This window comes from Raoultibacter phocaeensis (genome assembly GCF_901411515.1).
Taxonomy (GTDB): domain Bacteria; phylum Actinomycetota; class Coriobacteriia; order Coriobacteriales; family Eggerthellaceae; genus Raoultibacter; species Raoultibacter phocaeensis.
Window position 1 is genome coordinate 922471 of the sequence record NZ_CABDUX010000002.1, and the last position, 115343, is coordinate 1037813.

107 protein-coding genes (2 of these 107 only partly in view) are annotated in these 115343 nt (G+C 59.5%); 70 read left to right on the forward strand and 37 right to left on the reverse strand.

What is annotated here, in order from left to right:
- The 3 genes from FJE54_RS11715 to FJE54_RS11725 all read left to right on the forward strand — a co-directional run.
- Positions 1 to 322, forward strand: the 3' portion of a protein-coding gene (locus FJE54_RS11715; RefSeq protein WP_139652946.1) for an aspartate carbamoyltransferase catalytic subunit. It extends 623 nt beyond the left edge of the window; only the last 322 of its 945 coding nucleotides appear in the window; the start codon falls outside the window, past its left edge; it ends in the stop codon at positions 320 to 322.
- Complete coding sequence (locus tag FJE54_RS11720) at positions 306 to 1598, forward strand: dihydroorotase (RefSeq protein WP_139652947.1); 1293 nt, start codon at positions 306 to 308, stop codon at positions 1596 to 1598. The genes FJE54_RS11715 and FJE54_RS11720 overlap by 17 nt, the downstream gene beginning before the upstream one ends.
- An 848-nt stretch (positions 1599 to 2446) precedes the next feature.
- A complete protein-coding gene (locus FJE54_RS11725) occupies positions 2447 to 3187 on the forward strand; it encodes a putative endonuclease domain-containing protein (RefSeq protein WP_255467413.1) in 741 nt (246 codons plus the stop codon).
- Between the two features lie 148 nt (positions 3188 to 3335).
- Here the strand turns inward: FJE54_RS11725 and FJE54_RS11730 are convergent, their stop codons facing one another.
- A complete protein-coding gene (locus FJE54_RS11730) occupies positions 3336 to 4223 on the reverse strand; it encodes a proline iminopeptidase-family hydrolase (RefSeq protein ID WP_139652949.1) in 888 nt (295 codons plus the stop codon).
- Positions 4224 to 4507: 284 nt separating this feature from the next.
- On the opposite strand from FJE54_RS11730, the gene FJE54_RS11735 reads away from it, so the two are divergent.
- Together FJE54_RS11735 and FJE54_RS11740 are read left to right on the forward strand one after the other, a co-directional pair.
- Positions 4508 to 5620, forward strand: a complete 1113-nt coding sequence (locus tag FJE54_RS11735; RefSeq protein WP_218971929.1) for a hypothetical protein — start codon at positions 4508 to 4510, stop codon at positions 5618 to 5620.
- 2 nt (positions 5621 to 5622) lie between these two features.
- Positions 5623 to 6303, forward strand: a complete 681-nt coding sequence (locus FJE54_RS11740; RefSeq protein WP_139652950.1) for a PspA/IM30 family protein — start codon at positions 5623 to 5625, stop codon at positions 6301 to 6303.
- 463 nt (positions 6304 to 6766) lie between these two features.
- On the opposite strand, the gene FJE54_RS11745 is transcribed toward FJE54_RS11740, so the two are convergent.
- Positions 6767 to 8212 (reverse strand): IS3 family transposase, encoded by a 1446-nt coding sequence (locus tag FJE54_RS11745; RefSeq protein ID WP_139652951.1) that lies wholly within the window; start codon positions 8210 to 8212, stop codon positions 6767 to 6769.
- 263 nt (positions 8213 to 8475) lie between these two features.
- On the opposite strand from FJE54_RS11745, the gene carA reads away from it, so the two are divergent.
- From carA to holA, 12 genes are all read left to right on the forward strand, one after another.
- Positions 8476 to 9876 carry a glutamine-hydrolyzing carbamoyl-phosphate synthase small subunit gene (gene carA / locus FJE54_RS11750; protein ID WP_139652952.1) on the forward strand — a complete coding sequence of 467 codons (1401 nt, stop codon included), beginning with the start codon at positions 8476 to 8478 and terminating at the stop codon, positions 9874 to 9876.
- The gene (gene carB, locus FJE54_RS11755) at positions 9869 to 13093 is read left to right on the forward strand and encodes a carbamoyl-phosphate synthase large subunit (RefSeq protein WP_139652953.1); all 3225 of its coding nucleotides are present in this window, start codon (positions 9869 to 9871) and stop codon (positions 13091 to 13093) included. Before carA ends, carB begins: the two co-directional genes overlap by 8 nt.
- Before the next feature lie 81 nt (positions 13094 to 13174).
- Complete coding sequence (locus FJE54_RS11760; RefSeq protein ID WP_139652954.1) at positions 13175 to 13972, forward strand: dihydroorotate dehydrogenase electron transfer subunit; 798 nt, start codon at positions 13175 to 13177, stop codon at positions 13970 to 13972.
- Positions 13969 to 14880, forward strand: coding sequence for a dihydroorotate dehydrogenase (locus FJE54_RS11765; protein ID WP_139652955.1), 912 nt, complete (start codon positions 13969 to 13971; stop codon positions 14878 to 14880). The genes FJE54_RS11760 and FJE54_RS11765 overlap by 4 nt, the downstream gene beginning before the upstream one ends.
- Entirely contained in the window at positions 14874 to 15599 is a 726-nt protein-coding gene (pyrF, locus tag FJE54_RS11770; RefSeq protein ID WP_139652956.1) for an orotidine-5'-phosphate decarboxylase, read from the forward strand. The genes FJE54_RS11765 and pyrF overlap by 7 nt, the downstream gene beginning before the upstream one ends.
- Positions 15600 to 16108: 509 nt before the next feature.
- Entirely contained in the window at positions 16109 to 16417 is a 309-nt protein-coding gene (gene mihF, locus FJE54_RS11775) for an integration host factor, actinobacterial type (protein WP_139652957.1), read from the forward strand.
- A 5-nt stretch (positions 16418 to 16422) separates the two neighbouring features.
- The gene (gene gmk, locus FJE54_RS11780; protein WP_139652958.1) at positions 16423 to 16989 is read left to right on the forward strand and encodes a guanylate kinase; all 567 of its coding nucleotides are present in this window, start codon (positions 16423 to 16425) and stop codon (positions 16987 to 16989) included.
- 15 nt (positions 16990 to 17004) lie between these two features.
- Positions 17005 to 17265 (forward strand): DNA-directed RNA polymerase subunit omega, encoded by a 261-nt coding sequence (locus FJE54_RS11785; protein ID WP_139652959.1) that lies wholly within the window; start codon positions 17005 to 17007, stop codon positions 17263 to 17265.
- Positions 17266 to 17370: 105 nt separating this feature from the next.
- Entirely contained in the window at positions 17371 to 18606 is a 1236-nt protein-coding gene (gene thiI, locus FJE54_RS11790) for a tRNA uracil 4-sulfurtransferase ThiI (RefSeq protein ID WP_139652960.1), read from the forward strand.
- 181 nt (positions 18607 to 18787) lie between these two features.
- On the forward strand, positions 18788 to 19492 hold the full coding sequence (locus tag FJE54_RS11795; protein WP_139652961.1) for a ComEA family DNA-binding protein: 705 nt from the start codon (positions 18788 to 18790) through the stop codon (positions 19490 to 19492).
- 4 nt (positions 19493 to 19496) lie between these two features.
- Positions 19497 to 21869, forward strand: a complete 2373-nt coding sequence (locus FJE54_RS11800) for a ComEC/Rec2 family competence protein (RefSeq protein WP_139652962.1) — start codon at positions 19497 to 19499, stop codon at positions 21867 to 21869.
- A 5-nt stretch (positions 21870 to 21874) separates the two neighbouring features.
- Entirely contained in the window at positions 21875 to 22846 is a 972-nt protein-coding gene (gene holA / locus FJE54_RS11805; protein ID WP_139652963.1) for a DNA polymerase III subunit delta, read from the forward strand.
- Positions 22847 to 23074: 228 nt separating this feature from the next.
- On the opposite strand, the gene rpsT is transcribed toward holA, so the two are convergent.
- On the reverse strand, positions 23075 to 23575 hold the full coding sequence (rpsT, locus tag FJE54_RS11810; protein WP_139652964.1) for a 30S ribosomal protein S20: 501 nt from the start codon (positions 23573 to 23575) through the stop codon (positions 23075 to 23077).
- Between the two features lie 635 nt (positions 23576 to 24210).
- Between rpsT and lepA the strand changes: the two genes are divergently transcribed.
- The 16 genes from lepA (at position 24211) to recO (ending at position 40460) form a co-directional block, all read left to right on the forward strand.
- Positions 24211 to 26016 carry a translation elongation factor 4 gene (gene lepA / locus FJE54_RS11815; RefSeq protein WP_139652965.1) on the forward strand — a complete coding sequence of 602 codons (1806 nt, stop codon included), beginning with the start codon at positions 24211 to 24213 and terminating at the stop codon, positions 26014 to 26016.
- Between the two features lie 71 nt (positions 26017 to 26087).
- Positions 26088 to 26279: a hypothetical protein gene (locus tag FJE54_RS11820; RefSeq protein WP_139652966.1), complete on the forward strand. Its 192-nt coding sequence runs from the start codon at positions 26088 to 26090 to the stop codon at positions 26277 to 26279.
- 41 nt (positions 26280 to 26320) lie between these two features.
- Complete coding sequence (locus FJE54_RS11825; protein WP_139652967.1) at positions 26321 to 26857, forward strand: nitroreductase family protein; 537 nt, start codon at positions 26321 to 26323, stop codon at positions 26855 to 26857.
- Between the two features lie 18 nt (positions 26858 to 26875).
- Positions 26876 to 27877, forward strand: a complete 1002-nt coding sequence (gene dusB / locus FJE54_RS11830; protein WP_139652968.1) for a tRNA dihydrouridine synthase DusB — start codon at positions 26876 to 26878, stop codon at positions 27875 to 27877.
- On the forward strand, positions 27861 to 28970 hold the full coding sequence (hemW, locus tag FJE54_RS11835) for a radical SAM family heme chaperone HemW (protein ID WP_139652969.1): 1110 nt from the start codon (positions 27861 to 27863) through the stop codon (positions 28968 to 28970). The genes dusB and hemW overlap by 17 nt, the downstream gene beginning before the upstream one ends.
- Before the next feature lie 225 nt (positions 28971 to 29195).
- The gene (hrcA, locus tag FJE54_RS11840) at positions 29196 to 30209 is read left to right on the forward strand and encodes a heat-inducible transcriptional repressor HrcA (protein WP_139652970.1); all 1014 of its coding nucleotides are present in this window, start codon (positions 29196 to 29198) and stop codon (positions 30207 to 30209) included.
- 21 nt (positions 30210 to 30230) lie between these two features.
- Positions 30231 to 31361 carry a molecular chaperone DnaJ gene (gene dnaJ / locus FJE54_RS11845; protein ID WP_139652971.1) on the forward strand — a complete coding sequence of 377 codons (1131 nt, stop codon included), beginning with the start codon at positions 30231 to 30233 and terminating at the stop codon, positions 31359 to 31361.
- A 12-nt stretch (positions 31362 to 31373) separates the two neighbouring features.
- A complete protein-coding gene (locus FJE54_RS11850; protein WP_139652972.1) occupies positions 31374 to 32156 on the forward strand; it encodes an RsmE family RNA methyltransferase in 783 nt (260 codons plus the stop codon).
- Between the two features lie 49 nt (positions 32157 to 32205).
- The gene (mtaB, locus tag FJE54_RS11855; RefSeq protein ID WP_439653135.1) at positions 32206 to 33561 is read left to right on the forward strand and encodes a tRNA (N(6)-L-threonylcarbamoyladenosine(37)-C(2))-methylthiotransferase MtaB; all 1356 of its coding nucleotides are present in this window, start codon (positions 32206 to 32208) and stop codon (positions 33559 to 33561) included.
- Between the two features lie 430 nt (positions 33562 to 33991).
- Positions 33992 to 34948: a PhoH family protein gene (locus FJE54_RS11860; protein WP_139652973.1), complete on the forward strand. Its 957-nt coding sequence runs from the start codon at positions 33992 to 33994 to the stop codon at positions 34946 to 34948.
- Between the two features lie 3 nt (positions 34949 to 34951).
- Positions 34952 to 35461, forward strand: coding sequence for an rRNA maturation RNase YbeY (gene ybeY / locus FJE54_RS11865; RefSeq protein WP_139652974.1), 510 nt, complete (start codon positions 34952 to 34954; stop codon positions 35459 to 35461).
- A 27-nt stretch (positions 35462 to 35488) separates the two neighbouring features.
- A complete protein-coding gene (locus FJE54_RS11870) occupies positions 35489 to 35908 on the forward strand; it encodes a diacylglycerol kinase family protein (RefSeq protein ID WP_139652975.1) in 420 nt (139 codons plus the stop codon).
- 10 nt (positions 35909 to 35918) lie between these two features.
- Entirely contained in the window at positions 35919 to 36845 is a 927-nt protein-coding gene (gene era / locus FJE54_RS11875; protein ID WP_139652976.1) for a GTPase Era, read from the forward strand.
- A 7-nt stretch (positions 36846 to 36852) separates the two neighbouring features.
- Positions 36853 to 38043 (forward strand): C39 family peptidase, encoded by a 1191-nt coding sequence (locus FJE54_RS11880; protein ID WP_139652977.1) that lies wholly within the window; start codon positions 36853 to 36855, stop codon positions 38041 to 38043.
- Between the two features lie 206 nt (positions 38044 to 38249).
- Positions 38250 to 39680, forward strand: coding sequence for a PASTA domain-containing protein (locus FJE54_RS11885; protein ID WP_139652978.1), 1431 nt, complete (start codon positions 38250 to 38252; stop codon positions 39678 to 39680).
- A 6-nt stretch (positions 39681 to 39686) separates the two neighbouring features.
- Positions 39687 to 40460, forward strand: a complete 774-nt coding sequence (recO, locus tag FJE54_RS11890) for a DNA repair protein RecO (RefSeq protein WP_139652979.1) — start codon at positions 39687 to 39689, stop codon at positions 40458 to 40460.
- Positions 40461 to 40505: 45 nt separating this feature from the next.
- Here recO and FJE54_RS11895 read toward each other — a convergent pair whose 3' ends face one another.
- Positions 40506 to 40751 carry a TIGR03905 family TSCPD domain-containing protein gene (locus FJE54_RS11895; RefSeq protein ID WP_139652980.1) on the reverse strand — a complete coding sequence of 82 codons (246 nt, stop codon included), beginning with the start codon at positions 40749 to 40751 and terminating at the stop codon, positions 40506 to 40508.
- Positions 40752 to 40790: 39 nt separating this feature from the next.
- Positions 40791 to 41678, reverse strand: coding sequence for a C39 family peptidase (locus FJE54_RS16340; protein WP_255467414.1), 888 nt, complete (start codon positions 41676 to 41678; stop codon positions 40791 to 40793).
- A gap of 192 nt (positions 41679 to 41870) precedes the next feature.
- Here FJE54_RS16340 and FJE54_RS11905 point away from each other — a divergent pair, with 192 nt between their 5' ends.
- The 24 genes from FJE54_RS11905 to hflX all read left to right on the forward strand — a co-directional run bounded on the left by FJE54_RS11905 (position 41871) and on the right by hflX (position 75255).
- Positions 41871 to 42566 (forward strand): response regulator transcription factor, encoded by a 696-nt coding sequence (locus FJE54_RS11905; protein WP_139652981.1) that lies wholly within the window; start codon positions 41871 to 41873, stop codon positions 42564 to 42566.
- A gap of 14 nt (positions 42567 to 42580) precedes the next feature.
- The gene (locus tag FJE54_RS11910; protein ID WP_139652982.1) at positions 42581 to 43708 is read left to right on the forward strand and encodes a sensor histidine kinase; all 1128 of its coding nucleotides are present in this window, start codon (positions 42581 to 42583) and stop codon (positions 43706 to 43708) included.
- A gap of 101 nt (positions 43709 to 43809) precedes the next feature.
- A complete protein-coding gene (locus FJE54_RS11915; RefSeq protein ID WP_180326720.1) occupies positions 43810 to 46002 on the forward strand; it encodes a GGDEF domain-containing protein in 2193 nt (730 codons plus the stop codon).
- 227 nt (positions 46003 to 46229) lie between these two features.
- The gene (gene rpsO, locus FJE54_RS11920; RefSeq protein ID WP_139652984.1) at positions 46230 to 46517 is read left to right on the forward strand and encodes a 30S ribosomal protein S15; all 288 of its coding nucleotides are present in this window, start codon (positions 46230 to 46232) and stop codon (positions 46515 to 46517) included.
- 180 nt (positions 46518 to 46697) lie between these two features.
- The gene (locus FJE54_RS11925) at positions 46698 to 48926 is read left to right on the forward strand and encodes a polyribonucleotide nucleotidyltransferase (protein WP_139652985.1); all 2229 of its coding nucleotides are present in this window, start codon (positions 46698 to 46700) and stop codon (positions 48924 to 48926) included.
- Positions 48927 to 49178: 252 nt separating this feature from the next.
- On the forward strand, positions 49179 to 49943 hold the full coding sequence (dapB, locus tag FJE54_RS11930) for a 4-hydroxy-tetrahydrodipicolinate reductase (RefSeq protein ID WP_139652986.1): 765 nt from the start codon (positions 49179 to 49181) through the stop codon (positions 49941 to 49943).
- A gap of 73 nt (positions 49944 to 50016) precedes the next feature.
- Positions 50017 to 50916, forward strand: coding sequence for a 4-hydroxy-tetrahydrodipicolinate synthase (gene dapA, locus FJE54_RS11935; RefSeq protein ID WP_139652987.1), 900 nt, complete (start codon positions 50017 to 50019; stop codon positions 50914 to 50916).
- A gap of 22 nt (positions 50917 to 50938) precedes the next feature.
- A complete protein-coding gene (locus FJE54_RS11940) occupies positions 50939 to 52822 on the forward strand; it encodes a ribonuclease J (RefSeq protein ID WP_139652988.1) in 1884 nt (627 codons plus the stop codon).
- A 141-nt stretch (positions 52823 to 52963) separates the two neighbouring features.
- Positions 52964 to 55426, forward strand: coding sequence for an FtsK/SpoIIIE family DNA translocase (locus FJE54_RS11945; RefSeq protein ID WP_139652989.1), 2463 nt, complete (start codon positions 52964 to 52966; stop codon positions 55424 to 55426).
- 3 nt (positions 55427 to 55429) lie between these two features.
- On the forward strand, positions 55430 to 56551 hold the full coding sequence (locus FJE54_RS11950) for a helix-turn-helix domain-containing protein (protein WP_139652990.1): 1122 nt from the start codon (positions 55430 to 55432) through the stop codon (positions 56549 to 56551).
- Between the two features lie 205 nt (positions 56552 to 56756).
- A complete protein-coding gene (locus FJE54_RS11960) occupies positions 56757 to 57254 on the forward strand; it encodes a YajQ family cyclic di-GMP-binding protein (RefSeq protein WP_139652992.1) in 498 nt (165 codons plus the stop codon).
- A gap of 13 nt (positions 57255 to 57267) precedes the next feature.
- Positions 57268 to 58581 carry a 30S ribosomal protein S12 methylthiotransferase RimO gene (gene rimO / locus FJE54_RS11965; RefSeq protein ID WP_139652993.1) on the forward strand — a complete coding sequence of 438 codons (1314 nt, stop codon included), beginning with the start codon at positions 57268 to 57270 and terminating at the stop codon, positions 58579 to 58581.
- Between the two features lie 3 nt (positions 58582 to 58584).
- Positions 58585 to 59826 carry a CDP-diacylglycerol--glycerol-3-phosphate 3-phosphatidyltransferase gene (gene pgsA / locus FJE54_RS11970; RefSeq protein WP_139652994.1) on the forward strand — a complete coding sequence of 414 codons (1242 nt, stop codon included), beginning with the start codon at positions 58585 to 58587 and terminating at the stop codon, positions 59824 to 59826.
- Between the two features lie 226 nt (positions 59827 to 60052).
- A complete protein-coding gene (gene recA / locus FJE54_RS11975; RefSeq protein WP_139652995.1) occupies positions 60053 to 61105 on the forward strand; it encodes a recombinase RecA in 1053 nt (350 codons plus the stop codon).
- A 44-nt stretch (positions 61106 to 61149) separates the two neighbouring features.
- Positions 61150 to 61704 carry a regulatory protein RecX gene (locus FJE54_RS11980; RefSeq protein ID WP_139652996.1) on the forward strand — a complete coding sequence of 185 codons (555 nt, stop codon included), beginning with the start codon at positions 61150 to 61152 and terminating at the stop codon, positions 61702 to 61704.
- A gap of 216 nt (positions 61705 to 61920) precedes the next feature.
- Positions 61921 to 63453: a ribonuclease Y gene (gene rny / locus FJE54_RS11985; protein ID WP_139652997.1), complete on the forward strand. Its 1533-nt coding sequence runs from the start codon at positions 61921 to 61923 to the stop codon at positions 63451 to 63453.
- A complete protein-coding gene (locus FJE54_RS11990; protein WP_139652998.1) occupies positions 63454 to 64533 on the forward strand; it encodes an ATP-binding protein in 1080 nt (359 codons plus the stop codon).
- Between the two features lie 127 nt (positions 64534 to 64660).
- Positions 64661 to 65008, forward strand: a complete 348-nt coding sequence (locus tag FJE54_RS11995; protein WP_439653136.1) for a stage V sporulation protein S — start codon at positions 64661 to 64663, stop codon at positions 65006 to 65008.
- A gap of 27 nt (positions 65009 to 65035) precedes the next feature.
- A complete protein-coding gene (gene miaB, locus FJE54_RS12000) occupies positions 65036 to 66430 on the forward strand; it encodes a tRNA (N6-isopentenyl adenosine(37)-C2)-methylthiotransferase MiaB (RefSeq protein WP_139653000.1) in 1395 nt (464 codons plus the stop codon).
- The gene (gene miaA / locus FJE54_RS12005; RefSeq protein WP_139653001.1) at positions 66420 to 67442 is read left to right on the forward strand and encodes a tRNA (adenosine(37)-N6)-dimethylallyltransferase MiaA; all 1023 of its coding nucleotides are present in this window, start codon (positions 66420 to 66422) and stop codon (positions 67440 to 67442) included. Before miaB ends, miaA begins: the two co-directional genes overlap by 11 nt.
- Positions 67443 to 67458: 16 nt before the next feature.
- Complete coding sequence (dapF, locus tag FJE54_RS12010; RefSeq protein ID WP_139653002.1) at positions 67459 to 68388, forward strand: diaminopimelate epimerase; 930 nt, start codon at positions 67459 to 67461, stop codon at positions 68386 to 68388.
- Positions 68389 to 68436: 48 nt separating this feature from the next.
- Complete coding sequence (locus FJE54_RS12015; RefSeq protein ID WP_139653003.1) at positions 68437 to 69594, forward strand: LL-diaminopimelate aminotransferase; 1158 nt, start codon at positions 68437 to 68439, stop codon at positions 69592 to 69594.
- A gap of 317 nt (positions 69595 to 69911) precedes the next feature.
- Positions 69912 to 73766, forward strand: coding sequence for an InlB B-repeat-containing protein (locus FJE54_RS12020; RefSeq protein WP_139653004.1), 3855 nt, complete (start codon positions 69912 to 69914; stop codon positions 73764 to 73766).
- 196 nt (positions 73767 to 73962) lie between these two features.
- Positions 73963 to 75255, forward strand: coding sequence for a GTPase HflX (gene hflX / locus FJE54_RS12025; protein WP_139653005.1), 1293 nt, complete (start codon positions 73963 to 73965; stop codon positions 75253 to 75255).
- Positions 75256 to 75377: 122 nt separating this feature from the next.
- On the opposite strand, the gene lexA is transcribed toward hflX, so the two are convergent.
- Positions 75378 to 76022, reverse strand: coding sequence for a transcriptional repressor LexA (gene lexA, locus FJE54_RS12030; RefSeq protein ID WP_139653006.1), 645 nt, complete (start codon positions 76020 to 76022; stop codon positions 75378 to 75380).
- Between the two features lie 115 nt (positions 76023 to 76137).
- Between lexA and FJE54_RS12035 the strand changes: the two genes are divergently transcribed.
- The 6 genes from FJE54_RS12035 (at position 76138) to FJE54_RS12060 (ending at position 80619) form a co-directional block, all read left to right on the forward strand.
- The gene (locus FJE54_RS12035; RefSeq protein ID WP_139653007.1) at positions 76138 to 76440 is read left to right on the forward strand and encodes a hypothetical protein; all 303 of its coding nucleotides are present in this window, start codon (positions 76138 to 76140) and stop codon (positions 76438 to 76440) included.
- A gap of 312 nt (positions 76441 to 76752) precedes the next feature.
- Complete coding sequence (locus FJE54_RS12040; RefSeq protein WP_139653008.1) at positions 76753 to 78264, forward strand: ATP-binding cassette domain-containing protein; 1512 nt, start codon at positions 76753 to 76755, stop codon at positions 78262 to 78264.
- 82 nt (positions 78265 to 78346) lie between these two features.
- Positions 78347 to 78793, forward strand: a complete 447-nt coding sequence (gene nrdR / locus FJE54_RS12045; protein ID WP_139653009.1) for a transcriptional regulator NrdR — start codon at positions 78347 to 78349, stop codon at positions 78791 to 78793.
- 2 nt (positions 78794 to 78795) lie between these two features.
- Complete coding sequence (dut, locus tag FJE54_RS12050; protein ID WP_180326721.1) at positions 78796 to 79239, forward strand: dUTP diphosphatase; 444 nt, start codon at positions 78796 to 78798, stop codon at positions 79237 to 79239.
- Between the two features lie 381 nt (positions 79240 to 79620).
- Entirely contained in the window at positions 79621 to 80049 is a 429-nt protein-coding gene (locus FJE54_RS12055) for a MerR family transcriptional regulator (RefSeq protein WP_139653011.1), read from the forward strand.
- A 126-nt stretch (positions 80050 to 80175) separates the two neighbouring features.
- On the forward strand, positions 80176 to 80619 hold the full coding sequence (locus FJE54_RS12060) for a hypothetical protein (protein ID WP_139653012.1): 444 nt from the start codon (positions 80176 to 80178) through the stop codon (positions 80617 to 80619).
- Positions 80620 to 80815: 196 nt separating this feature from the next.
- Here the strand turns inward: FJE54_RS12060 and FJE54_RS12065 are convergent, their stop codons facing one another.
- From FJE54_RS12065 to FJE54_RS12105, 11 genes are all read right to left on the reverse strand, one after another.
- The gene (locus tag FJE54_RS12065) at positions 80816 to 81631 is read right to left on the reverse strand and encodes a rolling circle replication-associated protein (protein ID WP_139653013.1); all 816 of its coding nucleotides are present in this window, start codon (positions 81629 to 81631) and stop codon (positions 80816 to 80818) included.
- A gap of 228 nt (positions 81632 to 81859) precedes the next feature.
- Entirely contained in the window at positions 81860 to 82489 is a 630-nt protein-coding gene (locus FJE54_RS12070) for a zonular occludens toxin domain-containing protein (protein ID WP_139653014.1), read from the reverse strand.
- Between the two features lie 8 nt (positions 82490 to 82497).
- Positions 82498 to 82770: a hypothetical protein gene (locus FJE54_RS12075; RefSeq protein WP_139653015.1), complete on the reverse strand. Its 273-nt coding sequence runs from the start codon at positions 82768 to 82770 to the stop codon at positions 82498 to 82500.
- Complete coding sequence (locus FJE54_RS12080; protein ID WP_139653016.1) at positions 82767 to 84239, reverse strand: hypothetical protein; 1473 nt, start codon at positions 84237 to 84239, stop codon at positions 82767 to 82769. Before FJE54_RS12080 ends, FJE54_RS12075 begins: the two co-directional genes overlap by 4 nt.
- Positions 84240 to 84586: 347 nt before the next feature.
- Positions 84587 to 84745: a hypothetical protein gene (locus FJE54_RS16075; RefSeq protein WP_180326722.1), complete on the reverse strand. Its 159-nt coding sequence runs from the start codon at positions 84743 to 84745 to the stop codon at positions 84587 to 84589.
- A gap of 50 nt (positions 84746 to 84795) precedes the next feature.
- Positions 84796 to 84951 carry a hypothetical protein gene (locus FJE54_RS16080; RefSeq protein ID WP_180326723.1) on the reverse strand — a complete coding sequence of 52 codons (156 nt, stop codon included), beginning with the start codon at positions 84949 to 84951 and terminating at the stop codon, positions 84796 to 84798.
- The gene (locus FJE54_RS12085; protein ID WP_139653017.1) at positions 84952 to 85185 is read right to left on the reverse strand and encodes a hypothetical protein; all 234 of its coding nucleotides are present in this window, start codon (positions 85183 to 85185) and stop codon (positions 84952 to 84954) included.
- Between the two features lie 198 nt (positions 85186 to 85383).
- Positions 85384 to 85755, reverse strand: coding sequence for a hypothetical protein (locus tag FJE54_RS12090; protein WP_139653018.1), 372 nt, complete (start codon positions 85753 to 85755; stop codon positions 85384 to 85386).
- Positions 85752 to 86105 (reverse strand): hypothetical protein, encoded by a 354-nt coding sequence (locus FJE54_RS12095; protein WP_139653019.1) that lies wholly within the window; start codon positions 86103 to 86105, stop codon positions 85752 to 85754. The genes FJE54_RS12090 and FJE54_RS12095 overlap by 4 nt, the downstream gene beginning before the upstream one ends.
- A 10-nt stretch (positions 86106 to 86115) precedes the next feature.
- The gene (locus tag FJE54_RS12100; protein WP_139653020.1) at positions 86116 to 86367 is read right to left on the reverse strand and encodes a hypothetical protein; all 252 of its coding nucleotides are present in this window, start codon (positions 86365 to 86367) and stop codon (positions 86116 to 86118) included.
- Between the two features lie 260 nt (positions 86368 to 86627).
- Positions 86628 to 87833, reverse strand: coding sequence for an ATP-binding protein (locus tag FJE54_RS12105; protein WP_139653021.1), 1206 nt, complete (start codon positions 87831 to 87833; stop codon positions 86628 to 86630).
- Positions 87834 to 88074: 241 nt separating this feature from the next.
- On the opposite strand from FJE54_RS12105, the gene FJE54_RS12110 reads away from it, so the two are divergent.
- Positions 88075 to 90333, forward strand: a complete 2259-nt coding sequence (locus FJE54_RS12110; RefSeq protein ID WP_180326724.1) for a molybdopterin-containing oxidoreductase family protein — start codon at positions 88075 to 88077, stop codon at positions 90331 to 90333.
- A 4-nt stretch (positions 90334 to 90337) separates the two neighbouring features.
- Positions 90338 to 90661, forward strand: a complete 324-nt coding sequence (locus FJE54_RS12115) for a 4Fe-4S binding protein (RefSeq protein WP_139653023.1) — start codon at positions 90338 to 90340, stop codon at positions 90659 to 90661.
- A 126-nt stretch (positions 90662 to 90787) separates the two neighbouring features.
- Here the strand turns inward: FJE54_RS12115 and FJE54_RS12120 are convergent, their stop codons facing one another.
- The 7 genes from FJE54_RS12120 to FJE54_RS12150 form a co-directional block, all read right to left on the reverse strand.
- On the reverse strand, positions 90788 to 91132 hold the full coding sequence (locus FJE54_RS12120) for a DUF1048 domain-containing protein (RefSeq protein WP_139653024.1): 345 nt from the start codon (positions 91130 to 91132) through the stop codon (positions 90788 to 90790).
- A gap of 2 nt (positions 91133 to 91134) precedes the next feature.
- Entirely contained in the window at positions 91135 to 91455 is a 321-nt protein-coding gene (locus FJE54_RS12125) for a PadR family transcriptional regulator (protein ID WP_139653025.1), read from the reverse strand.
- 100 nt (positions 91456 to 91555) lie between these two features.
- The gene (locus FJE54_RS12130) at positions 91556 to 92428 is read right to left on the reverse strand and encodes an ABC transporter ATP-binding protein (protein WP_139653026.1); all 873 of its coding nucleotides are present in this window, start codon (positions 92426 to 92428) and stop codon (positions 91556 to 91558) included.
- Positions 92429 to 92453: 25 nt separating this feature from the next.
- Positions 92454 to 93227 carry a hypothetical protein gene (locus tag FJE54_RS12135; protein WP_139653027.1) on the reverse strand — a complete coding sequence of 258 codons (774 nt, stop codon included), beginning with the start codon at positions 93225 to 93227 and terminating at the stop codon, positions 92454 to 92456.
- Complete coding sequence (locus tag FJE54_RS12140) at positions 93224 to 93895, reverse strand: hypothetical protein (protein ID WP_139653028.1); 672 nt, start codon at positions 93893 to 93895, stop codon at positions 93224 to 93226. The genes FJE54_RS12135 and FJE54_RS12140 overlap by 4 nt, the downstream gene beginning before the upstream one ends.
- Positions 93896 to 93980: 85 nt before the next feature.
- The gene (locus FJE54_RS12145; RefSeq protein WP_139653029.1) at positions 93981 to 94847 is read right to left on the reverse strand and encodes a hypothetical protein; all 867 of its coding nucleotides are present in this window, start codon (positions 94845 to 94847) and stop codon (positions 93981 to 93983) included.
- Positions 94844 to 95404 (reverse strand): RNA polymerase sigma factor, encoded by a 561-nt coding sequence (locus FJE54_RS12150; protein ID WP_139653030.1) that lies wholly within the window; start codon positions 95402 to 95404, stop codon positions 94844 to 94846. The genes FJE54_RS12145 and FJE54_RS12150 overlap by 4 nt, the downstream gene beginning before the upstream one ends.
- 183 nt (positions 95405 to 95587) lie before the next feature.
- Here FJE54_RS12150 and FJE54_RS12155 point away from each other — a divergent pair, with 183 nt between their 5' ends.
- The 3 genes from FJE54_RS12155 to FJE54_RS12165 all read left to right on the forward strand — a co-directional run bounded on the left by FJE54_RS12155 (position 95588) and on the right by FJE54_RS12165 (position 98888).
- Positions 95588 to 97801, forward strand: coding sequence for a HelD family protein (locus FJE54_RS12155; RefSeq protein ID WP_255467415.1), 2214 nt, complete (start codon positions 95588 to 95590; stop codon positions 97799 to 97801).
- 112 nt (positions 97802 to 97913) lie between these two features.
- Positions 97914 to 98102: a DUF6019 family protein gene (locus FJE54_RS12160; RefSeq protein WP_139653031.1), complete on the forward strand. Its 189-nt coding sequence runs from the start codon at positions 97914 to 97916 to the stop codon at positions 98100 to 98102.
- Between the two features lie 153 nt (positions 98103 to 98255).
- Complete coding sequence (locus FJE54_RS12165) at positions 98256 to 98888, forward strand: transglutaminase-like domain-containing protein (RefSeq protein ID WP_139653032.1); 633 nt, start codon at positions 98256 to 98258, stop codon at positions 98886 to 98888.
- A 62-nt stretch (positions 98889 to 98950) separates the two neighbouring features.
- On the opposite strand, the gene FJE54_RS12170 is transcribed toward FJE54_RS12165, so the two are convergent.
- The 4 genes from FJE54_RS12170 to FJE54_RS12185 all read right to left on the reverse strand — a co-directional run bounded on the left by FJE54_RS12170 (position 98951) and on the right by FJE54_RS12185 (position 104508).
- On the reverse strand, positions 98951 to 100354 hold the full coding sequence (locus FJE54_RS12170; RefSeq protein WP_180326725.1) for a GGDEF domain-containing protein: 1404 nt from the start codon (positions 100352 to 100354) through the stop codon (positions 98951 to 98953).
- A 236-nt stretch (positions 100355 to 100590) separates the two neighbouring features.
- Positions 100591 to 101592, reverse strand: a complete 1002-nt coding sequence (speB, locus tag FJE54_RS12175; RefSeq protein ID WP_218971930.1) for an agmatinase — start codon at positions 101590 to 101592, stop codon at positions 100591 to 100593.
- A gap of 96 nt (positions 101593 to 101688) precedes the next feature.
- Positions 101689 to 103776, reverse strand: a complete 2088-nt coding sequence (locus tag FJE54_RS12180; RefSeq protein ID WP_139653034.1) for a HelD family protein — start codon at positions 103774 to 103776, stop codon at positions 101689 to 101691.
- A gap of 279 nt (positions 103777 to 104055) precedes the next feature.
- On the reverse strand, positions 104056 to 104508 hold the full coding sequence (locus tag FJE54_RS12185) for an acyl-CoA thioesterase (protein WP_139653035.1): 453 nt from the start codon (positions 104506 to 104508) through the stop codon (positions 104056 to 104058).
- Between the two features lie 31 nt (positions 104509 to 104539).
- Between FJE54_RS12185 and FJE54_RS12190 the strand changes: the two genes are divergently transcribed.
- Both FJE54_RS12190 and FJE54_RS12195 read left to right on the forward strand, forming a co-directional pair.
- Positions 104540 to 105709 (forward strand): Mbeg1-like protein, encoded by a 1170-nt coding sequence (locus FJE54_RS12190; protein ID WP_139653036.1) that lies wholly within the window; start codon positions 104540 to 104542, stop codon positions 105707 to 105709.
- A gap of 88 nt (positions 105710 to 105797) precedes the next feature.
- The gene (locus FJE54_RS12195) at positions 105798 to 106694 is read left to right on the forward strand and encodes a prenyltransferase (protein WP_139653806.1); all 897 of its coding nucleotides are present in this window, start codon (positions 105798 to 105800) and stop codon (positions 106692 to 106694) included.
- Positions 106695 to 106972: 278 nt separating this feature from the next.
- Here the strand turns inward: FJE54_RS12195 and gluQRS are convergent, their stop codons facing one another.
- The 9 genes from gluQRS to FJE54_RS12240 form a co-directional block, all read right to left on the reverse strand.
- Positions 106973 to 107899 (reverse strand): tRNA glutamyl-Q(34) synthetase GluQRS, encoded by a 927-nt coding sequence (gluQRS, locus tag FJE54_RS12200; protein ID WP_255467416.1) that lies wholly within the window; start codon positions 107897 to 107899, stop codon positions 106973 to 106975.
- A 5-nt stretch (positions 107900 to 107904) separates the two neighbouring features.
- On the reverse strand, positions 107905 to 109233 hold the full coding sequence (locus tag FJE54_RS12205) for a phenylacetate--CoA ligase family protein (RefSeq protein ID WP_139653037.1): 1329 nt from the start codon (positions 109231 to 109233) through the stop codon (positions 107905 to 107907).
- Positions 109230 to 109661, reverse strand: a complete 432-nt coding sequence (locus FJE54_RS12210) for an ACT domain-containing protein (protein ID WP_139653039.1) — start codon at positions 109659 to 109661, stop codon at positions 109230 to 109232. Before FJE54_RS12210 ends, FJE54_RS12205 begins: the two co-directional genes overlap by 4 nt.
- Positions 109658 to 110254, reverse strand: a complete 597-nt coding sequence (locus tag FJE54_RS12215) for an indolepyruvate oxidoreductase subunit beta (RefSeq protein ID WP_180326726.1) — start codon at positions 110252 to 110254, stop codon at positions 109658 to 109660. Before FJE54_RS12215 ends, FJE54_RS12210 begins: the two co-directional genes overlap by 4 nt.
- The gene (locus FJE54_RS12220) at positions 110244 to 112007 is read right to left on the reverse strand and encodes a thiamine pyrophosphate-dependent enzyme (protein ID WP_139653042.1); all 1764 of its coding nucleotides are present in this window, start codon (positions 112005 to 112007) and stop codon (positions 110244 to 110246) included. The genes FJE54_RS12215 and FJE54_RS12220 overlap by 11 nt, the downstream gene beginning before the upstream one ends.
- Before the next feature lie 90 nt (positions 112008 to 112097).
- The gene (locus FJE54_RS12225) at positions 112098 to 112550 is read right to left on the reverse strand and encodes an FHA domain-containing protein (protein WP_139653043.1); all 453 of its coding nucleotides are present in this window, start codon (positions 112548 to 112550) and stop codon (positions 112098 to 112100) included.
- Positions 112551 to 112586: 36 nt separating this feature from the next.
- Entirely contained in the window at positions 112587 to 114002 is a 1416-nt protein-coding gene (locus FJE54_RS12230) for a D-alanyl-D-alanine carboxypeptidase family protein (protein WP_139653045.1), read from the reverse strand.
- Positions 113995 to 114420: an ACT domain-containing protein gene (locus tag FJE54_RS12235; RefSeq protein WP_139653046.1), complete on the reverse strand. Its 426-nt coding sequence runs from the start codon at positions 114418 to 114420 to the stop codon at positions 113995 to 113997. The genes FJE54_RS12230 and FJE54_RS12235 overlap by 8 nt, the downstream gene beginning before the upstream one ends.
- On the reverse strand, positions 114417 to 115343 hold the 3' portion of the coding sequence (locus FJE54_RS12240; protein ID WP_139653048.1) for a phenylacetate--CoA ligase family protein. Its footprint extends 384 nt past the window's final position; 927 of the gene's 1311 nt are visible here — the last part of the coding sequence; its start codon lies off the right edge, out of view; the stop codon is at positions 114417 to 114419. Before FJE54_RS12240 ends, FJE54_RS12235 begins: the two co-directional genes overlap by 4 nt.

Below are 115343 nucleotides of genomic sequence, written 5' to 3' on the forward strand. Positions count from 1 at the left end.
GAACCTCGATGAGGCGTTGCCCGAACTCGATGTGGTCTACATGCTGCGCATTCAGCGCGAGCGCCTCGAGGGAGCGCCGTACCCCTCCTTGCGCGAATACAACCGACTCTTCGGCCTCACCAAGGAGCGCGAGCCGCTCATGAAGCCCGATGCGATCATCTGTCATCCCGGTCCCATCAACCGCGGCGTCGAACTCGACAGCTACATGGCTGACTATCCGAACCGGTCGGTCATTCTCGATCAGGTCTATGCGGGCATTCTCACTCGCATGGCCGCATTATACCTACTACTCGGGGGGAGCGAAGATGGCCTTACTGCTTAAGAACGCGCGTTTGATCGATCCGCAGATCGGACTCGATGAAGTTGCCGACATGATCGTCCGCGACGGTGCGATCGTGGAAATCGGACAGAACCTTTCCATCGAGAAGGGCATCGAGAAGGACCTCTCGGGCAAGATCGTCGTGCCCGGACTCGTGGATATGCACGTGCACCTGCGCGAACCCGGCCAGGAACAGAAGGAAGACATTGCGAGCGGAACGAGGGCTGCGGCCCACGGAGGCTTCACGGCGGTGTGCTGCATGCCCAACACTAAGCCGGTGACCGACAACGCGACCGCCGTTGAGTTCATCCAGGCGCGTGCGAACGCGGTCGGAAAATGCCGCGTGCATGTTGCCGGAGCCTGCAGCCAGGGGCTCAAGGGCGAGACGCTCTCCGAGATGGGCGACATGGTCGCCCACGGCGCGGTGGCGTTCACCGACGACGGACGCGGCGTGCAGGATGCGGGCATGATGCGCCGCGTCATGGATTACGCGAGCATGTTCGACCGACCCATCATGAGCCACTGCCAGGACGAGGCGCTCGTGGGCGAGGGCCAGGTGAACGAGGGCGTAGTTTCGACTCGCCTCGGCATGCTCGGATGGCCCGCCGAGGGCGAGGAAATCCAGATCGCCCGCGATATCGCACTCTGCCGCCTGACGGGCTGCCCGTTGCACATCCAGCACCTTACGACGACGCAAGGCCTCGATCTTGTGCGCGCTGCAAAGGAAGAGGGGCTGCCGGTAACCTGCGAGGTGACGCCGCACCATCTGTTCTTGAACGAGTGGGCCATCGGCGACGACTACAACACCTTCCTCAAAGTGAACCCGCCCTTGCGTACGCCCGAGGATTGCAACGCGCTCATCGACGGCGTCATCGACGGCACCATCGACGCCATCGTGACCGATCACGCGCCGCACACCGCATGGGAGAAGAACTGCGAGTTCGAGATCGCCCCGTTCGGCATGATCGGCCTCGAAACCTCGCTTGCGCTCATCCTTACGAACCTCGTGGACCCCGGGCATCTTTCTTGGGGGCGTGCCATCGAGCTCATGAGCGTGAACCCGCGCGCGATTCTGCGCGTCGATCGCGTAGCGCTTGAGGCCGGATGCACGGCCGACCTCACGGTCATCGATCCTGAAGCCGAGTGGACGGTCGATGCTGCGGATTTCCTCTCGAAGGCCACGAACTCCGGCTTCATCGGCGAAGAGCTCAAGGGCCGCGCCACCGACGTGTTCGTCGGCGGCTACGCGACCTTGGAGGATGGCGCTATCGTCGAGTAGTCTCGAGCCGCAAAACCAGAGGAAGCTCACTCGCTTACTCTGTGGTTATCGGGGCCGGGCAAGTGTCCGGCCCCTTGCGTGCCGCCTGTGAAGGAGCCACTGCGCTGCCCGCAAGCCCCGTCCCCGCAGCACCGCTGCCCGCGAGTCCCCGCTTCCCGATCCCTAGCGCGTATCCTACAGGACCTTTTGCTTCACGATAGGGCTTACCTGTGTTCTGGAGGCTCTCAAAGCCCAATAATTGCCGCTGTGAAGGGTTTCATAATGCATTACCAATACAAGCAAATTACTTGCTTCTAATAACCCCAGTTCATTGGCTTGCTGACTTCTCAGCGCAAACGAAAGCCTTTCGCTTGCGCATCTTGCTGATGCATTAAAACCAAAAAACGCTTCACGGCGGCAATTTTTGGGCTACGAAGCCGCTTCGCGTGCCATTTTAGAACTTACGAAGCCGCTTCGGGTGCTATATTGATTTTCTTATTAAGTTGATGCAGGCGCTCTTCGCGATCGCGAAGCAGCCCGAACAGAAACCGAGCCCTCGTTTCCCGTCTACGCTTGCAATTTCCTCCCGTACGAGGGCTTGTGAGGGGTGTGCGCCTATGGACAGAGCAAGGGTTTATTTCGCATATGGAACTGCGTTGCAGATTCTGAGAACGACGTCTCCAGAGCAACGGGTCGCGGTGCTTGGCGACAAACGCAGTCTTCCCGATTGCGCGCCGAACGAACAAGAGTATGCTGACATCATCGATCGTCTTCGATCGGCGCACCCGCGAGTGCACATTGATCAGCCGATTCATGTTTTGGTCGGTGACGACGGTCATCGACGTCTTTCGCATAGCTTCAAGGAACATGTGCTGTCAACGCCGCTTTCGGGTGCATCGTTCTATCGGCTTGCGAAGGGCGTATACACGGCAGCTCCCGCTTTGTCTCTTGTCCATATGGCTTCCCATGAGAAGCATGCAGTTGGTATACAGGAGTTGGCGTACGAATTATGCGGAACGTACCAAACACGTCGGACGGGAGTCGAATCCGCTTACAATGTGGCACCCCTTGCCTCCGTGCGGGGACTGCGCGATTTCGTTTCACGAAACGCCTCGCTGGGCGGAGCGCAAAAGGCCATGCGGAGCTTGCGCTACGTTGCCGACGGCTCAGCCTCGGCTCGCGAAACGAAGCAGGCGCTCGTGCTCGGACTGCCTCATATGCATGGCGGGTATGGCCTCGGTGTACCGCGCATGAATTACGAGGTACAGGCGAGTTCGGCTGCCCGGGCGATCACGGGAAAGCAAAGCTTTCGCTGCGATTTGTGTTGGCCGGATGCGAAACTCGATGTGGAATACCAAAGCAGGGAGTCGCATTCGGGCGAAGAGAGCCGTATCGGCGATTCTCGCAGAACGAATGCGCTCGTGTCCATGGGGTGGACGGTTATCGAAATCACCAACGATGAGCTCGATAGTCTTGTCGCGACCGATACGATAGCCGATGCGATTCGTCGGCATTTGGGAAAGCGAGGGCGCGTGCGCGTGCCCGATTACCATGCCCGTAAGCTAAAGCTCAGAAGACAGCTGGGTCTTGCCGTGGGGTACGAGTGTTGACGATTGCCGCGGGGTACGAGTGAGGGCGCTGGCGAAGGATGGGGTTTCACGATCGCCCGCGTTCCACGGCGCTTCGTCTTGCTTGCGAAAGAAAGGGGCGCCTCCGAAATGAAGCGCCCCGCTGGACTGTCGTTATGCAGTCGCTGCCCTACTCGTGGCGGCTGAGGAAATCCTCCACGACCTCAAGGCATTCGTCGGGATGTGTGACGTTGGCGATGTGGGGTGCTCCTTGGATGAGCGCCCATTCGCATCCAGGGATAAGGTCGACGCCCTCTTTGACGACGAGCGGCGTTCCCTCATCGTCGGTGCCCGAAAGTGCCATGCACGGCACCTTGATGTCCTTCACGCCTTCGCGGACATCCCAGTCTTTCATCTTGCCCGTGACTACGAATTCGCTTGCGCCCTGCATGATCTCGTAGCATTCGCCGACGCCGGCGAACGATTCGCTGATGAAATCAGGATAGTCCTTTTCGTACAGGCCCACCACATGGCGCATGTAATACTCGTCGTAGGCGGCCTTCGCTTCGGGGGTCTCGTAGTCGCCGGTGCGCTCGGCTTCTGCGATGGCTTTCTGCATGTCTTCGGGCATGTACTTGATGAGGCGATTCGCCTCGGAAAGCCACGTGGCGATGCGCGCGGGCGAGGAATTGATCACAAACGAGTTCACGCCGGAATCATCCTTCATCATGCACAGCATACCGAGCATGCCGCCCCAGGAATTGCCGAACAGGTGGATGTCGTCGAGGCCGAGCGCTTTGCGTACGGTATAGAACTCGTCGACCCATAAATCGTAGGTGTAGAAATCGTCGTCCTGGTGGGGGATCATTGATTTTCCGCAGCCGATCTGGTCGTAGAACACCACTTGGCGGCCGTACCGATCGGCCAGCTCTGCGTAGGTGAGCAGGTAGTTGTGGCAATCGCCCGGACCGCCGTGCAATACGAGCAGTGTCTTTTTCCCCGGTTGGTTTTCCCCTACGATCTTGCAATAGGTTTTGAAGCCGTTGTAGTCTACGTATTCCTCGCGGATCTTGGCCATGAAAGCTCCTTTCGGTGTAAACGGCTGCGTGCGGGATGCGCGTCTGCGAGCGCCGAGGCGCAGGGTCGCGCAGGCGAACTTCCCTCGTTTCGAAGTATGGCTGTTCGAATTGGTTTTTGCAATGAGTCCGAGTTGAGCAGCGGGAAAAGCGCAGCGTATCAGCAGGGGAGACGCACCCGATCTGCAAAGCAACAGTTTGGTGCGGGCTTTGGATTTCGGGCGACATGCGGATGTGCGCTGCTCGGCTCATGGTAGAATGGCGAAATTCGACGGGAAGGAGAGCGATGGGCAGGTCTGGCGGAGGAAGAAGCGGGGGAGGCGGATTCTCCGGCGGCGGCCGGTCGTTCGGCGGCTTTTCCGGGGGAGGCCGATCTTCGGGCGGTTTTTCCGGCGGCAGATCCTCTGGCGGCGGGCGCAGCGGCTCTCCTTTCGGCGGCGGCTTTTCCAGTGGAGGACGCAGCGGCGGCTCTCCTTTCGGCGGCGGTGGCGGACATTTCCCCGTGTTCATCCCCATGCCCCGCTTCTCGGGCGGCGGTTCGGGCGGAGGCCCGACAGGCGGCATGCCTCCGAGCGGGGGCGGACCTGCGCCTGGCAGCTCGGGCTCGAGTTCCGGCTGCGGATGCCGCACCATCGCTATAATCTTCGCCGTACTCCTTGTCATCGGCATGGTCGGTGCGCTGTTCACCCAATGCAGCGGCTCGGGTGCGGCGGGCGCGCCCGCTTCCACGGTCGAACGCGAGGCGCTGCCTTCGTCTGCTGTTGACGAGACCGGCTACTATACCGACAACGACGGTGACTGGATCCGCAACGCTTCTGTGCTCGAGAAAGGTATGAAGGCGTTTTTCAAGGAAACCGGCGTGCAGCCGTACCTGTACATAGAGAAGAACGGCTCGGTCACCTCCGTACAAAAGCTCACCGAACAGGCCGAAGCGCTCTACGACGAGCTCTTTACCGACGAAGCGCATTTTCTGCTCGTGTTCTGCGATGACGGCAACGGCGGCTTCAATGCCGGGTACGCGGTCGGCTCGCAAGCGAAGACGATCATGGATGATGAGGCCGTCGGTATTCTGGCCGACTACCTTGATCGATATTACAACGATTATTCGCTCAGCGAGGAGGAGATATTCTCCAAAGCTTTCGAGGACACGGGCAAGCGCATCATGACGGTAACGAAATCGCCCCTTGTGCCCATCGCCGTGTGCCTTGCCGTTATCATCGTGGCAGGCATCGTGTTCGCCATCGTGAAAAACCGCAGCAAGCAAAAAGAGCTCGAGCGCCAGCACACCGAGCAGATACTCACTACGCCGCTTGAGAAATTCGGCGATCAGGAAGTAGAGAACCTCGCGAAGAAATACGAGGAACAGAAACCGGCCGAAGGCCAGACAGGAGAGAAATGACCATGGGCATGCTAGACCGTTTTACCGACATTATCAAAGCCAACATAAACGATCTGCTCGACAAGGCGGAAGATCCCTCGAAGATGATCGACCAGTACATGCGCGATCTGACTGAAAGCTTGGCTGAGGTCAAGCAGGAAACCGCCGGGGTCATGGCCGAAGAAACGCGCACGAAGCGCCTTGTCGACGAGAACACAGCCGAAGTCGCCCGCTACTACGGCCTTGCCCGCAAAGCGCTCGAGGCGGGAAGCGAAGAGGATGCGCGCGTGTTTCTCGCGAAGAAGCAGGAGTTCGAAGCCAAGGGAGAAAATCTCAAGCAGGCATACGATGCGGCGCACGAGAACGCGAAGAAAATGCGCGAGATGCACGACAAGCTCGTGAGTGACATCGAAACGCTCAACGGTCGCCGCGAGGCCATCAAGGCCAAGGTGTCGGTTGCCAAGACCCAAGAGAAGATGAACGAGTTCGCTTCGTCTGCCGAGAAGACCGCTGGCACCATGAGCGCCTTCGACCGTATGGAGGCCAAGGCCGATGCGATGCTCGATAAGGCGAACGCGATGGACGAGCTCGACCAGGCACCAGCTGACGAAGCTGCGGCGCTCGAGGAGAAGTATGCAAGCGCAGGCAACGATGCCGCGGTCGACGACGAGCTTGCGAAGCTGAAGGGCGAAATGGGCTTGTAGGCCGCTTCGCTCACATCCTGCTTAGCCGGATGCCCCGCTGCGAATCGCAGCGGGGCGTTTCACGTGTGTGGGCGGTTGCCTTTTTGGGTGAGCGCCGTTCGATGATGTCCTGTTCGGCGGCAGCATCGCGCCGTAACGATGCTCATCTGGGTTTCGATCGGATTTCGATGCTATAGCTGGCGTAAACCCTGCTTGTGAGTACATATCGTGAAACGGCTTTGGGCGGGCGAGACTGCGCCGTTGTTTCGATTCAACCGTCAGAGGTACGAACTGACTGCCTTCGGGCAGGCGAGACCGCTCCGTTATTTTGATACTGCATTGTTTTGCGAAAACGGCCTTCCGATGGTGTCGAATCGCCGCTTTGCGATGCGCGGATGCCGACACCTGCGCATATCCCGATTCCTTTTCTGCATAAAATTGCACAAAACCCTTTTACGGGGGTGCGGCAGGATTCTTGGACTGCTCAGGCCGCCAGCCCGAGCCTCCTGCGGCGGCCCTCGATGGTCTCGCAGGTGGCCTTCTTCCCGTTCTCCCTGAACGTCTTGAGGCGGCCGTCATTGTACCACGTGATGTAGCGCGCGACGGCCTCGAATATCTCGGCGACGGGCGCCCCCGCGCGCACGAGCGAATGGAACGCCTCGACCTTCGCCCGGCCGAAGAAGCCCTCGCACGCCGCGTTGTCGGGGCTGTGCCCCTTGCGCGACATCGAGCGCACGAGGCCGGCCCCCTCGCACAGCGCGATCCACCCCTTCCAGCGGTAGTGCCCGCCGCGGTCGGAGTGGATGACGGGACGCTGGCCCTCCCGAAGCGTCGCTATCGCGTCGGCGAGCGTGGAGTTCGCGAGCTCGGCGTTGGGGCTCTCCGAGGCGCGCCAGGCGACGACCTTGCCGTCGAAGCAGTCGACGACGGCGGACAGGTAGCACTTGCCGTCGCGCCCCCGCATCTCGGTGATGTCGGTGAGCCACAGCTCGTTGGGCGCGTCCGCCGAGAAGTCGTGCCTCCCGTGCTCGCCGAGCAGCAGGTTCCCGGGCGCGTCCGACCCCTCGCCCGCGTACGAGCTCCATCTCTTCTCCGACCTGGAGCACCGGGCGACGAGCCCCTGGCGCGCCATCGACTCGCGCACCCTGCGCTCGGGCGCGCGGACGCCGCCGGCCTCCAGCGCCGCCTTGAGGCGGCGGTAGCCGTAGATCCCGCCGTTCTCCGCGAAGGCCGCGGCCACGGCCCCGTCGAAGCCCCCGTCCGTCATGCCGGACGGGCTATCGAGCCTCGCCCGGTGGTAGAGGTAGGTGCTCTTCGAGATTCCCAAGAACGTCGAGATCCGGGCCAGGGAGCACCCGCAGTCCCGCCTCAGCCTCTCGCCTAACCCGACGAGCCGCCTCTTCGACAGGCTCGCCGGGCTTGCGGCTTTTGGGTCGCGCATCAGCTCCTTGTAGACGCTCACCTCGAAGAGCGCCTCCTCGAGCTCGGCCCGGAGGGCCTCGATCCGCCTGTCGTCCGATCCCGCCGCCTGCCCCATGCCCGGCTTCGCCCCCTCGTCCTCGCGCGGCGCGCCCTCCGCGCCGGTCTCGGACATGATAGCGCTTTTGCGGGCCTTCCTGCTCCAGACCGATATTATGCTCGCTTCGGCGATGCCGAGGCGGCGGGCGATGTGCGCGGGCTTCTCCCCGAGGCCGTAGAGGCGGACGGCCTCCGCCTTGGTGGCCTCGGGGTAGCGGGAGTGGGGCGCGTGCTCGGCGCGCCCCTTCACCCTGGGCATCTCCGCCGGCAGGGAGCCCTCCTCGGCCTGCTCCAGCCACCGCCTCAGCGACTCCCTGGACGGGGTCCCCCATTTCCGCTCGGCGGCGCGGGGCGTGAGCCCCTCGGCCCACATCGTCTCGACGTAGCGGACCTTCTCCCTTTCCGTGTACATGCGGCTCCCTCCTCGCGGCCCCCGCGGGGGCCGCTCGATCGGTCGTGGACCGCCTGCCGGCGGTCCAACTTCCTGCCGCACCTCCTTACTTCTGCATTTCTCCTATCGTATACGCGGAATAGGGGTATACTAACGGGCGACCTTTAAAGGCGGTCCGGGAGGCCGACAAGGTGCGCAACATAGTCTTCAAGCATTCGTGCGCCTGCGTCTTTGGATGGGCGCATTTTTTTGTAGGCTGTTGCCTGATGCGGAAGGAAAGGGTTTTGAGCGAACTAATCAAGCAGTTGTTAGAGGGCACATCGAAGGCGCGGGGGGGAGCAGCTGCCCTCGCATTGGAGGACGGCACGGTGCTGTACGGCACGGCGTGTGCGGCCGAGGGCGAGGTCTACGGCGAGATCTGCTTCAACACCTCGCTCGAGGGATACCTCGAAGTGATCACCGATCCCTCGTATGCGGGCCAGATCATCACCATGACGTATCCCCAGATCGGAAATTACGGCGTCAACACCGAGGACACGCAGGCAACCGAGCCTGTGCTCAGGGGCCTTGTGGTGCGCGATATGTGCACGACGCCGTCGAACTGGCGAAGCGAGCTTTCGCTCCCCGACTATCTGAAGCAGCATAACGTCGTTGCCGTCGAAGGCGTCGATACGCGGGCGTTGGTGCGTCACGTGCGCGACCGTGGTGCGCAGCGCGCGGTCCTCTCGACGATCGACACCGACGAGGCGAGTTTGCTTGCGAAGGTCAGGGCGAGCGAATCGATCGTTGGAGCGAACCTTGCGAAAACCGTTTCGTGCACCGAGACCTATACGTTCAGCGGCCTGCCGGAAAGCCAAGCGTTCGCAGTAGCCCCCGCCGCCCCTGCGCGCTACAAAGTGGTGGCCTACGACTGCGGAGCGAAGCGCTCCATCCTCGAAAACCTCGTGCGGGCGGGGTGCGAGGTTGTGGCGGTTCCTTGGGATACTCCCGCCGAAGACGTGCTCGCTCTGAATCCCGACGGCGTGTTCCTCTCGAACGGACCGGGCGACCCCGATGCGGTTTCAGGCACGTATACCCAGGTTGAAAAGCTGCTCGGAAAGGTGCCGGTGTTCGGCATCTGTCTCGGGCATCAGATGATCTGCAAAGCCGCCGGTGCCGATATCGAGAAGCTCAAGTTCGGGCACCGCGGCGGCAACCATCCGGTCATGAACCTGCTCACGGGACGCGTGGAGATAACCGCGCAAAACCACGGTTTCGGGCTTTTGTTCCCGAGCTTGGGTAAACTCGTGCCGGAGCTTTCGGGCGGGTTCAAGGGTCACGAAGACGATCTCGGGTTCTGGGCGAATGCGCACATCGCGCCCGTCGTTCAAAACGAGCGGTTCGGCCGCATACGGCTTACCCATGTGAACCTCAACGACGGCACAGCCGAGGGGGTTGCGTTTCTCGACATTCCGGCGTTTTCGGTGCAGTACCACCCCGAAGCGTCGCCTGGCCCCACTGATTCCCATTATCTGTTCACCGCGTTCACGCGCCTCATGGACGAGCGCGACGATTACCTCGATATCGATATCGCGGCCGATCGATTGGCCGGATGGACGTTCGGCACGCAGGCGAAACCCGTTGCGGGCGCAGCCGATACGGTGCGTTCGAGTGCATCGCCGGAAGAGGGAGGCGCCCATGCCTAAGCGCGAAGACATCCGCACCATCCTCGTCATCGGGTCGGGACCCATCGTCATCGGACAGGCGTGCGAGTTCGATTACTCGGGCGCGCAAGCGTGCAAGGTGCTCAAATCCGACGGGTACCGCGTGGTGCTCGTGAACTCGAACCCGGCAACGATCATGACCGATCCGGGGCTTGCCGACCGCACCTACGTCGAACCCATCACGCCGGAGTTCGTCGAGAAGGTCATCGCGAAAGAGCGTCCCGAGGCTCTTCTGCCCACACTCGGCGGCCAGACTGGGCTCAACACCGCCGTCGAGCTTGCGCGCTCGGGCGTGCTCGAGCGCTACGGCGTCGAGATGATCGGCTGCGACCTCGCGGCCATCGAGCGCGGCGAGGACCGCAAGCTCTTCAACGACTGCATGGCCGAGCTCGGCATCGAAACAGCCCGTTCGGGCTACGCGTATTCGGTTGCAGACGCCGAGGCCATCGTCGAAGAACTCGGGTATCCTGTGGTGCTGCGCCCGTCGTTCACGCTCGGCGGTGCAGGCGGCGGCATCGCGCACGACCATGACGAGCTCGTGGAGATCGTAAGCCAGGGGCTCGAACTTTCGCCCGCTGAAGAGGTGCTCGTCGAAGAAAGCATCGAGGGATGGAAGGAATTCGAGATGGAGGTCATGCGCGATCATGCGGGCAACGGCATCATCGTGTGCTCCATCGAGAACTTCGACGCCATGGGCGTGCATACGGGCGACTCGATCACGGTCGCACCCGCCCAGACGCTTTCCGATGTGGAATACCAGCGCATGAGGGCGGCCTCGCTTGCCATCCTCGAGAAGATCGGCGTGGAGACGGGCGGCTCGAACGTGCAGTTCGCGGTCAACCCCGAAAACGGCCGCATGATCGTCATCGAAATGAATCCGCGCGTATCGCGCTCGTCGGCCCTCGCCTCGAAGGCGACGGGTTTCCCCATTGCGAAGGCGGCAGCCAAACTCGCGGTCGGCTATACGCTCGACGAGATCGTGAACGACATCACGAAGGCCACCCCCGCGTGCTTCGAGCCGTCGATCGACTACTGCGTTGTGAAGGTCCCGCGCTTCGCATTCGAGAAGTTCCAAGGTGCCGACGATACGCTTTCCACACGCATGAAGGCGGTCGGCGAGATCATGGCCATCGGCCGCACGTTCGAAGAGGCGCTCGGCAAGGCCATGCGCTCGCTCGAAAACGGACGCGGCGGCCTGAACGCCGACGGCAAGTGCATCGAGATACCCGACGAAGAGGATTTCGATGAGCTCGTAGGAAGGCCCACGCAGGATCGCATCTTCTACATGGCCGAAGCGCTTCGACGCGGCTGGACGGTTGAGAAGGTGCATGAGGCCACGGGAATTGATCCGTGGTTCGTTGCGCGCATGGCCGATATCGTAGCGGTGGAGGAGAACCTGCGCGGCATCCACCTCGATGAACTCGACGCCGACGCCTTCCGTTTGCTCAAGCGTTTCGGGCTCTCGGACGTGCAGATAGCACATCTCACGGGTTCGGACGAGACGACGGTGCGCACCTGCCGCAAGATGCTCCACGTGTTGCCCGCGTTCAAGACGGTCGACACGTGCGCGGCTGAGTTCCCAAGTACGACTGCGTACCACTACAAGACCTACGATGCAGATGAGACCGAGGTGGCGCCCAAAACGAAGAAGCGCGCCATGATCCTCGGGGCCGGTCCCAACCGCATCGGGCAGGGCATCGAGTTCGATTACTGCTGCGTGCATGCGAGCTATGCGCTTTCCGAGGCGGGATACGAGACCATCATGGTCAACTGCAACCCCGAAACCGTCTCGACCGACTACGACACCTCCGACAAGCTCTACTTCGAGCCGCTGACCTTCGAAGACGTCATGGACATCGTCGATGTGGAGCAGCCCGACGGCGTGGTCGTCACGCTCGGCGGCCAGACGCCTTTGAAGTTGGCGAACGCGCTCGCCGATGCGGGCGTGCCCATCATGGGCACGAGTCCCGAGGCCATCGACCTCGCCGAAGACCGCGACCGGTTCGCCGCGATTCTCGACGAGCTTTCGATCACGTACCCGGCAGCCGGCATGGCCTCGACGTTTGAAGAGGCATGCGCGGTCGCCGACCAGATCGGTTTTCCGTTGCTTGTGCGTCCGAGCTACGTGCTCGGTGGACGCGGCATGGCTATCGTCTACGATGGCGCGCAGCTTGAGAAGTACATGGCCGAGGCGGCCAAGATATCGCCCGACCACCCGGTATACCTCGACCGTTTCCTCGAAGGCGCGGTTGAAGTCGACCTCGACGCGCTCTGCGATGGCGAAGAGGTGTACGTGGGGGGCGTGCTCGAGCATATCGAGATGGCGGGTATCCATTCGGGCGATTCGGCCTGCTGCACGCCTCCGTTCGCCCTGTCCGAAGCCGTGCAGGCGCAGCTGCGCACGATTGCGCGCAGGTTGGCGTTGCGCCTCGGCGTCGTCGGCCTCATCAACATCCAGTTCGCCATCAAAGATCAGGTGATCTACGTGATCGAGGCGAACCCGCGTGCAAGCAGGACCGTGCCGTTCACCTCGAAGGCCACGGGCGTTCCGCTTGCGAAGGTGGCCGCCCGCATCATGGGGGGCGAAAAGCTTGCCGATTTGCATCTGCCGCCCGACGATCGCCGCCTCGAACAGTTCAGCGTGAAAGAGGCCGTCATGCCGTTCGGCCGCTTCCCGGGCGCCGATACGGTGCTCGGTCCCGAGATGAAGTCGACGGGCGAAGTCATGGGCATCGCGCGCAATTTCCCGGCGGCGTTCGCGAAAACGCAGCTCGCTATCAGCTACGCGCTGCCCGAGGGAGGCACGGTGTTCGTGAGCGTGTGTGATCGCGATAAGCGCGCCATCGTATCGATCGCCCGCGACGTCGTGCGCCTGGGCTTCAAGGTGGTCGCCACGGCCGGAACCGCACGAGCTCTGCGGGCGGCGGGTGTGGAATGCGAAGAGGTGAAGAAGATCCACGAGGGAGAGCCTAACGTGAGCGACCTTATCGCCAACGGCGATATCTCGCTCATGATCAACACACCGTTCGGACACGCCACGCGCGCCGACGGCTACGAGCTGCGTCTTGAGGCTGTGAAGCACGGCATCACGCAGGTGACGAACCTCGCGGGTGCGCAGGCCATGGTGACCGGCATGGAGGTATCGCGCGAGGGGGGCCTCGATATCGTAGCGCTGCAGGATCTGCCTCAGTGGGAGTAGTTCTGCACGCGCTGCGGTGCTACAATCGTCGAAACGTTTGCTGCGGGCCGCGTAGGCGGCCCGGAAGACGAAAGGAAGTACGTGGCTCCTCTCAACGAACCCTCGCGCGTTCTCATGAACGAATGCGTCGGCCCGAACCTGTACGTGATGGCGCTCGAAGCGCCCGAAATCGCCCGCGCGATAGAGCCGGGGCAGTTCGTCCACATGAAGATTCCCGGCATGGACGACCATATCCTACGCAGGCCGTTCTCGGTCTACGCGCGCGATGGGCACGCGGGCGTGCTCGAGATCCTCTACCAGGTTGTGGGCTACGGCACAGATTGCATGACGGTGCTTGCCGAAGGGGATGAGGGCGTCGAGCTCATCGGGCCCGTGGGACGCACCTGGCAGCCCGGCGAGGCGAAACGCGCTTTGCTCGTAGGCGGCGGCGTGGGGGCAGCGCCCTTGTTCATGCTTGCCGAAGCGCTTGTCGCAAGCGGAGTGCGAACCGATGTGGTCTTAGGCGCGCAGTCCGAGGGGTCCTTGGCGTGCCGCGAGCGCTACGAGGCGCTTTTGGCAGAGCCGCCGCGCTGTGCGACCGACGACGGAAGCTTCGGGCGCGAGGGCTTCTGCACCTCGCTTGTGCAAGAAGCGCTTGACGAGGCGGCGGCCGACGGGGAGCCGTACGGCTACGTTGCCGTATGCGGTCCCGAGCCGCTCATGCGCATCGTCGCAGGCATGGCTGAGGCGGCAGGTGTACCCTGCGAGGTATCGATGGAGCGCCGCATGGCGTGCGGCATCGGGGCCTGCTTGTCGTGCGTCGTCGATACGGTCGGCGGCAAGAAGCGCGCGTGCGTCGACGGTCCGGTGTTCGATGCGGGAACGGTGGTGTGGGCATGAGCGTGCAGATGAGCGTCAACCTCGGCGGCCTCGCCATGAAAAACCCTGTAACCGTCGCGTCGGGTACCTTCGCCGCAGGGCGCGAGTACGGGGACTTCGTCGACGTGGCAGCGCTCGGTGCGGTCACGACCAAGGGCGTGTCGCTCGACGGCTGGGAGGGCAACGCTTCGCCCCGTATCGCCGAGACGCCTTCGGGCATGCTCAATTCGATCGGGTTGCAGAACCCGGGTGTCGCCCATCTCATCGAAGAGGACCTTCCCTGGCTCGCCGCGCGGTCGGCAACCGTGATCGTGAACGTGTCGGGTCACAGCTTTGACGAGTACGTGCAGGTCATCGAAGCACTTGAGGAAGCGCCTGTCGATGCTTACGAGGTAAATATCTCGTGTCCGAACGTCGATGCGGGCGGTATGACCATCGGCTGCTCCGCCAAGAGCGTCGAAACCGTGGTCAAACGGTGCCGGGCTGCCACGAAGCGTCCGCTCATCGTGAAGCTCACCCCCAACGTGACCGATATCACCGAGATCGCGCGCGCCGCCGAAGCGGCGGGTGCCGATGCGCTCTCGCTCATCAACACGGTGCTCGGCATGGCCGTGAACGCGCGTACGCGCAAGCCCGAGCTCGCCCGCATCGTCGGGGGGCTTTCGGGCCCCGCCGTCAAGCCGATCGCGCTTCGGATGGTGCATGAGACGTACAAAGCGGTGCAGGTGCCCCTGCTCGGAATGGGCGGCATATCCTCGGGTACCGACGCGATCGAATTCATGCTTGCGGGCGCTACGGCGGTTGCGGTGGGCACGGCGAATTTCTCGAACCCAACGGCGACTCTCGATGTTCTTGCCGGGATGGAGTATTATTGCGAAGAGCAAGGTGTGGGCGATATCGCCGAACTGATAGGAGCGTTGCAGTGGTAAGTTCATTCGAAAGCATTCCGGCTCGCGAGCGCATCATCGTTGCGCTTGACTGCGGCATCGACGAGGCGTTCGACCTTGCTGATCAGCTTCAGGGCAAGGCTACCTGGCTCAAGGTGGGCATGACGCTGTTCTACGCGAACGGACCCGCCATCGTCTATGCGCTCAAAGAACGCGGTTTCAAGGTGTTCCTCGACCTCAAGTTCCACGATATCCCGCATCAGGTGGAAGGCGCTTCGGCATCGGCTACCGGCAACGGCGCCGATATGCTCACCATGCATGCGGTCGGCGGTGTCGACATGATGCGGGCGGCGCAGAAGGGGGCTGTGCGTGCAGCGGCCGAATACGGCTTCGACGTGCCTGCGACGCTCGCCATTACGGTGCTTACGAGCATGGACGAAGAAAACCTCGAGGAGATCGGCGTGAACCGCACCGTGGCCGACCAGGTGGCCGTGCTGGCGGAACTCACGAAAGAAGCCGGCATCTCGGGCGTGGTCGCTTCGCCGAAGGAGGCCGCCGAGCTGCGCGAAATCCTCGGGCCCGAAGCGTACATCGTCACGCCGGGCGTTCGGCCCGCAGGGGCGGAAAGAGGAGATCAGAGCCGCGTAGCCACACCCGCCGAAGCGTTTGCTGCTGGCGCCTCGCACATCGTCATCGGCCGTCCGATCACCCAAGCAGACGATCCCGCCGCCGCATTCGAACGCATCGCGGCAGAATTGTAACTTTTATCATAGCAATTAACGGGCACGCCGGCGCGCCGATGCGCGTGATGTCGCGTGCGATTCGGCATACGCTTTGCCGCGTTTCCGATACGATGCGGACACGATCGTCCGTCCGCCTACGAGCTTTGCGGTCAGGCTTTGCGCGTATTCGATAGTCGTCTCATTCAGTCAAAATACGAACAGATGTTTCACATGAAACATCTGTTCTGTTTAAAAGAGACGAAAGCACTCATATCATTACCGCTGAGCTTCGTGCAAACAACGGTTGAAGCAAGGTCGCATTCTGGTGTCATTTTGATGTCAAATATGAAGTTAACAAGTTAGTTTTACCTGATGTACTGGGGTTAATGTAACGATTGAGCGACGAAAGCGACCCTTTTGCCACCTTATTCCTAAAATACTGTGCTGTAGCGCTGAATTTTTCGGAAAATCAGGCGTTTTGCTGTGTATAATTCCTGATTGCGTGCTACTATCTCGAAATTGCTTTTGGAGAAGAAGGAGAGAACATTATGGCTATCCCTCAGCTTACCCCCGAAGAGCGTCAAGCTGCTTTGGAGAAGGCAAAGGCTGCTCGCATCAAGCGCGCTCAGGTTCGTGACGATTTGAAATCCGGAAAGCTCACGCTCGAGAAGGTTCTCGAGATGAAGGACGATCCGGTAGTCGGCCGCATGAAGGTCTCCACGCTCATCGAAACCATGCCGGGCTACGGCAAGGCAAAGGCTGAAAAGATCATGAAAGAGCTTCAGATCGCCGAGAGCCGCCGTCTGCGCGGTTTGGGCGAGCGTCAGCAGTCCGCCCTTCTGGAGCGTCTCGGCTAACACGCATGCGTCACGGCAATCTTTTTGTGATATCAGGGCCATCAGGTGCCGGCAAGGGCACGCTGGTGGCCCGTCTTTTGCGCGAGATGGACGATGCTTGGGTTTCGGTCTCGGTTACCACCCGCTCTCCCCGAAAAGGCGAAGTCGAAGGGGTGCATTACTTCTTCGTCGACGACGCCGAGTTCGATCGCCTGATCTCGGTTGACGGGTTGCTCGAATGGGCGAACGTCCACGGCTGCCGCTACGGCACGCCGCGAGCCACTGTTGAAGAGCATATGGCACGGGGCGAGCAGGTCGTTTTGGAGATCGACGTGCAAGGCGGGTTTCAGGTACGAGCGTCCATGCCCGAGGCGCGCCTGATCTTCATCGAGCCGCCGACGCTCGAAGTGCTCGAAGCGCGCTTGCGCGGCAGGGGTACGGAAACCGAAGATGTGATCGAAAAGAGAATGGAAACCGCTCTTCTGGAGCTTTCCCGCAAAATGGAGTATGATATACGGCTGGTAAACGACGATCTCGATGAAGCGACAGCCGAGCTGGTCGCCTACATCGACGAACAAGCCGAATCGAACTAAAGGATTACAGCCACTATGAGCATCATTGAACCGAAGATCGACCAGCTTCTCGACAGAACGGACAACGACCGCTTCCTTCTGTGCTCGCTCGCATCCAAGCGCGCGCACGATATCAACGACATGATGCGCGGTCAGCGCGATCGCGCCATCCAGCTGCAGACGGCGGTCGAGATCGCCCGTGCGGCCGACAAGAAGCCGCTCAGCTTGGCGTTCAACGAGATCGCACGGGGAGAAGTATCCTTCGATCCCGAGTCGATCGATATCAAGAACCACTAACTAACCGATAGATCGAAACAGTGCGAGAATCCCCTGGGCCGCAGAGCTTCTCAGGGGATTTCGGTATGTTCGGGGCCCGATTCGCGCGAAGCCCTGCATACGCGAATGCGAAAGGGTACATCCGTGTTCCAAAGAATCTGCCTTGTCCACTACCATGAGATCGGCCTCAAAGGCCACAACCGCTCCTCATTCGAAATGCGGCTGCTCAAAAACGTGGAGGCCATGCTCGACGCCTATTCGATTGTAACCGTCCGCCGCATCTCGGGCCGCATCTGCGTGTTCATCAAAGAAGGCACCGGCTACGAAACGGCGTGTGAAATCGCAGACAAGCTCGCACGCATTCCGGGTACGGCACGCGTCTCGTGCGGGTATAAGACCGAGCGCGACATCGACGAGATGGGCCGCGCGGCTGCCTGCGCCATGCGCGAGGCGGGCGAGTTTGCGAGTTTCAAAGTGGCCGCACGGCGCAACCATACCGATTTCGCTATCGATTCCATGCAGATGAACCAGCTCATCGGATCGATCCTGTGCGATGCGTTTCCCGAAAAGGCCGTCAAGATGAAGGATCCCGACCTCAAGGTATGCGTCGAGGTGGTGGAGAGTTCGGCCTACGTGTACGCGCGCAGCATACGCGGCGTGGGGGGACTTCCCGTGGGCAGTAGCGGACGCGTGATGTGCCTGCTTTCATCGGGCATCGATTCTCCGGTGTCCACCTGGCGCATGGCCAGACGCGGGGCCATCTGCATCGGCGTGCACTTTTCGGGGCGTCCGCAAACGTCTTCGGCGAGCGAATATTTGGTCGACGACATTGCGCAGGTGCTCGAGCAGACCGGCTGCATCGCGCGGGTGTACGTGGTACCCTTCGGCGATTATCAGCGCGAGATAGCCGGCTCGGTGCCGCCGGGACTGCGTGTGATCATGTACCGCAGACTCATGTTCAAGGTAGCCGAAGCGCTGGCTGCGCGCGAGAAGGCAGGCGCGCTTGTAACGGGGGAGAGCCTCGGGCAGGTGGCATCGCAGACACTTGAGAACATCGCCGCAACCGATGCGGCGGTGAGCATGCCCGTTTTCAGACCGCTCATCGGCACCGATAAGCAGGAGATCATCGAGCAGGCCCAAGAGCTCGGCACCTTCGACATCTCATCTGAGGACGCGCCCGACTGCTGCACGCTGTTCATGCCCCGAAGCCCCGAAACCCACGCGAAGCTCTCTGCGGTCATGGAGGCCGAATCGAAGCTGCCGATCGAGCGGTGGATTGCCGAAATCGTCGAGAGCGTCGAAGTGCGCGACTACCGCTGCCCTGCGTACAAGTCGCCGAAAGACCGTACTTCCCGTCGGTAGGCTCTCTGTTTCACGTCGCGCGGGCGGTTTGCGATTCCTTGCAAGACCGCGTCTGGCTCCGAAGCGTGCAAGGTTCGCTTCCGTACCGTGCAAGGTTTCGGTAAGATCCGGGTGAGGGTTTCATCCTCGAAGCGCACGATGCGCCTGATACGCTTTCGGAAGTCAAGATCCGGGAGGTATCATGCCGTTTGTCGAAAGCGCAGAATCCGTTCGTTCCAAACTGCATCTGAGCGATGTGCGAACCGCGTCGATCGCGGGCATCGTCATCGCTGCTGTCGCAATCGTTGCGCTGGTGGCGGCCTGCCTCGTTACCCTCATGCCCAACGACGCCGTAGAAATCGTGAAGGCCGAAGAGGCCGCCGAGCCGCACACATCCGATGAGGCAGCGCTTGCGGCCGAGCCGGGCATCTGCGTCCATGTGACGGGGGCGGTCGCGAATCCCGGCATGTACGAGCTTGCCGAGGGCGCACGCGTGCAGGACGCGATCGAAGCCGCGGGGGGATTTTCCGACAGCGCGGCGGATTCGGTGCTCAATCTCGCCCGCGTCGTCTCGGACGGCGAGCAGATCGTCGTACCGGATCGAACCGATACGGGGGATGCACCGGCCGATGCGGAAGCGGCTGCGGAAGGAGGTGCGCAGGGAGTCGCTTCGGGACGACAGGGGTCTTCTTCAGGCAACGCGGTGATCGCGGGAAAGGTGAACATCAACGCCGCAGGTGCCGAAGAACTCGATGGGTTGCCGGGAATAGGCGAGGCCACGGCTTTGAAGATCATCGCCGATCGGGAAGCGAACGGGCCGTTCGCAAGCATCGAGGACCTCCAGCGCGTATCGGGCATCGGCGCAAAGAAGTTCGCCCAGCTCGCCGAACTTGTATGCGTAGGATAGCGCTATGGGGAAAAGGCGGCTTGGATGCGCTCTTGCCGAAGAGCCGCCCGCGCGACCGGTACGTCCGTCGCTCTCTTTGGCGGTTCCTCTTTCGATCGCGCTTTGGGCGTCGGCGGCGCTGTTCTTCACAGCGGGCGGCGAACTCGAGCGCCCCGCGTGTATCGGCATCGCTGCGGCCGTAGCGCTTCTCGCCGTGCTGTTCGCCGTACTCCTTGCAGTACGGGTCACCTCGGCGACTGTGCGAACAGGCCTGCTCGTGGTGCTTGGCTGCGCTCTCGGCGCGGCGTGCGCAACAGCGCGCAGCGCCGTGCTTGATGAAAGCGGCTCGCAGGTGCTCTCGCTGCCGGCGGGCACCTATCGCTTCGAGGCGGTTGCCGATGCGCGCGAGGGTGATTTCGGCCCCTCGTGCTTCGCCGTGCTCGCGTGCGAGCCTGCACCTGCGGCAGTCGTCTCGGTGCGCTACCCTGAGCAGCTCGGCCCCATCCGGTACGGTACGACGTTCGAGGCTGCCGTCAGGTTTTCTGAGGTTCCCGAGGCGTCGCGGCCGTACTACCGCGGCAAAGCGGCCGTGGCGATTGCGACAGCGAGCGAGCTAGCCGAAGTACCCGGCTTTGGCCTGCGAAGCGCGCTTTCCGCAGCACGCGTCGCGGCGCTCAAGGTGTTCGACGGCTACGAGGGGCGTGGCGCTGCGTTTTTGCGTGCCATCCTGTTCGGCGACAGGAGCATGCTTGAAGAGAACGGGTTCTATCAGGATGTGAAAGCAGTCGGCCTCGCCCACGTGGTCGCCGTGTCGGGCGCTCACCTTTCCATCGTGTGCGCGCTTGCGGGAGCGGCGCTCACGATTATGCGAGTGCCCCGTAAAGCGGCGGTTTTTATGCAGGTCGTTTTCATCTTGGGGTACCTCGTGTGCGCCGGCATGCCCCTGTCGGGCGTTCGCGCGGCTATCATGGCGGCCATCGCGCTCTCGTCGCTATTCGCGCGGCGAAGGTCGTCTGGATTGAACGCGCTTTCGATCTGCATCTGCTGCATGATCGCCGTACAGCCGGAAACGGCGCAATCGGCGTCGTTCGCGCTTTCCGTCCTTGCAACGGGCGGTATCGTCGTATTCGGCGGGCTTGCGCGGGAATGGTTCGGGGCTCTGCTGCGCGGAAGGCTTGCGGGGGCGGGCGAAGCGCTTGCGCTCACGGCATCGTCGGGGATGCTGACCGTTCCTTTGTCCGGTTCGATCTTCTCGCAGATCCCGGTGATCTCGCCTGTAGCGAACCTCTACGCGGTGCCGTTCTTCGTCCTGTTCTGCGGCGGGGGCCTTGCGGTGGTGGGGGTGCGCTGTGCGGCGGGCGAGGGTTGCGCTTGGCTCGTCGATGCGCTCGTTGCGGCGGCGGATCTGTTCTGCGGCGGCATCGGCGTACTCGCCGACCTTCCGATCGCGTCGATCCCGTGCGATATCCCGCTTGCGGCTGCGTTGGGCGTAAGCGCGGCAGCGGCGGCGCTGATATGGTTCGCCTGGCCGAAACCCTCGTTGCAGCTGGCGGCGGGAATGCTTGCGGCAACGTGCCTGACAGCGGTACTCTTCGTGTCTGCGTTGTTTCGCGGAACCGAGGTGATCGTGCTCGACGTGGGGCAGGGTGATGCGATCGTCGTGAGAAGCGGCGGGTCCGCCATCCTCATCGATACGGGAAACCAGGATGCGAAGCTGCTTTCCGCGCTTGCTCGCAACGGGGTGTATGCACTCGATGCCGTGGTTATCAGCCATCCAGACGACGATCACTGCGCTTCGCTTGCCGCGCTCGACGGTACGGTTCGGGTAAAGTCGGTCTGCGTAGCGGCGGATCTGCTCGATTGCCCCTGCGCGTCCTGTGCCGACCTGCGAACATCGGCGCAGGAGCTTGTGGGGACGGGCGGCCTTGCAGGCTTGTCCGTCGGCGACACCGTTTCGCTCGACGGTATTGAACTTTCCGTCATATGGCCCGATGCGTTTGCCGAAGAGGGCGGCAACGCCGACAGCCTGACGATGCTCATGCGCTGCGATGCCGATGGCGACGGGGCGGTCGATTGGACGGGGTTGTTCTGCGGGGATGCCGAAGACGTGCAGCTCGACGAGATGGTGACGGCTGAAAGGCTCGGACATGTCGATATCTTCAAAGTCGGCCACCACGGATCGAAAGCCGCCATCGACAAGGAAACAGCCGCCGTCATCTCGCCTGAAATCTCGCTTGTCGGCGTCGGCGAGCGCAACCGGTACGGCCATCCCGCACCGGAAACGATAGCGGTTCTCGAAGAGGCGGGCAGCGTCGTGTACCGAACTGACCTTGCGGGGGATGTTGTGTGCAGAATGACTTCGGATGCCCTCGAAATTTCGACGCGTAAGGTAGAATGAACTGCATGGCTACTCAAAAGACAGATGTGCTCCTTACCGCGTATTTGATAAACGGTGAAGACGAGCTCAAACGCGATGCGGTGCTCAAACGCCTCAAGGCGAGGATCGCCAAGCTCGGCGACCTCTCATTCAATTCCGATGTGTTCGACGGCGAACGGGCTGCGGGAGCCGATATCGTCGCAGCTTGCAACACGATGCCCTTTGCAAGCGAAGCGCGCCTTGTTCTCGTAAACGCGGCGGACAAGCTTAAAAAAGCAGATGCGGAAGCGCTGGTCGAGTATCTCAAATCACCCTCGCCGACAACGGTGCTCGCCCTTGTGGCCGACAAGCTTGCGAAAAACACCCGTCTGTACAAAGCCGTAGCCGCTCTGGGCAAAACCGCCGTCATCGACTGCGCTCCGCTCAAGCGCTACGAGCTGCCTAAAACCATCCGGTCGCTTGCCGTTGGCCACGGTATCACCATTACCGAGGGAGCCGCGAACAAGCTCATCGAACTCGTGGGCGAGAATACCGTCCACCTCGACGGTGAGCTCAAGAAAATCGCACTTTCCCATCGAGGAACCGATGCGGTCAACGAGCACGAGGTTGTGGCGCTCGTCAGCAGAACCGCTGAGGTGAAACCCTGGGAGTTCGTCGATGCATTCGCCTCGCGCAACCTCGGAAAATGTCTGTTCTGCCTGCAGCGCATGGAGTCGACTTCGCCGCATGCGCTGCTCGCTATGTGCGTCACGCGCCTGCGCGAGCTGATCTGCGCCCGTTCGCTTGCCGCCCGCGGCGCAGAGCGAAGCCTGGCTGCAACGTTGAAAATGCCCGATTGGCGCGTGAAGAACCATCTTGCGTGGGCACGCGGCTATACGGCCGAAGAGCTGCGAGGGGCGCTTGTCTCGGCGCGCGATACGGAGCGCGCGATGAAAAGCGGAGCCGATGCGAACGACGCGTTTCTCGATTGGGTGCTTGCGGTGACGAAAAGAGGCTGAGCCTGAAGGCCGCTTCCTGTTCGGCTGCCTTTGTGTCTCCCTGAACGCGTTGCCGCAGCGTGCTCGCACGCTGGTTTTTCCGATCTCCGAGTAAGCGATCTCGATGCGATCTCAGAACCAGCAAGTGCCTGCGGACATGAAAAAGACCCCGAACGGGGTCTTTTTCACTTGATATGCGGATGAACCTCGGATGGTTCTCGAATTGTACAGTAAGCAACCGGTTTCGCGCTATTCGGCGGTTTCCTCACCCGCGGCCTCTTCGGCAGCGGCAGCAGCTTCAGCTTCAGCCTTCTTCTTTGCGGCGGCTTTCTGCTGCTTCTCGGTTTCGGCGCGGCGCTTGGCCTTCTCCTTGGCTGCGGCCTCCATAGCCTTTTTGCGCTCAGCTTTGGCGGCTGCTTTCTTGGACGTTCCCGCAGCGGCCGGCTTCTTCTTTTCGGCGGGCTTGTAAGCGGCGATATCTTCGGGTTTCACAACCGTATTCGCGAGCATCATGATGCCGCTTTTGCGGTTGGCGGCCTGGCGCTTGTGGATGACGCCCTTCGAGACGGCCTTGTCCATCAGACGGCACGCGGCAAGCGCTGCAGCGTATGCTTCGGCACCATTCTCGGCTGCAACAGCATCCTGGACGGCGCGCGTCGCGGTTTTGAGCTCCGAACGGACGGCGCGGTTGCGCATGCGCGCTTTCTCGTTGGTCTTGATGCGCTTCTTCTGACTTTTGATGTTAGCCATGTAGGTAGTTCCTCCAATGAATCCAAAACTTGTTTTCTTCCGAAGCCTTTCGGCCCTGTTCAGCGTTTGATGCGGCGCAGGCTAGCCAAACGGGGTCGATCGCCTTGCAGAAGGACCCATGAAGGACCTCTGACATCCGTGCTATCGTGCACGGAATCTGCAAACGCGATTGAGAACAGCAGGTTTTTTCTGTTCCCGGACCAACCGGTCGACCAGCGAGACGAATCCTCAATGCAGCCACGTCTGCGGATCGTGCGGAAATACAACCGCACGAACGTATCGCTGAACACGCAATGAGATAGGATAGCAAACGTTGTGCCTGTTTACGAGAAGAATCTTTGAAACCATGCATTTTCCTCGTCCGCGTAAGGGTATCGAGTCCCGGTTGCTGCTCGGGTGCGAAGCCGCTCGGGTGCGCATAGGCGCAACGAAGAGGTTCGGCCGTACCGACGATGCCGTTGTAAAACCGCGCTGGTACGTACCCGCGCGCGTTTGAAATCTGGATTATCGACGATGCGATGCGATCTTGCAGCTCGGCGCACGCTTTTGCTGCCAGGATGCGCTAGAATACGTTAGTTTCCAAAACGCCCGCTTGAGCGCTTGTGCTTTACGGGCAAGCATTTGAAAGACAGGACATGACCCAAGACCCCTCACATATTCGCAACTTCTCGATCATCGCGCACATCGATCACGGTAAATCGACGCTTTCCGACCGCATACTCGAGCTTACGGGGACGGTGGCCTCGCGTGACATGAAGGAACAGGTGCTCGACTCGATGGACATCGAGCGGGAGCGCGGCATCACGATTAAAAGCCAGGCCGTGCGCGTCGAGTACCGCTCCGATGATGGCGAGCTCTACCAGTTCAACCTCATCGATACGCCCGGCCACGTCGACTTCACCTACGAGGTGTCCCGTTCGCTTGCGGCGTGCGAGGGCGCGGTACTCGTGGTCGACGCGACCCAGGGCGTCGAAGCGCAAACCGTCGCGAACGCCATGATGGCCATGAACGCGAACCTCGAGATCATCCCCCTCATCAACAAAATCGACCTTCCCGCAGCCGAACCCGAGCGGGTAAAGCAGGAGATTGAAGACGGTCTTGCTATCCCCGCTGACGATGCAGTGCTTGCGAGCGGTAAAACGGGGGAGGGCGTGCACGATCTGCTCGAGGCAGTCGTCTACAACATTCCCGCACCCGAAGGCGATGCGGATGCGCCTTTGCGCGCGCTCATCTTCGACTCGTACTTCGACGCGTACCGCGGCGTGGTCGCGCTCGTGCGAGTCGTCGACGGATCCATGAAAAAGGGCGATCGCGTGCGCATGATGGCCACCGGCACCGAGGCCCTCGTCGAGGAGGTCGGCGCGCGCAAACCGGCCGAAACGCCCATGCCCGAGCTGTCGGTCGGGGAGGTGGGCTATCTGGTCACGGGCCTCAAGGATGTATCGCTTGTGAAGGTGGGCGATACGATCACGACAGCGCATGGGGGCGTAGACAATCCGCTTCCCGGGTACCGCGAGGTCAAACCCATGGTATTCACGGGTCTTTTCCCTATAGACGGCGATCAGTACGAGCCGCTGAAGGAAGCGCTCGAAAAGCTCTCGCTCAACGATCCGGCGCTTGTGTGGGAGCCTGAGAAGTCCCACGCGCTCGGCTTCGGCTTCCGCGTCGGGTTCTTGGGCCTGCTCCACATGGAGGTCATCAAAGAGCGCCTCGAGCGCGAGTTCGGTCTCGACCTTCTGGCTACGGCGCCGAGCGTGGAATACCATGTGTACAAGCAGGGCGGAGAGATGCTCTCGCTCCACTCGCCCCAGGAGATGCCCGACCCCGGCGAGATCGAGCGCATCGAAGAGCCGTATCTGAAAGCGAAAATCCTCATCCCCCCGGATTACGTGGGCGCGGTCATGGATCTCACCGTGGCGCGGCGCGGTACGTTCGTCACGATGAACTACCTTTCGACGACGACGGTGGAAATGCTTTGGGAGATACCGCTTTCCGAGCTCATCATGGATTACTTCGACAAGCTCAAATCGAATACGAAGGGCTACGCGAGCCTCGATTACGAGTTCGACGGGTACAAGGCCTCCAAACTCGTGAAGCTCGACATCCTTTTGTCCGGCAAACCCATCGATGCGCTGTCGTTCATCGTGCACCGCGACAAGGCCTACGATCGAGGACGCGTGCTCGCCGAGAAGCTCAAGGAGATCATCCCGCGCCAGATGTTCGAAGTGCCCATCCAGGCAGCCATCGGGGGCAGGGTGCTCGCTCGCGAAACGGTGAAAGCCAAGCGCAAGGACGTGCTCGCCAAATGCTACGGCGGCGACATCACGCGCAAGCGCAAGCTTCTGGAAAAGCAGAAAGCCGGTAAGAAGCGCATGAAATCGATCGGCAACGTGGAGGTTCCGCAAGAGGCTTTTATGGCTATTCTGAAGGTTGACGACTAGGCGGCGCTCTTCGGGTACACTAAAGCCTGTGCGCAGAGGCACGAAGGCGAACGATACGAAAAGCGAGTTTTATGGCACGGAAGCACGAACAAGACTACGATTGGCTCGACGATCCGTTCGACGAGAAAAAGAACCAGAAGCCCCGAAGCGGATGCACGGGTCCCGCTCTCGTCGCGCTCGTTCTGGTTGTGGTGTTGATCGGGGTGCTCGGGTTCTTCCTCATCGGAAGCCTCGGAGCGCTCACCGACGTGTATACCGGATAGGACCTGCCCGCACATCGGGGCGAACAGCGGAAAGGGCGCTCATGAAAACGAATAGCACGGTTGAGACGGTGCTTGCACGGCGGTCGATCAGATCGTTTGTCGACAAGCCGCTGCCGCACGACGAGCTCGAGACTATCGCGATCTGCGCGAAGCACGCCCCGTCGGCGAACAATCGCCAGGAATGGATGTTCTTCGTCATCGAGGACCGCAATCGTACGGCGAAGCTTGCGGCGGTCATCGGCGAGGCGATGGGCAGGGCCACCTACGACATGTACAAGCCCCAAGCGCTCATCATGGTCGCGCATAAGAAGGATGCGCCGTTCGGCCGCGAAGACGACGGGTGCGCGATGGAGAACATCATGCTCGCTGCCCAGAGCTTCGGCATCGGAAGCGTCTGGATCAACCAACTCCAGGGCCTCTGCGAAATCCCCGCAGTGCGCGCCCATCTTACCGAGCTCGGTGTTCCCGAAGACTACGAGGTGCACGGGATGGCTGCGCTCGGTTACGCCGCCAAAGAGCCGCCCGAGCTCGAACGGACGAGCCCGGTTATCTGGATCGGGTCTGCGCCGAGCGCGTAGGACGAACGCATACGCCCGATGACGCCTTCCCTGCACGGGTTCTTCGAAACCCATAAGGTTCTGCTTGCCCCTATGGCGGGCGTTTCCGACACGGCATTTCGCACACTCTGCCTCGAACAGGGGGCCGATCTGACGTACACCGAGATGGTGTCTGCCAAGGGTCTTTCCTACGCGAACGAGAAAACCCGTCGCTTGCTCGACCGGGCAGACGGGGAGGCGCAGGTTGCGGTGCAGCTGTTCGGCCACGAACCTGCCGTCATGGCCGAAGAGGCGGCTTGGATCGAGCGCATCATGGGAAGCGCGCTCGCCTACCTCGATATCAACATGGGATGTCCCGCTCGCAAGATCGTCTCGAAAGGCGACGGCAGCAAGCTCATGTGCACGCCCGAGACGGCCCGCGCCATCATCGAATCCGTTACCTCGGCGGTAGCCGTGCCCGTCACCTGCAAGTTCAGGCGCGGATACGCAGTGGGCGAAGAGCTTGCCGTGCCGTTTGCGGTCATGGCCGAAGAGGCGGGGGCGTCGGCTGTTGCGGTGCACGGCCGCTATGCGATGCAGTACTACAAGGGAAGCGCCGATTGGGACGTTGTCGCGCAGGTGAAGCGCGCGGTTTCCATTCCGGTCATCGGCAACGGCGATGTGAGAGGCGGAAGCGATGCGCTTCGCCTGGTCGAGCAAACCGGGTGCGACGCCGTTATGGTGGCACGCGCTGCCGAGGGAAATCCGTGGGTGTTCGCCGATATCAAGGCGGCGATGAACAAAACGGCGCGTCCCGAAGCGCCGGGGTTCGAGGCCCGGATTGCCATGGCTCGCCGTCATGCGCGGCTGCTTGCCGAGCGCGACGAACGTTCCATCGTGCGCATGCGCAAACACGCGATGTGGTACTTGGCGGGTCTTCCGCATGCAGCGGCCGCGCGGCGTGCGATCAACACGTGCACGACGCTCGCCAATTTCGATCGCGTGTTCGACGGGCTTTTGGAAGCCATTTTGGAAGGGGACGACGATGTTCGATCCGTATAAGGCTCTCTATCTGCATATACCGTTCTGCAAACAGCGATGCGCCTACTGCGATTTCGCCACGAGCGCCGCTTCGGCCGATGATCCGGAAATCACCCGCTATGTCGAACAGCTCGTGCTCGACATACGAAGGGCGTCGCGCGAAGAGAAGCTGGGCAGCATCGAGACCGTCTACATCGGCGGCGGAACGCCGAGCCATATCGGCATGAAGAACCTCTCGGCGCTTCTGTACGCGCTGTCCACTTCGATGCATCTGACGCCTGAGGTGGAGTGTACGATGGAGGCCAACCCCGAAAGCCTTACCGAGGCGATGGTGAAAGACCTCTGGGCGCTCGGCGTGAATCGGCTCTCGATCGGCGTGCAGAGTTTCGATAACGCTCTTCTGGAAAAGCTCGGCCGCGTCCACAATGCGCAAACGGCGAAGCGCGCCATTGCGTGCGCGCAGACACGATTCGAAAACGTGAGCATCGACCTCATGTGCGGACTGCCCGGGCAGACGCCCGAGGATTTCGAACGCGACCTCGTATCTGCAGTGGAGGCGGGCGTGTCCCACGTAAGCGTCTATCCGCTCACCGTCGAAGAGAACACGCCGCTTGAACGTTTGGTCGAAGCCGGGATGCTCGAAGAGCCTCTCGAAGATATGCAGGCTGTGATGATGGAGGCGGCGCTGCGCGTCCTCGGGCCTGCGGGATTTACGCGCTACGAAGTGGCGAGCTATGCGAAGCCCGGATACGCGTGCCGCCACAACATCGCCTATTGGACCGGCAAGCCCTACCTCGGCATCGGCACCTCGGCCGTCACCATGACGCAAAACGATGCGCGGCGCATGCGCGTTCAGGACGGTCAGGTGGTCGACGATCTCGATCGGAAACAGATGTGCGCCGAATATCTCATGCTCAAGATGCGCATGGTCGAAGGCGTGCGCGACGAAGAGGTGCGCGAGGCGTCGCTTGTGCTGCCCGAAGCGCTGCTTGCGTTTCGGGGACTTGTGGATGCCGGTCTCGCCGAGCATACGGAAGGGGCGTACCGACCGACCACTGTGGGGTGGCTCTGCGGAAACGAGCTCTACGGCCGCCTGTTCGATCTGGCTCCATAAGACGTATGCGCACAGGTGCCGTAGCGTACCCTGCAGCATCCGCGGATGCTCGCACGTGCGCGCCTGCGGGAGCTGGAATCTGCGGCATCCGCGTTCGAGCGCGCTTCTCTATGGTGCTTCCGTCAAGATCCGCCAAAATTACTAAGATTGATTAGCACTCTTGGTGCGAGGCTGCTAAAATACGTGGTTGGCTTCGTATCGGACACGATGGGGAAGGATTAAGCGGTGCTCTCTGACAGACGGCAACGAGTGCTGAGCGCTCTTATCGAAGAGTACGTCGCCCGTGCTCTCCCGGTCGGGTCGCGTACGCTCGTCGAGCGCTACAAGCTGGGTGTGAGCCCCGCAACGGTGCGCAACGAGCTATCCGTGCTCGAAGATGCCGGCTACATCATCCAGCCGCATACGTCTGCGGGACGCATTCCCACCGACGTCGGCTACCGCGCGTTCGTCGACGATCTGCTCGAAAGCGGACTTGCTACCGGTCAGCTGCCCCACAGCGATACGATCGAGGAGCTCAAGAAGAGCGCAAGCGAGCTCGACGATCTGATCGAGCGCACGTCGGTGGCGCTCACGCGTCTGACCGACTGTTTGTCAATCGTGCTGGCACCTTCGGTGCTTGCGCTGCATATCCGCCAGATATCGCTCGTATCGCTTACGCGCCATCGCGCGCTCATCGTGCTCGTCACCGAAGACGGTCAAGTGCTCAACCGCTCGATCGATTTCGCCGATCCGGTGGAATCCGACGATCTGGCAGCCGTGCAGAACCTTCTGAACGATGTCTTCGCTGGAAAATCGATCACCGAGGTGCGTGACCGCATCGACCTCGAAGCCGCCGAAGCCTTGAACGACCCGCTCGTGCGGATCGTGCTTGACGAGGTGATGTACTGTTTGCAGGAAAGCGATACGGGCCGGGCGCACCGTATCGGCGTGAGTACGCTTCTGAAGCAGCCCGAATTCAGCCATTCGCAGACGCTTTTGCCCATCATGCAGATACTTGAGGATGACGCGGTGCTGCTCCACGTGTTTGACGATGCGGCTGCGGATTCGGGGCCGCTTGTAAGGATCGGGCGCGAGAACAACGACGAAGCGCTTTCGGGGGTTTCGGTGGTTGCGACCCAGTACGGACGCGGCGATGCTGCCGGCGTGGTCGCCGTCATCGGGCCGACCCGCATGGATTATTCGAAAGTCATACAAGCGGTCAGGCTCGCTCAGAGCGTGCTGCAAGACGGCTCACGATAAGGTAGAAAGGTATCCAAGGTAATGGCCAAAGACCTCTACGAGGTGCTCGGCGTCTCGAAAAACGCGAGCGAAGACGAGATCAAAAAAGCATTTCGCAAACAGGCGCGGGAGCTCCATCCCGACGTCAACAAAGCCCCCGATGCGGAGGATAGATTCAAAGAACTCAACGAGGCGTACGATGTGCTGAGCGATCCGAACAAGCGCGCCCAGTACGACCGCTTCGGAACGATCCCCGGCGCTGCGGGGGGAGGCGGCGGCGGATACCAGTACGTCGACTTCGAGGATCTGTTCGGCGGCGGCTTCGGCATGGGGGATCTGTTCAGCTCGTTCTTCGGCGGAGCGGGTGGCCATGCCGTCACGCGCAAGGAAGGGCGCGACATGGGCGTGGGATTGCGCCTGACGCTCGAGGAAGTCGCTGCGGGAGCCAAGAAGGAGATCGTGTACGATCGGCTCGCCCCGTGTCCCGACTGCGAGGGAACGGGCCTCGGCGCAGATGGCAAAGAGGTCACCTGCCCCGATTGCCAGGGTCGCGGCCGTGTCGTTACCGTGCAGCATACGTTTTTGGGCGATATGCAAACGGCGCAGACGTGCAAGACCTGCGGCGGTACGGGTACGACCATCGACAACCCCTGTCCCGAGTGCGAAGGCCAGGGCCGCGTGCCCGACCGCCAGCGCGTCACGGTAGAGGTGCCGGTGGGCATCCGCGATAGCCAGCAGCTGCGCCTCTCCGGTTTCGGCGAGGCAGGCATGCAGGGTGCCCTTGCGGGTGACCTCATCGTCACGTGCCGCATCCAGCCCCACGAGTTCTTCGAGCGCGACGGCGACAACCTCCATGCACGCGCGAACGTTTCGATCGTACAGGCGACGCTCGGTGCCGAAATCGAGATCGACGGCATTTTCGAGGACGAAGTCGTCAAGGTGCGCATTCCCGAAGGATGCCAAAACGAGCAGGTCGTCCGCGTCCGCGGATTCGGCATGCCGCGTTTCAAGAGCGAGAACCGGGGCGATATGTACGTGCACGTGAACGTGGTCATCCCCAAGAAAGTTTCGAAGAAAGAACGCGAACTGCTCGAACAGCTTGCCGAGGAGATGGGCGATTCGGTTGCCGAAGAGCGCACGCCGCTGCAGAAGCTTCGCGACGTGTTCAACTAGACTCGAGCGTCCATGTCGCTTCCGCACTTTTTTCTCGACAACCAGGTGATCGCGCACGAAGCGCTCGGTGCGTTCGCGCTGAGGCTCGCGCCCGACGATGTGAAGCATGCGCGCGCTCTCCGCTTGTCGCCGGGCGAGCATATCGCGGTGGTTGATGCGGCGAAAGACTACTTCGAATGCGAGGTGGTTGCACTCGATCAGGATGCGCTGTCCGTCCGAATCGCGCAGAAGTTCGATGCCGACCGCACGCTGTCTGCGGTGGTGCTCGTGCAGGGCATCGCCAAAGGCGACAAGATGGACGATATCATCCGGCATGCGACCGAAATAGGCGTATCGGGGTTCGTGCCGTTTTCATGCGAGCGCTCTATCGTCAAGCTCGATGAGAAGAAGGCGGCAGCGCGAACGCAGCGATGGCGATCCATCGCGAAGAGCGCGGCGATGCAAAGCGGGCAGCGCGACGTTCCCGAGGTATCGCTTCCCCTGAGCCTTGGCGAGGTATGCGACCTCGTCCGAAACGCCCATGCCGTGCTCGTGTGCTGGGAAGAAGCTTCGACAGGTTCGATCCGCGAGGCGCTTACGGGTGCGCTCGGTGCCCAAGGGGTGCTTCCCGAGGATGCGCGCGTTGTCGTGGTCGTGGGGCCCGAAGGCGGCTTGACCGAACATGAGGCGGCTCGGCTCACTGCGGCTAATCGCTTCGCCTCGACCGTGAGCCTCGGCCCCTCGATCTTGCGAACTGAAACGGCGGGGCTTGTGGCCCCGGCGCTGGTGCTCTACGAGCTCGGGGGGTTGCAATGATCCGTTCGTCAGCGGTTTCGGCGAGCGCATCCGGTCGATCCGGGAGCGCATGATGAGGTTCGCGATCGTCAACCTGGGCTGCAAGGTGAACCGCGTCGAATCGGACAGCCTAGCTGTCGCCCTCGAAGCGCTTGGGTTCCAATCCGCTTCGGCGGGCGAGGGCAGCGAGGACGTCCACCTTGCCGTGGTGAACACTTGCACCGTTACCGGCGAGGCTGAGAAGAAGACGCGCAAGGCGGTCAGGCGCGCATTGCGAGATCATCCTCAAGCGGCCGTGGTGGTGACCGGTTGCGCAGCCGCCATCGATCCCGATGCGTTTAAAGCCATGGATGCTCGCGTGAGCGTAGCGGGCAAGTTCGAACTCGGCGAAGCGGTGAAATCCCACGAAGGGCTTGCCGCGCTCGTCCCCTCGCTTGAAGCCGCGCTCATGTCGCTCGATGCGCACGGGGAAAGCTCCAGGCCGAAGAGTATGCCGAGGTGTGCGGAAGGGTTGCCGCCGTGCGATGCAGGCGAAAGGAACGCTTCGCTGGTACCCGAAGACATGATCCGGGTGGGCGAGGGATTCCCGACGCGCGTGGGCATCAAGGTCCAGGACGGGTGCGACAACGCCTGTACGTACTGCATAGTGCATGTTGCGCGCGGTCGCGCGTGGAGCAGGCCCGCATCCGAGATAGAGTCAGAGTATCGTCGCTTGGTCGCAGCAGGCGTATCGGAGGTCGTGCTGTCGGGCATCAACCTCGGTACCTATCGGGACGGTTCTTTTGACTTGTCCGGTTTACTTGAGCATCTGCTTGCTACGAACGACGACGCGAGGATCAGGATTTCGAGCATCGAGCCCAAGGACGTGAGCGATCGGCTTATCGGGTTCATGGCTTGTGCTGACGGCCGCATCGCGCGTCATCTCCATCTGCCGTTGCAGTCGGGAAGTACCCGCGTTCTCAAACGGATGGCGCGGCCGTATACGGCAGAGTGGTTCTGCGAGCTGGTCGAGCGATTGTACGGGGCTATGCCGGGCCTTTCGCTCTCGACCGACGTCATCGTCGGATTCCCCGGAGAAACCGAGGAGGATTTCAGGGAGACGCTCGCTGCAGCGCGCCGCTGCCGCTTCTCCAAGATTCACGTGTTTCCGTACTCGAAGCGCGCGGGCACCCCCGCGGCTGCTTGGCCCGACCAGGTCGATCCGCAGGTGAAGGCCTCGCGGGCAGCAGAGCTCTCCGAACTTGGCGCGCATTTGCGCGATGAGGCCTATCGCGCGCGCATCGGCACCGTCGAGCGCGTGCTGGTTGAAACGCGAGGCAAGGGCATGACCGAAAGCTATTTTGAGATCCCCGTGCCCCCCGAAGCGGTCCCCGGCAGCCTCGTCGCGATGAGGATTCCCGAAGCCGCGAATCTACCGTCTCGGTAAACCGCAGATTCGCATGCAGTGCATCGCGCAGCAGCGGTGCACTTAAAATCCGCGCGTTTCCCATCTTTTTCAGTACAAAATGACGGTTGCGAACGGTTATTTCATACTTCCGTGATCGCTAAAATAGAGAAGATACAGAACGTACCTGATCACAAAATAGACCATATTTTATATTCTTGAAAAAGATCATTCGCAACCGTCATTTTGTACTGAAACGAAGGCCCAAAGAGCAAAAAAAGATACAGATAGTGTAGATAAAAGCGCGGTCGGCCCTGAGCGTTTTGAGCGGCCCGTGCATCGCGGCCTCAGGCGGCCCGTGCGGCATGCAACACGCTGCAGGGCTTGGCTGCGCGGGTTTGCGACGCGTTTCGCGCGGTGTCGGTTTGGTTACGTCGCTGTGCGCGCAAAAGGCGCATGGTACAATGAGTTTATGACAGACCAAACGCAAATTACCCTGACCGCACCCGATAACGTGAGCATGGCTCGCATCGTCGGCGAAGCGGATACCCTGCTCCATGCGATCGAAGACGCGTTCCATGCGCGCATCACCGTGCGTGGCAACACGATCGAGCTTTCGGGCGATCCGCTCGAAGTGCAATCGCTCACCGCATTGTTCTCCGACATGATCAAGATGGTGGAGGGCGGAAACGATCCGACGCTCGAATACGTGCGACACGCCATCGATCTGCTCCATACAGCGGAATTCGCGCCGCAGGCGTTGCGCGAAGACATCCTGCTCACGTACCGCGGGCGCGCCATCCGGCCGAAGACGGCCGGACAGAAGCGCTACGTCGATGCGATCCGTGAAAGCACGATCACGTTCGGCATCGGTCCTGCGGGCACGGGTAAAACCTATCTCGCTATGGCGATGGCCGTGGCGGCGCTTAAGCGCAAAGAGGTGGGCCGCATCATTCTCACGCGTCCCGTCGTCGAAGCGGGAGAGAGCCTCGGTTTTCTGCCGGGAACGCTAACCGAGAAGGTCGATCCGTACATCCGCCCGCTCTACGACGCGCTGTTCGATATGACCGATATGGAAAAAGCGAACCAGCTCATCGAAGGCGGCGTCATCGAAATCGCTCCGCTTGCGTTCATGCGCGGGCGCACCTTGAACGACAGCTTCATCATCCTCGACGAGGCGCAGAACACTACCCCCGAGCAGATGAAAATGTTCCTCACGCGCCTCGGATTCGGCTCGAAGATGGTCGTCACCGGAGATGTCACGCAGCTCGACCTTCCGCGGGGCGTTTCGGGACTCAAGCAGGTAAGAACCATACTCGAAGATATCGCCGGGATCACGTTTTGCGATTTCACCGGCAAAGACGTGGTGCGCCATTCGCTTGTGGCCGCCATCGTCGCCGCATACGACTCCGCCGAAAGGAAGCGATAGGCAATGGATATCCAAATCGATTACCAGCATCGGAAAGAAGAGCTTGAAACGCTGCCCATCGAGGGGTTGGCCGTATTTGTGCTCACCCATGAGGACAAGCCGTTCAACACCGAGGTTTCCATCAGCTTCGTGACCGACGAGGCCATTGCCGAGCTCAACAAGCGCTACCGTGGCAAAGACGGCCCGACCGATGTGCTCTCGTTCGAATGCGATGGGCCCGACGAAGATCTGTCCGCTATGTTCGGCGTTGAAGAAGCCGTGCTCGCGCTCGGCGATGTGGTGATTGCGCCCGACGTGGCTATCAGGCAGACGAAGGAGTTCGGGACGACCTTCGAAGAAGAGATCAGCTTGCTTTTGGTCCACGGCCTTCTGCACCTGTGCGGTTACGACCATGTCGAGGATGACGAGGCCGAGAAGATGGAATCGCTCGAATCGGAGATCCTCGAGGAATGGACCGCACGCAAAACGGCGCAGAGCGTCACCGAAACCGAAGGCGATACGCAAGCGCAGTAAACGACACGTCAGAACAAGGGGTGCATCATGGGGGATGTACGCAAAGCGTTCGTCCGCAATGCAAAAGACAAATCGCAGGGCACGCGGTTTCCCTTGGGAAGCGCCTTTACCTGTGCGACATGCGGCTTCGCCCATGCGTTCAAAACGCAGCGCAACATGAAAATCCATCTGGCCGTTGCGATCGTAGCCGTGATCCTGGGTGCGGTGCTCGGCATCGATGCGCTCGGCTGGGCGGCCATCGCCATCTGCATCGCGCTCGTATTCGCAGCGGAATGCATGAACACCGCGCTCGAAGCGATCGTCGATCTTGCTTCGCCCGAGTACTCAGAGCTTGCAAAGCATGCCAAGGATTGCGCCGCGGGGGCCGTGCTCGTAAGCGCGGTCGGCTCGGTCGTCGTCGCTTTGTTTGTCTATATCCCCCCGCTCGCCGCCTGGGCGGGCCTGTAGGAGGCCACGTATGCAAGATCATGCTGAAAAGACGCCGGATATCCCGTTTCGATCGGGATTCGTCACCCTCGTCGGCAGGCCCAATGCGGGTAAATCGACGCTTATCAACGCGGTCATCGGAAAGAAGATCGCCATCACGTCGAACACGGCGCAGACTACGCGCCATCGCTTCCGCGCGGTGCTCACGCGTCCCGATTTCCAGCTCGTCATGGTGGACACCCCGGGGCTGCACAAGCCCCACGATGCGCTCGGCGAAGAGCTGAACACCTCGGCGCTCAAGGCGCTCGAAGACGTCGACGTGGTGGCGATGCTCGTCGATGCATCCAAACCTATCGGAACGGGCGACGAGTGGGTGGCCGAGCACGTTCGCAAAACGAAGGCGAAACGCATCCTCGTCATCACGAAGACCGATCTGGCTTCGACGGAGGAGATCGAGAGGCAGCGCGCCTTGGCGGCTGATCTCGCGGCATGGGACGGCATCGTGGAGGTTTCGGCCGAAACGGGCGAGAACGTCCAAGGATTCGTGGATCTCGTCGAGCGGTTTTTGCCGGAAGGGCCGAAGTGGTTTCCCGACGACATGGATACCGACCAATCGCTTGAGGTCATCATCGCCGAGTTCATCAGGGAAAAGATACTGAGAAGCTTTCGTGAGGAGATACCCCACGCCATCGGCGTGGTCACCGAAGAGCTCGAGTACGTGCGCGCAAAGGATCTCTACCGGATATTTGCGGTCGTCTACGTGGAGCGCGACAGCCAGAAGGGCATGATCATCGGGAAGAGGGGGGCGGCCATCAAGCAGATCGGCATCCAAGCGCGCCACGATCTCGAACAGCTGCTGGGCTGCAAGGTGTTTTTGGACCTCACGGTCAAGGTGAAGAAGAACTGGCGGCGCGATTTGAACCAGATACGCCGCTTCGGATACGGCGAGGGATTGTAGGCTGACCATGGACGACCGGGTGCACGGCGATGTCGACGATGCCCGCCGAAGGGCGCGTGAGCGACTTGCCGCCCGGCAGGGCAGGATAGCGGCCGAAGAGGGAAGGCGGTCCGCAGGATCGGGACGGCAACGAGGGCTGCGCGGCGATGACCAGCCCGCTGCACGCGAATCCCGCCCCTCGCGCGGACGCGCAGACGAGGGGAGAAGCGAGCATACGGCACCTGGGGGCAGGGAGGGTCTTGCCGGGGTCGTCGGGCGCATTGTGCAAGCGGCAGGCGGGTTTTTCGCCTCGCTCGGCATGCGGGGCATCGTCATCCTTATCATCGTGGCGGCTGCGCTGATCATGCTTGCGTTCGGCGTTTCAAGCTGCGTGAGCAGCTGCTCGTCCGATCAGGCGTCGCAGCCGCCGCAAGCGGAAACCGAAAGCCAAGGCGAGGCCGGCGAAGGCGCGGTGACCACGCCGGTGAGCCTGCCTGAGGGACTCGATGCAGATCTGGCGGCGAGCCTCGAAGAGGCGGCTGCATCGAGCGAAGACATCGCTTGGATCGCCAACCATGCGACCGATTACGCTATCGACGGCGACATGGTGCAGTACAAGCTGCTCAAGCTCGCCGTCGAAGAACCCGCAGCCGTGGGATTCGTCAAAGGGTTTCCCGAGTCCTATCCCGCCGAAAGCGCCGAGGCCTTCGGCGACGCCGTTGAAAGTGGAACGGTGCCCCGCCTGTACCAATGGGACCCTCGCTGGGGCTACACCGTGTACTCCTCAACAACGTTCGCGCTCACCGGGTGCTGTCCGACGGCGTTGTCCATGGTGTACATGGGCCTGACCGGGCAAAACGACATCAGTCCTTACGACATGGGCGTCCGCGCTGAAAACGGCGGATACATGACCCAGTACAACGGAACCGACGCATCGTTTCTCGTGAACGAAGCGACGAGCCTGGGCCTTGCGTGCACTGAGATCGGCGTAAGCGCCGATGCGCTGCGCGAAGCGCTTGCAAGCGGCAACGTGGTAATTTGCAACGTGGGCCCTGGCGATTTCACGGAAGGCGGTCATTATTTCGTGATCACCGGGCTTTCCGATGACGGTACCGCAGTAGTGAACGATCCGTATTCGGCCGAGCGTTCCGAGAAAACCTGGGATGTAGACCAGATCATCGGGCAGACGAAAGCGCTGTACTCCTACTCGGCTGCCTGATAGCGCGCTGTGCTCGCTTCTCGATCCGCAGGCTGCTCGGCCGCGAACAAGCTTCGTGGACGACGGCGGACCTTTTCGCGACGCGCGCTTTCCCGATCGCATTCATGGCGTTTTTCTAGCTGCAGGCCGAATGGCTGGCTTACCGTGGGCAAGCGCGTGCGTTTCGGCTACAATACTCCCGAGTAAATTGAAAAGGGAGCCGATGCATGATTTGTCCGAAATGCAGCTTTGAAAACATACCAGGGGCCAAGTTCTGCAGCGAATGCGGGTCGCCGCTTACCGACAGCGGCAAGATCGCAGGCCTTGCCGTCGATCCCGAGCGGGCGGACGGAGCGCCTGTCCGCAACGATCTGGATACCTCGAAGATCCCCGATATTAGAATACCCGGCATCAACGCCGGGCCAGACGGCCGACCCGCGGATGATGTCGTGCGGCCCGACGGCGAGTCTGAATTCGATTTCGACCCCATCGACGACGAAGGCGAAGAGCCCGAATACGGCGATTGGGGACCGTACACGTTCGATCCCGACTCCGACGGTGTCACGAAGAAGATTCAGGACACGAGGGGCATCGACGAGTTTCTCGTCGAACCTGGGTACGTGCCGCCGACGCCTGCTTGGAAGTCGGGCGATACGATGGAGATGCCCAAGGTAGAAGGCGAGGAATCGCCCAAGAAAAAGGAATTCAAAGCACCCGGCGAGCCCGATAAGAAAAAGGGCGGCAAGGCGAAGTTCGTCGTCATCGCCCTCGTTGTCTTGCTGGCCATCGGCGCTGCAGCCGCCGCGATCACGTATTCGATGGAGCTTTGGGGCGGGCGCACGGTACCCGATGTCGAGGGCATGCAGAAAACAGAAGCGGTATCCTCGCTCGAATCGCTCGGTTTCACCGTCGTCGCCCATGACGAGAAGTCGGACGACAAAGAGGGTACGGTGCTGCTCATGGACCCGCAGGGCGGCAGCCGTATGGAGGAAGGCACCGAGATCGTCCTGTACGTTGCCGCGGCACGGTCGATCCCGGCGGTCGTGGGCATGACCCAAGACGAAGCGGCATCGGCGTTCGCCGCCGAGGGCCTTGCTAACGTCGAATTCGTGACCGAGAAATCGGACGAGGCCGAAGGCACGGTGCTCTCGGTCGATCCCGAAGCGGGCGTGAAGGCGCTTTCCACGAGCAAAATCACCGTGACGGTAGCTGAGGCGTTCCGCATTCCCGATGTTGCGGGCATGTCGGAATCAGAAGCGCTCGCCGCGCTGTCCGATGCGGGATACAACGGCTACGTCGCCTACGTGTATGCTGAAGATCCCGAAGGAACGGTGATCGGATGCGACCCCGCTGCAGGCGAGGCGGTGCCTTCGGGTACCGACGTTGCCGTCAACGTCGCTAAATCGCGGGCCAACGAACTCATCGGGCTTGCGAACGAGTATCTGGCAAGCGCGGGAACGATTACGATCGGCTCAACCACCTACGAGATAGCATCGGTCGACGGTTCGACTGCGTACAAAGGCGGAAACACCACCGAAAGCACGGTGACGGTACGGGCGGTTACCATGCTCGACGGCGAGACCGTGTACGGCTCGTCGAAGCAGCGTACGGTGACCATAGTCTGGACCGACTCGAACGATATCGAAAGCATCTCGTAGCCTCGGATGTCGTCGGCAACGTATAGGTCTCGCGTGATCGTGCTTCGTAAGACGAAGCTCGGCGAAAGCGATTTGATTCTCACCATGCTCGCCGAGGACGGATCGCAGATACGTGCGGTGGCGAAAGGCGCGCGCAAGCCCTCGAGCCCGTTCGCCTCGCGCCTCGAGCTGTATTCGGTGGCGGATATTCTGCTTGCGCAGGGAAAAAGCCTCGATATCGTCAAAGAGGCGCGGCTAGTGCGTGGGTTCGAACATACGCGAACAAGCATGGAGCATGCAGCCGGCGCCTCGTGTGCAGCCGAACTGCTCGATCGCGTAACGCAGCTGGGCCTTGAGAACAGAAGGCTGTTCGATCTGACCGAAGCGGCGCTCGACCATCTCGACCTCGCCGAAGCGGCGCAGGTTCCCGCTCTCACCGCTGCGACCCTGTTGAAGACTATGGCGTTTTCGGGGTTCAAACCGAGCCTTGCAACCTGCGTGTGCTGCGGAAGGGACGTCAATCTCGCTCAAGCGCACACGACGTTGTTCGTCTCGTATGCCGAGGGGGGAGCCATCTGCTCTTCGTGCGCCTCGAACTACGAGACGGTGCGCTTGCATTCGGAGACCTGCGCCTGGGCGAACGTGCTCTTGGTTTCGACGTTCGATCAGGTTGAGTCGCAAAAGATGGACCTCTCGACGGCGTTTTCGGTTCTGCAGTTCTGCCAAAGCTGGATACGCGAACACGTCGGGACGAACCTTAAATCGCTCCAATTTCTGTTCACGAGCGGCTTGTTCGCGTAGCGTACGCGCTAGCAGGCAGCGGTAGACGCTTCGGGCAACGTCGGTCTAGAGCCCCTGAGCCTGGCGAAGGCCTTTCACAAGCTGATCGACGCACGAGGTGGGCTTGCGGCCGCACGTGTTTCCCGCAAACAGCTCGGCGACCTCGTCGACGTTCATGCCCTCCACGACTTTCGAGATTGCCTTGAGGTTGCCGTTGCATCCTCCTTCGAAATCGACATGACGTACGGTATCGCCGTCGAGCTCGATGTTGATGGCTCGCGGGCAAACGCCTTGGGGATGGTAGGTGTACATGGTGCTCCTCAGCCGTATTGTTTCATTTTCGGCTCATCATTATACAAGCGAATAGCCCCAGAGCGCCCGGCATTGGCTGAGGATGGTGTCGAAATCCCATGAAACGGCGCTGCGATCGGGGCTGTTGGGGTCGCGGATGACAAGCTGGCTGTTGAGGTCAATGTCGCAGATGACGATGAAGTGCCCCGTTTTCGTGAAGTCACCGGGACCCATGCTCGCGATGATGGGGCGTCCTGCGGCGAGTTCCCTTCGCATGCTCTGCTCGTCGGCGGGCACCTCCGTTGCATTGAGCCCGAGCGCGGCCGCCCCCTCGGTCATGAACAGCCACGCGGTGCCGTCGGGGCTGGAGTACCCGCCTTGTTCGGCGAGCTTCGCCATAGCCGCAGGGTCTCTGTCGGTCGCACCGGTAAGCATCGCGTACACCATAGCCATACAGGTGGGTCCGCAGCCGCTCTCGCCGAAGTTATTTTCAGCGTAGCGCGCGCTTGACCAGGCGGGGTCGGTTTGGTACAGATACGGCATCTCGCCTTTGGCCCATTCCGATTTCGGCGTGCTCTCGACTGTCCCGGATGCGTTTCTCGCCGCTGCGTCGGCTATGGGAAGCGCCCCTTGGCTTGCCTGGAAGGAAAACCATGCGGCGAACCCGACGGCGGCTACAAGCACGAGCGCGACGAGCGCCGATGCGGCAGTACGCGGCTCGGCATGCGCGTGCGCCACGCGCGCAGTCGGGGGGAGGGGCGCTTGCGAGCGCCGCCTCGTTGCGTGGGGGGCGGCATATGCGGGCTGGCGACGGGTGTAGTTCGGGACGTGCGTGGCAGGACGGGGGGAAGATCGGCGCTGAGTTTGAGTACGGGCAGCTGCATCCGAGCGCGCTGTGCCGTAGTTGTTGCGGATCGACGGGTGCTGTATGCGGTTCTCTCGCTCCATGGAACCTCCTTGAAAGCGGCTCTGGCACGGTTGCGGGCCCGCCCGGCAAAGCATCGCTGCAAGCGGGCCCAGATCGAGTATCGCAATCTGCATCCGAGCCGTCCCAGAAGAAGCAGTAACCGATTCCTTAAGTTTTCCTTAATTGTTTTGTGAACGGGTCGCATGTGCGGGTATGCACGGTACAATTGGCCCATGGAAACCGCTCAGCACATATGCGTCTGCGACGACGAGGCGGCAATCGCCGATCTGGTGGGAAAGCTGCTTGTTGACGAGGGCTACCGGGCAACGGTGTGCTATTCGGCCAGGCAAGTACTCGATCTGCTTGCGCGTGATCGGTTCGACCTCGTCATCCTCGATATCATGATGCCCGGCATCGACGGGTTCGCATGCTGCCGCGAGATTCGAAAGACAAGCCAGGTGCCCGTCATCTTCCTCACCGCCAAAGACGAAGAGATCGATAAGGTCGTCGGCTTCGAACTCGGCGCCGATGATTACGTGGTGAAGCCGTTCAAGCCGCGCGAGCTGATGGCACGGGTGAAGGCCCGCCTGCGCCGCTCGGCGCCCGATGTGTCCCGAAAGAGCGCATCGAACATACTTGAAGCAGGCGGGGTATCCATCGACGAGGATTCGTATACGGCGAGCGTGCTAGGCGAAGAGCTTTCCCTTACCCCGAAAGAGTATGCCATCCTGCTGTGCCTCGCAAAGCAGGCGGGACGCCCGGTCGCATCGGGAGAACTGTTCGAAACGGTGTGGGGCGAGCCGGCGTGCGTGCAGGGAAACAACACCGTCATGGTGCATATCAGGCATCTGCGCAAGAAGATCGCCGCCGTCGATTCGTCCCAGGAGTACATCGAAACGGTGTGGGGCGTCGGATACAAGCTCGGATAGGCTGAAGGTCCGCTATGAAATACGCAAACGACCAAACCAAAGCGCTCAGGCGATCGATCCTCTGGCGCACGATCATCAATGCCGTGCTGTTCACGGCGGCCTTCGGATTCGTGTTTCTGTTCATCGAGGCGTTTCTGAAAACCTCACTTTCGAATTTCGTGTTCTATTCGCTCATGGGCGGCATGAACTATACGGTCTACAACGTGCTTTCGTCGCTGTACTATCTGCTCGCGGTGCTCGGCTATCTTACGGGGCTCATCCTCGTCATCCGCGCGGGCATCAACCGGGCGCTTCGGTACTTCGACGCGCTGTTCGAAGCGGTCGAAGGCATGTTCGACGACGACGGCGAACCGATATCGCTTCCCCCCGACCTTTCCGCTACGGCCCTTGCACTCAACGGCATCCAGATGGAACGCGAGCGCAGCAACCGCGCGGCAAAAGCCGCCGAGCAGCGCAAAAACGAACTGGTCGTATACCTTGCGCATGACATTAAGACCCCGTTGACCTCGATAATCGGATATTTGACTATGCTCTCGGAGTCGCCGGACATGCCGATCGAAACACGAGCCCGCTATGCGAGCATAACGCTTGAGAAGGCGTACCGCCTCGAAGAGCTCATTGAGGAGTTCTTCGAGATCACCCGTTACAACCTGCAGACGATTCCCATCGAGCGGAGCCGCTTCGACGCGGTGCTGTTCTGCCAGCAGGTCATCGACGAGTTCTATCCGCAGGCCCAAGCGCGTTTTCTTGCGATCGAGCTCGAAGCGCCTGACGAGCTCCCCACGTTCGCCGATGCCAACCGGCTTTCGCGCGTGTTCAACAACGTGCTCAAAAACGCGCTTTCGTACGCCGATGAGGGGAGCACGGTGCTCGTCCGCGTATCCGAAAGCGCAACGGATCAGGTGAAATGGCTCAAGATCGTCGTAACGAACGAGGGCAGGGAGATAACGCCCGAGCACCTCGACCGCATCTTCGAGAAGTTCTACCGCGGCGACGATGCACGCACGACTGCATCGGGCGGAGCTGGCCTCGGCCTCGCCATCGCACGCGAGATTGCGCGCGCCCATGGCGGCGACATCACAGCAGCGAGCAAAAACGGCATGACGAGCTTCGCTGTCTGGATACCGCAAGCGGGGTACTAACCCGCGCGAATCTGTATTCGCCTTGTACGAACGGTTGATCGCCGCAACTCGCTGTCAGTGCGCGCCTCAACCCTGCTATACTTCGATATATGATCCGAACGATGAGAGAAAATACCCCCCTTCGCTCGCATGCCGTCATGCGGCGTGTCGCGTGCGTCCTTTGGGCGACTGTCATAGCGTTCTCTTTCGCTCCGTTCGTTTCGGGCTCATTCGGTTTCGCCGAACCCGCTTTTGCAGAGCCTTCTACCACAGAGGCTCACGATGCCGCAAAAACCATACGCGTGGGGTTTCCGATCCAAGAGGGTTTCACTGAGATCGAGGAAGACGGAAGTTACTCGGGCTACACCTACGAATACCTCGAGCAGATATCGCAGTACACGGGATGGAGCTACGAGTTCGTAACGGTCGAAGGATCGATCAACGATCAGCTCGTCGAGTTGATCGGCATGCTCGAGGCAGGCGAGATCGACGTCATGGGCGCGATGTCCTACAGCGAATCCCTCGCGGAAACCTACGATTACGCCGTCAAGCCCTACGGAAACGCCCACACGGCCTTGTTCGCATCCGATGAGAACAAGGCGATCACCGATACGAACATATACCGGCTCGACCGCATCGTCGTCGCGACGAACGGGCCGTCTCCTAAAAGCACCGCCGACCTCAAAACGTTCTGCGAGATGAACGGTATCGAGCTTAAGATCCTCGAATGCGCCTCGATCGACGAGCAGATTGCTGCCGTGATCGGGGGAAGGGCAGATCTTGCGCTCGGCGTTGACATCTCTCCGATTGAGGGGCTCCATGTCGTATCGTCGTTTACGCCCAAGCCGTTCTATTTCGCCACAACGAAAGGAAATCGCGAAATCGTATCGCAGCTCAACGAAGCCATCACGAGCATCGACAACGCAGAGCCGCAGTTGCAAAACGACTTGCACCAGAAATACTTCGGGAGCGATGCGGCGATATACGGCCTGTCGCCCGAGATGCGCGCCTACATCGATGAAAAGGAGACGGTTCGCGTCGGCTATACGGTGGGCGAGGCGCCGATCCAGGATACGAACGAGGAAACGGGGGAACTCGAGGGCGCTACGAAAAGCGTGCTCGAGCATATAGCGAGCTACGCGGGGCTCACGTTCGAGGCGGTGCCCATTCCCGAGGGGATGGACGTGAACGATGCGATCGAACAGCTTCGGCTCGATGCGGTTTCGGGGGTTCTGCACGATTTCGAGTATGCGCACGATAACGGTCTTTCGCTCAGCAGCCCCTACCTCGAATCGCTTGCGTGGCTCGTTGTGGGAAGCGGCGTGGGAACGTCGGAGCTCGAAGGAAAAACCCTCGCGCTTACGCCCGATCGGGTGAAAAAGTACGGTTCAAAGGGAAACTTCGTCGTGTACGAAACGCTTGAGGAATGCATTGCGGCAGTCGATAGCGGACAAGCCGACTACACGTATGCGGACGGGTACACGGCGCCGTTTTTCATCAACGTCGATCGGTACCGCGGTATCACTGCGCTGCCCGATTCGACGAGCGAGAGCAACGTCTGTTTCGCGTTTCCCTCGTCGCCCGACCCGATGCTTTTGCAAATTATAAACAAAGCGATCGAAGTCATGCCGGTCGGCATCGCGAACGCGAGTATTTACCAGGAAGTCACCGAATCGCAGAAGCCGACCGTCGAGCAGTTCGTGAAAGACTACGCGGTCGAGATCATCGTGCTGTGCGCTGTCGTGGCGCTCGTCATCGTGACGCTTTCCGTTCTGTACGCTCGCGCTCGCTCGAAGGCGGCAAGCGCTATGCAGGCGGAAAAGGATCTCTTGAAGATACGCGCCGATCAAGACGATCTGACGGGGTTGCTCGGTGTAGGAGCGTTTCGCGAGCGCGCAGAAGCGCTCATCGAGCGAAACGACGTCGGGGCCTTCGCCGTCATCGACATCGATGACTTCAAGCACGTAAACGATACGCTCGGGCATCGGAAGGGCGATGATACGCTCATAGGCCTGGCGACGGCGATCCGCCATACGTTTCGGGGCGAAGACGCCATCGGCCGGTTCGGGGGCGACGAGTTCGCCGTATGCATCAAGGGCGCGATTCCGCGCGAGTCGCTCGAGGCCCGCTGCCGGGAGCTCATCTCCCGCGTGCACGATGCGGGAGCTGAGCTCGGAAGCGATTTCAGCGTGAGCATCGGTGCCACGCTTGCCGCCGAGGGCGATGGTTACACCGAGCTCTACGAGCGTGCCGACAAGGCGATGTACACGGCAAAGCAGAACGGCAAGCACGGGTTCACGATCCTCGAACGATAGCGCGCGGCCCGTCTTCCGCAGGATTCCGACCCGGATAACCGGATACAGGCTGCCCTGCGCATCCGATGTGTTCAGCCCGTGAACGGGGAAAGGCTTTCTTGCTCGCAAGCGCGAAAACCGATACACTATGCAGGTTGCTGCACGGCAGCACGACTTTGGACTTGGTTCGCATGCCCACCTGCTTGCCTACCCAGTGCAAAGCGATACTCATATGAGAAAGGTGAACAATGGCTAACAAAGACAGCATTTCCACGGAGCGCACCGCCGAGCTCATCAAGGAATTCGGCAAAGACGAGAAGGATTCCGGATCCGCTGAGGTCCAGGTCGCGATCCTCTCCGAGCGCATCCGCAACCTCACCGAGCACTTGAAAGAGCACAAGAAGGACCACCACACCCGCCGTGGCCTTATGATGCTCATCGGCAAGCGCCGCAGCCTCCTCAAGTACATCAAGAACCGCGACATCGAGGAGTACCGTACGCTGATCAAGAAGCTCGGTATCCGCGACAACATCTAGGCAGCATGAGCCCGCGAACGCGGGCTTTTGTATATCGGGGCCGCTCGCAAGCGGACTCCGAATCGGTCGGAGGTGCAAGGGCGCCTCTGCTCGTGGAAGCGGGAAATCTAAGTACCCGCACCTCCGAAGAAGCCTTCGCGCAATAGGGTGCGGGGGATTGCAGAGAAAGAAAAAGGCACTATGGAGAAAATTGTCGAATCCTTCGAACTGTACGGAAAATCGTATCGATTCGAAACCGGCGAACTCGCAAAGCAGGCCACCGGGGCCGTGCTCGTCACCCAAGGCGACACGACCGTGCTCGTGACCGCCGTTGTAGGCAAGGAGAAGGCCGATTACGACTTCTTCCCGCTGACGGTCGACTTCATCGAGAAGATGTACGCAGTCGGGCGCATTCCCGGCGGCTACCTCAAACGCGAAGCCCGTCCTTCCGACAAGGGGACGCTCACGGCCCGCATGATCGACCGCCCCATCCGCCCCGGCTTTCCCGACGGATACAAGTACGAAGTCCACGTCGTGGCAACGACGTTCGTGGTCGACAGCATCAATCCGCCCGACTGCATCTGCGTGGCAGGCGCTTCGGCTGCGCTCATGGTCGGCGGCGCGCCGTTCGACGGACCCGCGGCGTGCGTGCGCATCGCCCGCGACAAGGAAACGGGCGAATTCATCGTCAACCCCACGTTCGACGAGCAGGAGAACTCCGACCTCGAGCTTACCATTGCAGGTACCGCCGACTACATCTCGATGGTCGAAGCCGGTGCCGATGAGATATCCGAAGAGGACATGCTCGCCGCTATGACGTTCGGCCAGGAGGCCATCGCGGCGTTCTGCGAGAAGCAGGCCGCGTTCATCGCCAAAGTCAATCCCGAGCCCATGGCTTACAACGTGCATGAGGCCGATCCTTCGATCGCCGCACGCGTCGAGCCGTTCCTCGGCCAGATGTCCGCTGCTCTCAAGGATGCCGACAAGCATGCGCGCATGGACAAAGTAGCCGCACTCAAGGACTCCATCAAGGAAACTGAGTTCTCCGAAGAGGAGCGCGCCGCATGGGGATCGGACATAGCCGCTGCGCTTAAGAAACTCGAGAAGCACGCGATGCGCGCGATGGTCATCGAAACGGGCGAGCGTGCCGACGGCCGCAGTCCCGAGGAGATCCGTCCCTTGCACATAGTGCCGGGCTACCTTCCGCGCGTGCACGGCTCCGGCCTGTTCCAGCGCGGGCAGACCCAGGCGCTTTCCATCTGCACGCTCGGTATGCTCAACGAGTGGCAGCGCCTCGACACGATCGATCCTGCCGAGGGCAAACGCTACATGCACCAGTACAACTTCCCGCCGTATTCCACGGGCGAAACCGGTCGCATGGGCGCCCCGAAGCGTCGCGAGATCGGCCACGGCGCGCTCGCAGAGCGCGCGCTCATCCCCGTGCTTCCGAGCGAGGACGATTTCCCGTACGCGATCCGCGTCGTTTCCGAGGTCCTCGAGTCGAACGGCTCGTCGTCCATGGCGTCTACCTGCGGCTCGACGCTCGCGCTCATGGATGCGGGCGTGCCGATCAAGCGCCCGGTTTCCGGTATCGCGATGGGGTTGATCAAAGAGGGCGACGATGTCGTCATCCTCTCCGACATCCAGGGCATCGAGGACTTCCTCGGCGACATGGACTTCAAGGTGTGCGGAACTGAGAAGGGCATCACCTCGCTTCAGATGGACAACAAGGCGAAAGGCCTTTCGGTCGATATCCTCGCCCGTGCGCTTTCGCAGGCGAAGGACGGCCGCGCCTTCATCCTTTCGGCCATGCTCGAGGAAATTGCCGAACCCCGCACCGAGCTGCGCGATACGGCTCCCCGCATCGAGACCATCCACATTCCGGTCGATAAGATCCGCGACATCATCGGAACGGGCGGCAAGGTTATCCGCGGTATCCAAGATGAGACGGGCGCGACCATCGAGGTGCAGGAAGACGGCACCGTGCACATCGCAGCCGTCGAGGGACCTGCGGGAGATGCCGCCAAGGCCATCATCCTCGGTATCGTCAAAGAGCCCGAGGTCGGCGAAGTCTACGACGGCGAAGTTGTGGGCATCAAGGACTTCGGCGCGTTCATCAAGCTTACGCAGGGTAAAGACGGCCTGCTCCACATTTCGCGCATGGCCAACGGCCGCGTAGCGAAGGTGGAAGACGTGCTTTCCCTCGGCGATATCGTGAAAGTGGAAATCATCGAAGTGGGCGATAACGGCAAGATCTCGCTCGACCGCGTCGACAAACCCGACGCCCCCGCGCAGACGGGCTCCTCCGACAAGAAGGAGCGTTCGGACAACCGCCCGGGCCGCAGCGATCGCAAAGAACGCACGGACCGCGGAAACGGCAGCAAGAGCGAAGGCGGTTCCAACGGCCGCACGCCGCGCCGCCGCCATTAAGTCTTAGCAGAGAAGGACTGCGCTGGGAATCGGGCTGAGCGCAGAACGATTTCGAACGGATGTTTCACGCGAAACATCCGTTCGTTTTTTATGTCGGAAAACGGTAGAGCGCAAGCGGGCCCCGGCTGAAACCGCAATCGAAGCTTCTCGTCGGTGCAGCCAAGCGATTCAAAGCATCGGTTACCGATGCGAAACGCATATCCGGTGCTCGTCCGTGCTACCATAGCGGAAACGAGAGACAGGGAGCGAGCTATGATTCGTGTTGCGGTATCCGGTTGCGCCGGGAGAATGGGCAAGACGGTGGTCGAAGCGGTCGATGCCGCAGACGACATGGAGGTCGTGTGCGGCATCGACCCGCACGGTGCCGAGGCTGGTTTCGCCGTGTATCCCGATGTGCGTACGGCGATCGACAATGCCGATTTCGATGTGCTCGTCGATTTCACGCAACCCGATGTGGTAGCGGGCAACCTCGCGGTCGCCTTGCCTGCGGGCATCGATTGCGTGGTTGGAACGACGGGGCTTTCCAACGCGACGCTCGAGGGGCTCGCCGCAACCGCACCCGACGGCACCTGCCTGTTCTACGCCCCGAATTTCACGACAGGCGCGGTGCTCATGATGCAGTTCGCGAAAGCAGCTGCACCGTACTTTCCCGAAGCCGAGGTCATCGAATTCCATCACGCGAAGAAGAAGGACGCTCCCAGCGGAACCGCCGTGCGCACGGCGCAGATCATCGCCGAGTCGCGCGGGTTCGAAAGCGAGGCTCCCGGCTCCGAGACCGAAATCGAGGGTTGCGAGGGCGCGCGAGGGGCGCTCGTCGACGGGGTGCCGGTGCACTCGGTCCGCTCGATGGGCTACGTTGCAAGCCAGGAGGTCGTGTTCGGCTCGATGGGCCAGTCGCTTGCGATCCGCCACGACTCATGGGATCGCACGTCCTACATGCCGGGCGTGTTGCTCGGCATCCGCAGCGTGGGTGAGGAAAGCGGGCTCATTGTAGGTTTGGAGAACTTCATGGCCTAAGGCGTACATCCGTGGCATAATGCAAGATCACGGTTACTCTGTCAGCACAAAACGCAGTATCGAAGGAGAACACATGGCAGCTAAAGTCGAGCCCCAGTTCGGGCGCATGATACCCGCGATGGTCACCCCGTTTGATGAGAACAGGGATCTCGACCTCGACAAAGCGCAGGCTCTGGCGGTACGGCTCGTCGACGGCGGCAGCGATGCGCTCATCGTGAACGGCACGACCGGCGAGAGCCCGACGGTGTTCTATCCTCAGAAAATCGAACTGTTCAAGGCCATCGTGGCGGCGGTAGGGGATCGGGTTCCCGTGCTTGCCAACGTCGGCGACAACTGTACGGCCGATACGGTCGATTTTGCGAAGGAGGTCAGCGCGCTCGGGGTCGACGGCGTCATGCTCGTGGTGCCGTACTACAACAAACCTCCCCAAGAGGGCCTGTATCAGCACTTCAAGACCATCGCCGAGGCGATCGACTTGCCGGTGATCCTGTACAACATCCCCGGCCGCTGCGTTGTGAACATGGAAGCCGAAACCACGTTACGGCTTGCCCACGATGTCGAGAACATCGTCGCCGTAAAAGAAGCTTCGGGTAATATGGAGCAGATCAAAAGGATCATCGAAGAGTCGCCCGACACCTTCCAGGTGTACTCGGGAGATGACGAGGCAACCTACGAGATCATGAACATGGGAGGCGCCGGCGTCATATCGACGATCGGCAACGTGGCTCCCGCACGTATGAAAGAAATAGTTGAGCTTATCGCAGCCGGAGATACCGAAGGTGCGCGGCAAGCTCATGAGGCGCTACAACCGCTGATGAAAGAACTGTTCGTCACCTCGAACCCGATCCTCGTAAAAGAGGCGCTCAAGCTTTCCGGGTTCCCCGTCGGTGGCGTACGGCTTCCCTTAGTGGATGCGACGCCGGAGCAATCCGAGCACCTTGCGCAAGTCATGCGCCAGGTCGGAGTGCTGTAAACGCACTAGTCAAAGGAATAGTATGGAACAGAACAACCCTCGCGGCAACCGCGAGAATAATCAAGCGCGTAGAGAAAAGAACACGCGCTCGTACAAGCACGTCCAATTGGAGCGGAAACGGCCCCAGCTGACGAAGGGGGAGCAATCCCAAGGGCAGAGTGCACCGCGCAAACGCGGCTCGCAGGATGCGAACCAGCAAAACCAGCAAAATGCTCGCAACCGCGCTTCCGCCGCGCCGAAGCGCGATCCCCAAGCCGAGCTCAAGATTATCCCGCTCGGCGGCCTCGACGCCATCGGCAAGAACATGACGGCGTTCGAGTGCAAAGGCGATATGATCCTCGACGACGCGGGATTGATGTTTCCCGATGACGATCATCCGGGTATCGATCTCATCCTGCCCGATTACACCTACGTGCTCGAAAACGCCGACAAGCTGCGCGGCATCATCATCACGCACGGCCACGAGGATCATACGGGTACGCTTCCGTACCTCATGAAAGACCTCGACCGTCCGGTGCCCATCTACGCGACGAAGCTCACACTCGGGCTCATCGAAGGGAAGTTCGCCGAGCATAAGATCAAAAACGCGAAGCTCATCGAGATAAAACCCGGCGATCAGATCAAGCTCGGATGCTTCACGGCGGAGTTTTTCGCGGTCAACCATTCGATCCCCGGTGCGGTGGGCGTGTTCTTCCAAAGCCCCGCCGGCAACGTGCTCCACACGGGCGACTTCAAGCTCGACCAAACGCCCATCGACGGTGTGCATACCGACTTCGGGGCGCTTTCGAGGTTCAGCAAAATCGGCGTCGATCTCATGATGTCCGATTCCACGAACGCCCAGAACCCCAACTTCACGCCTTCCGAGGCCGAAGTGGGCAAGAACCTTTCGAAGATCATCTCGCAGGCGAAAGGCCGCGTCATCATCGCGTCGTTCGCAAGCCACATCCACCGCATGCAGCAGATCTGCGATGCGGCCATTGCAAACGGGCGCAAGGTGGTCGTCACCGGACGCAGCATGATCCAGAACACCGACATCGCGCGCAGGCTGGGCTATCTCAAAGTGAGCGATTCCGACATCATCGACGCGTACGATCTCAAGGGCATTCCGGCTGACCAGGTGGTCATCATGTGCACCGGTTCGCAGGGAGAGCCGCTTTCGGCGCTTGCGCGCATCGCTAACGGCGAGCACAAGACCATCACCATCGATGAGGGCGATACCGTCATCATTTCGGCCACGCCCGTTCCAGGCAACGAAAAGGCCGTGACGCGCGTCATCAACTCGCTTGCGAAGATCGGCGCCGACGTGTACGACAAGAAGCGGGCTATGGTGCACGTTTCAGGACATGCGGGAGCGGAAGAACTCAAGCTCGTGCTCTCGATCGTGCAGCCGCGGGCATTCATGCCCGTGCATGGCGAGGCGACGCACCTGCGCGCCCATGCGAAGCTCGCAGAGGCTACCGGCGTGCCAAGCGAGAACATCTTCATCTGCGAGAACGGCGAAAGCCTCGAGCTGAGTTCGAAAGGCGTGAGGCGCGGCGAGACCGTGCAGAGCGGTATTGTGTTCGTAGACGGCCTTTCGGTGGGCGATACGTCGCAAAGCGTGCTTGACGAGCGCAACGCGCTCGGGTCGCAAGGGTTTGCAACGGTTGCTGCGGCGATATCGAAGAAGCGCCGCGAGGTGGCAAGCGACGTGCGTGTCGAGATGCACGGTATCACAGGCGGCGACGACGACTATCTGCAGGAGGATGCCGCGAAAGCCGTCAAGAATGCGCTTCAGCGGGCGCTTTCCAAAGATACGCAGATCCGCGAGCTGGAAAAGGCATGCAAGAGCGCTTTGCTCTCGGTTTTGTGGGAGCGGACGAAGCAGCGCCCGATGGTTATAGTGAATATCTTACAGGTTCCGTAGGGCCGCATGTAACGGGAGCGTGCCGCTTCGTGACGATTCGGAGCGCAACCGAGAAAAAAGCCCGCTTAGGCGGGCTTTTCGTCTATACTGTACAAAGTTTGACAATCGCAGCATAAACACAGCATACAAAGGAGCTCGAACGTGGCTCGCCAGACCAATTCCGCAGCCAAGAAAAAACAAACCCAGAGCAAGGGCAAAGCCGCTTCGCCCAAGGAGAAGCAGGCCCAGAAGAACAAGAGTGCCCGCACACCCGTCGAGGATGCCCCGCACCTGATCGACGAGCGTACGCAGCGCGATATCGTCGGCGTCGTGTTCGCCGTGGTGGCGGTCGTCCTGTTCGTCGCCGCGGTCATGCCATCGGATGCGGTGGTGACCTCGTTCATCTCGACTGTTTTGCACCTTACGCTTGGGGTGGGGGCGTACCTGCTGCCGTTTTTCCTCCTCGTTATCGGGGCGAGCTTCCTCATCCGATTCGAACGCCAGCAGGTGCCGGTGCGCGTCGCCGTCGGGCTCGTGATGATATTCATCGCGGTGCTCGCGCTGCTTTCTCTGTTCGCACCGCTCGCCACAGCCGATCCGGGGTCGCTTTTCGATGAGACGGTGCTTGCGGCGCGCGGCGGATACATCGGGTCGGGCATCGCGTGGGCAGGGCTTACGCTCTTCGGCCAAACGATTGCAGCTGTGATCCTCGCAGGCATCATCCTCGCGGGTCTTGTCGTCATCGGATTCTCTATATCGAGCCTCATCGAGAAGGTGCGCTCGCTTCGTTCGCATGACGAGACCGATGAGACCGACGTGCTCGACGCACCCCCGTTCGAACCGCGCATCAAGCGGGTGCGCGAACCCGAGCGTGCTGACGGAGCGGTGCCGAGCCTATCCAATGCCTACACCTCCAAGATCGAGCGCCATCCCAAACGCGCGACGTCTTCGCTCAACACGCAGATACTCGGCGCTGCGGTGCCGACGTTCGACGAACCGGAATCGCACGAGCAGCCCATGACGCGCAAGCTCGGGAAGAAGCGCGAAGATCCGACCGAGGCCGCACCGAAAACGCAGGCGCTAGCAAAGAAGAAAACCAAGGAATCCGCACCGCTCGCCACGCCGCAGCCTCAAGACGGCTTCGCGTTGCCCCCGATGGACCTGCTCGCCCGCTCATCGGGCAAGGGCGCCGGGGCAAGCGAATCGGACCTGCGTGCTACCGCAGCCTGCCTTCAGGAGACACTCGAGGATTTCACTATCATGGCCCAGGTCGTCGGATGGGTTGCAGGTCCTACGGTGACGCTGTTCAAGGTCGATTTGCCCGCAGGCGTGCGCGTGAGTCGCATCACGGCGCTCGAAGACGATATCGCCCTTGCGCTTGCCGCTCCGGGTGTGCGCATCTTCGCGCCGATACCGGGTACGAACTACGTGGGCATCGAGGTGCCGAACCGCACGCGCGAAAGCGTGCTTCTGGGCGATGTGCTGCGCGACGCTTCCGTAGGCCCACTCCAGATCGCCATCGGCAAAGACGTCGAGGGCGTGTCGATCATCACTGATTTGGCGAAGATGCCCCACCTACTCATCGGCGGCACCACCGGATCGGGTAAATCCGTGTCGATCAACGCCATGATCATGTCGATTCTCATGCGCGCGACACCGTCTGAGGTTCGCTTCATCATGATCGACCCCAAACGCGTCGAATTCACGCCCTACAACGGGATTCCGCACCTCTATGTTCCCGTCGTGACCGAGGCGAAAGAGGCTGCAAGTGCGCTTTCGTGGGGCGTGGCCGAAATGGAGCGGCGCTTGAAGGTGTTTTCGAAGGTGGGCGCCCGCAACATCGGGCAGTACAACGCCAAGGTGCAGTCGGGTTCGCTCGAAGACGAAGAGGCGAAAGAGCTACCTTACATCGTCATCATCATAGACGAGCTTGCCGATCTTATGATGAATGTCGGCAAGGAGGTGGAGTTTTCAATCTCGCGCATCGCGCAGCTTGCGCGTGCGGCGGGCATCCACCTCATCGTTGCGACGCAGCGACCTTCGACCAACGTGGTGACGGGCCTTATCAAGGCGAACATCACGAATCGCATCGCGTTCAACGTGGCATCGGGCATCGATTCGCGCGTCGTTCTCGATACGCCCGGCGCCGAGAACCTCATCGGTTTGGGCGACCTTCTGTTCTCCAAGCCCGAATACGCTAAACCTCAGCGCATCCAGGGGTGCTACGTATCGGAAGACGAGATCAACGCCGTCGTCGATATGCTGAAATCACAGGGCGAGCCCGAGTACCATTCGGAAATCCTGAACACGAACCTCATCACGCTCGGAGCTTCGGCACCCGACGGATCGGGCGGTTCGGGATCGAGCGACGATCCGCTTATCTGGGAAGCTGCGGAAATCGTCGTGTCGAGCGGGCTCGGATCGACCTCGAACATCCAGCGGCGCCTCAAAGTTGGCTATTCGCGAGCAGGGCGTATAATGGACATGCTTGAAGAAAAGGGCATCGTCGGACCTCCGAACGGCAGCAAGCCGCGCGAGGTGCTCGTCGATGCGATGGAACTCGAAACGCTCAAGGCATTCGAGGCTCAAGACGAAGCCGACGATGCAACGTATGCGAGGGAGTAAGACGTGGACCAGGTGAATTTCGGAACGGTTTTGCAAGATGCCCGCATACGCAAGGGCTATGACTTGGCTACCGCGGCCCGGCGTTTACGGATACGCCCCGATATCCTCCAGGCGATCGAGGCGAGCGACTTTACGCGCATGCCTCCGCGCGGCTACGCCCGCAATATGGTGAACGCCTACGCACGCTACCTCGGGCTCAACCCGACTGAAGTGACGCGCATGTACCTCGACGAAGCGTACGCCTATCAGGTGGGCAGGGCCCGCTCCGATACCCGGCAGCAAAGCGGGTTCGACATGACGGGGGCCGCGGGGTCGAGGCGGGCGGCGCGCAGGGATTTCGACGACCATGGGGAAACCTCGGCGCTCGGGCGCAAGCTCTACGTGGACGATCCCCATCGCGACCGCCGGCGCGCCGAAGCCTCGCAGACCGAGCGTCATCCCGACGTGCAGACGCATCGGTCGAACAGGAGCGCACTTCCGAACACGCAATACACGAATTTCTATTCCGGGCCGAAGGCATCGCCTCTCTCGAATTCGAAACTTCCGTTCATCATCGCCGGTGCGGTCATCCTCGTGCTGCTCGTCATCGTGCTTGTGCTCGTGTTCGGGCGGGGCGGGACACCGGAAGACGATGCACCTAAACTTCCCGTCTCGGGCCTGACCGATCCCGAGGGGTCGGATACCCCATCCGAAGGATCCGATTCAGACGAATCCCAGACGCAGACGCCTGCAAAAGTGGCGCCTGCGAAGGCGGTGTTCAAGTACGAAGTTGGATCGGATGCGAGCCCTTATATCGAAATCTACGTCGATGGCTCCGATACGCCTATCGTTGCGGAGAACATAACCGGTCCCGCATCGAAGGAATACGATGTAACGGGAACGCTCAGGTTCGTGACCACGAGTCCCGAATCGGTGAAGGTATACCAAGATGGGGAGGAGCTTGAGCTCGCCGATCCGAACAGTGCAGGAGTCTATCAGGTCACGGTCGACTTCGCTGCGGTCAAGCAGCAGTGGGAGCAGGAGAACGGCACGGCTTCGGGCGATGCCGACGGCGCCGCGAACACCAACGCAGCAGACGGCGGAAGCGGGGATGCGGGCGACGGAGACGGCGGCGCGAGCGCCTAGATTTGCCTGCACGCCCAACGCGCTTGAAACCGCTGCGCGGTAAAAAGTGGGCGGTTTTCGATGATCTGTCCAGACGGGGGCCTTTTCGGCCCCCGTTTGCTTATAATAGGGCGAACACCTGAGGGCTCAACCGTCTTCGGGCCTCACGCGAGACGAATCGCAGCGCCGCCTTCGCGCGGCGCTTCGCACGATCGAAAGGAATACCATGGCAAAGGAATCGAGCTTCGACGTCGTATCGAGCGTCGACATGCAGGAGGTCGACAACGCGTTCGGGCAGGCCAAAAAGGAGCTTGTACAGCGCTACGACCTCAAGGATTCAGGGGCCGAGATAACGCTTGACAAGCAGGGCAAATCGATGACCGTATCTGCTCCGAGCGATTTCGTGGCCAAGCAGGTCATCGACGTCATCTCGTCGAAGCTCGTTAAGCGCGGCATCGATTTAGGGGCCGTGAAATGGGGTTCTGCCCAGCCCGCCGCAGGCCAGAGCGTCCGTCAGACGGCAACGATCGTCGAAGGCATCGACCGCGATACCGCGTCGGCCATCAACAAGGACATCAAAGCCGAGAAATTCAAGGTCAAGGTGCAGATAGAAGGCGACAAGCTGCGGGTGAGCTCGCCTTCGCGCGATGCGCTTCAGGACGTGATCGCATTTTTGAAGGATAAGGATTACGGTCAGCCGCTCCAGTACGTGAACTACCGGTAAGCCGTACGAACCGATGGCCGGTACCTTCCATTCACCGCGCGTGTGCTTCGTCACGCTCGGGTGCGCGAAAAACGAGGTGGACAGCGACCGCATGAAGCGGCAGGCAGCTGCTGCGGGATTTGTCCCTGTAAACGACGCCCTCGAAGCCGATGCGATCGTGGTCAACACCTGCTCGTTCATCGAAGCGGCAACCGAAGAGAGCCTCGAGACGATCTTCGAGCTGTCCGACATCGAACGGCCCAGCGGCAAGCGTGTTCCCCTCGTGGTCGCCGGCTGCATGCCAGCACGCTACGGCGACGAACTTGAAGGCGAGCTCACGGAAGCGGCAGCGTTCGTGCCGTGCAGCAAGGAGGACGACATAGCGACGGTGTTGAGCCGCGTGCTCGATACGGACTGCTCCGCTCGCCCGACCGATGCAGGCGAGGCTCTGCCGAGCGGGGAAGATGCGTCGTATTTTGCCTACGTCAAGATATCCGACGGGTGCGACCGGTTCTGCTCGTTTTGCACGATACCGTACATCCGCGGCCGCTACCGCAGCTTTTCCTTCGACGCCATCGCTGCCGAAGTTAAGCGCGCCGTCGCTTCGGGCGCGAAGGAGATCGTGCTCATCGCGCAGGATACCGGGCGTTGGGGCGAAGACTTCGAAGAGCCCTCGACGCTCGCGCGGCTCGTTTCGAGCCTTGCCGAAACGTTTCCGACCACGTGGTTTCGCGTCATGTACCTCCAGCCCGAAGGCGTAACCGACGAGCTGCTCGACGCCGTCTCCTCGTACGAAAACGTGGCGAACTACTTCGATATCCCCCTTCAGCACGTGCAACCGTCCCTGTTGCGCGCAATGAACCGCACCGGGTCGCGCAGCGAATTCGAAGCCCTCCTCGACCGCATCAGAAACCGCGTGAGGGGCGTTTCGCTGCGCACGACGCTCATCGCCGGATTTCCGGGCGAGAGCGAAGAGGATTTCGAAGCGCTCTGCGACTTTGTCGAAGAAGCCGGATTCGATTACGTGGGGGTGTTTCCCTATTCCCGCGAAGAAGGCACGCGGGCGGCACGCATGGACGGGCAGATCGACGAGGACGTGAAGCGCGAGCGAGCCCAAGTGTTGCGCGATGTCGCCGATGCCGTCTGCACGGCGCGCGTGGCGGAACGGACGGGATCGACGATGGACGTGCTCGTGCTCGGCCGCGAGGAGGACGGCCAGCTCTTCGGCAGAGCGATGTGCCAGGCTCCCGACGTCGACGGCGTCGTCTATCTCGAGAAGGGCGAACCCGGCCAGATCGTTACGGTGACGATTGGCGATACCTTGCTCTACGAAATGGAGGCAGAGTAGCTCATGGCGGCTCCCCATCCAACGCACGAAAAACTGTGGACTCCCGCAAACATCGTAACCTTTCTGCGCATATGCGGCGTGCCGCTGTTCGTTATCGCCATCATCAGCCCGTGGCCCGCTTGGTTTCCCGAGTGGCACGACGCAGAAGTATGGAAATCGTGGATCGCCGCGGGCATATTCATCCTGCTCGCGGCAACCGATGGGCTCGACGGGTACCTTGCGCGCAGCCGGGGCGAGGTGACGAACCTCGGCAAGTTCATGGATCCGCTTGCCGATAAGATTCTCGTAGCGGCGGCGCTTCTTGCGCTCATCGAGCTCGGCGTCTTGCCGTCGTGGGTCGCGCTGGTGATCCTGTGCCGCGAGTTCATCGTGTCGGGCATCCGTATGGTGGCGGCGAGCCAGGGCGTCGTGATTGCGGCAAGCTGGTACGGCAAGGCGAAAACAGTCACGCAGATCATCGCCATCGTGTTGTTCATCATCAAGGACTCCGAGCAGATCACCACGTTTTCGCAGGTGTTCAGCAACCATCTGTACCTCATCTCGTGGTTGGTCATGCTCGTAGCCGTCATCCTCACGATCGTATCGATGCTCGATTACTTCGTGAAGGCGCGCGAGATCCTCGGGTTCACGAAATCGTCGCGCAAAGCGAAAGGCGAAGCCGGCAGGGCGCCGCAAAATGCGTCGGGGGAGGAAGGCGAGGCATTTCGTGAGCTTACTGCCGAAGAGGCGGCCTCCATCGAGCCCGCTGCCCTCGAAGCGCTTGCGAAAGACGTGCTCGCGAAGGCGCGCGAGGCTGATTTGACGATCGGCACGGCTGAAAGCTGCACGGGCGGCTTGATCGCTGCTACGCTGACCGCGGTGCCGGGAAGTTCCGAAACCGTGGCGGGCGGCATTGTAAGCTATTCGAACGACGTGAAGCGCGCTGAGCTCGACGTCCGGCGCGAGACGCTCGAGGTTGCCGGTGCGGTGAGCTCGCAGACCGCCGAGCAGATGGCCGACGGCGCGCGCAAGCACCTCGGTGTCGACATCGCCGTTTCGGTGACCGGTATTGCCGGGCCCGGGGGAGCCGTCGAGGGAAAGCCCGTCGGAACCGTTTGGATCGGTCTGTCCGACGCAGCCATAACGGTGTCGAAGCTGCACCGCTTTCCCGGTGACCGCGAGCAGGTCAGGCTCCTGAGCGTGAGGGCGGCGTTGGAGTTCGTACGCGAAGCAATCGCAGGACGGTGCGCATCGCGTACGCTTTAGCTCGCCCGCAGGCGTAAACCGTGCAAGATCGCGTGCAGATCGAAGTCCTCAGCGTGTATGATCCGCGTAAGGTTCGTGTCCCACTGCGTTCCTTCGCCTGCACGATCCGTATGCCATACTGGGAATTACCATGCGAATCGGAACAAATGCTTGACCGACAAACATTTGTTCGTATAATGGGAACAGTCCGCATGCACTACAGACGCACTACAGCGAGGAGAAGGAAATGAACCAGGACAAGGCCAAGATGCTCAAGTTGACGACCGACCAGATCGAAGGCAAGTTCGGTCAGGGGTCGATCATGAAACTCGGCGAAGACGGAAAGCATCTCGCCATCGGCGTGATTCCCACGGGAGCCCTTCCGCTCGATGCCGCGCTCGGCATCGGGGGCGTGCCCCGCGGCCGCATTGTCGAGGTGTACGGCCCCGAAGCGAGCGGCAAGACCACGCTCGCGCTCCAGATCCTCGCAGAAGCGCAGGCCCTCGGCGGTGTGTGCGCCTTCATCGACGCCGAGCATGCGCTCGACCCCGTGTACGCAGCGCGCCTCGGCGTCGACATCGACGAAGTGCTCATCTCGCAGCCCGACACCGGCGAGCAGGGCCTTGAAATCTGCGACATGCTCGTGCGCAGCGGCGCGATCGATTGCATCGTCGTCGACTCGGTAGCAGCCCTCGTACCCCGTGCGGAAATCGAAGGGGAGATCGGCGATACGTCGGTGGGCCTGCAAGCGCGACTCATGTCCCAGGCGCTTCGGAAACTGGCAGGTTCGCTTTCGAAATCGAACACCACCTGCATCTTCATCAATCAGCTTCGCGAGAAGATCGGCGTGATGTTCGGCAATCCCGAAACCACGACGGGCGGCCGCGCTCTCAAATTCTTCTCGAGCGTGCGCATCGACATCCGCCGCATCGATTCGATCAAAAAAGACGGCGAGGTGGTCGGCAACCGCGTAAGGGCCAAGGTGGTCAAGAACAAGGTCGCTCCACCGTTTCGCCAAGCCGAATTCGACCTCATGTACGGCGAGGGCATCTCACGCGAAGGCTGCATCGTTGACATGGGCGTCGAGGCGGGCGTCGTGAAGAAAAGCGGTGCCTGGTACACCTACGGCGAAGAGCGCCTCGGACAAGGGCGCGAAGCGGCGAAGCTCACCATGAAGGAGAACCCCGATTTACGCGACGAGATAGAAGTGAAGGTACGCGAGTTCTTCGAGATCCCCGTCATCACCGCTTCGGAGGAATCGGAAGTGGAAGCCGCGCCCAAGCCTTCCAGTAAGAAATAACCGTCCGGTTGTTTTGATATACAGCGGATCGGGATCGAAGAGCAATGCCCTACATCGACGAACAGTTCATAGAGGATATGAAGCGCCGCCTCGGCGATGCCGGGAAACCTCGCGCGAGCGCTGAGGGAGCATCTGGTGAGATCGCTTCTTCGGCGCTCGACGACGAAGCGTTCGAGGCATACAAGAAGATACAGCGCCTCGTGAGTGCAAGCGAGCGATCGTCGAAGGGCCTGCGCGAGCGGCTTGCCCGCGATGGGTTTTCGCCCGAAGCGGTCGAGGCGGCTCTTGCGCGCTCGATCGAATACGGCATCGTCGATGACGTTCGGTACGCCGAAGCCTACGTGCGTGCGAAACTCGGCGCAGGGAAGGGAAGGCGCGGGATCGAAGCGGAGTTGCGAGATCTTGGAATCGACCCCGACGAGGTACTCAATTGGGCCGAATGCGACGAGGATGAGGTGCAGCGGGCTCTCGCCGTCCTCGAAAAACGCCCACCTACCGCGAAGAACAAACGCGATGCCGCCTACCGCAGGCTCGTTTCGAAGGGATACGGCTCCGCGGCCGCTCAGAGCGCTGCCCGCATATGGAGCGAATCGTCATAATTTCCAAAAAGCCTTTATCAAAATCGCAGAAACCTTTATCATGGTAACCAGCATTGAGTGCTTGCGTACCCGATAGGGTGCTTACTATAGGGACAATCCAATATGTGTGCTCTTACGTGCGCGATCGCTCATGCCAGGTGTTTTACCCGGCATTTTTTATGCCGAACCATACCAATGAATAGATGACCAGGAACAACGAATTGAAAGGGGGAGCGAATGCCTGAAGTATTATGGTTCGTTATCGGGGCCGTCATCGGTATCGCTCTCGGTTTTGTTATCACGCGCTTCGTCGTGAACGCATCGACGAAGCGGGCAGCGCAAGAGGCGGAAGGCCTCGTCGCGGATGCGAAGAAACAAGCCGAAACGCTCCGTAGGGAGGCGATCGTCGAAGCGAAGGACGAAGTCCTCAAGATGAAGCAGGATGCGCAAGCGGAGAACAAAGAGCGTATGCGCGAAGTGCGTACAGCCGAGAACCGCCTGTCGCAACGCGAAGAGTCGCTCGACCGCCGCGTCGAATCGCTCGATGCCCGCGAGCACCAGATTTCCTCCATGCAAGGCCAGATCGAACGCCGCGAGCGCGATCTGAAAGATGCTGCCGACGAGGTGAACCGTCGCCTCGAGCGCGTTGCGGGAATGTCTCCCGACGAGGCGAAGGCAGAGTTGCTCGACATGCTCAAAGAAGAGGTCACCCACGAATCCGCCGCCATAATCCGCGATGCGGAAATGCGCACGAAAGCGGAGGCCGATAAGAAGTCCCGCGAAATCCTCAGCCTCGCAATCCAGCGCGTCGCCGCCGATCATTCGGCGGAAAGCACGGTGTCTGCCATCCATATCCCCTCCGACGACCTCAAGGGGCGCATCATCGGGCGCGAGGGCCGCAACATCCGCTCGTTCGAGCAGCTCACCGGTACGAATCTCATCATCGACGATACACCCGAATGCGTGACCATCTCGTGCTTCGATCCGGTACGTCGCGAAATCGGACGCGTGACCATGGAAAACCTCATCGCCGACGGGCGCATTCACCCAGCGCGCATCGAGGAGATGTTCGGCAAGGCCGAAGAATACGTGAACCAGCGCGTGCAGGAAGCGGGCGAGCAGGCTACGTTCGACACCGGCATCCACGATCTGCATCCCGAGCTCGTGCGTACGCTCGGCAGGCTCAGATACCGCACGTCCTACGGGCAAAACGTGCTCAACCACTCGCTCGAGGTCGCGTATCTGAGCGGTGTCATGGCAGCGGAACTCGGTCTCGATCCTATCCCTGCGAAGCGTGCGGGCCTTCTGCACGATCTCGGCAAGGCGGTCGATCACGAAGTGGAGGGCAGCCATGCGGTGATCGGAGCCGATCTTGCACGTCGCTTCGGCGAGCGGCCCGAGATCGTCCATGCGATCGAAGCCCATCACAACGACGTCGAACCCAACAGCGTGCTCGACGTACTCGTGCAGGCGGCTGACGCCGTATCGGCAGCGCGTCCGGGAGCGCGTAAGGAAACGCTCGATTCCTACATCAAGCGCCTTGAGAAACTCGAGGAAATCGCCAATGCCCATAAGGGCGTCGAGCGCACGTACGCCATCCAGGCGGGCCGCGAAGTTCGCGTCATGGTGACCCCCGAAGTTGTGGACGAGGCTGCCACAACCGTTCTCGCACACGACATCGCGCATCAGATCGAGAGCGAGATGCAGTATCCCGGCCAAGTTAAGGTCGTCGTGATTCGCGAAAGCCGCGCAAGCGCCGTAGCCAAGTAAATGGCCGACCGCTCGCTGACATCGTTCATCGAAGAGGTTTCGGGCGATAGCCATCTCCGGGTCGAAGACGACCTCGGGGATGGCTTCGTTCGTTTACGGAGCGCCGAAGCAGAGCGAAGGCAGGCGCGCCACGATATCCGCTCGACCGAAGACATCGTGATCGAGATGCTCCGCAACGCACGCGACGCCCATGCGCGCAGCATCTTCGTTGCGCTGTCCCGTGAGGGCACACTGCGCAGGATCTGCATGGTCGACGACGGCGACGGCATACCGATACCGATGCAGCCCCGCGTGTTCGAACCGCGCGTCACGTCCAAGCTCGATACGATGCATGTGGACAAATGGGGCGTACACGGAAGGGGCATGGCGCTGTTCTCCATAGCGGAGAACGCACGAAGCGCCTGCGTGGTCGCTTCCGATAAGGGTAAAGGAGCGTCGCTCGCCGTCGAGACGGATCTCGAAGAATTGCCTGAGAAGGCCGACCAATCGAGCATGCCCGTATTCGGCTACGACAGCGAAGGCGAGCTTCAGATACGGGGACCGCGCAACATCAACCGTCTCGTGTGCGAGTTCGCCTACGAGCATCGCTCGTCTTTGAGCGTGTACTGCGGCTCTCCTACCGATATCGCTGCAACGCTGTACGATTTCGGCATGGCGACGGTTTCGTCGAATGCCCGCGCGTTCGCCACCGACGCATCAGAGTTTCCCGTTGCCAAACGCCTGTGCCTGGCAATCGATCCGGAATCGTTCGCGGAACTCGCAGCGGCAATCGGCCTGCCCATGTCGCAGCGTTCCGCACGCAGGATTCTCGACGGGTCGATTAGATCGCTCGAGTCGATCGCCGATTCCCTTGTGTTCGAGGATGAGAGGACGGGGCACGGAAAAGCATCCAAGCGACACGGTGGCGATGCGCGGGGACTGAGGATCGACGGAGCCGATCTCACCGAGTTCTCGACCGCTTTGAAGACCGCGTTCGCCGATTTGGCGCAGCGCTACTACCTCGAATCCGACATAGAGCCCGACATCCGCGTTTCACGCGAGGGGATTCGCGTGAACTTTCCCGTATCCAAGCTGCTCTAAGTTGCGCGCGCTTTGATTAATCGCTAGAATAAACGTACGTTTGAAAAGCACATATAGCATACGATGGCATATTGACCGCACAACTGAACGCACGTGATACGAACTACAACGACCAAAGGATATGCGCGTGTCTACCTCATCCGAACACAGACCCGAAACGGGATGCCTCAAGGTATCCTCAAAATCTTCCCCGGCTTCGGTTGCCGGGGCCATCGCAGGAATGATCAAAGACGGCGTCAGCGTCGAGATCCAATCGGTCGGGGCAGGAGCTGTCAACCAGGCCGTCAAAGCCATCGCCATATCACGCGGGTTCCTTTCTCCGATCGGCATTGAGATATACTGCATCCCCGCATTTGCCGATATCGTGATCGACGGCGAATACCGCACCGCCATCCGATTCACTGTCGAGCCGCGCTACACGCGCGGTGTCCAACGTCCGGCAGAGCAGCAAGACGAATTCGATCTCGACCGATAATCAACCGCATTTCGAGGACATAAGTTTATGCAGCACACGTTTTCAGATACGACGTTTTGCATCCGCACGTTCGGATGCCAGATGAACAAGCACGATTCGGAGCGCATTGGCGGCATGCTCGAAGGGCTCGGCTCGCTTCAGGTCGACACCTACGAAGAAGCCGATATGGTCGTGTTCATGACCTGCTGCGTCCGCGAGGCTGCCGATGTGCGGCTCATGGGGCAGGTCGCTTCGCTCAAGAACCTCCCCGTGCGCAGCGCATCGAAGCTCGGCAGGAGAATCGTCGCGGTAGGCGGATGCATCGGCCAGCGCGACGGAGAGAAGCTCACTACCGCGCTTCCTCATCTCGATGTCGTATTCGGCACGCACAATCTCGGATCGCTGCCGAAGCTCATCGGAGCCGCCATGGAGTCGGGCGGTCATCATGTCGAGGTGCTCGATTCTGCAAAGGCGTTTCCCACCGACCTTCCGACTGCGCGAGAGCACGGTTGGGCGGCGTGGCTTCCCATTACCATCGGATGCAACAACTTCTGTTCCTACTGCATCGTACCCTACGTGCGCGGCAGGGAGAAATCCAGGCCGCTCGAAGACGTCGTAGCCGAGGCGCAAGCCTACGTCGATGCGGGCGTGAAGGAGATCACGCTGCTCGGGCAGAACGTGAACTCGTACGGACGCGATCTGTACGGCACCCCGCGCTTCGCCGACGTGCTCGACGCCGTGGACGATACGGGCATAGCGCGCCTGCGATTCGCGACAAGCCATCCGAAGGACCTTACCGACGAAGTGATCGAGCGCTTTGCGCGCCTGCGCTCGCTCATGCCCGCGCTTCATCTTCCCGTGCAGTCGGGTTCCGACCGGGTGCTCGAAGCCATGAACCGGCGCTATACCCGGTCGCACTACCTCGGCCTCGTCGAGAAGCTCCGTGCGACGTGTCCCGACATCGCGCTTTCGACCGACGTAATCGTCGGATTCCCCGGAGAAACCGAACGGGATTTCGAGGATACGTACCGCCTCGTCGAAGAGGTCGGCTACAACCAGGTGTTCACGTTCATCTACTCCAAGCGAGAGGGAACACCTGCGGCGAGCATGCACGACGACACTCCGCACGAAGTCGTACAGGAGCGCTTCGATCGGTTGGTGGACCTCGTGCAGGACAAGGCGTGGCAAAGCAACCAAGCTGACAAGCATACGACGGTCGAGATGCTCGTTGAAGGCGCCTCCAAACGCGACCGTACGATTCTTGCGGGGAAGAGCCCTAAGAACCAGACCGTGCACGCGAAACTGCCCGACGGCGTGAATGCCGACGATCTGGCTGGGTCGATCGTGCGGGTTGCGATCGACGAGGCACGCACCTGGTACCTTTCCGGCACGGTCATAGACGGCTTGTCGGCGGCGCGAACGCAGCAAACCGATGCCCGGTAGCGAAAACGCTCAGGGTCGGCGCGCGCAGTCTTCTGAAAGCCGTACGGTTTTAGGTGGCTCAGGGAAAACGGCTGCTTCGCCTGTCATCTGCATCGTCGGTCCGACGGCGTCGGGCAAAAGCGATCTGGCGCAAGCGGTTGCGCGCAAGATCGACGGGGAGGTCGTGAGTGCCGATTCCATGCAGGTTTACCGCGGTATGGACATCGGAACGGGCAAGGTCATACCCGAAGACAGATTGGTTGCGCACCACGGGCTCGATCTGATCGATCCCGGGAAGCCGTACTCTGCCGCGCTGTTCCAAGCCTACGCGCGCTCCTGCTTCGACGATATCGCCGCACGCGGCAAGCGCGCCGTTCTCGCAGGCGGCACGGGATTGTACGTGCGCGCCGCCATCGATGACATGACCTTTCCGAAAGGCGAGCAGACGGACAACCCTGTGCGCGAGCACTACACGCGCTTCGCCGAAGAGCACGGCGCCCAGGCGCTTTGGGATGAGCTTCACCGCATCGATCCGACAAGTGCCGAACTCATCCATCCGAACAACGTTCGGCGCGTTGTGCGCGCGTTCGAGATGCTTTCCGAGGATAGCTCCTACGCGGCGCAGCACGAGCGTCTCCAACGGCTTCCGCAGGCCGTTCCGGCCGTGTTCTTCGGACTCGAAGTCGATCCTGCGGTTCTCGCAGCCCGTATCGAGCGCCGTGTGGACGCCATGATCGAAGCGGGACTTGTCGACGAGGTAAAATCTCTGTTACATCAAGGATTCAGAAGGGGATTAACCGCTCCCCAGGCGATAGGATACAAGGAGATCGTCTGGGCGCTCGACGGAACCGTAAGCCTCGAGGAGGCGGTCGAGCAGATAAAGACAGCGACGAGGCGCTATGCGAAGCGACAGCGTACGTGGTTTCGGAAAGACGCGAGAATACGGTGGCTGAACGCCGATGAAGGCGCTACGGCTTCGCTCGCAGACCAGGTGCTTGCTTTCGCATTAGGAGCTGCCGCCGAACAGAGATGAGGAGCGCAGGGTATCCATGGAACTCGATTTTGCGAAGCTGCACGGCGCGGGAAACGATTTCATCGTCATTGACGATTTTTCACGCGAAATCGAGTTGACGGCGCAGCAGATCGCGTGGCTCTGCGATCGACGCTTTGGAATCGGCGCAGACGGCATCATCCTCGTTCGCCCTTCCGATACACCCGAATGTGCCGCGTACATGCACTATATCAACGCCGACGGATCCTTGGCGGAAATGTGCGGAAACGGCGTGCGCTGTTTTGCGAAATACTTGGTCGACCGCCGCTTCGTTGAAACCAAAGATCGCTTTTTGGCGGCGGATACGAAAGCGGGCGTTCGCTCGATCACCTATTCAGTCGATGAGGCGGGTGCACTCGTCTCGGCTACGGTCGACATGGGCACGCCCGCCCTCGCCCCCGAAACGGTGCCGACGACGCTTCGAGCGAACGCTGAATCGCCCTGGGGCGAGCCGTGCGTGCTCGATGCCGTTGTTGAATCGCCCTGGGGGCCGTTTGCGTTCACGTGCGTATCGATGGGAAACCCTCATGCAGTCTGTTTCCTCGACGATATGAACTCGCTGCCCGACGGGCTGTTCGCCGATTTTACGGATAAAACGCTTGCGACGTTCGATCTTGACCGCATCGGCGCCTATTTCGAGCATCATCCGGCGTTTCCCGAAAAAACGAACGTCGAATTCGCCGTGGCAAGCGAAAAGGGAATCGCCATGCGGGTGTACGAGCGCGGATGCAGCGAAACCCTCGCTTGCGGAACAGGGGCCTGCGCTACAGGCGTTGCGGCATGCCTTTCGGGAAGGGCACCGAGAACCAACGAGGTGCTTTTGCCCGGCGGCGTGCTGGCGATTGACTGGAAGGATGACGGTCGCGTGTTCATGACGGGACCGTCAGAGGAGAGCTTTTCGGGCACCGTACGGATACCCGACTTGTAGGATAGACGCGAATCATTCGGCAGTGCGCCGAAACGAAAGGAGCCGAATGTGAGAACCGCAGCATGCCTGAACCGTATAGCCCCCTACCTTTTCGCTCAGATCGATGCAAAACGCGATGCGCTCGTCGAGCAGGGCGTCGACGTGATCTCGCTCGGCATAGGCGATCCCGATATGCCCACGCCCGACCATATCGTCGAAGCCATGAGGGAGGCGGTGCGAAAGTCTGAGAACCACCAGTACCCCGATTACGCAGGATCGCTTGCGTACCGCACGGCTTGCGCGCAGTGGATGGAAAGCCGCTTCGGCGTTACGCTCGACCCGAAGACCGAGGTGCTTGCACTCATCGGAAGCAAAGAGGGCATCTTCCATCTCCATACCGCTTTCGTCGATCCGGGCGACTACGTATTGGCTCCTTCGATCGGCTATCCGGTTTACTCGGGCGGAGCGACGCTTATGAACGCTCAGACGTACTACATGCCCATGCGCGAAGAGAGCGGATTTCTCGCCGATTTCGAACACGTGCCCGATGAGGTGCTTTCCAAAGCTAAGATCATGTTCATCGGCTATCCCAACAACCCGACCGGGGCCGTGGCCACCGACGAGTATTTCGATCGCGCCATCGCATTTTGTTTAAAGCACGATCTTCTGCTTGCCCATGACAATGCGTACAGCGAGATCGGCTTCGATGGATACCGCGCGCCCTCCATCCTTGAGCGGCCGCATGCCATGGAGTGCTGCATCGAGTTTTTCAGCCTCTCGAAGGCTTACAACATGACCGGATGGCGCATCGGGTTCGCAGCGGGAAACGCCAAGGCCGTATCGGCGCTCGGTACCGTGAAGAACAACCTCGACTCGGGGCAGTTCACGGCCGTTCAGGATGCCGCTATTCAAGCTTTGAGCGGATCGCAGCAATGTATCGACGACATGCGCGCGATCTACGAGCGCCGTCGCGATCTCGTGGTCGATGCGCTGTGCGCCATCGGTGTCGAGTGCAAGAAGCCGAAAGCTACGATCTACGTGTGGGCGAAGGTGCCCGAAGGATACACGTCGGAGTCGTTTGCAACCAAGGTGCTTGAGGAAGCGCACGTCATCGTCACGCCGGGCAGCGGCTACGGGCCGGATGGCGAAGGGTACATACGCATTTCGCTCACGACGCCCGACGAGCGGCTGCTAGAAGCTGCGAAGCGCATCAAAGAGATCGGCTAGCGAAAGCCTTCGGGCATGTGAACAGGCGCGTTTCGGCACTTTGCGTTACTCGATTCGCGGGCGGTCCTGAAGGCTTCGTATATTCTTGAGAACGGACGGGCTGGCAACGCATGTCGATAGAGGCGCAAGCACACCTGTTCTTAATTGTATCTCCATAAGTATCAAATTACCCTTTAATACGGTATCAAGGTATGCAATAATCGTTATGGAAGTGATTACTTAGTTACATAACGCGATAAACGATACGAGTTGAAAGGCAAGCGTGTCGGCGTGGTAGAAGCGCAGCGCGCTGGTGCTCTTGAATCGAAGGGACGTATATGGAAAGCTTGAAGAAGAGGCGAGGGGCGGCGTGCGTGTTCCTCTCGGTTGTTTTGGCGGCGATGATCGCCGTCCCCTCAGGCGCGCTCGCCGAGCCGGCGAATGCGCAAAAGGGCGCACTGCCCGAATCGACGGCGTTCGAAAGGGCGTCCTCGGCCGTTCTATCAGCGGATGAGAGCGCTGCCGTAGCGGCGGATGATGTACAGGGCAGCGCTTTTGCGCAGCGGGAAGAATCGAATGTGCGCGACGAATCCGAACAGGCCGGTTCTGAAAACCCAACCGCATCCGAAGGCGCTTCCGACCTTCACGAGCTCGGTGAGAAGCAAGCCTCAAGCGGAGAGAAGGAATCCTCGAGCGACCAGGAGGAATCCTCGAGCGACCAGGAGGAAGCCTCGAGCGACCAGGAGGAAGTATCTTCAGCCTCGCCTTTGGAAGACGAGGCGAGCGAGCTTGCGCTTCTGGAGGACGAAGACGCATACGAAGTCACCGACCAGGCAAGCCTCCAGAGCGCCCTCAACGATATCGCCGAGGGCACGAAACCGAATCGTCCGATCAAGATAGCGTCCTCTTTCGAACTCGCAGGACCGATCGCCGTCCCGGAGCTTTCCGTGGACTATCTGAGCATCGTTGCCGATGCTCCTGTTGTCTTGACCGCCTTTTCCGGCGCGCGCCATATGCAGGTCGAGCAGCAGGGAGATGAGAAAGCGATATTCTTCAAAAACATCGTACTCGACGGAAACGGCACAGGCGGAGGCATCGAGTTCGCGCAGGGAACGGCTGCGTTTTACCTCAACACGGCCCCCGAGGGCGTCACTGCGCCGAGCGTCGGCAGCTTCGACCTCACGGTGAGGTCGTGCGCCTCGACCGACGGAGCCGCCTTGTACGCAACGGATACCGTGTTGCATGTGAGCAATGCGACGTTTGCTTCGAACACGGCGGCCAATCGGGGCGGAGCGATCTTCCTCGATTCCGAAGCAGGAATTCACCTCGAAGCCTCGGTATTGGCAAACAATGCCGCACTCGACGGCGGCTCGCTGTACGCGGTGGGAACCGGGCAGCCTGCTCTCGAAGTGCTCGATTCGCTCTTGAGCGGCAACACGGCAAGCAAGGAGGGCGGCGCGGTGTATACGGAACGCGATCTCGACCTTTCGTCATCGACGCTCAGTGGCAACACGGCTCACGGAAACGGCGGGGCGGGTGCGCTCGTTTCCGACAATCCGTCCGTAGAGGCCGCGCTCTCCCTTGCACATACAAGCATGCTCGAAAACAAGGCCACAGCTACAAACGGACAGGGCAACGGCGGGGGAATCTACGGCAGTGCCTGGGAGACGCTCGTGCGCATCGACGATTCCGATACAGGCTCCCGCGAAAGCGAACTACGGAACAACACGGCTCAGGCTTCAGGCGGCGGTATGTACATCGGAGGCATGGGCGAGCCGAGCACGGTACGACTTGAAATGGTGACGGGCTCGGTGAGCGACAACACTGCCGAAGAAGGTAGGGGCGGCGGTATATGCCTTGACGGGGAAGCCGCCGTACTCACGCTTGGCGAATCGTACGCCCCTGCGATCCCTGCGCTTACGCCGCGCGTTCTTTCCAACCATTCGCATGGCAACGGAGGTGGAATTTCATTAGATGCTTCGCAGGAAATCAGCCTGTACAGCTTCTATGCGACGATCGAAGACAATACGAGCGACGCGAGCGGGGGAGGCATCTCATTCGAGCAGGCAACGCTGGTTACCGCGGTGTTCAACGCCACATCGGTTGACGAAAACCGCGCCGAGGGCGATGGCGGCGGCATCGCAATGAATACGTTTGCGAACCACCTCATTTTCGAGGCCGTACACGACGGATACGGCGAACTCGTGGCAGCCACGTCGGTTTCTCGCAACGTATCGGGCGGCAACGGTGGAGGCCTTTATTCGAAGAACCTTACAGGCGACGCTTACAAGATGATCACCCTGCAGATGACCGGAGCCATCGTGGACGGCAATACGGCCCAAGGCAGCGGCGGCGGAATATACGGTGACGCTGCTGAAAGCGCCAACGTACAGGCGGGTTCGGGGGGAAACGGATCGAAGATGAGTATCTCGGGCAACACGGCTCACGCATCCGGCGGAGGTGTCTACCTTGCGTCCGACGAATCGGTATCGTTCCACGGACACGGAACGACCGTCAACGACAACACTGCAGGAACGGATGGCTCGCGAGGTGACGGGGGAGGCATCTACGTCGCCTCAAGCGAGGGGTACGCGACTTTCGGGTTCAACGAATCCGGCAACCAGCAGGCCAATTCGCTTACGGGCAACCACGCTTACGGGAGAGGCGGGGGGGCGTACGCCGTTTCGGGACAGCAGTCGTATGCGCAGGTCGAGGGGCTTGACATCGAAAACAATACAGCCGAAGAAAGCGGCGGCGGCATCTTCATGGAAGCCGCGTACACTATTCTGACCATGAGCGGCGGCTGGGATCCCGAGACGGGCGATTCGCGCCGCAAGAGCCTTTCCGGCAATGTTGCGCGCACCGGATCGGGTGGCGGCGCTTTTCTGAGGGGCTCCCACGTGGAAAACCATATCGATAGGACGAATGCGCAGGATAACGTTTCGTACGAGGACGGAGGTGCTTTGTACGTATACGCCGATGATACTCGCGAAGATCAGGATACAACGCTCGACATGAGCCTGTCCGAATCCACGTTTACCGGAAACGAAGCCGGAGAATCGGGGGGAGCGGTGTACGCTGTCGAAGCCAGCGGAAACGGGGACTTCTGGTCGTCGCTCGCGGCAACGAGCGTGCAGTTCGATGCAAATGCTGCTCTTGCCGGATCGGGCGGTGCCGTGTACCTTGGTCCAAACCTGAGCAACCTCTCGCTGTATAACGGCGGGTCGGGCTCTGACCCCATCGAGTTTACCGGCAATACCGCCGCCCGCGACGGAGGTGCGCTCTTTGTTGCAGACGGCTGGCAGACAGGATACGTGCAACAGGTCCTCTTCGGCGGCAATACAGCGGGCCAAGACGGCGGCGCGGTAAGGCTCGGAACCATGGGCGATCATCAGAACGCCACCGAGATGTTCGTTTCGACCTCGAGTTTTACGGGAAATACCGCAGGTTCTTCGGGCGGCGGCATATGGACGCCGTACGAAAACCTTGCCAACCTGGTCGTCGATACCGAGGGCCAAATCGGAGAAACCACCGTATTTTCAGGGAATACGGCTTCGCGCGAGCTCGAATCGGTGCTGCTCGGTAACGCTGAAGACATTGCGCTGCATGACGAGAAAATACATACGCACAGCTTCTCCGAACGTCCCGATAGCTATTATGCCTCGGCTCCGGCGAGCCGCTCTGTAAACCCCTTCGAATACGGATACAACAACTTCGATATCAGCTACCGCAACGCCGCCATGGTGCTCTACGACGGAAACGGAGCGACGGGCGGTGCGGTGCCTGTGGACAACCGCAAGTACCTGCCAGGCGAACAGGCGGAAGTGAAAACCGATCACACCCTCGCGCGAGAAGGCTATACGTTCGAAGGCTGGGCTTTGGAGCCTGACGGAAACGTTGCGGTCGCTTCGCCGATCACCATGGAAGACGCCGACGTGGTGCTGTACGCGATCTGGTCGAAGCTTCCCGATCCGCCCGGTCCTGTTGACCCTGGCGAGCCCGTTGATCCGGGGACATCCGGCGACCCCGGTTCCTCCAACACTTCGCTGAACCAGGGAAAACATGCGTCCGCATTGGCCAAAATGGGCGATGAGGCGGTTGTCGGCATAGCGTTGCTTGCGGCTATGGGGATTTTGACGGCGATCGCAGCCGCCTTGTCCGTGCGCAAGATGCGGCGCAATCCGAAAGCATAGGGTGAAACGCTCTGATGCATTGGCTTTCGTAACGGAATGAAAACACGCCTGTTGCCCGATGGGCGGCAGGCGTGCTAGTATCTAAGACTATTGTTTATTCGGGAAAGGATGGAGCACGTACATGGCCACAATAAGGTTGCGGTAAAAGCTCTTACTCGCATACACCCATCCGAACCTTTTGAAAGGCCATACTGCCATGACCCAATCCAAGCATTTCACCATTGAAGAAGTACGCGAGCGCGCTGTGCTCGTCGGCATAGACCGCGGCGATACGACATGGCCCGTCTCCGAAAGCCTTGCCGAACTCGGCAGACTGGCGAACACTGCCGGTGCAGACGTGGTTGCCTCCACTTCGCAGAAGCTCGACGCCCCGAACCCCCGCACGTTTATCGGTTCGGGCAAGGCGGAAGAAGTCGCCGACATGTGCCGTGCCCACAGCGCCGATGTTGTCATATTCGACGACGAACTCACACCGTCTCAGCAATCGAATCTCGAAAAAATCGTACCGCGCGATGTGAAAGTCATCGACCGCACGGCGCTCATCCTCGATATATTCGCGCTCCACGCAACCACGAAGGAAGGGCGTCTGCAGGTAAGGCTCGCGCAAAACCAGTATCTGCTCCCTCGGTTACGCGGCATGTGGGCGCATCTCGCTTCGAACCGCATGGGCGGCGGTGTCGGCTCGAGGTTCGGCGAGGGCGAAAGCCAGCTCGAAGTCGACCGCAGGATGGTGCGCAAGCGCATAACCTCCATCAAACGCGAACTCAAGCAACTCGCCGATGTGCGAGCGCTTCAGCGGGAGAGCCGCTACAAAAGCGGTATGTTCAAAGTATCGCTTGCCGGATACACCAACGCAGGCAAATCGAGTCTGCTCAACACGCTCACCGATGCCGACGTCCTCAGCTACGACAAGCTGTTTGCGACGCTCGATTCGACGACGAGGAAATTCGTGCTTCCCGAGGGACGGGAAATTACGCTCACCGACACGGTCGGCTTTATTCAGAAACTTCCCCATACGCTTGTGGAAGCTTTCAAATCGACGCTCGACGAGATTACGGGAGCAGATCTCGTCCTTCATGTGATCGACGCCTCTTCACCCGAGAGAGAGGCCCAGATCCGCTCGGTCGAAGAGGTGCTCGGGCAAATCGGGGCGCAGGATATCAGGCGCGTCGAAGTGTTCAATAAGATCGATTTGCTGGATTGCGACGAGCGAGATGCGCTTGCAAAGCGCCACCCCGACGCCGTAGCCGTGTCGGCGCTGACGGGAGACGGCATCGACGAGTTGGTGCAACGCGTAAGCTCGATCGCTTCGGCCCGCGACGAGCTGCTGAGGGTGCTTGTGCCGTACGGGCGGGGCGACCTCGTATCGATTGCGCATGAGCGCGCTTCGATCGTACGCGAAGAACATGACGAGGATGGTACGCGTATAGACATGCTGATAGCCCCCGCCTACACATCGATGTTCAGCGAGTTTCTTGTAACCGAGTAAGGCTCGACCCGATCGGCCGTCATACGAAAACGCCCCGACCGCAAACGATCCGCAGCGCGGTTCGATAAGCGGTCGGGGCGTACCGGCTCCCTCGTGAAACGCTAAACGGTACCGTAGTCGTTTTAAAGGCGCCTGAAAACAGCTACTACCTTGCCCGCGATAGAGCAATCGGTTGTGATGATGGGATCCATCGAAGAGTTTTCGGGCTGCAGACGGATGTGGTCGGACTCCTTGTAAAAGCGCTTTACCGTTGCGCCATCGTCCATGATGGCTACGACGATGTCACCGTTGTTGGCGGTAGGCTGTTCTTTAACCACTACGTAATCACCGCTGTTGATACCCGCTTCGATCATGGAGTCGCCGCGAACCGAAAGCAGGAACGCAGCCGCATCGCCCACGATATCGGTAGGAAGCGTGATGGTATCGGTGATGTTCTCTTCCGCGAGAATGGGAACACCTGCTGCGACGTCGCCCACAAGGGGAAGGTTGACGAGGTTGCCGAAATTCGGCTGCGACACTTCGGCCGAGCCGGGAAACTCGTGATCTTCGAGCTGGTAGGTGAGGGCAATTGAACGGGATTTGAGAGGATCACGCTTGATGAGCCCCTTGTCCTCAAGTGCCTTGAGATGCACGTGGACCGTGGAGGGGGAGGAAAGGCCAAGGCTCTGGCATACTTCGCGCACGGTGGGGCCGTACCCCTTCTCGCGGATGCAGCTCTCGATGCAGTCGAGGACCGCTTGCTGACGTTTCGTGACTTTTTCTGCCATAAGGCTTCCTTTCAAAAATTCGAACAAATGTTTGAGAAATAACTTGACATGAACCTTTGTTCGCCATATAGTATACACGAACAAAGGTTCTATGCAAGAGCAAGGAGGCAGTTTTATGAATAATTTCGAGGCGCGCTACTCCGTGGTGGGAACGTCCGCTTTGAAGGCCGATGTCTCCGGAATGCATGATCGTGCGGCGATTATCGAGTTTCCGATGCGCGAAGCATCGCACGGCTCGCATGCTGCAACCCAGGTGCATCGCTTCAGCCAGAAGCTGCACGACTCCGAGTTCGCTACCGAGGTTCGTACGGGAACCGTGCAAGGGAAAGCCTTCGGGCGCATAGCGCCGTGGCAATCGGTCTCCGCGGGTCTCGCTCTTGCCGTAGCTGCTTTCGCAACCATCTTCTTCGGCGTCTGAACGTTCGCCTATCCGGTCTTCCGCAGATGCTGCGTTCTGCGAGAAGCTGCGTGAGCGCCCTGGGAAACCGGGGCGCATTCTTTTTGCACGGAGAACAGGAATATGCTACACTTCCTTCGTTGAAACGCCACCGGGCGTTCTTACCGTATACGAGGAGAAAAGACATGCGCAAATAACGATTGCCTTCGGGCACCCATGCAACAAGCCGTATTCCTTTGTCGCAACCGGGTGTGCAATCGTTTTCTAGCATCGTTCCTCAGCTTCCTTTGCATAAACCCATTCGTTGCGCCTCTGATTTCAATGGAGGTCGCCATGTATCTGCACCTAACCGATGTGAGCTACGCTTACGAAGATTCGCCAACTTATGCCCTCGAAACCGTGACGGCAACGTTCAGCGAAGGCTGGACCGGCATCGTCGGCAATAACGGGTCCGGAAAGAGCACGCTGCTGAAGCTGTTGTGTGGAATCGAGCAGCCCTCAGCAGGGGCCATCAGGCCTGCACCGGCGGGTGTATACTGCGCTCAATCGACCGAGCATGTACCCGAGAACCTGTTCGACTTCGCAGTCGATTATACCCCGTATGCCGTTCGCCTGCGCTCGATGCTCGAGCTCGAAGACGAATGGCTCTGGCGCTACGACACGCTTTCCCATGGCGAGCGGAAGCGCGTCCAGATCGCTTGTGCGCTTTCGCTCGAACCGACGGTGCTCGCGGTAGACGAGCCGACCAACCACCTCGACGCCCGAACGAGAGATGTCCTTCTCAAGGCACTCGCCTCGTACAAGGGCATCGGCCTGCTTGTTTCCCATGACCGGATTCTGCTCGATGCGCTCGTCGGGCAGTGCTTGTTTCTCGACGCCGGGCATGCCGTATTGGTGCCCGGCACCTACACCGAAGCGAAGGCGAGCGTGGACATTAGGCTGCGAACCGCGCAAGCCGAGCGAAAACATGCACGCGAGCAGCTTTCGAAAGCCCAGGCCGAATCCGCGCGAAGAAAAGCCGTGGCAAGCAGAAGCGCGGCGCGGCGATCGGGCAAGAACCTGGACAAGCACGATAACGACGGACGCGCAAAGCTCCGATTGGCAGTTGTCTCGGGACAGGATGGAAAAACCGGCCTGCTCTCTGCCCAAATGGATAAGAAACTCGAAGCAGCTCGAAACCGCCTTGATAAAGCGCAGGTCAAGAAGGTATACGACAAGCCCCTTTCCATCAACGCCGAGCCTTCAAGACGACGCACGGTAGCGCATCTCGACAAAGGCAGCATCTCCTTGGGCGATGGACGCTGCCTTCGCCATCCCGAAGTATACGTGGGTCCGACCGATCGGATTGGCCTTCGCGGTCGCAACGGTACGGGTAAAAGCACGTTTCTCAAAGTCCTGCTCGATGCATCGGCTGAGGGGGTATCGCATCTCGCTTATATTCCCCAAGAAGTAAGTTCCGAAGAGGGAAGGGCAGTGCTCGATGCGCTCAAGGATATGGGTCCCGCTGCAACGGGCGAGGTCCTTTCCCTTGTCGCACGACTCAACTCTCCCCCTGAGCGCATCCTGTCGGGCGATGAGCTCAGTCCCGGCGAACTTCGCAAGGTTATGCTTGCAATGGGGCTGCTCGAGCGCACTCATCTCGTCGTCATGGACGAACCGACCAACCATCTCGATCTTCCCTCGATCGAGGCCTTGCAGGATGTTCTCGCACAATGCCCTTGCGCGCTCATCCTCGTTTCCCACGACGAGCGGTTTCTTGCGGCGCTCACCGATACAGCGTGGACGTTCGTAGAGGCCGATTCGCACACAAAGCAGCGAGGTGACTCTCATCTTGTGATTTCGTAACGAATCGGTGCAGAGTTTCGTGTACCGTTGTACCACTATATGTAGTATGGTACAGTGAACAAAATACCAACAAAGGAGTGAGATGCGCTGTCCTTCATGTGGTTATGCAGAATCGAAAGTCGTTGACTCGCGTCCTTCGGAAGATGGTGCCTCCATCCGCAGAAGAAGGGAATGCCTCGACTGCGGTCGCCGCTTTACAACGTACGAGCGTCTCGGCGACAACCCCCTTGTCATAGTTAAATCAGATGGTTCATCGGAAGCGTACAACCGCGAAAAACTGTTTCGCGGCATCCTGATCGCGTGCGCGAAGCGCCCTGTATCTTCCGAACAGATCGCAAGTCTGATCGACGGTATCGAAACCGAACTTCGCCAGGATATGAAAACCGAAATAAAATCGAAAGACCTCGGCAACATGGTTATGGCTCGGCTTCGCCAGCTCGACGATGTCGCATATGTGCGTTTTGCAAGCGTTTACAAGGACTTTCAGAACATCGAGGAATTCGCCACGGCACTTGAGGGGAACGACTGATCGTGGAAGCCATTGAAGTGCCGATACGGCTTCTCGACCACGGACTCGAGGCTCCCGCGTACGCCTATCCGGGCGATGCGGGACTCGATCTTCGTTCGTCGATCGACATCGATCTCGAACCTTTCGAGCGCGCGCTCGTTCCTACCGGCATCGCGGCGGCTATCCCTCATGGGTATGCGGGATTCGTGCTTCCCCGAAGCGGTGCGGCTATCAAGCAAGGCCTTTCTTTGGTGAACGCTCCGGGCTTGATCGACAGCAACTACCGCGGAGAGATACAAGCGATCGTCATCAATCTCGATCCCCGAAAGACGCTTTCCATACAAAGAGGCGATCGGATCGCACAGATGGTGATCACGAAAACACCCGTCATATCGATTGCATTGACCGATGAGCTGGAAGATTCGGTGCGCGGGGCAGGCGGGTTCGGAAGCAGCGGAAACACATGAGCGCGGTGCCCGAGCGGCACCCGATACAGCGGGATAAGCGGGCCAAACGCAGTTCAACTGCACGACAACCCCGCTTTCTCGATACTGGTAGTTTATAAACCACATACGCAGCCGCTACCAAGGAAAGGCCCCCGAACGGGGCCTTTCCACTTTTCTGGCATCGGTTCGCGCACATCCCATAAAGGTTAGAGTAACTCTAACCTTGCTCCGAAGATACCTTAGAGTTACTCTAAGTATACGAAAGGAAACGGTACCTGAAACAGCGATCGGCCTACGCTATACTTACTACCTTAGAGTTGCTCTAAGCACATAACCGAACTCGAGCAAGCTTGGTTATGTGCGCGGTAGCGCAGGTTCTCGGAATAAGATCAAGGAGAACGAATGGAAAAAGACCGCAGCGTTTTGAAGCAAACGGCGCACGTCGCGCCCAAACGCTATTCGATCAGCGAAGTTTCGGAATTGTCGGGCATCTCGGCGTTTACGATCCGCTATTACGATAAGTGCGGGTTCTTCCCAGGACTCCAGCGCGGCAAAAACAACGTCCGCTGGTTTTCCGAGGACGACATAGCCGCGTTACATCTTGTTGATGCTTTGAGGAAAAGCGGCTTGTCCATAGAGGGCATACAGTATTATGTCAGACTAAGTTCGAAAGGCGATGCGAGTCGTCAAGAGCGTCTGATGATACTCGAAGCACGGCAAACCGTTCTCGAATACCAACGAGAAGAGCTTGATGAAAGCCTGAGGACGCTGCAATGCGAGTATGCGGGTCTGAAAGAGGAAAAAGAAGGGATTTCGGATTCTCAGACGTGATAGACGGTAAAAAACAACGACCTACGAGTCGTCTGAAGCTAAAACGGGGCCTTAGAACGGCTCTCAGAGCCTCGTTTGCAAAAAGCCTGGTCAAAGGCTTTTAATGTGTACGTGAAAGGAAAAACGATGGCCGACGAGCAAAATCAGCCGCCACAAACCCCCAAACCGCCTCAAGGGCCTCAGCAGTTCAATTACGATGATGCCCGAGAACTCAAGTCAGCGCAAAACCTCGTTATTGCGGCCAGCATCACCGGACCGATATCCATGATTATCGGAGGGGTGTTTTTGGGAACGATCGGTCTTATATGCGGCATACTCGCGTATCGCAAGATCAAAGCGCTCATGGGCAAAGGCGGACCCATTGGACTTATGGCCGGCAGATTGCGTACGGCGTGCGTTGTGGCGCTGGTTGTCACAGCAATTGCTTTAGTTTTGAATATTGCGAATATGATTATGATTTATCCGCTCGTCATGGAAGCCGTGCAAACAGGAGATTACTCCAAGCTGTTCCCGAACGGCACCGTACCGTCCACTGGTGGCTCGACCAGCGGCAATCCGACGTGGGGTTAAAGTATGCCGACGCCGCTTCCAGTCTCTTCGTAGCCGTTTTATTGATAATGCGTCTATCGTACTGTTGCAGGTCAGAGCACTTTTTTATGAATTATATACAAAACAACCCGATGAGAAAGAGCGCCTTACAGAACGATTTATACTACATGTTGGGGCGGCATGTCAACATGTAGTGGCAAACGAATGTTTGAAAATCTCAATCCATACGGTAAAGCTCGTAACGACAATGCACATGCTTACCCGAGGGGGTGACAAGCTCGCTATCCCGCGACGAGAGCGCAAGCATGTCGCCCGAGCTGATCATATCCGTATAGGCTTCAAACGATATACTGCGTTCAACGGGTCGCTTGATACCGCGCGAACAGTTATAGAGCCTAACACCAGATTCGTAATTGAGCAGCCGACCGCCCTTCTTGCCTTGCTCCATATCATCCGTTAGATAAGCGCATAAGTAGTTACCAAGATTGTTAATGTCATCCGTAAATCCCTGAATGTTAACGAAACCGTGACCCCATATAGCGCGCACCTCATCATTGTCCATCCACGGGGCAGGGGAGCCGAAAAACAATACGCAATGCAGATGCCAAGCTCCGCGCCCCTGCTGCTCCTTAACGTAAAGGTATTCATGAGGGCCATAACGCTTCCTCATATTGCGGCTGAACACAGTCCAATCATTGCGTATGCGCTTGTTGTTCCGCATATTCTCGGCATACGTCAAAGTCAAAAACCGCACATGCGACGGCTCGTCGTAATTGCAATTGATAAGCTGTTTGATGGCATTGAACGCCCTATGGATACTGCGGCGATGATCGGACTTGGTGCCAGTCTCACCCTTGCTGTAAGGCCTCAATTCGCTCGTACTGTACACGTAGTAGAAATCATCGTTTACACGGGCTATACGTGCCTTGCTGGGCGGCACGTAGTTGCAAAGCGTCATCTGGACAGTGTGCCTACAATCAACGAGCTTGATGTAGGGAACCGACTCGGTAAACTCATCATAGTCATCATGCATGATGCCTCCAGTTGCATTGTGTACCTATAATCAAGTTAATAAAGGGGCCGCGATCGCCAGCGGCGCACACGGCTACCATTGCCAGCACGAAACGTTGCTCGGGATCCCGAGCAAAAAACACGCAATGAAGGAAAGCGCCGAGACGCAGCTAAAACCTCGAAGCGGTTTTAGCTTGCCCCGACAGTGTTAGAATTCGGTATTTCCGCTGCTGCACGCAGCGGCGCAAGATCACCCGTTAACGGAAACGGGAACGTCATCGAACAAGTTGAATGTATCGTATATGCGCGTATAGCGCCGAAGGGGGAGCAGCCAAACGGAACCTAAGCGATCGGTATGCTGATACCATGTCTTGACACCGCAAAATGCCCTACCGCCGACCAGAAGCGAAAACAGAAAACCGAGCGTTCCGAAGTTCGCAAGCGACCTGTGGTTGTATTCGTACTCGATAAGATTGCGTATCTGACGGTCTATCATACGATCGAACTGAGCGACCAAGTATATATCAAAACCGTACTTGCGATGCTGCGTAAAAAACTTGACCCATTCGGAGCGCGATTTGTCGTGCCATGTCCGAGCATTGAACAGCAACTGGCACTCATCGATATAGAGCTTAATCGTTGACTCCCTGAATCGGCGGCCCGAAGTACGCCAAAAATTACGTGCATAATCGATCAACGCAGCAGGCGTAAGATCATCGTTGTCCATATAAACAAACTCACCTTTGCAACCACGAATGCAATCAACATTAACAGCGTAATTAGCTATAACTGGCCGACCCCTACGTAAGGCATCGCGAATATCCCGAGCCTGATGCAACGACTTGCCAGAACCGGGAGTACCCGTAAAAAGATATATCATCCGTCCTCCTAATCATCTTTGGTAAGCTTGCCAAGAAAAGACGAGCGGAACCATTGGACAGCCGCAAGCAGCAACATAGCACCCGCATACGACATTGCTACATCAATTATCGAAGGAATAGGCACAAGCCAATTCAACATGCCGAGGCCGACATTCATTATCTCGTTGTCTGTAACGAGAACGAGATTGTCAGGAACCCAAGAATCAGGAAAAAACGAGACAATCAACCCAAGAACGCTGAAAAGCGTCGTGCCGATGAACTCAATAACTTCGGCAATCATTCCTTACCTCCGAACATGAAATTCTTGGTAGCCCATATGAGACCCACGATGAACAAGATCAGCATCAGCCCACGAGACGCTACGGCGAGATCGTTGAAAGGAGATAAATCAATATGATACTTCTCGGTATCGCCGTTAAAACCATTCGGAACCTCGAAATCAAACTGCGGAGCCTCGGAAGGCATATCGAACAGCGTGAAAATGGAAACAAGATCGAACAACACGCAGAACGGCAGCTTATTGCGCATGAGGCCCGCAAGCTCGCTAATCGAATCACCCAAAGCGGGCATATCGAGATCGCCTATCACGGCGTCGGCAACGTCACTGATAGTAGCTTGAGCGAGAAGCAACGTCAAAAGCGTTTCAATGCTCGACAACTGACCCGAGTAATCGGGAATATCAGGAAAAACAATCTCCCCTCCAGAACCGCCGCCATCAGGTATCTCGATACCGTTAACAGCAGCCACAACACTATCAATCTTACCCCCCAACGCGAAAAGATAATCATAGATAGCGGGTATATACGCACCGAAATTACTGTTTGCAACGACAAGATTGCTATTGATCAAGTCAAGCACGGAAACCATATAGCTAAACGGACCAGATCGCCCATGCATACTGAAAACCCATTGCAGGAGAGATAGAACATCACTGAAATCAGACGAATCGGAACCATCGCCAGTCCAACCGCCCGAGCCACCGCCGCCAGTCCAGCCGCCAGACGGCCTATCAGTGGCCCCGCCGCCAGGACCTACAACCTCCTCGCCGTCAAGCACGGCACCGTTATGAACGGTCATGCGACCATCCGACCAGCTGGCAATAAGCATGGCGGTTTCCGCATTACTACCACGATAAAAATGCCAAGTGCAAGACGATTCAAAAATAGTAGTAGAATAATTTTGCTTATCGATATTGAAATGCCCTGAGTGCCTTTGCCATAAACTATTAGATGCGCGTAAATCAACAGCTTCATCTATTGATGGAACACTAGTAAAGCGACCGCTGCTATTCAGTACGGTAAATTCGGTGCTTGAACTTGACGAATATACACCCTCAGCAATATTGGAAGATGGCGAAGCTAAATTAGATCGCCATGAAACAATGGGTAGTTTTATATCAGACGAGTTTACTAGGCAACCCCTGCTAGCATCACCCATTGTAAAGTTATAAACATAGCTACCATAAGTAACAGAATACTTAGTAGCCCGATAACCAGACAAAACCGCTAAAGGGCTAGCAGCAAGGAAGTCGCTTTCAGATTGATCACCATCGAAAGAATCAGCTTCAAAAGAATCGACACCAGAAACAGAACCGCTATCGTTATCAACAGCACCTTCAACCAGCGGGGAATCAACCGCCTCTTGCGTTTCTGCGTTGTTTCCATCATCGCTCCCATCGGCAAATGCTGACGTTACCGATGATATTACAAGCGCAATCGAAAGTAAAACCGAAACGACGGGCCGAAGCATCGCAACCCCCTCAGAAAAGAATGGAGAGGGCCACGCATACAGGCAGAAAACTAACAAGCCTAGGCCCGATTTTGAAGGGTAGCAACCCCTCATGATCGGATAGATAAGACAACGCAAAAATCATGACAATATAAACCGCTACAGCGGTAACAACGTTGACAGCAAAACCGATCAACGATAGCAAGAGAAAAAGCCAATCCATTTCAATAACCTCCATTATATACGAGCGAAAGCCCATAGCGGGCAGATGCGGAAAGCCCCCGAATCGGTGCAGCGGCGGCGAGCGGGGCCCCAAAACCCCACACGCCGCAGCCGCACCGAAACAGGGGCCAATCCGACAAGCGCCGCTAACGAGCCATGCGCTTGAAAACGCCGATGCCAAGCGTGATGACGATGATGCCACCAGCAATAGGCAGAGCAGCAGGCACGATGGTGCCGAGCGCGGACAGACATTCAGTCGCGATGCCAGTAATTCCCGTGGTAAGGGCGGTAACCATTGCTTCCATTGTTCTTCCTTCCTAAAATAGTTTTATATAATCGCTTTTCGCGAAAAAGCCTATCTACCTTGCACGATCTTGCGGAAAACAAGCCAGACCATCCCGCAAGCCCATGGAGCAAAGGGGAGCAGCATACCCGCGAAAACCAGAGTCGGCAGCATCCCCAAAAGAAAATTAAAGTAATCCAAATTGAAAACCGCAGCGAAAGTGTCCATCTAACGCACCTTTTCGAAAAAGTATCTGACAAGTACAGCACCGAGAATAACGGCAACGACGGAAAAAACGCATACAACGCCAGTGTTCAAAAAATCAAGCTGAGCAGTGATCTGAGCAAATTGCTCTGCATCCAACGAAACAACTTGAAAAGCAACTTCTTCAGCAGCATTTTCGATCCCTGAAACAGCGTCGCCAAGCTCCGAATGCTCGCCCGATTCCGAACCGATAGCCACAGCTAATCACCATCCCAATTATCGCGTTCGCGATCAACGAGACAGCCTCTAACGTATTTCCCGCAGCCATTCACCAACTCAAACTCAACGCTAGCAACCCGCATGCCAGTCCCAACGTTATGCAGAGACACGAATTCAATAAGATTATGATAAATACCCTCAATCTCGTTACGCTCCATGTCGGTAAGCTCCAACTGCTCAATCAATGTAATCACGCCCCTTTGCGAAATACGGATAGTCGAGCCAGTAGCAGAGGGACATGGTGCCCTCGCGGTGGGCGCGCTGTGAGCGCCTGACCCAATCGGAGCGGATGGCATCGATGCGCCGCCTGTAGGCCGTATAGTCGGCGTAAGCCTCCCAGTCGAAATCATCGTCCCGAAGATCGCGGTAATGGTAATCGATTATATTTTTCGGGTACTCGCGGCATACGACCGCGCCGCTGTAATCCTCGTCGGGGAGGGCGGCGGTAAAATCGACGTAGCTGACCTGAGTTTCATGGGTCTTGTTGTAGCCGTTGCAAACGTCGGCGATGAGGCTGTACAGCTCCTGCAATTCGACGTTCTCTATCATCGGTAACCCCCTGATCTGTAGACGCGCGAAACATGCAATCTACCATCGGAGGGATCATCATAAAAATCGAACATTTGTACATCTGAGCAGGAGAGTGCCGAATCAAACTTACTGAGCGCATCGACTTGAACCCGCAACGACCGATCAAAGAAAACCTGACGCGAATCTACAGGCTCTAAACTGTACGGAACGCCTCGAAAATAGTAATGATAAGTAAGTTCGCCTCTAATATCGAAAATCGCAACCCGAACATCAATCGGATCGTTGAATTTTCGATAAGGCCTTACATAATCCATGTAACGGCAGAACTCGCGGAGCTGGTTGAGCAGATCGATTTTAGACGAAGCCATGAGAAGCCGCCTAAGCTTCGCAACCGACGATCTTGCCCTTTAGATAACCGTTATTGTCCATCCAAAGATTGATGGTGACGGTAACGGGCTGGTACCGATGATACTGCGAGAAATCGAGTTCCATGAGGGCCGAAAGCGTAATGGGTTTATCGTCGGTTTCATGCAAAAAAGTGACTTTCTGGTAAGCGATATCCTTTTTGTCGCGGCCCTCGAAAGTATCCTGCATGTACGAAATGAAATCTACGTTAGCGCTGGTCAACATGATGCTTCCTTTCATCAGTTTCTTAGCGCTCTGCAATCTCATCTCGGGTTTTATTGATAATGCACCGATTGTGCTCTTGCAGTTCAGACCTGTCCTAACCGAATAATTTGCAACCGTTTTATTGATAATGCGGCTTATGTAAAGCTAACGAAGCGTGTACGGGTTAGCGGGTTGCTTGGTGTACCGGTGTATGGGTGTCGGTCAAGATTAGATCTAATCACGAACACTAAAGTCTCTTCCTTGCCCAGAATCCTTTAGAATCAATCCAGCAGCCAATCGAGAACGTTCTTTTTCTGAATGCCTCCGTAGTCCGCGGTGCCGAATAGCTCATCCAGAGTGAGCAGCATTTTGGGATAGTTGTCCGTAATTCTGCGAAACGGTGCTAATTCTCGTTTAAGCGTCGATTCCTCAAGCGTCGTGGCAGCTACTTGGAAATAAAGCGTATCATTTGACTTTATGGCCACAAAGTCTACTTCTCCATTGTCTAAATCCCCTACGTATACATCATATCCACGGCGTAAAAGTTCGAGGTAAACAACGTTCTCCAGAACATGTCCGATATCACTTGCTTGTCCCTTCACAAGGGCATTACGAAGTCCTATATCGACCGCGTAGTATTTACCGTGTGTGGACAGAAGCTGCCTGCCCCTCACATTGTAACGAGGAGCTGAATACAGTACCAAACTTTCCGTCAGTCCTTTGAGGTACTTGCCCACAGTTTTCACATCCACACTCTGTCCGTTTGATTTCAACGTGTCGGCAATTTTTCGCAATGACACCTTACTTCCGATATTATGAAGTAGAAACTTAGAAACGTTCTCGAGCGTCGGCACATCGGTAACCTTTATTCTGGCCACCACATCATTGAGCAGAATCGTGTTGTACAAATCGCGTAGGTAGGCCTTAGTTTGTTGTTCATCCAACTGAAAGTCCGATATGAAAGGAAACGACCCTTTCTCGATATACTGGCTGAAGAGGCGGTTGCGTGGAATCCCTTTATTGTTTTCCGCAGTGCAGAACTCTTTAAATGAGAGCGGGAGCATCTTCAGCTCGACGTATCGGCCTGAAAGCAACGTCGCAAGCTCGCCCGACATGAAGTAGGCGTTCGAACCTGTAACGTACACGTCCACGTTCTCCTTGATGAACAAGCTGTCGACCGCTTTCTCAAAATGTTCTACATGTTGAATCTCATCCAAGAATATGTAGTTCATTCTGTCAGGGTCGAGACGTGCATTGACGTAATCATAAAGCACTCTGTAATTGGTAAGGTGCTCATAGTCCAAACTCTCGAAATTGAGGTCTATGATCTGGTTTCGCTCCACTCCACTTTTCATTATATGCTCGCAGAAAATAGTAAACAGGGTTGACTTTCCGCAACGTCGCACGCCGGACACTACCTTGATAACTCGCTTGTCCTTCCATTCAACCAGCCAATCCAAGTACTGATTTCTCTCAATCCATGCCATATCGACACCACCGTTTCGTTAGTTTCATCCATTATAATCCGCGTTTGTACTAAAAATCAAATTTTTGTGGATTCTATTCCTCATTTTATCATACTATATAGGTTAAGGCTGACTCCCGGCACAAGCGCAATCGGTGATCTACTTTCGCGATTGGCAATCGTATATCCCTATAAAGGCCTTGTTCGAGACGTCCGTATAATTGACTTATCGATGGATGTCGTCAAATGCAAGAGGAGGAGATATGTCCGAACCGAAAACGGCCGACAATCCCGAGGGTCGCAAGTGGAGGTGGCACGAAGGCGAGTACGAGGTCATCCGAAGCAGCGCCCGATCGGGCCCGGGGTGCCACGACAATTGCGGTGTCCTGCTCTACGTGAAGGATGGAAAGCTCGAGAAGATCGAGGGTGATCCGGAAAACCCCTATAATCAGGGAAGGCTCTGCCCCAGATGCCTTGCGTTCAAGGAGATGCTCTACCATCCCGACCGCTTGCTCTACCCCATGAAGCGCGCGCGCGAAGATCGCGGCAAAGATGCGTTCAAGCGGATCACTTGGGACGAGGCAACCGAGATCATCCTTGAGGAAATGGGCAAGGTCATCGACACGTACGGCGCCGAATCCATCTGGGTCACCCAGGGAACCGGCCGCGATATCAACGGGTACGGCCCGCTCATGGCCCGCTATCTGGGTACGCCCAACTACGGCACGGGATTTCTTTCGGGAATTGCCTGCTACGCGCCGCGTCGCTTCAGCACCGCGCTGAAATCGGGCGGCCTGTTCATCGCCGATTACTCCCAGTACTCCCCTTTGCGCTACGAAGATCCGCGATGGAAAGCACCCGAGTACATTCTCATCTGGGGAAACAATCCCGTCGTTGCCAACTCTGACGGCACACTCGGCCATTGGGTGGTCGAGTCCATGAAGCGCGGATCAAAGCTCATCACCATCGATCCGAAGCTCACGTGGCTCGCAGGCAAGTCCGAGGTGTTCCTGCAGCTGCGCCCCGGCACCGATACTGCGCTCGCGATGGCGCTCTGCAACCACATCATCGAGAACAACTTGCAGGATCAGGAATTCTGCGACTGCTGGTGCTACGGATACGACGAGTTCGCAGAGCATTTGAAGCCCTACACGCCCGAATGGGCCGCCGAGATCTGCGGCGTCGATGCCGAGCTCATAAAGGAAGCCGCCGTGAAGATCGGCAAGTCCGAGAACTGCTGCTTGCAGTGGGGCGTCGCCATGGACCATACCTCCGAGGGCTTCGTTACCGGCATGGCCGCCTACGACCTCATGGCGCTCACCGGAAACTTCGAGAACCCGGGCGGTATGGTGGATGCACCGTTCGCCTTCGACGTCAACGTGACGTGGTCGGCGGGCGACGACTGGACGTTGTGCACGGCTGACCTGCCCAATCAGGACAAGAAGATCTGCGGCGAATGGCCTGCAAACAAGGCGATGCAAGCCATCAGCCCCGATGATCTGCTCGTGGCCATGGAGACGGGCGAGCCGTACCCCATCAAGGCGATGTGGATGATGCAGAACAACGCGCTTGCCTGCATGGGTGCCGCACCGCAGCGTATCATCAAGGCGCTGCAGGAGAACATGGACTTCAACGTCGTGGTCGACCTGTTCCTCACCCCCACGGCCCTCGCCTGCGCCGATGTCCTGCTGCCCGCTGCGACCTTCGCTGAGCGCATGGGCATCTACGGCCACCAGCCCTATCTCTTGGGTTCCATCAACCAGGCTATCGAGCCTTTGGGCGAAGTAAAGCCCGACCAGGTCATCATGTACGAAATCGGCAAGAAGTTCGGCCGCGGCGAAGGTATGGAGAAGTGGCAGACCGAAGAGGAGTTTTACGACTTCTGCCTGCGCAACTCGGGCTTCACGTATAAAACCTTGCAAGAGCGTTCCTGGGCCTTCCCCGAGTTCGAGTACGAGAAGCACAAGAAAGGGCTTTTGCGCCCCGATGGACAGCCCGGGTTCAATACCTCGACGGGCCGTTACAACTTCTACAGCCGCGAAATGGTGTACTTCGGGTTCCCGCCCTTCCCCACCTACGAAGAGCCGCCCGAGAGCCCGGTTTCCGCACCCGAGCTTGCGGAAAAGTATCCGCTCGTGCTGACCACCGGCGCCCGTCACTGGGGATTCTTCCACTCGGAGCATCGTCAGAGCCCCTCGATGCGCCGCCTGCACCCCGATCCCACGGTACTCATCCATCCCGACACCGCCGCGAAATACGGCATCGAGGACGGCGATTGGGTTAAGATCGAGAACCAGTTCGGCGAATGCAAGCAGAAAGCCGAACTGAGCGTCCGTTTGCGCGAAGACACCGTTGCCGCAGACCATGCATGGTGGTTCCCCGAGCGCGATCCAGGCGACGGCACCCTGTTCGGCGTCATGGAGTCGAACATCAACCGCCTCATTCCCATGCGTCCGGGCAAATCGGGCCTCGGCGCGTCGTATAAGTCACAGCTGTGCGCTATCAGCAAGATAGAGGAGTAGCATCATGCGGAAATATCTCGCTATCGATTACGATTACTGCACCGGGTGCCATACCTGCGAAATAGCCTGCCAGCAGGAACACGGCCTCGACCCCGATCATTTCGGTATCAAGCTGACCCAGATCGGTCCCGACAAGATTACCGATCGCCGCTGGCAGTACGAGTTCGTACCCGTCCCCACCGAGCGCTGCGACCATTGTGCGTTGCGCCAGATGGACGGCAAGCTGCCCTCGTGCGTTCAGCATTGCCAGGCCGGGTGCATATACTACGGCACGCTCGAAGAACTCGGCGATAAGATCGACAAGCTGAAAGTAGCGATCTTCTCATAGGATTGACAGAGGATTGACGTCGGGGCACCAGGAAACGGTGCCCCGACGTGCGTTTTCCGCTGTACATGCTGTGGTGCGAATTGTAAGGAAAAATCGGTTCCCCTGAGCGTCTGCTCATCTCCTGCTTTATCCCAGCTTCTTCTTGATCGAACGGTTGAGTGCGTCCTGTTTCGTGCTTTGGTATGTTTTCGTACTTTTGAGCAGCTCGTCGCAGAATGCAGCAACATCCTCACCGGTGACTTCAAGGACGTCTTTACCGTCCGCCGCGCCGACTTCGAACAAATCGACTAGATCGGTGAGAACAACCGTCATATCCATACCATCGCCTGCAACATGGTTCCATAGGTAGTGCTGGATTTTGTCGTAGACGAACCGGTATTCTTCGGGAAGCGCACGCACGCGTTCCATGGCTTCGCGGTATTCGCGCTTTTCTTGCGCCACTCGTTTGAAATACGCAACAGGATCAGCCATTGTCAGGCTCCTTTCAATTCGCTGAGTTTCGAGGAAACGAACTCCCATTTCTGCCAGAAAAGATCGAGCTGTTCTCGGCCCGTTTTGGTAAGGGTGTAGAATTTGCGGGGCGGGCCCATTGTCGAGGTCTTCTTCTCACTTTGCACGAGCTCCGCTTTTTCAAGTCTGAGCAAAATGGTATACACCGTACCTTCAACCACGTCGGTAAACCCGAGAAGGTTCAATTGTCGGGTTATTTCGTATCCGTACGTCTCTTCACGGCTGATGATCTCGAGAACGCAGCCCTCGAGAACGCCTTTCAGCATTTCAGTTAGGTTTTCCACGACGCCCTACCCTACGTGTTGTTCGATCTCTTCGGTACCTAGTATCGCTAGCTACGAGTATATAGTAGCGCTATATAGCACGAAAGGCAAGGACTATCTGCTAACAGCCCATCCCGCCGCTTGCCGAAAGCGCCATATAGCCGTCTTCAAGCGTGGGCTCAACCGGCTCGGCATCGGCGGGCCGCACATCGGCGATCACACGGTAGCGCGTTCCATACGCATCGCTTACCGCGTTTACGACAATCGCGTTGTCGGGCGGGAGCATCTGGGGTGCGGTAAGCCACGTTCGGCCGCGCGCTCCGTCGATGAGGCCGCAGGTGGCTCCGTCGTATTGCAGATGCCCCGCACGCAGGACGCATACGTACGGGCAGGTTTGCGCCACGTCGTCGAGGATATGGGTGGATAGGATGACCGTACGCTCTCCCCCGAGCGTGGCGAGAAGCGTGCGGAAGCGAACGCGCTCTTCGGGGTCGAGCCCCGCAGTCGGCTCGTCGACAACGAGCAAACGGGGATCGCCCATCAACGCCTGCGCGATGCCTACGCGCCGTCGCATGCCACCCGAAAACCCGCCGATGCGCCGCGTGCGAACATCTGAAAGCCCTACGCGCTCGATAAGCTCGGCCGCCTGCCTCTTCCGTTCGCGCGTATCGTCCATGCCTTTGAGCACACCCACGTAGTCAAGAAACTCGAGCGGCGTAAGATTGGGATAGGGTTCGATATCCTGCGGAAGATAGCCGAGGGTTTTCTTGAGGCGGCGGCGATTGCCTGCGTCGGCGATGTTGCAGCCGTCGACGAGCACGCGCCCGCGCGTCGGCCGCACGATGCCGCAGACGATACGCATAAGCGTAGTCTTCCCCGCCCCGTTCGGCCCGACGAGCCCGACCATGCCCGAAGGCAAGTCGATCGTCAGCCCATCGAGGGCGTTAGGTTTTTTCGGGAAGTCTTTTCCGAGGCGTTCAATGGATACGAACATGGAGGTCCTTTCGTTCGGGGCGCGCCTAGCCACGCCTGAAATTTCTCTTCCTGGATACGAACGCGGCAGCTGCAATGAGCACCAAAGCGAGGGCGATCCTCAAGCCGAACAGAAACACGGCATCGAGAGGCGTGTAAACCGTGCCACCCATCACGTCGAGATCGATAACGGGTTGGCAGCCGTAGAAGCCTTGGCAGATGGCATCGGTCACTACACCCATTTTCGATTTGCTTTTCCCAACGGGCATGGGAGCAAAGGTGGTGAAGCACACGACCGCGCACCAGACGGCAACCGCGATTATGCGTGCGAGCGCCTGGGGCAGAAGCGCGCCGATGAACGCCGAGAGCGCCGTCGCAAGAAACGCGAGAGGCACAACGATAACCAAGAACACCGAGAGCGCGACCGCTACCGAAGCGAAGCCGCCCGCCTGCATGATGCCGCACACGATAAGCACAGCGGCGGAAGGCCAGAGCACAACCGAGAGCATGCCCGCCACCCGAGCCGCCAAGAGCTTAGCGGGAGAAACGGGTGTGGAATCCTCAACTTCCATAATACCGAGGCGAGCGGGTGCGGAAGCGAGGTCGGTACAAGCCGCCGCATAGGCTATCGCCGGTACCAACCCGAGCATCTGGCCGAGAAACGCCAGATCGACCTGGGTTCCGCGAGGCGATGCAAGGTCGGGAGCCGCGATCAGCGCGATGCCGAGAGCAATGAGTGTAAGCAGGATCGATACAACCCAGAGCGCCGATTGGCGGCGCGCTCTGCGTGCATGAACCCGCGCGAGTCGAAGAAAGCTCATTGCACGCCCCCTGCTCTTGCCAACAGCTTTTCGGAGCGCCCGGATAGGACCCAGGAGATACCGGCCGCCGCACCTGCGATGAGCAGCGGCCCTTGCCGCTGGGTAACAGGATCAGGCACCTGCCAATCCCAAAAGAGCGTCAGGCACACCAAGACGGCGATGACGGCCATGGTCGCCGTGCGTACCGACCCCGCAACCGATACGGCTGCGTATGCGACGAGTGTAACGACAACGGCACCCCCGGCAGGCGTAAGCACGCTGAGCGGGCCGACGTCGTTCGGAAAGATGCCCACCGCATGAAGCGGCGCGTATACGATAAGCGCACCTGCCGCGCCGCCCAGTACGACGATGCCAAGGCGAGCAAGCTGCACCGTGCGAAACCCGACCGGCATTGATTCCTGCAGTTCGATAAGCTCATCTTCGCCGAGCGCCGCAACGGCGCACGCCCCCACCGACACGGGATACAGCTGGACGAGCAGCATCATGACCACCTCGGCCATCTGCGCTCCCGCGAGGCGCGCCGCAAGCATCCCCCCGAATCCGATTATCGAGGCGACGACAAGGGGAATCGCCACGGCGACAAAACCGACTCGGTGCATCTGCGCTCCGATGATCTGCGCAGCAGCCTTCAGCCGCAGCCGAGCAACCCTCTTACCAACAGCGTTCATTCGCACTCCTTACAATCAGCGGATAGCATTCCAGCTCGTGTAGGTTAGTAGCATGCAAGTCCGTTGCGGTTCGCGTACGCATCGATCATGCCGTCTGCATTCGCTTGGTCAGCGCCTTTCGGGCCGTGCAAACCGTGGCGGCGAGCAGCGCCAAGCCCAGAATCGCGATACCCGCAGGTCCAAGCACCCCCTGTACGGCGACGGCGAGCGGAAAAGCTTCCAAGCCAGAGATAGCTTGCGCAACGGGAGCGACAAGCGGTGCGCAGGCAATGCCGACGATCGAGCCCGCCCAGGCCGAGCCCGTCCATACGGCAACAAATGCGGATGCGCCCGAAACGACAGCGAGCGGCCCGAGCCATAAGGAAACGATGCCCGCAGGATCGGGCGGCAATCCCAGAAGGGCGGCAATGCTGCAGCTTCCGACGCCGGCTATCGCATCAATGCACAGCACAGCTGCAAGCCGTGCAAGCACCACCGCTTGGGGGCCGACCGGCATGGCGAGCGCTACCGAATCGGATCGTTCGGCCGAAAGCGCAAGCGATACGGTGAGGGCGGCTCCTGCGAGGAGGAGCATCGAGAACAACCACGTCGGATCGATGCCCACAAACGAAGCGCTTGCAAGATACGCCGCACATACGGCGAGCGCTGCCATGACAAGCGCCGCCGCGAGCACCGCATGGGGGACGATGCGCAGCTGCGACAAGGCAAGTGCACCTGCGATACGCACGCTTTTTGCGGGCGGCCAGGACGCGACGGTAAGCGGCGAGGGATGCTTTTCGATGCGCGCCGCGATGACGTTGAATGCCGGAGCGCCTTCTGCGCGCGCCGCTTCCTGGCTGAGCAAAGCACGGCAAAGCGCTGCGGCATCGCTTTCGCGCTGCCTGTACTGCGGCGGCAAAGAGGCGGCGCCGAGTCCGAACCCGTTTGGGTCCCTGTGGTATTCTCTACTCATAGCTTTCCTTCCAGCGATTCCTGCACCATGCGTCGTGCGCGGGAAACACGCGATTTCACGGTCCCTACGGGTACGTCGGTTACGGCTGCGATGTCGGCATAGGGAAGTTCGTGCAGCCAGGCAAGGCGCACCGTTTCCGCAAGCTCATCAGGGAGCGCATCGAGTGCCCCCAAGATGACCTCGACCCCTGCGCCCGCAAGCGCGAGACTTTCGGGGCCTTCGGCGTCGTCGATGCGCTCTTCCGCACATGCATCGAACCGCGTGATCGGCAAACGCTTACGGCGGGTGCTCGCATACACTTGCCGCTTCGCAATGCCGAGCAGCCAGGTAAGCACACGGCTCTCGCCACGAAACGCCTGAGCCGACCTCCAGCACCCGAGCCATGTATCGGCCGCCACCTCTTCGGCCGCTTCCCGATCGGACATACGGGAGACGACGAATGCGAACACGGCTTGGCCGTATGCGCGGTACAGCTCTTCAAGGGCGCACTCGTCGCCGGTCGCGATACGTGCAAGCGCACTACGCGCTTGCCGCTCCCCTTCTTCGTACTCGGTCATTCACGCCGCTTTCCGTGTCATCGATTTCGTTTCGTTGTATCTTAGTAGCACTTCGGTACTGTGCGGTTCACGATTGTCCGAACTTTCTGCGGCATCGCCTCTCACGGCCGCGAGTTGCGGTACCATTGACCATCGGTGCATCGACCCTGCGCCCCAAACACGAACCGTACCAAGGAGACGCCTGTGCCCGTCCGTTGCAAGCAAACACCCGATACCGCCCAAACCGAGACCGACGAGCACGGCAGCGCCGCATGCTCTGACGATGACTCCTTACAGGACAGCAAGGCCGTTTTCCGGGAAGAGCAGCAACACCTCAGCGCAACCTATAAGACGCTTGAGGAAATGAAGTGCGCACTGGGTGCGAAGATCGCTGCAACGGATGAGGCGGCTGCCGACGACAAGCGCTCGATGGCCGACGATCTCTCCGTCAACCTGTCGAGCTACGCCGATGCGATGGAGACCTACGCGGACTTCGCCACGGTGAACCGCGTAATCGACGGATACAACATCGCCCACGATCTGCATGCGGAAAAACTCGCACGCATCGAGGTTCTACTCAGACAGCCGTACTTCGCGAAAGTATCCCTACAGTTCAAGCAGGGCGAAAAGGCGAAGGACCTCTATATCGGCAGCGCGGGCGTGTCGGATGAGTCGTACCGGAGGCTCGTGGTCGATTGGCGCTCGCCGGTGGCTGAGGTGTACTACAACCAGGATATGGGCCCGACAACCTACCGCGCGAACGGTCGTACGATCGACGTCGACCTCAAGCTGCGCCGCCAGTTCGATATCGAGGGAAACGTTCTGAACGCCTATTTCGATACGAGCGTGGCCATCCAGGATGCGCTTTTGCTCGCTTCGCTTTCCAAGGAGCGCTCGGCGCACATGCAGGCGATAACCGCCACTATCCAAAAAGAGCAGAATCAGGTGATCCGCCATGACGATGTACCGGTGCTGTTAGTGAGCGGCATCGCGGGCAGCGGCAAGACCTCCGTGTTGTTGCAGAGGATCGCGTATCTGTTCTACCGCCGCCGCGACGATCTCGATCCGAGCGAAGTGTTCCTCATCACGCCGAACCCGGTGTTTCGCCACTACATCGACAACGTGCTACCCGATCTCGGTGAGCGCAACCCCGAAACGTTCACCTGGGATGAATTCATCGGGGAGCTCATGCCCCCTGACCGCGCCCACGGCGAGGCCGACGTTTCCGTAAGCACGCTTGAGCGCATCGACGCACTCGCGGGGACGTTTTCGTTCGAACAGAACGACTTTAAAGAGCTGCGCTTCGATTCCGTAAGGCTCATCCCCGCAGGGCAGATCGCGCAGATAGCGGCGAAGTTCAAGCATCTGCCCGCGGGCCCCCACCTCGTTTCGCTCATGAGAGAAGAGCTTGAGAAGCGCTTGGCGAGTCGCATCGCCCAGATGGCGGGTACCGATGCCGTGCATGACGAAGTGCTCGCGCTCGCGGCTGAAGAGCAGGTGAGGATATTCCACGAGACGATCGATCCCGAGGACGACGAAGAACTACGAGCCGCATCGCTTGCCTACCTGAACGACCGGTTCGCCGCCGCCTTCGCCGCGGTCGAGAACGACGATTGGCTGCGCATCGACCGTATCGGCATGAGGCTGCTCGGCGTATCGCATCTTGAGCCCGTAACATGGCTGTACCTCAAGATTGCACTTACCGGTCTCGGCAATCCGTATGCGAAGTACGTGATGATCGACGAGGTGCAGGACTACACCGCCGCGCAGCTCATGGTGCTCGGACGGTATTTCAGGCGTGCCCATTTCATGCTGCTCGGCGATCAAAACCAAGCGATCAAACCCCATACGGCGACGTTCGACGAAGCGCGCCGTACGTTCGAGACGCTTCATGGCGAGGTAAGCGAATGCAGGCTTATGACGAGCTATCGCTCTTCCCCCGAAGTCACCGCTTTGTTCGCAAGCCTGCTCGAAGAGGGCGAGCGCATGCACGTATCGTCTATCCAACGTGCAGGAACGCCTCTCGTTATCGCAGAATGCTCCGATAAGTCCGCCTACGAGGAGAAGCTTCGCTGCGCCGTACGGACGGCAGCGCGCAACGAGGGACTCACGGCAATCATTGTACCTTGGAAAAGCGCAGCGAAACATGTTCAAATGCTGATCGGGGAAGATGCCCCCGCGCTTGTGAAGAAGAATGCCGCGCTGCCCGACAGCGGTACGATCGTGATTCCGCTCGAGCTCGCGAAGGGCCTCGAATTCGACCATGTGATCGTGCCCGATGCGAGCGAGCGCGTTTTTCCGGACGACGAACTGTCGCGGCGGCGCCTCTACACGACGATTTCCCGTGCGACGAAGAGCATCACGCTCATCGCCCAAGGCTCGCTGACACCGCTGCTGAAAACGCAACGCGCAGAGTAAGGCGCATGAGGTAACGACTGACTTATCCTTATAGCGAAGAGACTTCGCTCGCGAGCGAACGACCCTGTCCATGCTATACTCTTCCTGCGGTTTTCCAGCGGAAGGGGTGCGTATGAAACTGATGGGTATGGGTATTCCAGAGATGCTATTTGCCGTATTCTATGTCCTGTTCATACTCTTATTCGTCTTCCTGCTCTATTGGATCGTGAAGAAAGCGGTCAAAAACGGGATCCTCGAAGCACGAAGGGCCATCAAGGAAGAGGAATCCACCTGTCCGCAAAACCCGAATGAGCGCATCTGAGACTGTCGAATAGCGCAAAGCACGACGGTTATCCCATCGGTAAACCCTATCGGTTCGCGCTCAATAACGGAAAATAGCGGGAATCGTCTCTCTTCTCGTTGTGATGCGGTATCATGCACGAGAACAACTTCTTACCTGACTTTGGAGTACCGCATGAAACCATTGCGCCCAACCGCAAACATTACCGAATACCTTGAAGATACGCAGTACGTGGCAAGCACCTCGGCAGCCATAGCGGATAAAGCCGAATCCTTGAGCAAAGGATGCGCACGCGAGGCAGAAAAGGTTGCCGCATGCTTCGAATACGTGCGCGACTGCATCGCGCACACCGTCGACATCGGCGAGAGCACGGTTGTAAAAACAGCCGAGGACGTGCTCGCCCTCGACCACGGGACCTGCTATACGAAAAGCATGCTGCTCGTCGCCCTGCTACGTAACTTAGGGATACCGAGCGGCTTCTGCTACCAGCGGCTCTGCGAGGAAGAAGGCGACGATCCGCATTTTTTCCTACACAGCCTCGCCGCGTACTGCTCGGACGAGCAAGGTACCTGGATTCGACTCGATGTCCGCGGCGGCTCGAAAGACACCGAAGCACCCGCCGTTACCCCCGAGCTGGTCTCCGACGACTACGTGGTGTTCCATCCTGACCAAGCGCGTGGCGAGATCGATTACCTGCAAGTGCTCCCCCGCCATCCCGAACAGGTGGTGGCCGTGCTCGAAGTGAGCAGCAACTGCATCAGGATGATCGAGGAGGACCTGCCCACCGTTTTGGACGAATCTGCGTAATTGGGGCGAAACGGGCAATTCCGTTACCGTTAGAGATCCATCGTAATACCTGTACCCGAGCCCTATTCGGCGTGCGAGTCCTCTATCGCCTCGGGCTGCGATATCCAACCTGTTCGGCAACGATCTTCGCCGCTTATCCGAACAGGCCGCGTATGCGACGTACGGTAGTACTGCTCTTTATCGCGATACATCGCTTTGTCCGCATCGAAGAGCATCTTTCCCACGTCGGCCGAGTCGGCTGACCAGGTCGAACCGATAGCAGCCGCTCCAGGCAATTCGCGGGCAAAAGTCTCTTCGAGCTTTTCGACCAATATACCGAACGACGCTTCGCCGACGTCTGAAACGGCGGCAACGAACTCGTCTCCCCCCACACGGTACACCTTCGCCCGTTCCCCCAAAGACCGTCTCATCGTTTCAGCGCACTCGCGCAGGAAGCGATCCCCTTGAGCATGTCCGCTTCGGTCGTTGACCTCCTTCATGCCGTTGACATCCAAGAAAATCACACCGAGCGAACGCGAACTGCTGCCGAGAGCCTCCATGTCTTCGATGTAGCGATTGCGGTTGAACAAACCCGTCAGGGTGTCATGGTAGCTGAGAACGTACAGTTGCTGCTCCGCCTTGATCCGCTCTAAAACCATGGTGTAGAAAAAGCACAGCGTGTAGAGCAAAGGTGCGATATCGCGTATGAGTTCGACCGGCGGATTATCCAAGCCCAAGAAGCCCACCACGTGTCCGTCGCGCTCGATCGGTGAAACCACCATGCTCCGGGTGTCTTGCTCGGCAAGCATCCGATACGCCTCAGGTTCAAGAAGCTCCTCGAATTCGGCCAAATTCTCGACGAGGACGCACTCGCCCCGTTCGAGCGCTTCGTACCACGATGCGAAGTATGTGGCATCGACCTCTTGAATCGATTTCGCCTTTGACGCATCGCCCTGCGAAAACCACTCGTGCGTGTTGCGAAAAAGACCATCTTGCAAGGAAAAGATAAACGCTCGATCGGCCTGAAGCTCGCGTCCGAGCCGCTGCAGCATCCTGTTGGTTGCGAGGTCCGTATCGGTTTCGCGATACAGGTCCTTGACGCATTCGAGGATGATCTCGCCGCTCTGATGAAGGTTGCGAAACCGCATCGCCTCCTCTTTGAATTCGGTAAGATCGTAACCGATTTCGAGCCGCGCGCTTCTTCCCATCCATTCTATCAGGCGGTCGTTCAGCAGATGCCGGTGTCCGCTGACGGGGTTCGTGAACTCCCATACGTAGCACTTATCGTAGCTCAGCAGGTGATTCGTACAAAACGGACAAGGCTCGCTCCGATTCTGAAGAAACTCGTAGCACGTTACCCCGGAAAGCTCTTCGTCAGAGGAAACTCCGTATAGCTCTCGCGCCAGATCGTTCATATACAGCAGCTCGTAGGTGTCTATATCCGATATGTAGAGCGGATCTGGAATGTCGTGGTTGAAATCTGCCATGGAAAACCCCATCACGTTGTATAGCTCATGCTCAATACAGAGCTTCAATTTTGAGTTAATTATACGTTACCGGGTTCGCTTTTCGCTTCTGTATCGAGCGCTTAAGGGCAAATTCGAAGGAAAGCAGTCCAAAACGGCGCCCGTTGGAAACGTCGACGCATCGGGATCTGCCACGCCCGATACGGGTGCGCAAAACGGTGATGCGGATGCCGCCCGCCCTGTGCACCCGATTAGAGTTACTCTAAGTACCCCTGCGAGCGTTTCTTCGTATAGAAGCAGATGAAATCGAGGATGATCTGGGCGGCGTAGAGCGAGGTTTGGTCGGCGTGGTCGTAGGGCGGTGCCACTTCGGACACGTCGAAACCCACAACCTGCCCCTTCTTCACAACAGCGTAGACGAGGTCATTAACCTCCTCGTACATGAGACCGCCTGGTTGCGGGGAGCCGGTACCCGGACACAGCGAAGGGTCGAGGCCGTCGATGTCAACGGTGATGTAGTAGTAGGCGGCATCGGGAATCTTCGCAATAACCGCCTCCATTCCCTCGCGCCTGAGTTCGGGCGTCGAAACGATCGTGCTGCCGTACGCACGCGCTTCGGCGAAATCGGCGGGTCCGCTGCTGCCGAGCCCCCGTAGGCCTATCTGCATCATGGGGCCGACGTGCGCAAGCTCCGAAGAGCGGCGCATCGGGGAGCTGTGCGAGCAGGTGAATTCGCCGTACGAGTTCGTCCAATCGAGATGGGCGTCGAACTGGATGATGCACACGTCGTGGTAACGGTCGAGCGCACGAACTACGGGGATCGTGGTCGAGTGGTCTCCCCCTATCACCACCGGAACCGCCCCCGAATCGAGGATGCGCCTTACCGCAGCCTCGCAGTTCGCAAACGACTGCTCGAAGCCGCACGGGGAAACGTCGACATCGCCGCAGTCGATGATGCGCTCGCCCTTATCGAGGTATTCGATCTCTCGCACCGGGTCGTACAAACCGTACAATCCATCGCAATACACGGTCGAGGCATCGCGCACGCCGCGAGGACCGAAACGCGCCCCGCTTTTCGCAGAAGCACCGATATCGTATGGAAATCCGAGAATCGCTACGTCGAAGCCTTGCCCAAGCGCATCGAGCGAGGGGCAGATCTCGGTTTTCATAAACGAGGAGATGCCCGTGAAAGGCAGGTTAAAGTAATTACCCGAATCGGTCGAGAAATTCACGTTCGCGTTCCTGCTTCCGAATTCCACAGCGCCTCCTCATGTTTGGCTTTCGCTTCGTACCTATGATACGCCATGTTCGAAGGAGATTTCCGTTCGGTCAATCCCCCGTTTCCTGCGCGCCGATCAGTTTGCGAGAAACGTGCTCGGCTCGTTGCGGTAGAGGATCGTGAGCTTGTGCATGGCGCGCGTGATGGCCACGTACAGCAGGCTTCGTTCGTACTCGCTTGCGTACTGATTTCGGTCAGCATCGAGAATGATCACCTCGTCGAACTCGAGGCCCTTCGACATCTTGATCGAGGCAACCGACACACCGTCTGAAAACGTCGCGCTCTCATCGGATATGAGGCGCGCGCGATGGTCGCGCAGCAGCAGTTCGTGGTAGACGCGCGCTACCGTATCGGATTTGTGGATGATACCGAGCGTCTTGAAACCGCTCGCTTCGAATGCGGCTATCGCCTCGTCGAGCTGTGCGAGCACACCTTGCGTATCGCCGCAGCGCACGAAGCCCACAGGACTCCCGTGGCGCTTCAAGGGATCGATATCCAAGGCAGGTTTCACCTTCTGAGCAAGCTCGTTGATCTCAAGGGTCGAGCGGTAGCTTCGGGTAAGTCGGAACACGTCCGGGTTCCCATAGATCTCGCGCATCGCTTCAAGCGTCATGCCGTTTGCCGGATCGACCCGTTGGTTGAAATCGCCGAGGATGGTTTTCTCACAGGGGAACAGCCGCGCGATAAGCATATGCTGAACCGGAGTCAGATCCTGCATCTCGTCGATGAGCAGGTGCTTGATCTCGGCAAGTTCCTCGAATCCGTCGAATGCCGATTGCAGATAGGCGATCGGACAGGCATCCTCCCATTCGATCGTTCCTTTCGCCGCCATGACGAAGTGTCGCTTAGCTTGCGCATCCGCCAAGAAAAGGCGGTACAAGCCGAGCGCGTCTTTCGCAGCGAGCATAGTGTTGAGCTTTTGACGCACCTCGCTTTTCTTGGGAACCGTCACCCTCCTGCCGATGCTCTTCGCGGTAACCTCGACGACAATTTCAGAGGCGAGCAGCTCGATACGCTCCTTGACGGTGAGTCTGCCGAAGCTCTGGTACCGCTCGGTCAGCCAAGCGCCTTCGAAGGTAACCGAGCCGAAGGAGAGGTCCCTTCCCGTAAGCGCCTTCGCACGGAATTGCTCTGCGTAAGCCGCGATCGCTTCTGCGAACTCAGGGGTTCCTTTGTACTGGGCCCGCTTTAGCCACGCAGGGTCGGCGTCGTCGACGGGATAGCGCTGGGCTGCGATGTGGAGTGTGGGTCCGAGAACGGATTGCGCAATGCCGCGCACGTCCATCTCGCGAACCGGCTCCTCGCCGAGTTCGGGCAGCACATTGGATATGTAGTCGCCGAACACCTTGTTGGGAGACAGAATGGCGATCGAGTTCGAATCGAGCGATCCTTTGCGTCGGTAGAGCAGATACGCGATGCGGTGGAGTGCGATTGAAGTTTTCCCCGAGCCCGCGACGCCCTGAATGATGAGCGTTCCGCCCGATTCGTCGCGGATGATCCGGTTCTGCTCTTTCTGAATCGATGAGATGATCGAGCGCATTTTGCTGTCAGAGGTGCGGCTGAGCTCCCGCTGCATCACCTCATCGCGAATACCCGAATCGTCATCGACCGCGTACACAAGCTCGCTGTTCTCCACTTTGATCTGCCGCTTGCCTTCAAGCGTGCCCGTCACATGCCCCGAAGGCGCATCGTATGCGGCCGATCCGATGTCGTAATCGTAGAAAAGACCCGCAACCGGGCTCCGCCAATCCGATATTTCGATGGCGCCGTTATGGCTGAAGGCGAACGGGCCGATGTAGCTTGCCTTCGCCTCGCTCTCCCCTTGTGCGCGAAACGCCACCCTGGCGAAGTAAGGGGAATCGTACAGCCGCGTGAGGCGCTCGCGAGAAAGATGCGCGAGCTCGGCATTGCGGTCAACCTCTTTGAGAAAGAGTTCGTTTTGGTACATCTCCTGCGGGTCGATCTCTCCCCTGTTCTCGGACATGTAAAACTTGGTAGACCGGTACGCATCGTTGGTCTGGTCGAACAGACCCGAAGCGTGATCGATGGCCTGGGAGAGCTTTGCAAGCGTTGCTTTGAGATGGCGTCGCTCTTCCTCGAAAGGGTCGTGCATTTCATGCTGATCGGGACTCGGATCAGCACCGGACATGGTCATGTCGTTCATGGGTGCTCCTCGGGTCCGCAAAGGGTGTCGGCGGCCGCGTTATTCGCGTCGGGCGCCGTGCGGGATCGGTTGTTGATGATCGGAACGAACAATCATAGCAGAGCGCGCCGCCGCTCGCAAGGCTACGGGCGGAGAAAGCGGTAGAGACCCCTGCAACCTGCGAGCACATCGTCGTACGTGGTTCCGAAACGCCCGTGTACCACGGATCGGCTCTATCGCCCATTTCCAGCGCATTCCAGGAGCTTTTCACCTGAGCGCGGGGATCGCCGCCGAACAGTCTCAGCAGGCCTGCTCGGAAGCGAGCGGTTCCATGACCTCGAGATAGCGCTCGTAAAGCTTCGGCGCCACCTTCTTGATGCTTTTCGGCTTAAACGTTTCCCTTTCGACGACGCAATGGGTGGTGGTCGCGGTGCAACACGGCTTGTCGGTGCCGATAACCTGTCCCTGCTTGTACACGTCGTATGCGTACACGGTCTTGGTCGGACGCGATTCGATAACGCGTGTAACGACAATCGCCGTATCGCCATAGGTGAGCGGCGCCCCGTACGCGAGCTCGACATTCACCACCGGCGACAGGTAGCCTGCATCCTCGAGCTCCGAATACGGGCAGCCGATGGCTTCGAGGAACTCGGTTCTCGCGTCTTCGAAGTATAGAAGGTAGTTCGCGTGGTAGACGATTCCCATCATGTCGGTTTCGGCGTATCGTACATGGATTGTCGTAGTCACTCGCATAGCTTATCTCCCGATCGGATACAATAGACGTATGGGTAATATCGTAACGTATTTGCAAGACGAGCAGCGCACGTTCTTTGAATCACCGTTTTGTGCGGTGGATAGCCTCGTGTGCTCGGTCATCTGCTATTTCGACTTCGACCACGGCGCCGTTGCCGTGGCACCGAGCGGGCGCGAGACGCTGCTTCACGACATCGTTGCGCTCAGCGATTGGAAGAAGCTGTGCAGCGGAAGCTGGCTCGAAGATGCGAAAGAGACCGAGGACTTCATGCGTGCCCTCATGGCGAGCAGGCGCTACCGGTCGATGACGGCCGCGTTCTATGCGAACGAGTTCTCGAACGTCGTCGAAAAGCAGTTCAGCGCTCTCACGCTGTTCCTCGGGCAAGGCGATGCGTACATCGCGTTCAGGGGTACAGACGGTAGCTTCGCCGGCTGGAAGGAGGATTTCAACCTGTGCTTCAAGCACGTGATCCCCTCGCAGCGATCGGCAGAGGCCTACCTTTCGGGCGTTGCTTCCGCGACCGAGTGCCCGCTTATCGTCGGCGGCCACTCCAAGGGGGGAAACCTCGCAGAATACGCCGCACTCGTCGCGCCTGCCCGAGCATACGAGCGGATCAAAGCCGTTTACAATCACGACGGTCCCTCGTTTCTCGACGACCCCTCCCCGCGCATCGAAGACGCATCGTTTGCCGCGAAGCTCAATAAAACCGTTCCGGAGTCATCGGCATTCGGCATGATCCTCGAACGAAGAACGGGCTACCGCGTCGTGCGCTCGTCGGCGCTCTCCGTATTTCAGCATAACCCTTTCAGCTGGGAAGTCGAATGCGGCGACTTCGCATGCCAGGAAGCGCTCAACAAAAGCGCCGTGCTCTTCGATGCGGCGCTCGACGAATGGCTGCGGAGTAAAAACACCGAGGAGCGCGAGCGCTTCATCGACACGATATACGATCTGTTCGTTTCGACCGATGCGAACAGCTGGGCCGAATTCCAAAGCCAGATTCTCGCCAACACCAAGAAAATCGTCGGGAAAAGCGGGGAGCTCGATCCCGATACGAGGCGGTTCGTCCTCGCCACCATAGCCTCGCTCGGAGGCATCCTCAAGCGCGAGACGCTCAAAAGATTCCGCCCCTCGCCGCGAACCTGGCTGCCTTTCCGCAAAGAGCGGTACAATACTTCAGCAGACACCCAAGACCCGAGTTGACCACAGCGGAAGAACAAGGTTGGAACAATCAGTGCACACGCCAGGACAAACCGATAGCGCACCCGTATATACCAAGCTCACCCCCACCATGGCCCTACAGCTCGCTGCCCCGCACACTTGGCCCGCAGCAATTCTTCCGGTGCTGTTCGCTGTGTCGCTTGCTGCCGTTACCGTCGGCAGCCTGTCTGTCACGCTCGCACTTGCGTTGCTCGTCATCTGCGTGCTCATGCAGGCATCGGTGAACACCTTGAATGATTACTACGACTTCGTCAAAGGCGCCGACAGCATCGAGAACCAACTCGATCCCACCGATGCCGTGCTCGTATACAACAACGTGAATCCCAAGGCGGCCCTCGCGCTTGCGATCGGGTTCCTCGGCGCGGCGTTTCTGCTCGGCGTGTACGTCATATTCGTCGCAGGATGGATCCCGCTCGTCATCGGACTTGTGGGGGCGGGCATCATCGTGTTGTACTCTGCGGGTAAAAGCCCGCTTTCGTACCTGCCCGTCGGCGAGTTCGTAAGCGGCATCACCATGGGCGGCCTCATCCCGCTTGCCTGCTACCAAGCGCTCACCGGCGAGTTCTCATGGCTTGCGCTGCTGCTTTCGCTTCCGCTTGTCTGCGGCATCGGACTCATCATGTTCACGAACAATACGTGCGATATCGAAAAAGATAACGAAGCTGATCGCAAGACGCTTTCGGTACTTTTGGGCCGCGAGCGTGCACGGACGGCGTATCACGCGGTGATCGTCGTATGGGCGGCATCCATTGTCGTGTTCTCGGCGGTCTTCTTCCCTTCGGGGCTCATCGTCATCCCGTTCATGCTTGTTGCCCTCTACCCCGCCGCGAGCGCCCTCTGGAAAAACCCCCTCACGCCCGCTACGCGCCTTCAAGCGATGCTGCAATGCCTGAACCTCAACATCGCGCTCGGCGCGTTCTACGCCGCAGCTATCCTCATGGGAGGCATGGCGCAGGTGGTCCTGTGAGCAGACCCCGAAGAGTTCCCTGTTCTGCCTTGAGACTCGCAGGGGCCTGATATGAGAGTAACTCTACCTCGCTTTTGTTCGACGAACGCGTAAACCCGCTTTTGAGGCCGCTCAACTAGGTACTGTACACCCTACATCGTTTTGCGACAGAATTATGCGATATGGATGACGTTATATACTATTCATCAGGCATTTTATCTCCGCTATACTTCTGGTATAGAGAATTTTTATCGCAAACAACGTAGGGTGTACAGTACATAAACATTGGGTCAGTCCATTCAGCGCCATTGCACCTGGATGACGCCTGCAAGCGGAGCGAGATCGAACCGCTCCAAAAGCTCGTCGAGCGCGACAGGCTCGCACGTACCGACGATGCCCGCTAACCCGGCGATGTGGCCGATGAGCGCCTCGGGAGTCTTGAAGCGCGTCCGCAGCGCTTCCATATCGGCATCGCGGTCGCGTTTTGACAGGCGACGGTCGCGCTCGCCTGTGATGAGGGGAATATGCGCGTAGGCGGGATGCTCGAAACCGAACAGATCTTGCAGGTAGAGCTGCTGAGGCGTCGAGCACAAAAGATCGACGCCACGCACGACTGAGTTCACGCCTTCGTCGGCATCGTCGAGCACGACGGCGAGCTGATAGGCGAACGCTCCGTCAGAGCGCCGAACAAGGAAGTCACCGCACTCCGAAGCAAGGTTTTGGCGATACGGCCCCTGGATCAGATCGGTGAACGCAAAATCCTCATCGGGCACGACAAGCCGTTCTGCGGGCCTGCGCTTGCGCGCACGCTCGATGCATTCCTCGGCCGTAAGGCGGCTACACGTGCCCGGATAAACCGTTTTCTCGCCCCGATGCGGCGCGGAAGCTGCATGAAGGTCGGCGCGCGTGCAGAAGCACGGGTACAGAAGGCCTCGGGCTTCGAGATCATGAAATGCCGCTTCGTAGGCATCCGTCCGGTCGCTTTGGAAGTACGGACCGCGATCCCAGGTAAGCCCCAGATACTCGAAATCGCGCATGATGGAGTCGATGAACTCCGGTTTTGACCGCTCGCGATCGAGATCCTCGATGCGCAACACGATCTCGCCGCCCTGCGACTTGGCCACAAGCCATGCCATGAGCGCCGCGAACACGTTTCCCGCGTGCATGCGCCCGGTCGGACTCGGGGCGAACCGGCCAACCGGGCTCGGCGCTTCGCAAAAACCCACCGGGCCTACGCCTCCCGCAAGCGCTTGTCTTCAACGTGTTTGGTCTTGCCGAAGCTGCGCTCGATGCCGCCCGGTTCGACGAGCTTCACAGTGACGCCGACAAGCAGAACGGCTTTAAGCTTATCGGCGATGCGCCTCGTGAAGTTGCTCATCTCCTCGAACGAATCGGTGAACGCCGAGGGCTTGAGCTCGACCATGACCGTCATGGAGTCGAGTCCGCCGACGGTTTCGACGACGATGCGATAGTGGGTCGTCACACCTTCGATGCCCGCGAGCACGTCTTCCACCTGGCTTGGGAACACGTTCGTTCCGCGAATGATGAGCATGTCGTCGGAGCGTACGCGCACTTTCTGCATGCGCGCATGGGTACGCCCGCACGCGCATGGCTCGCAGATCACGCGCGTCAGGTCGTGCGTACGGTAGCGCAGCACCGGTATCGCCTGCTTGTCGAGCGGCGTGAGCACAAGCTCGCCCTCTTCGCCCTCGGCAACCGGCTCCCCCGTTTCCGGATCGACGACCTCCCAGAGAAAGTGGTCCTCGGCAATATGCTGCATGTCGCGCGAGGCGAGGCACTCCCCCGATACACCCGGTCCCATGACCTCAGTGAGGCCGTAGTTGTCGGTGCACACGATGTGCATGCGCGATTCGATTTCCTGCTTGAGCTTGGGAGGGCACGGCTCGCCGCCGAACAGGCCCACGCGCAGTGTGCTCGCCTCCCAATCGAAGCCGAGCTTCTCGCCCACCTCGCACATGTGCATGGCGTAGGACGGCGTGGCGATGAGCACCGTGGTGCCGTAATCCTCCATCATGGTAAGATGCCGCTCCGTGTTGCCCGACCCGGCCGGAATGAGCATGCATCCGAGCTTCTGCAACCCGTAGTGCAGGCCGAAGCCGCCCGTGAACATGCCGTAGCCGAACGCCATTTGGGCGCGGTCGCCGGGAACGACGCCCGCCATCTGCGCCAAGCGCGCGATGCATTCCGCCCAGACTTCCATGTCGTGGGGATTGTACCCGACGACGATGGGCTTGCCTGTGGTACCCGAAGACGAATGGAGCTCGATCACCTCATCGAGCGGCACGGCGAAAAGTCCGTAGGGAAACGTTTCGCGCAGCGCCGCCTTGTCGGTGAAGGGCAGAAGGCGCACGTCTTCGAGCGTCTTGATGTCGCACGGCGCAACGCCGAGCTCATCGAGCTTCTCGCGGTACCACGCGACCCGCTCGTAGGTCCAGGCTACTTGCGCTTTAAGCTTTTCAAGCTGGATTTCATGGATGCGCTCTCGCGGAGCGGTTTCGATTGCGCGGTTGAAGATGGGCATGTCGGCGAAATTCGTCATGCTCCCACCTCGACGGGCTTTCTGAGATCGTCTTGGCCGATGAGCTCGATCGGCTGGTCGGCGAGCAGACGCTCGGCTGCCGCAATGTCTTTTACACTGAGCGCAATATAGGTGGAGATGAGCGAATAGCTGTAGATGACGTTGATACCGCAGTCGGCCATGACGCCGACCAAGCGTGCGAGCTCGCCCGGCTTGTCGGTGAGCCTTGCCACGAGCACCTCGGTTTTCGCAGCGGCCGCACCCGATGCCTCGAGCGCGGTGATCGCCCGCTCGGGATCATCGACGATGAAGCGGACGATCCCGTAGTCGCCGGTATCGGATGCGCTGTAGCCGCGCACGCTGATCGACTCGGCCTCGAACATCTCGAGTACGCGCTTCAGGTGGCCCGGCTGGCTTTCGAGGAAGATGCTGATCTGCGAGACGCTCATGCGCGCACTCCTTGAGACTGCATGCCGGCACGAAATGCGGCGATATTGACATCGACGGTACGGGGCGGAACGCGCAAGGCGATCTGCTCTTCCCATACGGCAGGATCGAATGCCATACCTGCAGCCAAAGCGCCGAGCAGCACCACGTTGGCGGATTTGGCGCTTCCCGCTTGGACGGCAAGGCTTCCCGCCTCTATGAGATGCGCCCCTGCCTCAAGCAACCGCTCTCGAGCCCGTTGTGGCATGGAGGCTGAGCCCGTAAGCACGGGAAGCGGTTTAATCGACTCGTCATTCACAAGCAACAAGCCGCCTTCTTTCAGATACGGAAGATTGCGAAGCGCCTCGGTCGTCTCGAACGCGACGATGCGATCGGCGCAGCCGAGATCGGTCACCATGGACGGCACGCTTTCGCCGAACCGCACGATCGTGGTCACCGCACCGCCGCGCTGCGACATGCCGTGCACTTCCGAAAGCTTTACCGACAAGCCAGCCGCTATGGCCGTCTTCGCGAGCAGATCGGCGGCGAGGATGGTGCCCTGTCCGCCGACGCCGCAGAGAAGCACCGTGGTGGCATTCGTTTGATTAGCGGACATCACTGCCTCCTTCCCTCGCATCAGACGCGGGCACGATAGCCGAAAACGCGCAGTACTGGGCGCATTGGCCGCACCCGATGCACATGAGCGCGTCGATGGCGGCAACGCCCGTTTCCGGATCTTTTGAAATGGCCGGGCAGCCGAGCGTCGGGCACACGCCGCATGCGCGGCAATCGCCGGTTACGGCGAAGGCCGGCTTGCGCACGCGGTCGACGAGCACGCACGGGGCCCTGAACACGATGACTGACAGACCGTCGGACTCCGTCGCCTGCTTAAGAGCGTTGCGCACGTCTTTCATGCTATGGGGATCGACGGTGGCCACATCTTCGACACCGAGCGCGCGGATGATTCCCTCGAGGTCGAGCTCACGGGTGGGGCGCTTCTGCAAGGTGATGCCGTTGAAGGGGTTGCCCTGCTGGCCTGTCATGGCAGTCGTGCGGTTGTCGAGGATGCACACCGTTCCCGATCCGCGGTTGTACACCGTATTGATAAGCGAACTCAAGCCCGAATGCGCGAACGTCGAATCCCCAATGACGGCGACGACGGGACGATGCTTCTCCTCGGCAAGCGCAAGCTCGAAACCGTGGGCCATCGAAATCGAAGCGCCCATGTCCACACAGGTGTCCATAGCCGATAACGGCGGAAGCGCTCCGAGCGTGTAGCAGCCGATGTCGCCCGTGACGATGGCCTTGATGCGCGCGAGCTCTTTGAACACGAGGCGGTGCGGGCATCCGGCGCAGAGCGCCGGCGGACGGCCGGGAACGTCGGCCTGCGCATCGGCATGGCCGGCTTCCTCTTTGTCGAACGCCGCTCTGATCATGCCGGGAGTGAGCTCCCCGTCGAGAGGCAGCGGCTTTCCGGGTACGGGCGAAACTTCGATGCCGAGCGAGCGGATCTGCGTCGAAAGGTAGTCTGACGCCTCTTCAACCACGTAGAACGCCTCGACCGACGAGGCGAACGCAGCGAGCTTTTCCTTGGGTAGCGGCCAGGTGACTCCGAGTTTGAGGATGCTCGCTTCGGGAACAGCCTCGATCACGTGCTGGTAGGAAGCCCCTGCGCACACGATACCGATCTTCGGATCTCCTTTGGTTACCGTATTGTACGGGCACATTTCAACCCATGCCTTGAGCTCAGCTACCCGAGCATCCTGCACCTTGCGGCGCGGCTTTGCGAAAGCGGGCATCATCACCCATTTGCCCGCATCCTTCCCGTACGGCTTGAGATCATGCCCGGTACGCGGCCCGGGTTCGACCGGTGTCTTGGTATGCGAGATGCGCACCGTCGAACGAATGAGGAACGGCACGTCGAACCGCTCGGACAGATCGTACGCTTCGCGCGTGTACGCAAGCGCCTCGGCCGAATCGGACGGCTCGAGCATCGGCATGCGCGCCGCAAGCGCATAGAAGCGGGAATCCTGCTCGTTTTGCGACGAGTGCATGCCCGGATCGTCCGCCGCGAGTATGACGACGCCGCCGCTCACTCCAGTATAGGCAGCTGTGAACAGGGGGTCGGCAGCCACATTCACGCCGACATGCTTCATGGTGGCGAGCACGCGGGCACCGGCCGCCGAGGCGCCCATGCCCACTTCAAGCGCCACCTTCTCGTTCGGACACCACTCGGCGTACACGCCTTCCTTTTCCGCAAAGGCTTCCATGGTTTCAGTCGAGGGGGTCCCCGGATACGCAACGCCGATGCGCGCACCTGCCTCCCATGCCCCCTGGGCTATCGCTTCGTTGCCGGATAGCAGTTCCATCTGCGCATCCACTCCCTCCAGGCCGCCCGCGAACACCGAACGGCCGCTCGTCTCGTTTCGATGACGGCGCTGCGCACAGCGCCTCGGTGTCTATGCCTCGGGACCCACCTGGTACAGCAGGCAGAACACGCCGATCTGAACGATATCGCCGTCTGCAAGCACAGCCGACTCGATGCTCTCGTTGTTGATCCAAACGCCGTTGTAGGAGTTCGCATCCGAAATGCGGTACCCAGCGCCGTCAGGGGCGATTGCAGCATGTTCGCGCGATACGGTCATGTCGTTGAGGAATATGTCGCATCGGGGGCTTCTCCCGATGGTCAGTTCGGTTTCCCCGAGTTTGAACACGGTTTCGATCTGGGGTCCGCGCACGATGCGCAAACTCGCATTCGCGGGCGGCTTCGGAGCGGAACAAACCACATCTCGGCCGCTGAACTCGAGCGGGGCAAAGCTCTGCGTCGATCCAAGCAGCTTGAACCCGCACGTCGGGCATACGGCAGCACCCGTTGGCAAAGGATTGCTGCAGATCGGACAATTATCGCTCATACTGCTACCTCGTTCGTATACTCGCATCCAGTGCGTTTACTGTGCGCTGGTCTTATCGATCACAAGCGGCGTCTCGTTGAGAAGCACGCTCTCGGCAACGCTGGGCTGTCCCGAGAAACCTCTGAACAGGCGATCCCACCATACGCCGATCCCCTGAAACAGGTCGGGCGCCTCGACGTCTTCAGCGGCGATGAGGTCCACCGTCGCCATGACCTCGTTGCGCTGCTTGAAGGTAAGCGTACCCACCTTCTCGCCCGCATGCACGTTGCCGGTGATCGTTTCGTATTCAACCGATTGGCTAATGTTGCCGTTCAGGTCGAATATGTCGATCGTCTGCTCGGGATCCGCCACCGTCGCCTTCACGGTGCAGTCGATCCATTCCGTATGCGCCACCTCGGCCACCACGGGCACCTCGGCGGAACCGTTCACGTTCGACACCGTCGTCATGTGCGCGTTGATGAGCCTGTAGTCATCAGTATGCTCGTAGACCCAGTCGAGAAGGGTCTGCGCATCGGTGAAACGCTGCGCTTCGGACGTGGAGTGGATGACGATGGCGTACATCTCGTCCCCGTCGCGGTTCGCAGCACCCGCAAACGACGGTCCCGCAAGCGCGGTGAAACCGGTCTTGATGCCGCAGGCGCCGTCGAAACCATTCTTGAGCATCTCGTCGGTGCTCTCAAGATACAGATCGGCCTTCGTACCGTCAGCGCGGGTAACGGTGATGGTCTCGTTGGGCGTTGCCACAATGGTGCGGAACACCTCGTCCTTCATAGCCGCCTGGGCCATAAGCCCCACATCGGAGGCACAGCTGTGATGGCTTCCCTTCCAGATGCCGTCATCGAGGCCATGGGGGTTCTCGAATACCGTATCGATGCAGCCGAGCTCGGCTGCGCGGGTGTTCATGCGGTCGATGAAGACCGCATACGCCTCATCGCCTCCCATATTCGAGTCGCCCGCGATCACCTTGCCGACGCTTTCGGCGATAGCGATGGCCGCATCGTTGCCCGAAGAGAGCAACAGCGCTTTGAGCGCGACGTCGAGCGTCATCGTATCGCCTTCGATGAGCGAAGCCGACGATTCGCCGACCGTAGCCGCTCGGGCGCTTGTGACGACGACAGTGTCGAGCGGGGCGCTTTCAAGGGCGACGAGCGCGGTCATGATCTTGGTGATCGAGGCGATCTGGGTCGGATCGGTTGCGTTGCGCTCGAAGTACACGGTGCCTGCCGCGTCCATGACAAGCGCGTATTCGGCATCGATGCTCGGGCATTGCGCCACCGAAAGCCCGCGCGAATCGACGCTGAGGCCCAATACGACGTCTGCTTTCCGAACATCGGCAAACGCACCCGAGGGCACGGCCGCCGACAGAGCGAGCGTCAATGCAAGTACGCAAGCTAGGAAGCTCGCGTACCAGGTGAAGGGTTGTTTCTTGAGATGTGCGTACCCGTTAGTCAATTGCGTAGATTTCCTCCGGTGCTACAGGCTCGAAGCCCGCTTCTCCCAATGCGTCCTCAATACTATGGTCGCTCACCTTGAGCACGTCAATGGCGTAGTCTTGGTTAACGGAAAAACAATAGCCGTACTCGATGTTCACGTCGTTCTCGTTGAAGAATTCGAGCAGATCGGCGAGCCCGCCTGGGCGGTTGGGAACCTTGACGGCGAGGACGGGCGTGAGCGTTGCGCGGTATCCCGCCTGCTCAAGCGCATCGGCTGCCGCTTCGGGCGTATCGCAGAATATGCGGGCCACTCCGAAATCGGTCGTATCGGCCAAAAACAGTGCGCTCATGTTGATGCCCGCATCGGCGATGGTGCGGCATGCGCTGGCCAAGCGGCCTTTTTCGTTCTCGAGGAATACCGTCAGCTGAGAAATCATGCCTGCTTCCCTTCTCTTAAGTCCACTATGCGCTTCGCCTTGCCCTCGCTCCGGGCGATCGTCTTCGGCTCGACGATCTTGATATCGACGGCGATCTGCAAGTTGCTCTTAAGCTCGGAGGCAAGGCGCCCCTTGAGCTCTTCGAGCTTGCGGATTTCGTCGAACGGGAACTCGGGCACGGTTTCCACCTGAAGCTCCACGTGATCGAGCGGGCCTTTGGTGGAAAGGACGATCTGGTATTGCGCCGCGATTTCGGGGAACCCTACGATGACGTGCTCGATCTGGGACGGGAACACGTTCACGCCGCGGATGATCAGCATGTCGTCGGTGCGGCCCACGATACGGTCGATTTTGCGGTGCGTGCGTCCACAGCTGCACTCTTCGGCGATGATGCGCGTCACGTCGCGGGTGCGGTAGCGGATGAGCGGGCAGCACTCGCGGGTAAGCGTGGTGAACACGAGCTCGCCCCATTCGCCATCGGGAAGAGGCTTCAGCGTGTCGGGATCGACGATCTCGGCGAAGAAGTGGTCTTCGGCCACATGGAGGCCGTTCGAAGCGGCGCACTCCATGGCGACGCCTGGCCCCATCACCTCGGAAAGCCCGTACACGTCGCAGTACTGGATGCCGAGCTTCGTACGGATGTCCTCGCGCATGCTCTCGGAGGCGGGCTCGGCACCGAAGATACCGGCTGATATCTTGAAGTCCGCTGCAGGATCGTAGCCCATCTCGATGGCCGTGTCGGCGATGAGCAGCGCGTAGGAGGGCGTGCACGCGAGTATGTCGGTGCCGAGATCCTTCATCATCTGGATCTGGCGCTTCGTGTTGCCCGACGAGGTAGGTATAACCGAGCAGCCAACCGCCTCGCCGCCTGCATGCGCTCCGAGACCGCCGGTGAACAGCCCGTAGCCATACGAAACCTGAAT

Bases quoted from the DNA above. Each gene is read 5' to 3' on its own strand.
- FJE54_RS12210 (WP_139653039.1), bottom strand. From the start codon at position 109,661: ATGAGCGTCTCGCAGATCAGCATCTTCCTCGAAAGCCAGCCGGGCCAC.
- FJE54_RS12100 (WP_139653020.1), bottom strand. From the start codon at position 86,367: ATGTTGACCAGCGCTAACGTAGATTTCATTTCGTACATGCAGGATACT.
- FJE54_RS12225 (WP_139653043.1), bottom strand. From the start codon at position 112,550: ATGAGCGATAATTGTCCGATCTGCAGCAATCCTTTGCCAACGGGTGCT.
- ybeY (WP_139652974.1), top strand. From the start codon at position 34,952: ATGGATATCCAAATCGATTACCAGCATCGGAAAGAAGAGCTTGAAACG.
- FJE54_RS11730 (WP_139652949.1), bottom strand. From the start codon at position 4,223: ATGGCCAAGATCCGCGAGGAATACGTAGACTACAACGGCTTCAAAACC.
- FJE54_RS11910 (WP_139652982.1), top strand. From the start codon at position 42,581: ATGAAATACGCAAACGACCAAACCAAAGCGCTCAGGCGATCGATCCTC.
- FJE54_RS16340 (WP_255467414.1), bottom strand. From the start codon at position 41,678: ATGGAGCGAGAGAACCGCATACAGCACCCGTCGATCCGCAACAACTAC.
- FJE54_RS12020 (WP_139653004.1), top strand. From the start codon at position 69,912: ATGGAAAGCTTGAAGAAGAGGCGAGGGGCGGCGTGCGTGTTCCTCTCG.
- FJE54_RS12170 (WP_180326725.1), bottom strand. From the start codon at position 100,354: ATGGCAGATTTCAACCACGACATTCCAGATCCGCTCTACATATCGGAT.
- FJE54_RS12060 (WP_139653012.1), top strand. From the start codon at position 80,176: ATGGCCGACGAGCAAAATCAGCCGCCACAAACCCCCAAACCGCCTCAA.
- FJE54_RS16080 (WP_180326723.1), bottom strand. From the start codon at position 84,951: ATGGACACTTTCGCTGCGGTTTTCAATTTGGATTACTTTAATTTTCTT.
- recA (WP_139652995.1), top strand. From the start codon at position 60,053: ATGAACCAGGACAAGGCCAAGATGCTCAAGTTGACGACCGACCAGATC.
- FJE54_RS12180 (WP_139653034.1), bottom strand. From the start codon at position 103,776: ATGAACGACATGACCATGTCCGGTGCTGATCCGAGTCCCGATCAGCAT.
- FJE54_RS12035 (WP_139653007.1), top strand. From the start codon at position 76,138: ATGAATAATTTCGAGGCGCGCTACTCCGTGGTGGGAACGTCCGCTTTG.
- FJE54_RS11795 (WP_139652961.1), top strand. From the start codon at position 18,788: ATGCCGTTTGTCGAAAGCGCAGAATCCGTTCGTTCCAAACTGCATCTG.
- era (WP_139652976.1), top strand. From the start codon at position 35,919: ATGCAAGATCATGCTGAAAAGACGCCGGATATCCCGTTTCGATCGGGA.
- FJE54_RS11905 (WP_139652981.1), top strand. From the start codon at position 41,871: ATGGAAACCGCTCAGCACATATGCGTCTGCGACGACGAGGCGGCAATC.
- FJE54_RS12150 (WP_139653030.1), bottom strand. From the start codon at position 95,404: ATGACCGAGTACGAAGAAGGGGAGCGGCAAGCGCGTAGTGCGCTTGCA.
- hflX (WP_139653005.1), top strand. From the start codon at position 73,963: ATGACCCAATCCAAGCATTTCACCATTGAAGAAGTACGCGAGCGCGCT.
- FJE54_RS12160 (WP_139653031.1), top strand. From the start codon at position 97,914: ATGAAACTGATGGGTATGGGTATTCCAGAGATGCTATTTGCCGTATTC.
- rny (WP_139652997.1), top strand. From the start codon at position 61,921: ATGCCTGAAGTATTATGGTTCGTTATCGGGGCCGTCATCGGTATCGCT.
- recO (WP_139652979.1), top strand. From the start codon at position 39,687: ATGTCGTCGGCAACGTATAGGTCTCGCGTGATCGTGCTTCGTAAGACG.
- FJE54_RS12205 (WP_139653037.1), bottom strand. From the start codon at position 109,233: ATGACGAATTTCGCCGACATGCCCATCTTCAACCGCGCAATCGAAACC.
- FJE54_RS11880 (WP_139652977.1), top strand. From the start codon at position 36,853: ATGGACGACCGGGTGCACGGCGATGTCGACGATGCCCGCCGAAGGGCG.
- lepA (WP_139652965.1), top strand. From the start codon at position 24,211: ATGACCCAAGACCCCTCACATATTCGCAACTTCTCGATCATCGCGCAC.
- FJE54_RS11800 (WP_139652962.1), top strand. From the start codon at position 19,497: ATGGGGAAAAGGCGGCTTGGATGCGCTCTTGCCGAAGAGCCGCCCGCG.
- dapA (WP_139652987.1), top strand. From the start codon at position 50,017: ATGGCAGCTAAAGTCGAGCCCCAGTTCGGGCGCATGATACCCGCGATG.
- dapF (WP_139653002.1), top strand. From the start codon at position 67,459: ATGGAACTCGATTTTGCGAAGCTGCACGGCGCGGGAAACGATTTCATC.
- FJE54_RS11740 (WP_139652950.1), top strand. From the start codon at position 5,623: ATGGGCATGCTAGACCGTTTTACCGACATTATCAAAGCCAACATAAAC.
- FJE54_RS11960 (WP_139652992.1), top strand. From the start codon at position 56,757: ATGGCAAAGGAATCGAGCTTCGACGTCGTATCGAGCGTCGACATGCAG.
- FJE54_RS12065 (WP_139653013.1), bottom strand. From the start codon at position 81,631: ATGCATGATGACTATGATGAGTTTACCGAGTCGGTTCCCTACATCAAG.
- FJE54_RS12115 (WP_139653023.1), top strand. From the start codon at position 90,338: ATGCGGAAATATCTCGCTATCGATTACGATTACTGCACCGGGTGCCAT.
- nrdR (WP_139653009.1), top strand. From the start codon at position 78,347: ATGCGCTGTCCTTCATGTGGTTATGCAGAATCGAAAGTCGTTGACTCG.
- mtaB (WP_439653135.1), top strand. From the start codon at position 32,206: ATGATGAGGTTCGCGATCGTCAACCTGGGCTGCAAGGTGAACCGCGTC.
- FJE54_RS12195 (WP_139653806.1), top strand. From the start codon at position 105,798: ATGGCCCTACAGCTCGCTGCCCCGCACACTTGGCCCGCAGCAATTCTT.
- miaA (WP_139653001.1), top strand. From the start codon at position 66,420: ATGCCCGGTAGCGAAAACGCTCAGGGTCGGCGCGCGCAGTCTTCTGAA.
- FJE54_RS11940 (WP_139652988.1), top strand. From the start codon at position 50,939: ATGGAACAGAACAACCCTCGCGGCAACCGCGAGAATAATCAAGCGCGT.
- lexA (WP_139653006.1), bottom strand. From the start codon at position 76,022: ATGGCAGAAAAAGTCACGAAACGTCAGCAAGCGGTCCTCGACTGCATC.
- FJE54_RS11785 (WP_139652959.1), top strand. From the start codon at position 17,005: ATGAGCATCATTGAACCGAAGATCGACCAGCTTCTCGACAGAACGGAC.
- FJE54_RS11720 (WP_139652947.1), top strand. From the start codon at position 306: ATGGCCTTACTGCTTAAGAACGCGCGTTTGATCGATCCGCAGATCGGA.
- FJE54_RS12145 (WP_139653029.1), bottom strand. From the start codon at position 94,847: ATGAGTAGAGAATACCACAGGGACCCAAACGGGTTCGGACTCGGCGCC.
- dnaJ (WP_139652971.1), top strand. From the start codon at position 30,231: ATGGCCAAAGACCTCTACGAGGTGCTCGGCGTCTCGAAAAACGCGAGC.
- mihF (WP_139652957.1), top strand. From the start codon at position 16,109: ATGGCTATCCCTCAGCTTACCCCCGAAGAGCGTCAAGCTGCTTTGGAG.
- FJE54_RS12140 (WP_139653028.1), bottom strand. From the start codon at position 93,895: ATGAACGCTGTTGGTAAGAGGGTTGCTCGGCTGCGGCTGAAGGCTGCT.
- FJE54_RS11980 (WP_139652996.1), top strand. From the start codon at position 61,150: ATGCCCTACATCGACGAACAGTTCATAGAGGATATGAAGCGCCGCCTC.
- FJE54_RS12135 (WP_139653027.1), bottom strand. From the start codon at position 93,227: ATGAGCTTTCTTCGACTCGCGCGGGTTCATGCACGCAGAGCGCGCCGC.
- FJE54_RS12190 (WP_139653036.1), top strand. From the start codon at position 104,540: ATGGGTAATATCGTAACGTATTTGCAAGACGAGCAGCGCACGTTCTTT.
- rimO (WP_139652993.1), top strand. From the start codon at position 57,268: ATGGCCGGTACCTTCCATTCACCGCGCGTGTGCTTCGTCACGCTCGGG.
- FJE54_RS12165 (WP_139653032.1), top strand. From the start codon at position 98,256: ATGAAACCATTGCGCCCAACCGCAAACATTACCGAATACCTTGAAGAT.
- FJE54_RS12130 (WP_139653026.1), bottom strand. From the start codon at position 92,428: ATGTTCGTATCCATTGAACGCCTCGGAAAAGACTTCCCGAAAAAACCT.
- FJE54_RS11850 (WP_139652972.1), top strand. From the start codon at position 31,374: ATGTCGCTTCCGCACTTTTTTCTCGACAACCAGGTGATCGCGCACGAA.
- thiI (WP_139652960.1), top strand. From the start codon at position 17,371: ATGCGAAAGGGTACATCCGTGTTCCAAAGAATCTGCCTTGTCCACTAC.
- FJE54_RS11885 (WP_139652978.1), top strand. From the start codon at position 38,250: ATGATTTGTCCGAAATGCAGCTTTGAAAACATACCAGGGGCCAAGTTC.
- FJE54_RS12215 (WP_180326726.1), bottom strand. From the start codon at position 110,254: ATGTCCGCTAATCAAACGAATGCCACCACGGTGCTTCTCTGCGGCGTC.
- FJE54_RS11735 (WP_218971929.1), top strand. From the start codon at position 4,508: ATGGGCAGGTCTGGCGGAGGAAGAAGCGGGGGAGGCGGATTCTCCGGC.
- carB (WP_139652953.1), top strand. From the start codon at position 9,869: ATGCCTAAGCGCGAAGACATCCGCACCATCCTCGTCATCGGGTCGGGA.
- FJE54_RS12220 (WP_139653042.1), bottom strand. From the start codon at position 112,007: ATGGAACTGCTATCCGGCAACGAAGCGATAGCCCAGGGGGCATGGGAG.
- FJE54_RS12075 (WP_139653015.1), bottom strand. From the start codon at position 82,770: ATGATTGCCGAAGTTATTGAGTTCATCGGCACGACGCTTTTCAGCGTT.
- FJE54_RS12055 (WP_139653011.1), top strand. From the start codon at position 79,621: ATGGAAAAAGACCGCAGCGTTTTGAAGCAAACGGCGCACGTCGCGCCC.
- FJE54_RS11915 (WP_180326720.1), top strand. From the start codon at position 43,810: ATGAGAGAAAATACCCCCCTTCGCTCGCATGCCGTCATGCGGCGTGTC.
- FJE54_RS12040 (WP_139653008.1), top strand. From the start codon at position 76,753: ATGTATCTGCACCTAACCGATGTGAGCTACGCTTACGAAGATTCGCCA.
- FJE54_RS11820 (WP_139652966.1), top strand. From the start codon at position 26,088: ATGGCACGGAAGCACGAACAAGACTACGATTGGCTCGACGATCCGTTC.
- FJE54_RS12080 (WP_139653016.1), bottom strand. From the start codon at position 84,239: ATGCTTCGGCCCGTCGTTTCGGTTTTACTTTCGATTGCGCTTGTAATA.
- FJE54_RS12070 (WP_139653014.1), bottom strand. From the start codon at position 82,489: ATGATATATCTTTTTACGGGTACTCCCGGTTCTGGCAAGTCGTTGCAT.
- FJE54_RS12105 (WP_139653021.1), bottom strand. From the start codon at position 87,833: ATGGCATGGATTGAGAGAAATCAGTACTTGGATTGGCTGGTTGAATGG.
- FJE54_RS12090 (WP_139653018.1), bottom strand. From the start codon at position 85,755: ATGATAGAGAACGTCGAATTGCAGGAGCTGTACAGCCTCATCGCCGAC.
- miaB (WP_139653000.1), top strand. From the start codon at position 65,036: ATGCAGCACACGTTTTCAGATACGACGTTTTGCATCCGCACGTTCGGA.
- FJE54_RS11870 (WP_139652975.1), top strand. From the start codon at position 35,489: ATGGGGGATGTACGCAAAGCGTTCGTCCGCAATGCAAAAGACAAATCG.
- FJE54_RS11925 (WP_139652985.1), top strand. From the start codon at position 46,698: ATGGAGAAAATTGTCGAATCCTTCGAACTGTACGGAAAATCGTATCGA.
- FJE54_RS12120 (WP_139653024.1), bottom strand. From the start codon at position 91,132: ATGGCTGATCCTGTTGCGTATTTCAAACGAGTGGCGCAAGAAAAGCGC.
- dapB (WP_139652986.1), top strand. From the start codon at position 49,179: ATGATTCGTGTTGCGGTATCCGGTTGCGCCGGGAGAATGGGCAAGACG.
- FJE54_RS11895 (WP_139652980.1), bottom strand. From the start codon at position 40,751: ATGTACACCTACCATCCCCAAGGCGTTTGCCCGCGAGCCATCAACATC.
- FJE54_RS11990 (WP_139652998.1), top strand. From the start codon at position 63,454: ATGGCCGACCGCTCGCTGACATCGTTCATCGAAGAGGTTTCGGGCGAT.
- holA (WP_139652963.1), top strand. From the start codon at position 21,875: ATGGCTACTCAAAAGACAGATGTGCTCCTTACCGCGTATTTGATAAAC.
- rpsO (WP_139652984.1), top strand. From the start codon at position 46,230: ATGGCTAACAAAGACAGCATTTCCACGGAGCGCACCGCCGAGCTCATC.
- dusB (WP_139652968.1), top strand. From the start codon at position 26,876: ATGACGCCTTCCCTGCACGGGTTCTTCGAAACCCATAAGGTTCTGCTT.
- hemW (WP_139652969.1), top strand. From the start codon at position 27,861: ATGTTCGATCCGTATAAGGCTCTCTATCTGCATATACCGTTCTGCAAA.
- gmk (WP_139652958.1), top strand. From the start codon at position 16,423: ATGCGTCACGGCAATCTTTTTGTGATATCAGGGCCATCAGGTGCCGGC.
- FJE54_RS11765 (WP_139652955.1), top strand. From the start codon at position 13,969: ATGAGCGTGCAGATGAGCGTCAACCTCGGCGGCCTCGCCATGAAAAAC.
- pgsA (WP_139652994.1), top strand. From the start codon at position 58,585: ATGGCGGCTCCCCATCCAACGCACGAAAAACTGTGGACTCCCGCAAAC.
- FJE54_RS16075 (WP_180326722.1), bottom strand. From the start codon at position 84,745: ATGGAAGCAATGGTTACCGCCCTTACCACGGGAATTACTGGCATCGCG.
- FJE54_RS11745 (WP_139652951.1), bottom strand. From the start codon at position 8,212: ATGTACACGGAAAGGGAGAAGGTCCGCTACGTCGAGACGATGTGGGCC.
- FJE54_RS11825 (WP_139652967.1), top strand. From the start codon at position 26,321: ATGAAAACGAATAGCACGGTTGAGACGGTGCTTGCACGGCGGTCGATC.
- FJE54_RS12235 (WP_139653046.1), bottom strand. From the start codon at position 114,420: ATGATTTCTCAGCTGACGGTATTCCTCGAGAACGAAAAAGGCCGCTTG.
- FJE54_RS11860 (WP_139652973.1), top strand. From the start codon at position 33,992: ATGACAGACCAAACGCAAATTACCCTGACCGCACCCGATAACGTGAGC.
- FJE54_RS12095 (WP_139653019.1), bottom strand. From the start codon at position 86,105: ATGGCTTCGTCTAAAATCGATCTGCTCAACCAGCTCCGCGAGTTCTGC.
- FJE54_RS12110 (WP_180326724.1), top strand. From the start codon at position 88,075: ATGTCCGAACCGAAAACGGCCGACAATCCCGAGGGTCGCAAGTGGAGG.
- rpsT (WP_139652964.1), bottom strand. From the start codon at position 23,575: ATGGCTAACATCAAAAGTCAGAAGAAGCGCATCAAGACCAACGAGAAA.
- FJE54_RS12185 (WP_139653035.1), bottom strand. From the start codon at position 104,508: ATGCGAGTGACTACGACAATCCATGTACGATACGCCGAAACCGACATG.